This is a genomic window from Parabacteroides goldsteinii DSM 19448 = WAL 12034, from assembly GCF_000969835.1.
Taxonomy (GTDB): domain Bacteria; phylum Bacteroidota; class Bacteroidia; order Bacteroidales; family Tannerellaceae; genus Parabacteroides; species Parabacteroides goldsteinii.
Genome location: NZ_KQ033913.1, coordinates 250859 through 366201, shown reverse-complemented (window position 1 = coordinate 366201; position 115343 = coordinate 250859). Strand labels below are relative to the sequence as shown.

General features: G+C 42.0%; 75 protein-coding genes, 2 tRNA genes and 1 pseudogene (1 of these 78 cut by a window edge). 46 read left to right on the top strand and 32 right to left on the bottom strand.

Features of this window, described 5'->3' with window-relative positions; all coding sequences use genetic code 11:
• The 7 genes from HMPREF1535_RS14510 to HMPREF1535_RS14480 form a co-directional block, all read left to right on the top strand.
• Window positions 1-1063, top strand: the 3' portion of a protein-coding gene (locus HMPREF1535_RS14510; protein ID WP_244275629.1) for a BF3164 family lipoprotein. It extends 224 nt beyond the left edge of the window; 1063 of the gene's 1287 nt are visible here — the last part of the coding sequence; its start codon lies beyond the left edge, outside the window; its stop codon occupies window positions 1061-1063.
• A gap of 26 nt (window positions 1064-1089) precedes the next feature.
• Window positions 1090-2283 carry a 6-bladed beta-propeller gene (locus HMPREF1535_RS14505; protein ID WP_046146680.1) on the top strand — a complete coding sequence of 398 codons (1194 nt, stop codon included), beginning with the start codon at window positions 1090-1092 and terminating at the stop codon, window positions 2281-2283.
• Window positions 2284-2420: 137 nt separating this feature from the next.
• Window positions 2421-2867 (top strand): HU family DNA-binding protein, encoded by a 447-nt coding sequence (locus tag HMPREF1535_RS14500; RefSeq protein WP_046146679.1) that lies wholly within the window; start codon window positions 2421-2423, stop codon window positions 2865-2867.
• Window positions 2868-3067: 200 nt separating this feature from the next.
• On the top strand, window positions 3068-5020 hold the full coding sequence (locus HMPREF1535_RS14495) for a hypothetical protein (RefSeq protein WP_244275627.1): 1953 nt from the start codon (window positions 3068-3070) through the stop codon (window positions 5018-5020).
• A 32-nt stretch (window positions 5021-5052) separates the two neighbouring features.
• Window positions 5053-6591, top strand: a complete 1539-nt coding sequence (locus tag HMPREF1535_RS14490; RefSeq protein WP_046146677.1) for an alpha-N-arabinofuranosidase — start codon at window positions 5053-5055, stop codon at window positions 6589-6591.
• Between the two features lie 133 nt (window positions 6592-6724).
• Complete coding sequence (locus HMPREF1535_RS14485; RefSeq protein ID WP_007652694.1) at window positions 6725-7636, top strand: glycosyltransferase family protein; 912 nt, start codon at window positions 6725-6727, stop codon at window positions 7634-7636.
• 119 nt (window positions 7637-7755) lie between these two features.
• Window positions 7756-8352, top strand: coding sequence for an RNA polymerase sigma-70 factor (locus HMPREF1535_RS14480; RefSeq protein ID WP_007652692.1), 597 nt, complete (start codon window positions 7756-7758; stop codon window positions 8350-8352).
• 3 nt (window positions 8353-8355) lie between these two features.
• Here the strand turns inward: HMPREF1535_RS14480 and HMPREF1535_RS14475 are convergent, their stop codons facing one another.
• From HMPREF1535_RS14475 to HMPREF1535_RS14440, 8 genes are all read right to left on the bottom strand, one after another.
• Complete coding sequence (locus HMPREF1535_RS14475) at window positions 8356-9696, bottom strand: sulfatase family protein (protein WP_046146676.1); 1341 nt, start codon at window positions 9694-9696, stop codon at window positions 8356-8358.
• 34 nt (window positions 9697-9730) lie between these two features.
• Entirely contained in the window at window positions 9731-10633 is a 903-nt protein-coding gene (locus tag HMPREF1535_RS14470) for an alkaline phosphatase family protein (RefSeq protein ID WP_007652679.1), read from the bottom strand.
• 80 nt (window positions 10634-10713) lie between these two features.
• Window positions 10714-12534: a RagB/SusD family nutrient uptake outer membrane protein gene (locus HMPREF1535_RS14465; protein ID WP_046146675.1), complete on the bottom strand. Its 1821-nt coding sequence runs from the start codon at window positions 12532-12534 to the stop codon at window positions 10714-10716.
• Window positions 12535-12570: 36 nt separating this feature from the next.
• Complete coding sequence (locus HMPREF1535_RS14460; protein ID WP_244275625.1) at window positions 12571-15999, bottom strand: TonB-dependent receptor; 3429 nt, start codon at window positions 15997-15999, stop codon at window positions 12571-12573.
• A 227-nt stretch (window positions 16000-16226) separates the two neighbouring features.
• Entirely contained in the window at window positions 16227-17246 is a 1020-nt protein-coding gene (locus tag HMPREF1535_RS14455) for a FecR family protein (RefSeq protein WP_046146674.1), read from the bottom strand.
• A gap of 105 nt (window positions 17247-17351) precedes the next feature.
• Window positions 17352-18953, bottom strand: a complete 1602-nt coding sequence (locus HMPREF1535_RS14450; protein ID WP_046147554.1) for a SusD/RagB family nutrient-binding outer membrane lipoprotein — start codon at window positions 18951-18953, stop codon at window positions 17352-17354.
• Between the two features lie 15 nt (window positions 18954-18968).
• Window positions 18969-22073 (bottom strand): SusC/RagA family TonB-linked outer membrane protein, encoded by a 3105-nt coding sequence (locus HMPREF1535_RS14445; protein WP_046146673.1) that lies wholly within the window; start codon window positions 22071-22073, stop codon window positions 18969-18971.
• A 96-nt stretch (window positions 22074-22169) separates the two neighbouring features.
• A complete protein-coding gene (locus tag HMPREF1535_RS14440) occupies window positions 22170-23453 on the bottom strand; it encodes a DcaP family trimeric outer membrane transporter (protein ID WP_046146672.1) in 1284 nt (427 codons plus the stop codon).
• A 126-nt stretch (window positions 23454-23579) separates the two neighbouring features.
• Between HMPREF1535_RS14440 and HMPREF1535_RS14435 the strand changes: the two genes are divergently transcribed.
• The 3 genes from HMPREF1535_RS14435 to HMPREF1535_RS14425 all read left to right on the top strand — a co-directional run bounded on the left by HMPREF1535_RS14435 (window position 23580) and on the right by HMPREF1535_RS14425 (window position 26566).
• The gene (locus HMPREF1535_RS14435) at window positions 23580-24251 is read left to right on the top strand and encodes a peptidylprolyl isomerase (RefSeq protein ID WP_046146671.1); all 672 of its coding nucleotides are present in this window, start codon (window positions 23580-23582) and stop codon (window positions 24249-24251) included.
• Window positions 24252-24270: 19 nt separating this feature from the next.
• Window positions 24271-25029 carry a peptidylprolyl isomerase gene (locus HMPREF1535_RS14430; RefSeq protein WP_046146670.1) on the top strand — a complete coding sequence of 253 codons (759 nt, stop codon included), beginning with the start codon at window positions 24271-24273 and terminating at the stop codon, window positions 25027-25029.
• Window positions 25030-25231: 202 nt separating this feature from the next.
• Entirely contained in the window at window positions 25232-26566 is a 1335-nt protein-coding gene (locus HMPREF1535_RS14425) for an MATE family efflux transporter (protein ID WP_046146669.1), read from the top strand.
• Between the two features lie 83 nt (window positions 26567-26649).
• Here HMPREF1535_RS14425 and dpp5 read toward each other — a convergent pair whose 3' ends face one another.
• Window positions 26650-28755: a dipeptidyl-peptidase Dpp5 gene (dpp5, locus tag HMPREF1535_RS14420; RefSeq protein WP_187386435.1), complete on the bottom strand. Its 2106-nt coding sequence runs from the start codon at window positions 28753-28755 to the stop codon at window positions 26650-26652.
• Between the two features lie 85 nt (window positions 28756-28840).
• Here dpp5 and HMPREF1535_RS14415 point away from each other — a divergent pair, with 85 nt between their 5' ends.
• Window positions 28841-29332, top strand: coding sequence for an SPOR domain-containing protein (locus tag HMPREF1535_RS14415; protein ID WP_007652658.1), 492 nt, complete (start codon window positions 28841-28843; stop codon window positions 29330-29332).
• Between the two features lie 234 nt (window positions 29333-29566).
• On the opposite strand, the gene HMPREF1535_RS14410 is transcribed toward HMPREF1535_RS14415, so the two are convergent.
• Together HMPREF1535_RS14410 and HMPREF1535_RS14405 are read right to left on the bottom strand one after the other, a co-directional pair.
• Window positions 29567-30445, bottom strand: a complete 879-nt coding sequence (locus HMPREF1535_RS14410; protein ID WP_007652657.1) for a carbohydrate kinase family protein — start codon at window positions 30443-30445, stop codon at window positions 29567-29569.
• Window positions 30446-30617: 172 nt separating this feature from the next.
• Window positions 30618-33350, bottom strand: coding sequence for a hybrid sensor histidine kinase/response regulator transcription factor (locus HMPREF1535_RS14405; RefSeq protein ID WP_046147553.1), 2733 nt, complete (start codon window positions 33348-33350; stop codon window positions 30618-30620).
• Between the two features lie 101 nt (window positions 33351-33451).
• Here HMPREF1535_RS14405 and HMPREF1535_RS14400 point away from each other — a divergent pair, with 101 nt between their 5' ends.
• From HMPREF1535_RS14400 to HMPREF1535_RS14380, 5 genes are all read left to right on the top strand, one after another.
• Window positions 33452-33919, top strand: coding sequence for a WbuC family cupin fold metalloprotein (locus HMPREF1535_RS14400; RefSeq protein ID WP_007652655.1), 468 nt, complete (start codon window positions 33452-33454; stop codon window positions 33917-33919).
• Window positions 33920-33922: 3 nt separating this feature from the next.
• Window positions 33923-34435, top strand: coding sequence for a DUF4833 domain-containing protein (locus HMPREF1535_RS14395; RefSeq protein WP_007652654.1), 513 nt, complete (start codon window positions 33923-33925; stop codon window positions 34433-34435).
• 140 nt (window positions 34436-34575) lie between these two features.
• A complete protein-coding gene (locus HMPREF1535_RS14390; protein ID WP_046146667.1) occupies window positions 34576-36195 on the top strand; it encodes an ATP-binding protein in 1620 nt (539 codons plus the stop codon).
• Window positions 36196-36427: 232 nt separating this feature from the next.
• Window positions 36428-37177, top strand: a complete 750-nt coding sequence (locus tag HMPREF1535_RS14385) for a DNA-binding domain-containing protein (protein WP_007652652.1) — start codon at window positions 36428-36430, stop codon at window positions 37175-37177.
• 128 nt (window positions 37178-37305) lie between these two features.
• The gene (locus HMPREF1535_RS14380) at window positions 37306-41544 is read left to right on the top strand and encodes an InlB B-repeat-containing protein (protein WP_007652650.1); all 4239 of its coding nucleotides are present in this window, start codon (window positions 37306-37308) and stop codon (window positions 41542-41544) included.
• 71 nt (window positions 41545-41615) lie between these two features.
• On the opposite strand, the gene HMPREF1535_RS14375 is transcribed toward HMPREF1535_RS14380, so the two are convergent.
• From HMPREF1535_RS14375 to HMPREF1535_RS14345, 7 genes are all read right to left on the bottom strand, one after another.
• Window positions 41616-42863 (bottom strand): DUF1015 domain-containing protein, encoded by a 1248-nt coding sequence (locus HMPREF1535_RS14375; protein WP_046146666.1) that lies wholly within the window; start codon window positions 42861-42863, stop codon window positions 41616-41618.
• 168 nt (window positions 42864-43031) lie between these two features.
• Window positions 43032-43955: an NAD(P)-dependent oxidoreductase gene (locus HMPREF1535_RS14370; RefSeq protein ID WP_007652647.1), complete on the bottom strand. Its 924-nt coding sequence runs from the start codon at window positions 43953-43955 to the stop codon at window positions 43032-43034.
• A 2-nt stretch (window positions 43956-43957) separates the two neighbouring features.
• Complete coding sequence (serC, locus tag HMPREF1535_RS14365) at window positions 43958-45025, bottom strand: 3-phosphoserine/phosphohydroxythreonine transaminase (protein WP_007652645.1); 1068 nt, start codon at window positions 45023-45025, stop codon at window positions 43958-43960.
• Window positions 45026-45213: 188 nt separating this feature from the next.
• Window positions 45214-46485, bottom strand: a complete 1272-nt coding sequence (locus tag HMPREF1535_RS14360; RefSeq protein WP_046146665.1) for a replication-associated recombination protein A — start codon at window positions 46483-46485, stop codon at window positions 45214-45216.
• A 224-nt stretch (window positions 46486-46709) separates the two neighbouring features.
• Window positions 46710-47873, bottom strand: coding sequence for a site-specific integrase (locus tag HMPREF1535_RS14355; protein ID WP_007652640.1), 1164 nt, complete (start codon window positions 47871-47873; stop codon window positions 46710-46712).
• 505 nt (window positions 47874-48378) lie between these two features.
• On the bottom strand, window positions 48379-49959 hold the full coding sequence (locus HMPREF1535_RS14350; RefSeq protein ID WP_046146664.1) for a RagB/SusD family nutrient uptake outer membrane protein: 1581 nt from the start codon (window positions 49957-49959) through the stop codon (window positions 48379-48381).
• Between the two features lie 22 nt (window positions 49960-49981).
• Window positions 49982-53164, bottom strand: coding sequence for a SusC/RagA family TonB-linked outer membrane protein (locus tag HMPREF1535_RS14345; protein WP_082207543.1), 3183 nt, complete (start codon window positions 53162-53164; stop codon window positions 49982-49984).
• A 724-nt stretch (window positions 53165-53888) separates the two neighbouring features.
• Here HMPREF1535_RS14345 and HMPREF1535_RS14335 point away from each other — a divergent pair.
• The 10 genes from HMPREF1535_RS14335 to HMPREF1535_RS14290 all read left to right on the top strand — a co-directional run bounded on the left by HMPREF1535_RS14335 (window position 53889) and on the right by HMPREF1535_RS14290 (window position 74854).
• Window positions 53889-57056 (top strand): SusC/RagA family TonB-linked outer membrane protein, encoded by a 3168-nt coding sequence (locus HMPREF1535_RS14335; RefSeq protein ID WP_046146663.1) that lies wholly within the window; start codon window positions 53889-53891, stop codon window positions 57054-57056.
• A gap of 12 nt (window positions 57057-57068) precedes the next feature.
• On the top strand, window positions 57069-58661 hold the full coding sequence (locus HMPREF1535_RS14330) for a SusD/RagB family nutrient-binding outer membrane lipoprotein (RefSeq protein WP_046146662.1): 1593 nt from the start codon (window positions 57069-57071) through the stop codon (window positions 58659-58661).
• A 425-nt stretch (window positions 58662-59086) separates the two neighbouring features.
• Entirely contained in the window at window positions 59087-60229 is a 1143-nt protein-coding gene (locus HMPREF1535_RS14325; protein ID WP_007652634.1) for an AAA family ATPase, read from the top strand.
• Between the two features lie 265 nt (window positions 60230-60494).
• The gene (locus HMPREF1535_RS14320; RefSeq protein WP_262362565.1) at window positions 60495-63410 is read left to right on the top strand and encodes a SusC/RagA family TonB-linked outer membrane protein; all 2916 of its coding nucleotides are present in this window, start codon (window positions 60495-60497) and stop codon (window positions 63408-63410) included.
• A 39-nt stretch (window positions 63411-63449) separates the two neighbouring features.
• Entirely contained in the window at window positions 63450-64916 is a 1467-nt protein-coding gene (locus HMPREF1535_RS14315; RefSeq protein ID WP_010799999.1) for a SusD/RagB family nutrient-binding outer membrane lipoprotein, read from the top strand.
• A 143-nt stretch (window positions 64917-65059) separates the two neighbouring features.
• Window positions 65060-66271 carry an ATP-binding protein gene (locus HMPREF1535_RS14310; RefSeq protein ID WP_010800000.1) on the top strand — a complete coding sequence of 404 codons (1212 nt, stop codon included), beginning with the start codon at window positions 65060-65062 and terminating at the stop codon, window positions 66269-66271.
• 260 nt (window positions 66272-66531) lie between these two features.
• Window positions 66532-69462 (top strand): SusC/RagA family TonB-linked outer membrane protein, encoded by a 2931-nt coding sequence (locus HMPREF1535_RS14305; RefSeq protein WP_082207542.1) that lies wholly within the window; start codon window positions 66532-66534, stop codon window positions 69460-69462.
• 32 nt (window positions 69463-69494) lie between these two features.
• A complete protein-coding gene (locus HMPREF1535_RS14300) occupies window positions 69495-71042 on the top strand; it encodes a RagB/SusD family nutrient uptake outer membrane protein (protein ID WP_010800002.1) in 1548 nt (515 codons plus the stop codon).
• A gap of 30 nt (window positions 71043-71072) precedes the next feature.
• Window positions 71073-71858 carry a hypothetical protein gene (locus tag HMPREF1535_RS14295; protein ID WP_010800003.1) on the top strand — a complete coding sequence of 262 codons (786 nt, stop codon included), beginning with the start codon at window positions 71073-71075 and terminating at the stop codon, window positions 71856-71858.
• Between the two features lie 107 nt (window positions 71859-71965).
• Window positions 71966-74854, top strand: a complete 2889-nt coding sequence (locus HMPREF1535_RS14290) for a M16 family metallopeptidase (RefSeq protein WP_046146659.1) — start codon at window positions 71966-71968, stop codon at window positions 74852-74854.
• 53 nt (window positions 74855-74907) lie between these two features.
• On the opposite strand, the gene HMPREF1535_RS14285 is transcribed toward HMPREF1535_RS14290, so the two are convergent.
• From HMPREF1535_RS14285 to HMPREF1535_RS14275, 3 genes are read right to left on the bottom strand one after another with little or no spacing between them, the layout of a single operon-like run.
• Entirely contained in the window at window positions 74908-76368 is a 1461-nt protein-coding gene (locus HMPREF1535_RS14285) for a TolB family protein (RefSeq protein ID WP_046146658.1), read from the bottom strand.
• 11 nt (window positions 76369-76379) lie between these two features.
• Window positions 76380-78131 carry a DUF6057 family protein gene (locus HMPREF1535_RS14280; protein WP_007652617.1) on the bottom strand — a complete coding sequence of 584 codons (1752 nt, stop codon included), beginning with the start codon at window positions 78129-78131 and terminating at the stop codon, window positions 76380-76382.
• Between the two features lie 11 nt (window positions 78132-78142).
• The gene (locus HMPREF1535_RS14275) at window positions 78143-79588 is read right to left on the bottom strand and encodes an ATP-binding cassette domain-containing protein (protein ID WP_046146657.1); all 1446 of its coding nucleotides are present in this window, start codon (window positions 79586-79588) and stop codon (window positions 78143-78145) included.
• 440 nt (window positions 79589-80028) lie between these two features.
• Here HMPREF1535_RS14275 and HMPREF1535_RS14270 point away from each other — a divergent pair, with 440 nt between their 5' ends.
• Entirely contained in the window at window positions 80029-80697 is a 669-nt protein-coding gene (locus HMPREF1535_RS14270; protein ID WP_010800008.1) for a 3-keto-disaccharide hydrolase, read from the top strand.
• 48 nt (window positions 80698-80745) lie between these two features.
• Here the strand turns inward: HMPREF1535_RS14270 and argB are convergent, their stop codons facing one another.
• Window positions 80746-81519 carry an acetylglutamate kinase gene (argB, locus tag HMPREF1535_RS14265; protein ID WP_007652612.1) on the bottom strand — a complete coding sequence of 258 codons (774 nt, stop codon included), beginning with the start codon at window positions 81517-81519 and terminating at the stop codon, window positions 80746-80748.
• Window positions 81520-81589: 70 nt separating this feature from the next.
• Here argB and HMPREF1535_RS14260 point away from each other — a divergent pair.
• From HMPREF1535_RS14260 to HMPREF1535_RS14225, 8 genes and pseudogenes are all read left to right on the top strand, one after another.
• Window positions 81590-81662 (top strand) — tRNA-Gly (locus HMPREF1535_RS14260).
• 47 nt (window positions 81663-81709) lie between these two features.
• Complete coding sequence (locus HMPREF1535_RS14255) at window positions 81710-82558, top strand: BRO-N domain-containing protein (RefSeq protein WP_010800009.1); 849 nt, start codon at window positions 81710-81712, stop codon at window positions 82556-82558.
• A gap of 93 nt (window positions 82559-82651) precedes the next feature.
• A pseudogene (gene nhaD / locus HMPREF1535_RS14250) lies at window positions 82652-84083 on the top strand (sodium:proton antiporter NhaD).
• Between the two features lie 19 nt (window positions 84084-84102).
• Entirely contained in the window at window positions 84103-84765 is a 663-nt protein-coding gene (locus tag HMPREF1535_RS14245) for an MgtC/SapB family protein (protein WP_007652609.1), read from the top strand.
• Window positions 84766-84830: 65 nt separating this feature from the next.
• Window positions 84831-85466, top strand: a complete 636-nt coding sequence (locus tag HMPREF1535_RS14240; protein ID WP_007652608.1) for a hypothetical protein — start codon at window positions 84831-84833, stop codon at window positions 85464-85466.
• 12 nt (window positions 85467-85478) lie between these two features.
• On the top strand, window positions 85479-85835 hold the full coding sequence (locus HMPREF1535_RS14235) for an arsenate reductase family protein (protein ID WP_007652607.1): 357 nt from the start codon (window positions 85479-85481) through the stop codon (window positions 85833-85835).
• 7 nt (window positions 85836-85842) lie between these two features.
• Complete coding sequence (locus HMPREF1535_RS14230; RefSeq protein WP_007652606.1) at window positions 85843-86202, top strand: DUF3795 domain-containing protein; 360 nt, start codon at window positions 85843-85845, stop codon at window positions 86200-86202.
• A gap of 11 nt (window positions 86203-86213) precedes the next feature.
• Window positions 86214-86789 carry a uracil-DNA glycosylase family protein gene (locus HMPREF1535_RS14225; protein ID WP_010800012.1) on the top strand — a complete coding sequence of 192 codons (576 nt, stop codon included), beginning with the start codon at window positions 86214-86216 and terminating at the stop codon, window positions 86787-86789.
• A gap of 64 nt (window positions 86790-86853) precedes the next feature.
• Here HMPREF1535_RS14225 and HMPREF1535_RS14220 read toward each other — a convergent pair whose 3' ends face one another.
• Window positions 86854-88356 (bottom strand): glutamine synthetase family protein, encoded by a 1503-nt coding sequence (locus tag HMPREF1535_RS14220; RefSeq protein ID WP_007652603.1) that lies wholly within the window; start codon window positions 88354-88356, stop codon window positions 86854-86856.
• 186 nt (window positions 88357-88542) lie between these two features.
• Here HMPREF1535_RS14220 and HMPREF1535_RS14215 point away from each other — a divergent pair.
• Together HMPREF1535_RS14215 and HMPREF1535_RS14210 are read left to right on the top strand one after the other, a co-directional pair.
• Window positions 88543-88615, top strand: a tRNA-Trp gene (locus HMPREF1535_RS14215).
• 104 nt (window positions 88616-88719) lie between these two features.
• Window positions 88720-89043, top strand: coding sequence for a hypothetical protein (locus HMPREF1535_RS14210; RefSeq protein WP_046146656.1), 324 nt, complete (start codon window positions 88720-88722; stop codon window positions 89041-89043).
• Window positions 89044-89143: 100 nt separating this feature from the next.
• On the opposite strand, the gene map is transcribed toward HMPREF1535_RS14210, so the two are convergent.
• Window positions 89144-89995 carry a type I methionyl aminopeptidase gene (gene map, locus HMPREF1535_RS14205; RefSeq protein ID WP_046146655.1) on the bottom strand — a complete coding sequence of 284 codons (852 nt, stop codon included), beginning with the start codon at window positions 89993-89995 and terminating at the stop codon, window positions 89144-89146.
• 776 nt (window positions 89996-90771) lie between these two features.
• Between map and HMPREF1535_RS14195 the strand changes: the two genes are divergently transcribed.
• Window positions 90772-91653, top strand: coding sequence for a HEPN domain-containing protein (locus HMPREF1535_RS14195; protein ID WP_010800016.1), 882 nt, complete (start codon window positions 90772-90774; stop codon window positions 91651-91653).
• A gap of 62 nt (window positions 91654-91715) precedes the next feature.
• The gene (locus HMPREF1535_RS14190) at window positions 91716-92549 is read left to right on the top strand and encodes a formamidopyrimidine-DNA glycosylase (protein ID WP_046146654.1); all 834 of its coding nucleotides are present in this window, start codon (window positions 91716-91718) and stop codon (window positions 92547-92549) included.
• A gap of 138 nt (window positions 92550-92687) precedes the next feature.
• On the opposite strand, the gene HMPREF1535_RS14185 is transcribed toward HMPREF1535_RS14190, so the two are convergent.
• Both HMPREF1535_RS14185 and HMPREF1535_RS14180 read right to left on the bottom strand, forming a co-directional pair.
• The gene (locus HMPREF1535_RS14185) at window positions 92688-92912 is read right to left on the bottom strand and encodes a type II toxin-antitoxin system RelE/ParE family toxin (RefSeq protein ID WP_046146653.1); all 225 of its coding nucleotides are present in this window, start codon (window positions 92910-92912) and stop codon (window positions 92688-92690) included.
• The gene (locus HMPREF1535_RS14180) at window positions 92909-93202 is read right to left on the bottom strand and encodes a hypothetical protein (RefSeq protein WP_046146652.1); all 294 of its coding nucleotides are present in this window, start codon (window positions 93200-93202) and stop codon (window positions 92909-92911) included. Before HMPREF1535_RS14180 ends, HMPREF1535_RS14185 begins: the two co-directional genes overlap by 4 nt.
• Window positions 93203-93290: 88 nt before the next feature.
• Between HMPREF1535_RS14180 and HMPREF1535_RS14175 the strand changes: the two genes are divergently transcribed.
• Window positions 93291-93881: a nitroreductase family protein gene (locus HMPREF1535_RS14175; RefSeq protein ID WP_046146651.1), complete on the top strand. Its 591-nt coding sequence runs from the start codon at window positions 93291-93293 to the stop codon at window positions 93879-93881.
• A gap of 76 nt (window positions 93882-93957) precedes the next feature.
• On the opposite strand, the gene HMPREF1535_RS14170 is transcribed toward HMPREF1535_RS14175, so the two are convergent.
• From HMPREF1535_RS14170 to HMPREF1535_RS14145, 6 genes are all read right to left on the bottom strand, one after another.
• Window positions 93958-96018 carry a glycoside hydrolase family 2 protein gene (locus HMPREF1535_RS14170; protein WP_370686664.1) on the bottom strand — a complete coding sequence of 687 codons (2061 nt, stop codon included), beginning with the start codon at window positions 96016-96018 and terminating at the stop codon, window positions 93958-93960.
• 159 nt (window positions 96019-96177) lie between these two features.
• Window positions 96178-97032 (bottom strand): DUF7281 domain-containing protein, encoded by an 855-nt coding sequence (locus tag HMPREF1535_RS14165; protein ID WP_010800019.1) that lies wholly within the window; start codon window positions 97030-97032, stop codon window positions 96178-96180.
• A complete protein-coding gene (locus HMPREF1535_RS14160) occupies window positions 97029-100694 on the bottom strand; it encodes an ATP-binding protein (RefSeq protein WP_046146650.1) in 3666 nt (1221 codons plus the stop codon). The genes HMPREF1535_RS14165 and HMPREF1535_RS14160 overlap by 4 nt, the downstream gene beginning before the upstream one ends.
• Window positions 100678-101238, bottom strand: a complete 561-nt coding sequence (locus tag HMPREF1535_RS14155; RefSeq protein ID WP_007652590.1) for a condensin complex protein MksE — start codon at window positions 101236-101238, stop codon at window positions 100678-100680. Before HMPREF1535_RS14155 ends, HMPREF1535_RS14160 begins: the two co-directional genes overlap by 17 nt.
• Window positions 101239-101247: 9 nt before the next feature.
• Window positions 101248-102444 carry a hypothetical protein gene (locus HMPREF1535_RS14150; protein WP_007652588.1) on the bottom strand — a complete coding sequence of 399 codons (1197 nt, stop codon included), beginning with the start codon at window positions 102442-102444 and terminating at the stop codon, window positions 101248-101250.
• Between the two features lie 73 nt (window positions 102445-102517).
• On the bottom strand, window positions 102518-103588 hold the full coding sequence (locus tag HMPREF1535_RS14145) for a Fic family protein (protein ID WP_007652585.1): 1071 nt from the start codon (window positions 103586-103588) through the stop codon (window positions 102518-102520).
• A gap of 546 nt (window positions 103589-104134) precedes the next feature.
• Between HMPREF1535_RS14145 and HMPREF1535_RS14140 the strand changes: the two genes are divergently transcribed.
• The 6 genes from HMPREF1535_RS14140 to HMPREF1535_RS25980 all read left to right on the top strand — a co-directional run.
• The gene (locus HMPREF1535_RS14140) at window positions 104135-104725 is read left to right on the top strand and encodes an HU family DNA-binding protein (protein WP_007652583.1); all 591 of its coding nucleotides are present in this window, start codon (window positions 104135-104137) and stop codon (window positions 104723-104725) included.
• A gap of 2 nt (window positions 104726-104727) precedes the next feature.
• On the top strand, window positions 104728-108810 hold the full coding sequence (locus HMPREF1535_RS14135) for a hybrid sensor histidine kinase/response regulator transcription factor (RefSeq protein ID WP_007652582.1): 4083 nt from the start codon (window positions 104728-104730) through the stop codon (window positions 108808-108810).
• Between the two features lie 124 nt (window positions 108811-108934).
• Window positions 108935-110098 carry a glycoside hydrolase family 88/105 protein gene (locus HMPREF1535_RS14130; protein WP_046146649.1) on the top strand — a complete coding sequence of 388 codons (1164 nt, stop codon included), beginning with the start codon at window positions 108935-108937 and terminating at the stop codon, window positions 110096-110098.
• 148 nt (window positions 110099-110246) lie between these two features.
• Entirely contained in the window at window positions 110247-113327 is a 3081-nt protein-coding gene (locus HMPREF1535_RS14125; protein WP_046146648.1) for a SusC/RagA family TonB-linked outer membrane protein, read from the top strand.
• A 19-nt stretch (window positions 113328-113346) separates the two neighbouring features.
• A complete protein-coding gene (locus tag HMPREF1535_RS14120; RefSeq protein ID WP_007652576.1) occupies window positions 113347-114954 on the top strand; it encodes a RagB/SusD family nutrient uptake outer membrane protein in 1608 nt (535 codons plus the stop codon).
• Window positions 114955-115115: 161 nt separating this feature from the next.
• A partial coding sequence (locus HMPREF1535_RS25980) for an IS110 family transposase (RefSeq protein ID WP_046146647.1) occupies window positions 115116-115343 on the top strand: 228 nt, incomplete at its 3' end.

The following is a 115343-nucleotide window of genomic DNA, read 5'->3' as shown; positions in this document are numbered from 1 at the left end:
TGTATTTATCTGTTGCAGCAATAAAGATAACAATCAGTATTTTAATGGAGATATACGATACCTCGATAACAGTAGTATGACTACAATAAACATCGAAAGTAAATCCGTTCCATTAAATGGGGACAATACCGGAATGATAGCAGTATATGAGTCACTGCTAATTTGTTGGAGTCCTAACTACCCTAATCATTTTTTTAATATATTCAATGTGGACACGGGTGAAGAAATCGGTTCTTTCTGTGAAAAAGGGCAAGGTAGCGAAGAGGCAATATCCGTTAATTGTATAATGCAATTATTCAAAAAAGGAGATGATATAATGACAGTACTTTACGCTTCTAATGAAGGAAAGTTGTTTTTATGGAATGTAAGTCAATCTATAGAAAAAGGGACAACGGTATATGATACAATTGTTCCGTATAATAATAATCGTATCTTCTTTAACTTTTATCAGTCCGATGATATATTGTTTGCCTACAAACCTGCTGAATATTTAAATAACAATGAAGCAACTACGCCGTTTTATGAAAAACGTACGATTTATACTAATGAGTTAATACAGGAATATCCGATTTACAAAACAAAATCAGTACATAACAGTAATAGCGATATCGCGAGTTCAGTAGATTTCTTTTTTTACACATGGGACGCAATGAAACCAGATGGCTCTAAAATTGTCCAGGTCATGAAACATCTTCCACAAATAAACATTTTAGACATTCATACTGGTAATATTGTTGGTTACAGAATGAAAGACGGTCCCGATTTTTCTCTTTTAGAAACAGATATGAAGTCAATGAATGTATATTATAATTGCGTACATGCGGATGATAATTATATTTATGCGACTTACTGGGGAAAAAAACCTTGGAATGATCATCTTGGTGTTGAATTACCAACCTTTAATACTATCCATGTATTCGACTGGAACGGAAAACCTCTTTATCAACTTGTAACCGATCAATCTTTTTTTCGTGTATGGTCAGATCCGGTTAGGAAACGGCTATATACTATAAATCTGAATAATGACGAAGTGTATTATTTAGATTTAGAAGATTTGAATTAGAAGCCTGACTACTAAAATAGAATAGGATGAAAAGCATTTATACAATCTTAGTTATGCTTCTGACAATAATGGCAGGATGCGGTGGTAACAAAAAATCTGACTGTCAAAAGGAAGACTCTGATACTATTGCTATACCGGATACTTTTATTACGATTGACGTTAGTAAAAAATATCCTCTAAAAGAGTTAATTCTTCAGGATATTATGGATGTGGAATATATTGCATTAGAATCCACGGACGAATTTCTTTGTCAAGGCATCGTACAAGCCATAGGTAAAGAAATCATATTAGTGAAAAATGTCATCAACGATGGCGATATCTTTATCTTCGACCGAAATGGCAAAGGTTTGAGAAAGTTTAACCGGAAAGGGCAAGGTTCTGAGGAATATATATTCAACCTAAGTGCCTTCGTAGATGATAACAGCGGTGAAATATACATTGATGAAATAATAAGAAACGTTCTGGTATATGATTTTCAGGGAATTTTTTTAAAAAGTATCCCCAGAGGCGATAACAAATGGATTAATGCTACGAATTACAACCAGGATTATTTGATTGCCAGGGAATCACCTTCCATCCAGATACAAAATAAAACGGATTACCAACGTTTTGTTATCATTTCCAAACAAGACGGGAACATTGCTAAAGATTTTCGAATCTATTTTAAAAAGAAAGTTGAATGGGGAATAACCAACCGCGCAGAAAATACAGGGGGTGCTCCTCGTCTTTATCCTATCGTTCCTTACGATGATAGTTGGTTGTTAACGGAACCCTCGTCCGATACAATATTCAAACTCTCACCGGATTACAGTCTGACTCCTTTCATAGCCAGAACACCATCTATACAATCGATGAAACCAGCCGTATTCCTTTTACCATGTATATTTACCGACCGCTACTATTTTATGGAAACAGTAACGATGGATGCCGACATTTTAAGGAATGAGAAATTCCCAAAGACACATTTAATGTATGACAGAATAGATAATACATTATTCGAATATACTGTATTCAATGATGATTTTTCTGAAAAAGTCCCCGTGAACTTAACTATGCAGGAAACTACAAATAGTGAAATCGCCTTTTGTCAAAAATTAGAACCTCACGAACTTATTGAGGCTTACGAAAAAGGGCAATTAAAAGGGAAGTTGAAAGAAATTGCTGCGGAGTTGGAAGAAGATTCAAATCCTGTAATTATGCTGGTAAAATATAAAAAATAACTTCTATACCCTCTTATTCCCTTTTAAACCTATCTATCTCCATCTAAACCGTTTTTGTGTTTCGGCTGGAAGTTACTTTTGTAATGTTTTCGAAAACAGATGAAGTAATTTCTATTAACACTTAAAAAATTAAAATTATGTCAGTAAAGTATCGTTTAGTCGAACGTAACAACATGGGGAAAGACAAAGAAGAAACCCCGAAAAAGTTATATGCACAACCGGTTTATTCGGATTTGGTAGGATTTGAAGAATTATTGGGTGAGATCAGTGAAGCCGGTATTCCTTCCAACCAGGTAAAAGGGGTTATGGACCGTATGAACTACCTGATCAAAAAACATTTGGCAGCCGGACGACGGGTACAGTTCGGTGAATTCGGAAACTTCCGTTACGGAGTTGGTTCTACCGGAGCTGCTGAAAAAGAGGAATTTCAAACCAATATGATAAAAATTCCACGAATCATTTTCAGTCCGGGAGCGACCTTGCGTAAAGCCCGTAAGGATGCCAATTTCGAGAGAAAGGAAGAGATTGTTACCCAAAATGACGGCGGTGGCAACGGTGGCGGCGACAGACCGGAAATTGAATAGACGATCTGATTTCAAGTTGCTGTAATGTAAAAGGGAGTGCTTCTACGTTTTGAGGCACTCCCTTCTTTTATCCCTTCCATATATATTATAAATTCCTCTGCAAAATAAGAATCATTTCCTTTGGCTTTGTCCTGATATTTACATACATTTGTTGGCAGTAACCTTATTAGAATGAAGACTTTAGACAAAATCACATATTTATGAAACTACACTTATTCTATTTCGTTCTATGCTTTATCCTTTTGTCCTGCCAGTCTGATAAATATCACTGGAAAAACCAGGATGACAGAATGGTTCTCATGTCCGGAAAAACGGTTGTCGGAGAGTTGAACCCTTCCGTAACAAAAGGAATGAATCGTACAGATCAGATTGAAATGCTCGATTCCTGTACGTTTAAGATCACCTGCCAATACACAGCATTGGAAGACATGGAAACAGCCAGGATTAACCTGGATTTCGTACACAAATCCGCCTCCGATTACTGGATGATACCTTCCGTCTCTTACAACGGAAACAACTGGGGACGGGGAAAAGAGCCCAAAGGTGCACAGCAAAACGGGAAATGGCGAACTTATTCCTACCGCAGCACACCCATTCCCGGAGCAACCTACTCGGAAGGAACACGGTTTGCCGTTGCCATGTGGAGCGACGTCCCCCAGAATGAAAAAGAGAGTATCTCCTGTTCCCTGATGCCGGACAGGGAGACCACTACCCACCGGCTTATCTGGCCGGAAGAAGAAATGCCGGTCATGTATGCAGCCAGGGACCGCTACAAACCGGGATATCAGAAACAGGAAAAATTATCCAAAGGGGAAACGGTCACATTGACCGCTTATCTCTCCGTCTGCGACGTGCAGCCTCATCATTATGCCATGCATAACTTCTTGCACGAAGCCTGGGAGCGTGCCGACAAACAAGAGACAGCCATTTATCCACCCGCCAAAATATGGGAACTGGGCCTCCGGTATGCTAAAGAATATCTTTGGACGAAAGAGGGTGCTTTCAGTGGATTTACAATCGGTTTCTCGCCGGATAAAAGCGGGGAATGGAGTAAACGGAAAGGATACGAAATAGGTTGGTGCGGACAAAATGCGTCTTTTGCCAATTCACTGCTTTTCGATTATATCAAACATAATAACAAAGAATCTCTGGACAAAGGGGTAGCCACCCTCGATGCATGGGCCAAACTCTGCCGGCTGCCCAACGGACTTTTTATCACGAACTATGACCGTATCTCCGGCCAGAGAAGCCAGATCGACAATGTCGTCATAGATGCCTGCAACCTGGGAACGGCCGCCCTGAATTATTTCGAAGCGACTGAACTGGTGAAAGCCTGCGGACTGGAAAGACCGGATTATGAAAGCCTGGCTTTCGGTATCTGCGATTTCGTCAGAAACGACCAGCAGAACAACGGAGTATATGGTCGCGGCTGGTATCCGAACGGAGAATGTTTCTACCGGGAAGGGACTATCGGTTGTTTCATGGTTCCCCCCATGCTCGAAGCATTCTCACGTTCGAAAGACTCCACCTATTTATCTTCCGCAACCCGGGCTTACGATCATTATGTGAGCGAACTGAAAACAAAAGGATATTCTACGGCTGGGGCTTTGGATACTTGGTGTATCGACAAGGAGTCATCCATTTCCCTCCTGCGCTCGGCTTTGAAGCTGTATAACCTGACAAACAACAAAGAATACCTCGATAATGCCGTTGCCGTCTCCTACTATCTGTCCACCTGGTTGTGGCATTATAACGGCGTTTATCCGGAAAACGACAACTTCACCCAATACAACTATAAGACTTTCGGTGCGACTTCTGTTTCCGTGCAGCATCATCACCTGGACCCGTACGCTTTGTTCTGGGTGCCGGAATGGTTCGAGCTGACGAAACTGACGGGAGACAGCCAGTGGAAAGAAAAAGCGATTGCCATCTGGAATAACGGTTGCCAACTGATATCCGACGGTACACTGGTGATAAACGGACGTGTCCGCCCTGTCGGTTCCCAGAATGAAGCTTATCTGCAAAGTCACTGGAACTGGGATGCCGCATCTCATTTCGACCGGATCAATTCATGGCTGGTGGCCTGGCCCGGTGCTTTCAGGCTGGAAACTTTGAGGAAGCTGGATGCCATCGATGCACCACAAATACAGTAAAAAGTTGTATGTGAACATTTAAAAATAATATCATGAGAAAGTTATTCATCAGTGCCCTTGCTTTTCTGGCACTTCCTTTGTTTGCTCAAAAAGAGGCAAGCATCCGTGTGTATCCCCAGCAAGGAACACAACAAATCAGCAAACACATCTACGGACAGTTTGCCGAGCATCTCGGAACTTGTATTTATGGCGGCCTTTGGGTGGGTCCCGACTCTGACATACCTAATACACAAGGGTATCGTAATGATGTGCTCAACGCCCTGAAAAAGTTGCAAATCCCCAACCTCCGCTGGCCGGGCGGCTGCTTTGCCGATGAGTATCACTGGATGGACGGTATAGGCCCGAAAGAGAACCGTCCGAAAATGGTCAACAACAACTGGGGCGGAACGATCGAAGATAACAGTTTCGGAACCCATGAGTTCCTCAACCTCTGCGAGCTGCTGGGATGCGAACCTTATATCAGTGCCAATGTCGGAAGCGGTACGGTGGAAGAAATGGCCAAATGGATTGAATATATGACTTCGGAAGGTGACAGCCCGATGGCACGCCTGCGCCGTCAGAATGGCCGCGACAAAGCCTGGAACGTAAAATTCATCGGGGTCGGTAACGAAAGCTGGGGCTGCGGAGGCAGCATGCGCCCGGAATATTATGCCGACCTGTACCGCCGCTACTCTACCTACTGCCGCAACTACGACGGAAACCGTTTATTCAAAATTGCCAGCGGTGCCAGCGACTACGATTATAACTGGACGGAAGTACTAATGAAAAACGTTGGCGGCCGCATGGACGGGCTTTCCCTGCATTACTACACCGTTTCCGGTTGGAACGGCAGCAAAGGCTCGGCAACAAATTTCAACAAAGACGATTATTACTGGACAATGGGGAAATGCCTGGAAATAGAAGATGTGATAAAAAAGCATATCACGATCATGGATAAGTACGACCCTAAAAAGAACGTAGCCCTGATGCTTGACGAATGGGGTACCTGGTGGGACGAAGAACCCGGAACCATCAACGGTCATCTTTACCAGCAGAATACCATGCGCGACGCTTTCGTTGCCGCCTTGTCCCTGAACGTATTCCATAAATACACCGACCGTCTGAAAATGACCAACATCGCCCAGATTGTCAACGTTCTCCAATCCATGATTCTGACCAACGGCCCGAAGATGTTACTGACGCCTACTTATCATGTATTTGAAATGTACAAAGTGCATCAGGATGCTACATTCCTGCCGATGGACCTGATCTGTGACAAAGCCCGGGTACGCGACAACCGCGAAGTCCCGATGCTGAGCGCATCCGCTTCCAAAGATAAAAACGGTCTGATCCACATCACGCTGGCAAACGTAGACATCGACAATACGCAAAACATCACGCTTGACCTGCAAGGCCAGAAAATATCGGGCGTAAATGGCCGCATCCTGACCTCCGCCTCCATCAACGACCATAATACGTTCGAAAAACCGGACGCAGTAAAACCGGTGGCTTTCAACGATGCCAAAGTGGAGAAAGGGCAGCTGAAAATCAATATTCCGGCCAAATCCATCGTTGTACTGGAAGTGAAGTGAATTTTTCAGGGTAAGGATATTTTATTTCGGCCGACATCTCAAATCAGAAGAATATTATCTTGCCGTTCGTAAATAGTTTTCTACCTTTGTCAGCAAAATGAAAAATACACTATCTAATTAAAATAAAAGAATTATGAAACCTACATTATTTCTATTGGCAGCCGGTATGGGCAGCCGCTATGGAGGATTAAAACAATTGGACGGACTAGGTCCTAACGGAGAAACAATTATGGATTATTCAATCTATGATGCTATTCAGGCTGGTTTCGGAAAGCTTGTCTTTGTTATCCGTAAAGATTTTGAACAGGATTTTCGTGATAAGATCATCTCAAAATATGAAGGTCATATTCCTTGTGAATTAGTATTCCAAGCATTGGATAACCTCCCCGAAGGATTTACCTGCCCGCCGGAACGTACAAAACCGTGGGGAACAAACCATGCCGTAATGATGGGTGACGGTGTGATCAACGAACCGTTCGCTGTAATCAACTGCGACGACTTCTACGGCCGCGACTCTTTCCAGGTAATGGGTAAGTATCTGGCTGCATTGCCTGACGGTTCCAAAAACACCTATGCAATGGTAGGTTTCCGTGTAGGAAATACATTGAGCGAAAGCGGAACCGTTTCACGCGGTATTTGCGGTACGGACGAAAACCAACTGCTGACATCAGTCGTTGAGCGTACCAAAATCCAGCGTATAGATGGCGAAGTAAAATATATCGACGACAACGGCGAATGGACGGCAACTCCCGACACCACTCCGGTCAGCATGAATTTCTGGGGCTTTACTCCTGATTATTTCGCTTACAGCAATGAATTCTTCAAAACATTCCTGAGTGATCCGAAAAACATGGAAAACCTGAAGAGCGAATTCTTCATCCCGCTGATGGTTGATAAACTGATTAGTGACAAGACTGCCACTGTAAAAGTTTTGGATACAAACAGTAAATGGTTCGGTGTCACATATCCGGAAGACCGCCAGGAAGTAGTCGACAAGATTCAGGCACTGGTTGATGCTGGTGAATATCCTGAAAAGTTGTTCTGATAAAACAGAAACACTACATAAAATTCCCGGTGGAACTACTATTTCTCAGTTATTCTGCCGGGAATTTCTTTTATTCTAGAAAAAAACGTAATATTGTCTCAAATTAGGAATTTGTGTACATGAACTTCAAAGAAAAGACAGACACAGAATTAGCCACACTACTCATTCGGGACAATGAAGCGGCTTTCAGTGAGTTATATGTGCGCTATAAAGATAAGTTATACTATTTTTGCCTCCATCTGCTCAAATCGAAAGAAGAAGCGAACGACATTGTACAGGAAATATTTATCCGCTTGTGGGAATCGCGCTCCTTTATCAATCCTGAGTTGTCCTTTTCTTCTTTCCTTTATACGATGGCCCGGAACCGCATACTCAATTATTTCCGGGATATCGATATTGATGAGAAAGTGAAACAAATACTGTCTGCACAAAAAATTACGGAAGAAGAAGCGATTGACTCCAAAATCATCTATACTGAATATCAGATGATTCTCCAGAATGCAATCAGTCAACTCCCCCCGCAACGTCAAAAGATTTTTAATATGAGCCGTATCGAAAGTATGTCTCATAAAGAAATTGCTGCCGAATTAGGTATTTCAGTCAACACCGTACAGGAACATATTTCTGAGGCGCTCAAATTCATAAAAGTCTATTTCAGCAAGCACGCAGACATTTCTATAAGCCTGTTGCTGGCAGCTTTTATCCTATACAAATAATACTCAGTTTTTACTGAAAAAATCACCGGTCGTTTTCACTTCCTCCAGCTTTTCTTCTATCAGGGAAGTCAATTCCTTCACGACCTCCGGATATTTGGTTGCCAGATTATATTTCTCAGAAGGATCGGTATTAATGTTAAACAGTAACGGTAATTCTCCTTTAAAATAATCCAGTCCCAATTGGCTGTATGTTTTTACATGCAGCTTCCATTGTCCTTTACGTACCGCCATCAGCTGATGGTCGATACCAAAATAGAAGTATGGAGTTTCCGGTTTCGGAGCCACATTTTCGTATCCGAGATAAGAGGCTATATTCTTTCCGTCAATAACACGGTCGGTTGGAATCGCTGCCCCTCCCATCCATACGGAAGTAGCGAAAACATCCATGGAAGTAATGACTTCTTCATTCACCTGCCCGTTCAAATGGTCGGGCCAGCTAACAAAACAAGGTACGCGGACCCCTCCTTCCCAGGTACTGCCTTTACCGTCACGGAAGATACCGGCCGAACCGCCTTCCTCGTTCCGGGGCAACCAGGGACCGTTATCACTCATAAACCAAACAATCGTATTCTTGTCTATTCCTTCTTTTTTAAGAGCAGACAAAATTTCTCCCACTCCCCAGTCGATTTCTTCCACAGCATCGCCGTAAGTACCTCTCTTAGATTTGCCTATAAAAGCTTTTCCGGGATATAACGGGACATGAGGCATTGCATAAGGAACATATACAAAAAAGTTTTCTTTCTTATGTTTCTTAATGAACGATATAGCTTTTTCCGTGTAAAGGGCCGTCAGTTCCGACTGGTCCGGATTCATTCTAAGCGTATCATTCCCACACATCAAAGCAATATCCGGATATTTCGGGGGAATCATATCATTGCTATACGGAAGGCCGACATATTCATCAAAACCATTCTGCAAAGGCAGATATTCTTTCTTCGTACTACCTAAATGCCATTTACCATAAATAGCCGTAGCATAACCTTGTTCCTTCAGAAGTTCGGCTATTGTCAATTCCCGGGGATGAATACCTCTCTCCGCATCCGGACTCAAGACCCACCGGAAACCGGCACGAACCGGATAACGTCCCGTCAACAAAGAATAACGGCTTGCCGTTGAAGCCGGTGATGCACTGTAATAATTCGTGAAACGCATACCGTCCAGAGCCATTCGGTCCAGATTGGGTGTTTTTATATCCGGATGTCCGGTCACTCCTATATCACCATACCCCATATCGTCACAATAGATAATAACGATATTCGGACGGTCATTCTTATTTTCTTTAGCTGCTGCCTGACACAAAGGTACCGACAGCAAAGCCAAACTTATTTTTATATGATTATTCATTCGTACTTTTATTTTTAGACGCTAGCTTCTCATGTTATTTGAAAACCTGTACCATCGGGCGGCCAATCCATACCTGCGGTTGTTTCAGGTTAAAAATATGAGCGATAGTAGCAGCCGTATCAAACTGCATCATACTTTCTGTAAATTCATACCCTTTCTTGATTCCTTTTCCGGAAATAATGAAAGCTGTTTCCATTTCCTGCATAGTCTTACCACCATGTCCTTTTTTGATTCCTCCGTGGTCGGATGTAACAATAAAGATCGTATCATCCAATATTCCGGCTTCTTTAACAGCTTCTACTATCTGGGCGATATAGCCATCCAGAACTTTCAACATATTATAGTATTCAGGAGTATCATGTCCGTCTGCATGCCCCACATGATCCGGATTATCAAAGATAACCGCACACAAGTTCGGTTTGGCCGATTTGATATAATCGACTGCATAACGAGCTGTTGCATCCGGTTCTTTCGATGCTTCCGCTACATGTTTGTCATAGCTCAATGCCAGTGTATCTATCACATAACGAATACCTTTCCATTCGCAAACGCAACCGATCTCCGCTTTGGCGTCCGATTCACGTAAAAGGCCGAATACTGTTGGAAATATGCCATCTTTACTCAATACACGCGACGGCAGTTCAGGAGTCCGTGAACCCCACTCCGTATATCCGTGTAGCTCAGGACCAGCCCCCATAAACATAGAAGCCCAGTTCACAGCGCTGGAAGAAGGCAGCACGCTTCTTTTTTTCAAAGTATAGGAACCTTCAGCCATTAATTTCTTCACGGTGGGCATTTCAGCTTTTTCCACACTATAAGCCCCCCAACCATCGAGACCGATCAATACTACATGTTTAGCTTTCCATTTAGCAGCAAATGAAACATTGGCAAATAGAAAAACAAAAGCAACGATATATAAATATTTTCTAGTGTTCATATTTATTATATTAAAAAATAAAGGTTGTCCCTATGAGAACATTGTCCGCAGAAACAACCTTTAAAAGTAATTGATGTTAATTATTCAGCGGTTTCCCAACCGGGGTTTTGTTTCAGTTTAGGATTCAAGGCAATTTCCTGTGTCGGAATCGGTTCCAGATAATATTTTTCCAACCAACCCGATGGTTTGGCAAACAAGATGGAATAGCCTTCATCGGCACCTCCGAGAATATTGAGTTTACTACCATAGTCACTGCTTTTTACCCATGCACCTAATGGTTGTTTATTCACATATTCTCCTTTTTTCCAACGTTTTAAATCACGGAAACGGAAACCGTCGCCCATCAATTCGATACGACGTTCACGACGAATTTCCCACAAAACAGGATCTACGCTCTGGTCTCTATTCAAATCGAAAGAAGCATCTATTTCCGATACATTCATAGCAGGAATAACCGCACGAACACGAAGTTTATTAATAGTGGCATCAGCTACAGATTGAGAGAATTCGCCCAATTCAAATTTAGCTTCTGCATAATTCAACATTACTTCTTCTATACCGAAAAGCAAATAATCGACGGTAGAGGAACGCAACGCCATATTATCGACGTGACGGTTATAATATTTCCAGAAATAGAAACCTAAGTGAGTAACCAGGAATCCCTGCCCGTTCGGATAGTTACGGAAGTGCGGAAAACCGGAAACCTGATAGCCGACGAAGTTAGAAACCGGCAAACTCTTACCCGTTGCCGAACCACCTATTTCTTCCATAAAGTCAATATATTCACGATCGCTGGCCACTCCGGTATGCTCCCAACCGAATGATGTACCGGCAGCACCAGTCAATTTTACTTTATACGGAGGAACTACCGTCCAATATAAACGACGGTCACGATGACGGAACTGAGCATTCAAATCCTTATCACCTTCATATACCTTACTGGTAGAAACCGGACGTCCGTCTGAACACAAATAGCTGTCAACTGCATCTTTTGTCAGATCGACATACCAGGCAGAAGAACGGATAACACGTGTAATACTATGTGTTACCATATCCGTTTCATATTGTTTTGCCAGGATCACACCTGCTTTTCCGACCAATTCTTCCGAGTTGTAAAGGTCATCATAATTAGGCATGATAGAAGGATAAGCACTCATCAACTTTTCTGAAGCATTAGCACAAGCTCTCAAATACGTTTCGCTATCATTCAATCCATGATATTTACGCCAGGTACCTTCAAATAATCCGAAACGTGAAATTAGAGCTCTGACCACATGAACATTAATTGTATTTGTTCCTGTACCACCTTCTTTGATGTGTTCTTCCGCCCATTGCAGGTCTTCCAGGATATGCTTAGCGACTTCGTCTCGCGGAGTACGTTCACAATAAAGATCCTCCGTATCCGTATCACTCAGCACTTTGTCGATCCAAGGCACATCGCCATAAGCTACCATCATATCAAAATAACGTAACGCTCTGAAAAAGTAACCGACACTTCTCCAGTGGTCTTTATCGACATCACTCATGGAAGAACCATCAATATTCTGCAACATTATATTGACACGACGGATATACGTAAAACTCCAAGAACTACTGGTTGCCGGTAACTTCTTTAACTGATAAGCATAATCGGATTCTCCGCCGGAATTGGCATAAATTATATTATCCGTATTATATTCGCTCGAGATATTAGCCGGAGTGTAACCGCCATCTGTTGGAAATCCGTCGAAATATTCATATAATCCCCAGGCATACGTTTTGAAGTTGTCGCTGGTTTTAAAGGCTGTTGCTTCTGTTTGTTCATCCAAAGGATATTTATCCAGAAAATCGCTCGAACATCCCGACAACCCCCAACCGGTTAAAGCAATGACCGGTAATACTATATATTTTTTCAAATTCATATTCTCTCTTTTTAATAGTTTCATAATAATACAGAATTACAAGCTTATACTGAAGCCAAAAGCATACGAACTCATAAACGGATATCCCAATCCGTTCGCTTTACTGTCAACAGCCGGATCCAGTCCCTTTGGCATATGATCGAACGTAAACGGATTTTCTGCAGAAACATACACTCTCAGGTTATTGATACCAATTTTAGAAATAATGTTTTGAGGAATGGTATATCCCAATGTCAGGTTCTTTACCCGCAGATAAGCACCGTTAGTCAGATATTTTGTCTGGGCGCGCACATTCGCTGCATAATTGGTATTTCTCATACCCGTTTCATACAAACGCGGGAAGAAAGCTCCTGTATTTTCGGAAGTCCAGTAATCCAATTGATGTTTATAAATCGTACCGAATTCATAATAATACGGGAAGATCAAATCGTTGGTCAACCATTTATCACACTTTCCGACTCCTTGCAAAAGGAAGGAGAAACTGAAATTATTCCATGACAAGCCGCCATTAATACCATATTGGAAACGTAATGAGTTATTGCCAATAATCTTACGATCCCCCGGATCATAAATCGTTTCATTTCCCGCATTAATGATACCATTGCCGTCCAAATCCTTATACATCATATCTCCCGGATTCGGTTTCACACCTTCCACGTGAGGAATACCGTCTTTTAAAGTACCATTCTTCAAATTTGCATCTAAAGAACCTTCTACGAAATCATCTACTGTATAAAGACGATCTGTTACATATCCCCATATTTCACCGAGACGCTGTCCCTCTACATACGTTTTGTTATCAGAAGTACGAATTACACCGGCTACATTATTTTTAAACTTAGTAATATATGCTTTATAATCATACAGGTTGAAACCGATATTATAATGTACTTTACCAATCTGGTCACGCCATGCCAACTCCAATTCGAAACCGGTAGATTTCAAATCGGCCACATTCTGCAACGGAGCGTTAGCTCCCAAAGTGGCAGGTAACTGTGACCCACTGGTCAACATATCCTTCGTATCGCGACGGAAAAGGTCGAAATTGGCAGAAAGACGATTCTTCAAGGCACTCAAGTCGAAACCAATATTTAACGTACGAACCGTTTCCCAAGTAAAATTTCCACTGACTAACCCTGGTTGTTTTAATGTAATAGGCTGATTATTATTATCCAACCATGTAGATTTTACCGATTCCATACTCGGAACAAACTGATAAGGATCAATATTCTGATTACCTACCGTACCAATTGATCCCCTGATTTTAAATTCCGGAATATAATCGCGCAACGGTTCCATGAAACTCTCCTCCATTACTCTCCATCCAACAGATAAAGAAGGGAAGAATCCCCAACGACTACCCGACGGAAATTTGGAAGAAGCATCATAACGTCCATTCAACTCAACCAAATAACGATTATCAAAATCATAATTCAGACGTCCGAAAAAACCCATCACGGCATATTCAGAAAAGCCATCATATGCTTTCTGTACTCCGGTCGACTGCGAGATAGAAGGCATATCATCATTAATCATATTTGAAGTTTCCGCTTTCAAATAATCATAGTGATAAGACTCCTGGTTATATCCCAACAATAATGTGAAATTATTCTTTGCCAAACTCTTTGCATAAGAACCGTAAATATTCAAAGCCGTATAATTCTTTACGGCACGCTGACGTTTATAAGTCGAATAATCGGAAGTATACTCTTCTGAAAATTTATCAGCATTGGCAAAACGAATACGTTTTGAATAATTTGTTTCCGTATTATACAAATTGTCATACGTAAATTCTGCATTCAAAATCATATCTTTGATAGGCGTTGCAATCAATTTGGCAAACACACGTGTATCCGAAATACCGATCGTGTTCTGTCCACCTAAACGCGTCAAATTACCTGCCGTACCGGAATACAGGTCTTCACCATTAATATTAATCAAACCTTCCGGATTATACGATGGAGCCCATACGGCTTTTGAATAATTAGCGCCACTAGGCAATCCTTTATCCGATTTATAATAACTAAGATCCAGCTGTCCAGTCAACCAATTCGTAATCTTCGAACTGATAAATCCTTTCGCATTGTAACGCTTATAGCTATCCATATCGGTAGTCATTACACCGTCAGAACCGGTATATCCCAAAGAAACGCGATAAGAAGAACGCTCACTACCACCGCTAATCGAGAAATCGTGTTTTTGCTGGAAACCGGTTTCCGACAAGAAATCGTTCATAATATCAGTCTGTGCCAATTGATAACGCATGCCGCCATCTTCTGCATATCCTTCCGGATAAGCAGAAGGATTAGCCTGATAATTATGCAATAAATCCAACCATGTATCTACCGACTGACCTGAATAATACGTAATATATCCCATATCGGAATAAGCTTGAACCGTCTGAAGCGGAGTCGCTTTTACCGGCAAATTCGACGGTCTGGAAAATGAGAAATTATTACTGTAAGTCATTTGTACTTTCTGCTCTTTCTGAGCACCCTTCGTTGTAATCAAGACAACACCAAACGCAGAACGAGCACCATAAATAGAAGCGGAAGCCGCATCTTTCAATACTGTAACAGACTCGATATCATTCGGGTTTATCAAGTTTAAAGTTCCTTGGAACGGAACATTATCCACCAGAATAAGTGGTTCTCCGCCATTGATACTCGTTGTACCACGAATATTAAAATCCAAACCGCCACCAGGTTCACCGCTACCGGAAGTAACCTGTAAACCAGGAACCGCTCCCTGTAATAAAGCACCTGTAGTCGGAACCGGACGGTCTCCCATCACCTCATCCATTTTAACACTACTTACAGAACCGGTCAGATTAGCCTTCTTCTGTTTCGCAAAACCGACAACTACGACTTCATCTAAAGCCTGAGTGTCTTCAATCAATGCAACTTCCACATTTTGTTGTCCTTTTCCTATCGGCATTTCTTTTGTCAGATAACCAATATATGAGACAACTAAAGTACCCTGCTCCGGAACTTCCAGAGAGAAATTACCATCCATATCCGTCACTGTACCACTCGTTGTACCTTTTACAAACACATTCGCACCGATAATGGGTTCACCATGATTATCGCGAATAGTACCCGTTACTTTCTTCACTTTCTGTTCAACAGCCGGAAAAGAAGTGTTAGCTTGTCCCCTGCTGACCGATATGGTTTTATTGATCTTTTTAAAAGACAATCCCGTCTGACGGGATAATTCGTGTAAAATAGTATCTATCGTACCTTCTTTAATTTGTACGCTTACATTTTTTAATCCTTTTAAGACAGATTCGTCATAAAAGAAATTAAAACCGGTGATTTTACTTAACTGTTCAAAAGCGTCACTGACAGACGTTTGTTTCACCACATACGTGATATCGTTTTCTTTAAGACTTTGCCCTAAAGCTCCTTCCGCACAGAGTAACTGAGACGACAGAGCGATAGCACAAACGGTTAACGAAGTTCGCATAAGAGTCTTGTTATAGATTAGATTATAATTCATACATTTGTAATGTTTTAATAAATGATGTTTGTTAAGACAGGCAGAAACACCTTACAACCCAGTGGCTCAATACTGTTTTAAAGGTTTCTGCTGAAATTTAGTGAAGGCAGTAGTGTAGCAGCACTACTGCTTTTTTCATATACGTTACTATCAAATGTTTATCATAGGCATTCTATTTTTTTTAGTGTTAGACTTTAATGTTTCTCATATAATATAATATTACCTCCTTCACGTTTACTTCGAAGTCCTGTTGTAAAACAGATAGCTTCAATAACAGCCTCAATGCTCTTGTTATCATGAGTACCAGTTATGCGATAATCACAATTTTTACATTGCAGAATCACTTTCCGGTTATATGTACGATTGATTGTTTTGATTACTTCACGGATCGGTTCTTTGTTAAAATATAAAGAACCATGTATCCATTTTATATAGTTATTTTCCTCTATGCTTTCCTTACGGACATTTCCATCTATTTTATTGATTGAAAGATGTTCATTCGGTGAAACGGCCAGTTGGAGATCTTGGTCGGCAACATTTACTCTGACTTTTCCTGTCGACACCGTCAGTTTAATGAATTCATCTTCTTTATAAGATTTAAAATCGAAAGAGGTACCCAATACTTTTACCCGGGCTTCTCCACTTCTTATAATGAAAGGTTTATCCGGATTAGGAGTCACATCGAAGAACCCCTCTCCTTCCATCTCTATAATACGTTCCTCTTTATTAAAATTGCTGGGAATTATTAGTTTTGTATCAGAGTTAAGGATTACTTTAGTACCATCTGCCAGAAGTAAACTTTTCTTTTCACCTTTCGCAGACATTTTTTCCGCATAAGTAACAACCGGCTGCGGACGATCAAGGACTTTCAGTAAACCTAACGTCACACTGAAAGCTAGAATTAAAATAGCTGCAACCCTGTAAAAACCGTTTAAACGGTTTTTACTTCTAACTCTGGAGTTAGAAGTAAACTTATTCTTTTGTTTTATTTCAGATAACAAAGAAGAAACTTCCCGGCGCAGTTCATTTTCTCTTTCTTCATTCGGATGAGACATATCCTTATCTATTGCATCCCAAAGCGGTTGTACAACCAAATCGAGATCAATATGGTTATCCGGAGACTTCAACCATTGAAGTAAAGTACGCAACTCCTGCTCCGTACATTGATCTTTTATGTACTTCTGAAGAAGAGATATGATTACTGTGTCTTGCATATGTTTCCTTAATAATAGTACCTTTTTCAGGTTCGTTTATAAAGGATACACACAACACTTTCCTATCTAGGGGTGCCTCGCTCTTATTTAACACATATTAATATTTTAGAAGTTTCTCCCCTTATCCCACCATACTCTTGTCCCGGCATGATCGGGACCATCCAAAGCCTTCACAAGCGAGTTGTAAAGCGGGATATCCGTATCGATCAGATCGGCAGGAAAGTTTAAACGCCGGATCATAATTTCCGTATCGATACAACCGTCTTTACTGTTATTTATTTTCACAGGGAAAAGACAGGGATAGCCGGTACGCCTCTGTTCCGCCCAAGCTTCACAACCCTCCGGGAAGACTGCCAGCCATTTCTGGGTGATAATTTTCTCCAGTTTGATTTCATTGGGGGCCGTTTCAATCCATTTGGGAGAGACTTTGCAACGGGCTTCTATATTGTTGGAAGTGTCAAAAGCATCTATATAATCTGCACCGGTGCATTCAGACTGAAGATAATCCTCCAGACCGCCTGCTCCCCACTGGATAAATGAAGTCGATATTCCCTGGCGATAGTTATCCCCTGCATTCTCCGTCGTCCAGCCTCTCAATGCAGCTTCAGCACGTAAAAACCAAACTTCGGCGGCAGTCATCAATATGGGTTCGGTCGATTTATTCACATATATCTTCGAATGAGAAGCATATAATAAATGAGAGAAACAGGTACCTTGTCGTATTCCTTTGTATTTTCCATGCAGAACCGTTTCTCCGGTGTCTTCCGCACAGGGCTCAAAAAAGAATTCACGGCGAGGGTCTTCGTAACCATTCAAAACAGATTCCATGGATGCGTTCATATAGACTTCATTCCATATCCGGTTTATTTCTCCCAACGGATTCTGATAACCGTTCCGGATTGAAACAACCAACCGGTCTTTTACCGTTTCGAAAACTCCGTAAGGATTATGGAACGCTTTCAGAAATTCATTGCGGGCCTTTTCAGGATCGGCCATTGCTATCCGTATCGCCAGGCGCATCCGTAATGAATTGGCAAACTTCAGCCAGGAAGTGTAGTTTCCGTCCAGCAGAATATCAAAATCCGAAAGGTCGGGAACAGCCGTTTTACTCCGGAGATGTTCGGTTATCAACCCGACCGCTATATCCAGGTCCCGGAAGAAAGCATCATATGCCTCTTTTTGTGTATCGGCAGAATAAACACCGTTGTCGTTTCCGAATGTAGAATATATGACAGGACCATACATATCGGATATTCTGTGCATGACCTCCACTTTCAGAATCTTCGTTATTGCGTAGACTTCCGGGTAATTGACACGGGTAGAGTCTTCCAGTTTATCTATCTGCGGAAGGATATAAGCGTAGGTATATCCCCAGTTCGTTCCGTTCCAACCGTCCTGCAAGTTATAATCGGAATTGCTGCTTCCACCGTTATGGGGTTTATAATCGTGCATATACCCGCTGAACATATCTGCATTCAAATTCTGCATAATCTGGTAAGGCCAGTTCTTTCCCTTTCCGAAATCATAATTAAAATAGATTCCCTGCTGAATGATTCCCAACGGAATACCCAGATTATTGAAATCGACAGTCATATCCTCATCGGTGATTCCGGACTGGTCTGTATTCATCTCCTGGAAATGTCCCGTACAGGATGGGAAAACCAGGAAAAGAATAAAAAGGAAGGTTGCTATCTTTCTGTTTATCATCTGCATACTCCTGAATTAAAAATCACATTTTATACTGAAACCAAAACTTCTGGTGGTCGGCATACCGTAGACCTCTATTCCCTGATTATCATTTCCCGTTGAAAGAATCAAATCAGGGTCGAAAGGGGCTTTCTTATAAAGGAAAAAGAGATTACGGGCAGTGACAGCCAGGTGAACCTGCCTGATAGCTTTCGTCGCCTCCAACCATTTCCCGGGCAAGGCATAGCCGAGCGAACATTCACGCAGACGGATATTGGTCGCATCGTACATATAATATTCGGTTACTCCCGCACGTCCTCCCACTACATTTTTATAAAAGCTTTTTACATCTTCTATCCTGTTTCCTTCCAGCATGACAAAGCCGGCATTACGGGCATCAGCCGTAATCTGAGTCACGCCGAACATATCCATATCGGCCTGCGTCTGCGACAAGACTTCACCACCAAAACGGCTGTCTATCAGAAATGAAAGAGACAGGTTCCTGTAAGTAAACGTATTATTCCAGCCCATTGTGAATTTGGGATTTGCATTTCCTACTTTAATCAGGTTTCCTTCACCTTCCACCTGGGGCAGACTTTTTTTGCCACCTTCCGTTTCATAAAGGATATGCCCGTTCTCATCACGGCGAAATGCTTTCCCATAGATATCCCCGAAAGAACCGCCTTCCACCAGCTTCATTGCATAACTGGAAGAGAATCCTCTCGGACCATAAATAAAGACAGGCAATTCTTCATGCAGCCGGACTACTTTATTTTTATTGGTCGAATAGTTCAGCGACGATTTCCATTCGAAATCTTTACCGACAACCGGCAATGCGGAGGCACTGACCTCCCAACCGATATTTTGGATATCTCCTGCATTGACATAACGATAAGCATATTTGTCTCCCGACTTGGCGGGGAGTTTGAAGAACTGGTTACGGGTATTCGTCTTATAATACGTCCCGCTAAAACTGATACGGTCGTTCAGGAAACGCCATTCCGTACCCAGCTCCACCGAAGTTGTCATTTCGGGTTTCATATTTTCAAACGGGGCGGAATCGGCATATTCTATTTCGCCACCGGCTCCCACATGCGAAACAGGGTTTGTTATATATAAAGGTATGTCGTTACCGACCTTGCTCCATACGGCTCTCAGCTTGCCAAAAGAAATAAATTCCGGCAACCGGAACATCTTGCTCATCACCCAGGCCCCGCCTACCGACGGATAGAAAAAGCCTTTCTTTTCATTCGGAGTAAAGGCCAGCGTACTCGACCAGTCGTTCCGGGCTGTCAGGTCGAGGAAAAAAATATCCTTGTAACCGACCTGCACAGTAGCAAACAGCGACTGCAACTGACGGTGGGCATCGATCTGCTGGTCGATATAAGCTGAACCGTCCATAATGATATTCGCCACATTAAACACATTGGCATATTTCAATGATGCGGTTTTCGAATCATAACGCAGGGAGTTCACCAGCTTGTCGTTGATGCTCCCTCCTATCACACCGTTCAGGGAAAACTGTCCGAATTTCTTTTCAAAGGAACCGATAATATCCCCGTACAAAAGCGTTTCCTGATAATCCGCCTCGATATACCTGCCGTTCTGACCGGACAAAGCCGGGGCTGTGGAGGCATAAAACATCTGACGCACCTTATCCGACAGATAGTCGAGGCTGCCGCGTGCCTGTATCTTAAACCAGTCCGTCACTTTGAGTTCGGCATTCAGCGACAGGATCGTACGGGTACGGGAATCTTTGCTCCGGATACGGTTTGTAACCCAATACGGGTTCTGTTCAAAATCCTGAGTATCGGAATGCCAGTTCTGCTCGTTAAGGTTCCGGGACGGGTTCCATACTTCAAAGTTCTCCTTGTATTCGGAAATATCCACACCTCGCGGGAAACGATAAAGTCCCACCAGCGAATTCATATAGAAGCCACCGCTGGGATTGCGGTTCTTCGTTGTTTGCCGCAGGAATGAAGCACTTCCGTCCAGCTTCAGACGGTCGTCAAACAGGAAAGCCGTCTCTCTGAGAGATATATTATGTTTTGACAGGCTGTTATGTTCGATGATACCTTTTCCCGTTGTATTGGCATAGGAGAAATAAGTCTGGTATTTCTTGTTACCTGCACTTACGGAAAAAGAAGAGATAGAGGTCAGACCAGTCTTGAAGAATCCGCCCGCATTATCATATACCGGCAAGTCGGCTTTCTTTCCCCAGCTTTCCACGTTGTCGGACACCCCGTATTCGTTCTGGAACTCCGGCAGGCAAAAGGCTTTATCAAACATCAAGCTGGTTGAAAAGGATATCTTACGGATATCCGGATTGCCTTTCTTCGTTGTAATCAGGATAACGCCATTAGCCGCCTGGCTACCATACAAGGCGGCTGCCGGCGAGCCTTTCAGGATACTGATACTTTCAACGTCTTCGGGATTCAGATTAGAGATACCGTCACCGCCATCACGGTTTCCGGCATCGGCAGTACCGCCAATAGCGGAAAAAGCCTGTTCATTGGCTGAATTAAGAATAGGGACACCGTCTATGACATACAAAGGCTGGTTGTTACCCACCACCGAGCGGATGCCACGCATCAGGACTTTAGAAGAACTGCCCAGGCCGGAAGCAGCCTTGTTTATTTGTACTCCCGCTACTTTTCCGGCAAGCGTATTAATCATATTCGGGTCTTTCACCCGGTTCAGTTCCTCGCCATCAACCTGTTCGACGGAATAGGTCAGCGAGGCTTCTTTTCTTTTTATACCCAGGGCGGTTACGACAACATTATCGAGAAACAATACATCTTCTTCCAACACGACTTCCAGATATTGCTGTTCGCGGACAGGAATATGTTTGGTTTTATAACCGATAAAAGAGAAGATCAATGTAGCCTCTTCTCCCACTGACAGCGAGTAATTACCTCCCGCATCCGCTACGACACCGTTTGCCGTGCCTTCTTCCACCACATTTGTTCCCGCTAACGGCTTACCGCCGGAATCAACAACCCGTCCGGTAACTTTCTTTTCAAAAGGGAATGCTCCGGCCGCATCCCAAGTAGATGCAACCGGAGTATTCTCTCCTTTCGCATATATTGATAATAACAATAGCAGCGATAGAATCGCAAGCTGCCTCATCTGAAAATTCATATTGCCTCTTTAATTATCCCTCAATAGCCACAAAGGTATACAAAAAAGCAACACAACAAAGAGGAGCTTTGACTTTTAACGGTTTTGCCCGTTCGACTAGAAACTATACTGTACTGCCAGATTCAGACGATTGGCATGGCGAGTCTGGTCGTTAAAGTCAGTGCGCCATCCTCTCAGATATTCGGCTCCGACCTGCAAGTCGGAAGTGATATTCCAGAACAGGTTGACTACCAGATATTGTCCATAGCGGTATTGTTCGGAAGGAGTCGACGGGTAATCGTTTTCACTATACAAACGTGACTGGCTGTAAGTACTCGAAACAAACACATTCGGAGTAATATTGTATTGCAGGCCGGCATACCATCCCATCATCGGAAGAACCTGCATACGTCCGGCTTTGTCGGGATCGGGAACAATATCCACATTCAGATTACTCAGGTCGTTCATGTACTGGCTGATACCCCGACCGTAAACACCTTGTCCGTACACCTGTACTTTGCTGCAAAGGTTGAATGTGGTGGAGAGCAACACGCCCCAGCCTGTTTCCGATTCGGCTTTATTGGCAACCAGGTTATCATAGGTCATACTTCTGACGATAGCGGCGGCACGCAGATGGCATTTAGAGTTCCAGCCATATTGCAGATAAGCGGGGAAGTTCGGCATACGTTGCGAACCGATACTCAGGTTATCATTGGTCAGTCCGTCCACCACCGGCATTTCCACACCGACACCGGCTTTCCATCCTTTCCCGAACGAACGTTCGTAACGGAACTGGGTAGCATGATAAATCGCCATCCCGTTCGGACCGGCAAAGTCGATCGTCGGAGGAATAGCCGCCAGGTCCATAAACGAACCATAGTCATATCCGAGTGTGAATCCCAACAAGGAAGCATACGCATTTCTCAGTTCAAAGCCCTTACCGTTTCCACGGAAATTACCGGCCGTATAGACAACGAAGTCGCCCAAATGTTTGGTGTGTCCCACCAGTTTAAGGAAGACCGTGCTGGTTGTTGCATCCATCTGGAACTGGTTTCTGACATGCGACGCACCTTTGTTGGGGATCAGTGCGGGATAGAAATCAATATCTTTGGAGATACCGCCAAAATCATATTCGGCTGTTGCCTTCACATATCCTCCGATACCGAGAGCGAAACGCCCCTTACGGTCGGTCAGCAGAAAACGGGGAACGCCCGGTTCATGGAAACGCTGATTCTGGGTTTCGTTCAGTATCCGGATAATTTCATCACCCGCCTTATCACGGGAAATAAACAGGATTGAATTCGGCTCCTCATCCTTAATGATCACTTTCTGAGCCTGAGCATGGGTGGATAACAGTCCGACCCCGAGCAACAAAGCTGCTCCTTTAACAAATGCTTTCATAAATGTGTTTTGTTTAGACGTTTTACCAGTAAGGAACAAGCATTGCATGAAAAGGTTGTGTTAAAAGGTTGCGTTAACGACTAAAAGTAACTATTTTTGTTGCCTTAATAACAAAATAAAACGAAGATGAAAAAGCTGTTTGCTATAGGTTTACTCCTAATCGGATTATTGTCATCCCTTCATTTGCAAGCGCAGGAAGTTGAGACCCTTGTCCAGATCGATACCGACATGGGAAAGATCAAAGTGAAGTTATTTAACGACACGCCCCAGCACAGGGATAATTTTATCAAAAATGTGAAAGAGAAGCGCTACGACGGCCTCCTGTTCCACCGTGTCATCAAACAATTCATGGTACAAGGCGGAGACATCAACTCGAAAGATGCACCTATCGAACAGCATCTGGGGGACGGCGACCCGGGTTACACCATCCCGGCAGAGATCGTCTATCCGAAATATTTCCACAAACGCGGTATGCTCTGTGCCGCCCGTACCAGCGACGACGAGAATCCGGAACGCGCCTCATCGGGTACACAGTTCTACATCGTTACCGGAAAATTCTATACGGAAATGGAACTGGACAAGATGGAGGAAAAAGATAATAAAACCTTTACTCCCGAACAACGGGAAGCCTATATGCTTGAAGGGGGAGCTCCCCACCTGGACGGGACCTACACCGTCTTCGGCGAAGTAATAAAAGGCATGAAAGTTGTCGATAAAATCCAGTTTGTCGAAACAAATGAGGACGACAGGCCGTTAAAGAATATAAAGATCAAGACAATGACGATTGTCGATAAATAATCATTAAACGAAACGAAAAATGGAAACAAACGAAACACAGGTTCTGATGAAGACCAGCCTGGGTAACATCAAACTAAAATTATACAACGAAACACCGCAACACCGCGACAACTTTATCAAACTGGTAAAGGAAGGCACTTACAACGGCCTGCTTTTCCACCGTGTCATCAAGGATTTCATGATCCAGGGTGGCGATGTCACCTCTAAAGATGCTCCGATGAGCAAACAACTGGGTGCCGGCGACCTGGGATATACGGTCCCTGCCGAGTTCGTTTATCCGAAATATTTCCACAAAAAAGGAGCACTCTCAGCAGCCCGTACTAGCGATGAAGTGAATCCGGAAAGAGAATCTTCCGCTTCCCAGTTCTATATCGTAACCGGAAAAGTTTATTCCGACAGCGAACTGGCCCAGATGGAAAAGCAGAAAGAAGGCCGCCTGAAACAGTCTATTTTCGCCCGTCTGCAAAAAGAGAATGCTGCGAAGATCAAAGCAGCTTACCAAAGTGGTGACAAAGCCGAACTGGCCATCATCCGCGATACCCTGGTCGGAAAAACAGAACTGGAAGCTGAAAAGCGCAAAGAGGAAGCCAAGCTGACTCCGGAACAGCGCGAAGCATACAAAACAATCGGCGGTGTTCCTTTTCTGGATAACGAATATACAGTATACGGCGAAGTGGTAGAAGGACTGGACGTAGTGGACGCCATCCAGAACGTAAAGACCAACCGCCAGGACCGCCCGTTGGAAAATGTGGTTATCGAATCAGTGGAAATAATTTAATACGATCCTTTTCCGGAAAATACACAACATCTTTCCGGAGAATATCCAATGTTTTTATATTTAGAGGTAGGTCTAAATCAATTTAGAGGTACGTGTAATTCAATTTAGACCTACCTCTAAATTAAATTAGACCTACCTCTTTCTGAAAACTCATCAGATACTTACCACTCTTTTATGCTGATGAACCGACTAAAAGAATGCAATGATACAACTCTCTGCTTACAAAGAACATTATAAAGAAACAATCCGTCTGGGTGTCCCGATCATGTTGGGGCAGCTGGGCATTATTATTGTCGGTTTTGCCGACAACATCATGGTGGGACATCACAGCACAGCTGAACTGGCCGCCGCTTCTTTTGTCAATAACTTCTTTAACCTGGCTTTTATCTTCGGAATGGGTTTCTCATACGGCCTCACTCCTATTATCGGCGGTTTGCATGCCAACAAAGAATATCACAAAGCCGGAGAGACATTGAAGAACAGTCTTTTTATCAACTTCATCGTCGGGGTATTGTTAAGTACTTTGATGCTCCTGCTCCTGTTGAACATCGATATTTTAAAACAGCCGGAAGAGTTGATGCCATATATCGTTCCCTACTATATCTTACAGCTTTTCTCGGTGTTATTCGCCATGCTGTTCAATTCGTTTAAGCAGTTCAGCGACGGTACGACCGATACGGTTACTCCGATGTGGATCATGCTCGGGGCGAACGTGTTGAATATTATAGGGAACTATTTTCTTATCTATGGAAAATGCGGCGTTCCGGAGATGGGACTGACTGGGGCAGGTATCTCCACACTTGTCAGTCGTATCCTTACATTTATCGTTTTCTGCGTTTTATTTGCCCGAAGGGAAAAATATAAAGAGTTCCTGACCGGATTCAAAAACGGAGTCGTTAACCGCCTGAACCTCTCCAACCTGATACGTTTAGGCTTTCCGGTGGGATTGTTAATGGGGGTTGAAACGGGTTCATTCAGTCTGAGTGTTATTATGATGGGATGGATCGGGAGCACCGCACTGGCCGCCCATCAGGTGTTAGGCGTAATCACGACACTCGGATTCATGGTCTATTACGGGATAGCTGCCGCCGTTACAATTCGCGTAAGTGTATTCAAAGGATACAGTGACTGGCTGAATATCCGTCAGGCTTCTTTTGCCGGACTACATCTGATTATGGGAGTGGCCGTATTATTCGTATTCTTTATTATACTGTTCCATAAGAATATGGGATACTTATTTACCCCCGAACATGAGGTCGTGGCTATGGTAGCCCTCCTATCCTGGTCAGTCGTGTTGTATCAGTTCGGCGACGGATTACAAATCTTATTTGCCAATGCACTACGAGGGATAGCCGATGTGAAGTATATGGCTTACTGCGCATTTGCCTGCCATTTCGGACTGGCACTGCCAATCGGTTATGTCTGCGGATTTATCTTCGATTGGGGAGCCATCGGGATTTGGTGCGGATTCCCGATAAGCCTGACAACGTTAGGCATATTGCTTTGGAGGCGGTTCGATAAACTGACGATAAGATAGCCGGATAAGATTTATTATTCAGATATTACAAAAAAGGGGAGCCCGACTACCGGAACTCCCCTTTTGCTATATAAAAGCAATTCTTATTTCTTCACCCACCGATCGAGCCATTCAAAGAATGTGCGCTGCCAGAGCACGCCGTTCTGCGGTTTCAATACCCAATGGTTTTCATCCGGATAGATTAACAATTCAGCAGGAACACCGCGTAGCACGGCTGCATTGAAGGCTGCCATTCCCTGACCGGCAAGGATACGATAGTCTTTTTCTCCGTGAATACACAAGATTGGCGTATCCCATTTGTCTACGAATAAATGCGGAGAGTTGGCAAATGTGCGTTGTGCCACCGGATTGTTCTTTTCCCAGTAAGCGCCGCCCATATCCCAGTTGGCAAACCACATTTCTTCCGTTTCCAGATATTGCATTTCCATATTGAAGATACCGTCATGGGCAATAAATGCTTTGAAACGTTTGTCATGATGACCGGCTAACCAGTAAACGGAGAAACCGCCGAAGCTGGCTCCGACACAACCCAAACGATCGTTATCCACATACGGTTCTTTCGCCATTTCATCAATAGCCGTGAAATAGTCTTTCATACACTGACCACCGTAATCACCGCTGATCTGTTCGTTCCACTCCATGCCGAAGCCCGGAAGACCGCGACGGTTCGGAGCGACAATGATATAATCGTTAGCCGCCATAATCTGGAAGTTCCAACGATAAGACCAGAACTGGCTGACCGGACTTTGCGGACCACCTTCGCAGAACAGCAAAGTCGGATATTTCTTGTTCGGATCGAAATCAGGCGGATAGATTACCCAAGTCAACATCTGCTTACCATCGGTTGTCTTCATCCAGCGTCCTTCTACCTTACCCATGGTCAGCTGGTCGTAAATCTGCTTGTTTTCGGTAGTCAGCTGAGCTACCTTATTATTATCAGCCAGGTCGATAGAATAGATTTCATCGCCCATGCTCATAGAGTGGCGCTTAACAATCAACTTGTTTTCTCCCAGCAAGTGCACGGAATCGTAATCATAGGTACCGGAAGTAAGCTGAGTCAGTTTATTACCGTTGTCCAGTTCAATCTTATATACCTGCGATTCACCATGCCATACTCCCGTAAAGTAAAGCGTACGGGCATCGGCACTCCAACAGAAACCGTCTACATTTGAATCGAAGTCCTTGCTGACAAATGTCTTTTCACCCGTCTCCAGGTTCATAACCATCAGGCGGTTCTGATCCGATTCATACCCGTCGCGTTCCATACTCTGCCAGGCAATATATTTACCGTCAGGCGAATACTGCGGATTGGTATCGTATCCCATAATACCTTCGCTGATATTTACAGTCTGCTTGGTATTCAGGTCATATACATAAATATCCGAATTAGTGGAAAGAGCATATTCCTTACCGGTCTTCTTACGGGAAGTGTATGCAATCTTATCGGAGGTTGTATTCCAGGCCAGCTGCTCGATACCACCGAAAGGTTTCATCGGTGATTCGTACGGTTCGCCTTCCAGCACATCCATCGGACTGCCGACCTTATTTCCGTCAAAATCAGCAATAAACGGATGGGGAGCTGTCATTACCCATTCATCCCAATGCTTATACATCAAATCCGTCACAATGATACCACTGGCTTTATCCAAATCCGGATACTTGTCTTTTGTGCTCGGAACCGTCTTTACCTGCGAAATAAACAGGACCTTCTTTTCATCCGGAGAGAAAGCGAAGCCTTCGATATCGCCGTCATAATTGGATAACTGTTTCCGTCCGGTTCCGTCCGGATTCATTTCCCAAAGCTGGCTGCTTCCGCTTTCGCCGGAAAGGAAAGCAATCTTTGTGCCCCCTTTAATCCAGGTTGCTTCATTTTCAGAAAAGGAAGTGTGGGTAATCTGTTTGTTATCAGAACCATCGGCGTTCATGACGAACACTTCACGGTTGCTGCTGTTGAGAGGAACACTGTAGTAAGCTACCGTGTAAACTACTTTCTGTCCGTCGGGCGAAACATTCATGCCGCCGATACGTCCCATGGCCCAAAGCGCCTCGGGCGTCATCCGACCGTCGGCAATCTTGATTTCCGAACGTCCGATAACTGGCTTTGTGTCTTCTGCTTTTTTAGCTTCCTGATTACAAGCACCTAGTAATACGGATGTTGCCATAACCATTGTTGCAATAGATTTATTCATGTACATTATAATATATTATATTCTGTGTGCGAAATTAGTAAATATAATTTATATCTTTGCACAAGTAATTTAAGAACTGAACAGTATGAATAAGATTTGGTTATTTGGAGCCGCTATAAGTATGGTATTAGCATTCGGCTCATGTAAACCTAAACAGAGTGCTTATAAGGCTGCTTACGAACAAGCCAAAGAAAAAGAGTCTACAGCTCCTGTTGAGGTAGTAGAACAAGAAGAAGAGATTGTTGAAGAGGTTGCCCCGGTTTCCAAACCCAGAACATCTACAGCAACGACTCGCTCGGAAAGAATCAGCGCTGCACAGGGTGAAGACGCCAGCCGTCTGAAACGTTACAGTGTAGTTATCGGTAGCTTCAAGAACAAGACAAATGCTTACTCTTTGAAAGAGCGTATGCAGAATGCAGGCTACAATGCGGTATTAGGTGAAAACGAACAAGGTATGCTGCGTGTAATCGTTGCCAGCTTCGATGATAAAGCTGATGCAGCCGACAGCCGCGATGCTATCAAAGCTAAATATGCACCTGATTTCCAGGATGCTTGGTTGCTGGAAAGACAATACTAATAAGGCGTCTGCAAGTAAAACAGGCAAACATTATTATCGATACATGGAAAGGGATATCCTTCGGGATAATCCCTTTTCGTGCGTTTGGAGTTATCCCTTCAGTACAAACGTTTTTAAAAACATAAAAGGCCCGGTAATACCGGACCTTTTAACCAACCTAAATTAAAAACCTAAAACTAACCATCTTTTTGCCTTAAACAATTAACCTATACATATATAAGTATCTTCTATTTCTTATTCGTAAACCGGCCATGCTCCTTTATGGGAACAAACAAAAGCCGATATTTTTACAGCACATTCGTGGGCTTCTCTCAATGTCTGCCCTTTCAATAACGACATCACCAAGGCTGCCGAAAAAGCATCTCCTGCTCCTACCGTATCCACTACATCCACTTTTGGAGTAGCTAAGGTAGATACTTCGTCGGGGGTGTAAACCGTACTGTAATCAGCACCCGCCGTCAGAACAACCATTCGCAGGTTATAGTTCTCCATAAACCAGTTAGCCACCTCTTCTTCGGTTCCTTTCAAACCGAACAGGTTTTTCAGCTCCGACATTTCATCATCATTCATTTTCAGCACGTTCGCCAGGTACAAAGATTCTTCAATCAATACCTTATTATAATAATGTTGCCGCAGGTTAATATCAAACAACCGGTACGCCGAATCGGGAGCAAACGAAAGAATAGCCTGAATCGTTTCACGGGATTGTTGACAACGCTGTCCCAAAGCACCGAAGCAGATAGCATCCGCACGTTCTGCCAGGTCTACCGCATCAGAGGTAGGCGACATATGATCCCAGGCTACACGTTCCGTTATTGTGTAATGGGGAATACCGTCATCCTCTATATCCACATGTACCGTTCCTGTAGGATACGGTAACTTTTCTATTAAATACTGAATTTTGTACTTATCCAGTTCGCTCAATATATCCCTTCCGTTATCATCATCACCAATGGCACTGATAGCATACCCTTCGGCTCCCAAACGGGAAGCATGGTAAACAAAATTAATCGGTGCGCCGCCTGCCGTCTTACCTGTGGGAAGCAAATCCCAAAGAAGTTCGCCAATACCGACCACTACCGGTTTTTTATTTTGTTGCTTCATCTGTTCCATGATATAGTAATTCTTTGTGATACGAAATTTTTGTTCCTTATGTTTGATGATGCAAAACTAAGGAACGGAACAGAAGCAGACGATAACGGATGCTACAAAAAGGATAACATTCGTTACATAAAAGGTTTATTTTCAATAGGCTTATAGTATCGTTACATAAATGTAACGAGTGTTATCCTTTCTCCTGATATTCGGTTGGTGTAATATTATACACCGCTTTAAAGCATTTGGAGAAATAAGGAGGGGAACTGAAACCGGTTGCATAAGCAGCCTCATTGACATTACAGTCTTTCTGACGCAACAAGGCAGCGGCTTGCTTCAAACGGTAGTTACGGAGGAAATCGGTAGGCGTCACACCTGTCAGTTCTTTTACTTTCCGGTAGAGATGCACACGCGACAGGCCAAGCATTTCGCTCGCTTTTTCGATACTGAAGTTTGAATCAGGATAAGATTCCTCGATCAATGCCATGAACTTACGCATAAACAATTCGTCCATACTTTCCGCCTTATCCGTTTTCAATCCGGAAGCGGCAGGCGATTGAAGTTCCTGGGCAAATGCATTCCTCAGCCGGGCACGTTCCTCCAGCAGACGGACGATACGGAGTTTTACTTCTTCAATATTAAACGGTTTCTGGATAAACTCATCGGCTCCGCTGGCAATACCATACATCCGCTGTTTATCATCGGAAAGGGCGGTAAGCAATATAACCGGTATATGGCTGAAAACAATATCCGATTTAATCCGCTTACACAATTCATAGCCATTCATTTCGGGCATCATCACGTCACTGATTACCAGCGACACATTTTCTTTTGCCAGTATATCCACTGCTAGCAAGCCATTCTCTGCTGTCAGGATACGGAAATTCGGTTTCAGTTCTTTTTGCAGATACGCATTAATATCCGGATCGTCTTCAACAATCAGGATCGTATAATCGTAGGTACGGTTCACAATCTCATCCATTTCACGGGTATCTAGATTAGCCACGCCGCTCGACAATTCTGTTACGGAAGGGGCAAACACACAGGATTCATCAAAGTGAGATTTTCCTTTGGGCAACTCGACCAAAAAGACGGTACGTTTCCCCGGTTCACTTTCCACACGGATACTTCCTTTATGCATACCGACAAACTCATGAGTCAGATGCAGACCAATCCCCGTTCCGGTAAGATGGTCAGCGGTAAAAAACTGATCGAAAACGGAAGACAGGTTCTGCGGCTGGATTCCTTTCCCATTATCTTCTACCGAAAGGATTACATATCCCGCATGATCCTGCAAACGAATTGTGACGGTTCCTCCATCAGGTGTAAACTTGAAGGCATTCGACAGCAGATTGGCCAGTATCTTTTCCATCTTATCCGTATCCACCCACAACATTACGGAAGAGACATCATGTTGAAACGAGTATTGTATCTGTTTACTTTGCGCCATATTATCGAAATAGGAACTGATATCTTCGATAAACGTAACCAGATCTATTTCCGTCACCCGCATATCCATCTTGTTACTTTCCACCTTACGGAAGTCGAGCAGCTGGCTGACGACACGTTTCAGGCGGTCGGCATTCTTCTTTATGATATGTATGTCGTCGGCAAGTGGAGAATCGGGAGGCAATTCTTTCGATAGCCTATTCAACGGTCCGAGTATCAGTGTCAGCGGTGTTTTGATCTCATGGGATACATTTGTAAAAAACTGTAATTTGCGGGTAGTAGCCTGTTCGATCTTCCGGTTGGCAACAGCCAGTTCTTCTCGTTGCTGTTCCACCTGTATATTGGTCCGCTTCAGTTCATAGTTCTTACGCTGTACCTTGCGGAAAATATGTATTACATAAAGAGCCAGTAGGCCCACTACTCCCAGCAACAACAGGATCAAACCGACTGAATTTTGTAAAAAACGATATTCCGAAAGTATCTCTTCCAGATTATTCCGTTGTTTCTCGATCTGTTCCTGATAATCAGCCAACTGTTCAGTCTGCAAATATAATGTACTGGCATTCTCTTTGTCGATCAGGGCTGATGTCAGTGCATATTGTTTGGAGACAGGCTGCCCGTTCAGTATCTGCCAGGCAACCTTTATCGCGGTAGTTCCTCCGGTTGGATATACGAAAGAAGCTGTCAGATAGCCGTTACTTACCGCTTCGATCCCTTTACCCTTACCCGGCAAAGCATCTATGCCGATAAACTTTATCCTTTTTACCGCCAGCGAATCTATCTCCATAATAGCCTCCCGCGCAGCCAATGCCATCACATCATTATGAGCATACACGATATCAATATCATCAAAGAGACCAAGTGTTGCTATATTTTCTTTTGTTTCTTTCGCATGCCAACGCCCGTACACAGTTTTCAGAATCACATTATCATTATGGATAAGAGCATCACTAAAACCGTTATGCCTGTCGCGGGCAGAAGAAGAACCTTCGCGCCCCCACACTTCGACAATCGTTGTCTTCTTTTTCTTCAGCAATGAATTGATAAACAATCCGGCTGCACGGCCAATCTCATAATTGTCCGCACCGATAAAAGTCGTATATTCTTCCGAATAAATCTTCCGATCTATTATAATAGTAGGAATCCCCGCCCGGAAAGCCTCTACGGCTGCGGTTGTGACAGGTTCCGATTCGTTGGCAGATATAATGACCAGGTCTACCCGTTGTTTGATAAACTCACGTATCTGTTTGATCTGAGTGTCATTGTCTTCACCGGCATCTTTTATTTGCAGAGTCAGTCCGGGATACTCAGAAGCTTTTACCTGCATATCCAGCACCATCGCTTTCCGCCAGCTATCATTGATAGAACTATGGGAAACGCCCACAACAAATTTCTTTTCTCCTTCCCGTTTACAGGAAATTGTTAGAGACAAGATACATATCAACAGACAAAAGCGGTATATAATGAGTTTCATGAAGCAGCCGATTTTCAGGGTTTCGTACAAAAGTACGGATTATCGGCATAACAGACAAAATTTATTTTGTACATTCGTCCCTCAAATAATTGTTGCATAACATGAAAATAATAAATAAACAACTACTCGACGAGACCAGCGAGCGTGCCAAACAGTCACCTCGCTTACGTATGAATTACAACTTCCACGAACAACTGGACGATCCTGTAAACCGCCTGCTGAATGCCATGGAGCCGGATACTTATATCCGCCCTCACCGCCATCTGAATCCGGATAAAGACGAAATTTTCCTGCTGCTCCGTGGGAAAGCCATGCTATTTATTTTTGATAATGACGGAAATATCACAGAGAAACTTCTGCTCGACCCGCTCGCCGGATCGTATGGCGCAGAAATCAAACCCGGCATCTGGCATAGCCTGCTCGTATTGGAATCGGGAACAGTTATTTATGAAGTAAAACCGGGGCCTTTCGCGCCTTTACATCCGGAGAATATGGCTCCGTGGAGTCCGGAACCGGATGATGAAAAAGGAATCGACGAATATTTAACTTATCTTACTTCCAACTTATAAGCGATGAAAACGATTTATTTAACCCTGTTCCTTTCACTCATTACAGTGATGCATGCCTCCAATCCGGATGACAGTACCTACCCGACTGCCGAACGGCTTTTCCATATCGCCCGAAGCCTTAACAAAAATCTGGTATGTTACGATGTGAATCTGGAGAACGGCAAACTGAATACGAAAGTCCCCCTAAACATCTACTGGGTAAACCGGGAAGAACGAGTGGGAGAAACCAACGAACTAAGCTATTTTCAGCGTAAGATGGCTTACGGCTATAAACTGGTTTCGGAAGGCAACGACACCAGCGAAGTGACCCTGACCGCCTACTCCGGCAAGAAGCTGACAATCTGCAAAAGAGATTCCAGATATGTCTGCATGACAACGATCGACAACCAACCGGCCATACTCGAATCGCTCTACGTAAAAGGCAAGCCCAATAATCCGTTAGGCGTTGAATACGTGGAATTGCAGGGAACGGCAATCGAGACAGGGGCAAAGGTGACGGAGAGAGTCAGTAAATAAGAATATTCAAAACAACATGACGAACGCGACGAAGAAATGAAACATCCGGACACAGAAAACCTTCGCTGTATGTTTGGCATCAGCCGATAAAAAGGTATATTTGCGTTCGGATGGTTCCGTTTTAATAAAAGACAAGTATCATGAGTAAATTATATCCTATTGGTATTCAGAATTTTGAGAAGCTTCGCAAAGACGGTTACTTCTACGTAGATAAGACAGCGCTGCTATACCGGCTGGTAAAAACAGGCAGTTACTACTTCCTCAGTCGCCCGCGCCGCTTCGGTAAGAGTCTGATGATCTCCACCCTTCAAGCTTACTTTGAAGGGAAGAAAGAACTGTTTGAAGGTCTGGCCATCGAACAGCTTGAAAAAGATTGGGTGAAACGGCCCGTGCTACATCTCGATCTGAATATAGAGAAGTATAACACACCGGAGAGTCTAGATAAAATTCTCAACGACACATTGGTACAGTGGGAGGAACTTTATGGAACCCGCCCTTCGGAAACCTCTTTCTCCCTACGGTTTGCCGGAATTATCCGCCGTGCCTGCGAAAAAAGCGGTGAACGTGTTGCCATCCTTGTCGACGAGTACGACAAGCCGATGCTTCAGGCTATCGGCGACGTAGAACTGCAAAAGGCTTTTCGTACTACGCTGAAGCCTTTCTACGGCGTACTCAAATCCATGGACGGCTACATCAAATTCGCATTGCTGACAGGAGTTACCAAATTTGGTAAAGTAAGCGTATTCAGCGACTTGAACAACCTGAATGATATCTCGATGGACGACCTTTATGTCGAGCTCTGTGGCATCACCGAAAAGGAAATACATACCAACTTTGAGGATGAGCTTCACGAACTGGCCGATGCGCAGAAGATGTCTTACGAGGATGTCTGCCGCGAGTTGAAAGCATGCTATGACGGCTACCACTTCGTGGAAAACTCAATCGGTATCTACAACCCTTTCAGTCTGTTAAATACCTTCCTGAAGATGAAGTTCGGCAGCTACTGGTTCGAGACGGGAACCCCCTCCTACCTGGTAGAACTACTCAAACGCCATAATTACGATCTATACCGTATGGCACACGAGGAAACAAATGCAGACATACTGAACAGCATCGACTCGGAGTCGACCAACCCTATCCCCGTGATCTATCAGAGCGGATACCTTACCATCAAGGGGTACGACCCTCGTTTTGGAATGTATCGCCTGGGCTTTCCCAACCGGGAAGTGGAAGAGGGATTTCTCAAGTATTTGATGCCCTTCTATGCAAATGCTGATAAAGTAGACTCGCCCTTCCAGATACAAAAGTTTGTAAACGAAGTGGAAACAGGCCAAGTCGACGCCTTCTTCCGCCGTCTTTCCTCTCTGATGGCCGATACGCCTTATGAGTTGGTGCGCGATCTGGAGCTTCATTATCAGAACATACTCTTTATCGTCTTTAAGCTGGTGGGCTTCTACGTCAAAGCGGAATATCATACCAGTGAAGGCCGCGTAGACCTGGTGTTGCAAACGGATAAATACACCTATGTGATGGAGTTTAAGTTCGACAGCACGGCCGAAGAAGCTCTTCGACAGATCAATGAGAAACATTACGCACGCCCCTTTGAAGCCGATACGACACGTACGCTCTATAAAATAGGCATCAACTTCAGCTCTAAGACCCGTAATATCGAGAAATGGCTGGTGGAAACAGTCGATCCGGCAGTTAACGGCAATCGAGACAGGGGCAAAGGTGACGGAGAGAGTGAAGAAATAAGATAAAAAGAATATTCACATTATTTAAGGGGGAGTATGACTACGATAGATCAGTTCTTGTAGAACTAGGTTAATAATGTTGACAAAGATAATGATAATAACCGAATTTACATGGGGTAAAATGTAATTTAATAAAAAACCTAAAACAATACTATAATCAGTCCTATATTACTTTTTACTTAATTTTCAAAGCCTAGAATTGCCATAGTTCTACAAGAACTAATATCAATTCAAGCCTATGCAAAACGTATTAAAAGGCTGGCTCATCGACAATACGGTGACCACAGATGATCTGAATGACAAGATCTTACAACTTGAATCGGCAGGTAAAGCAGACTTTGACGACATCATCGACGAGATGTTGAAGGAAGACACCGGACTGCGTATCGAAACACTTCGACACTCTGTTTCACTCTACAACCGCGTTGTCGCCCGCCTTATCCTAAGCGGATACAGCGTGAACACCGGACTCTTCCGTGCCGTAGCAAAATTCCTCGGCATCGTGGAAGGCGGGGTATGGAATAAGGAGAAAAACTCTATTTATGTCTCTGTCACACAAGACAAAGGACTGCGCGAAGAAATTGCTCAAACGTCAGTCAGCATCTTGGGTACGAAATCAAACGTGATGTACATTCTTGAAACGGAGGACCGCAAGACCGGACTCAAAGACGGTACGGCTACATCCGGACGTAACCTGATCGTGCGCGGTGCCATGCTAAAGGTAGTTGGTAGCGATGCAGCAGTAGGCGTATCGCTGACCAACAGCGAAGGAGTCGTTACAAAGCTCGATGACGACATGATTGCTTCCAACAAACCGTCGGAACTGATGCTTCTGATCCCACCCGGACTTGCCGATGGCGAATATACGCTAACAGTAACTACACAATATTCTACAGGCACCACTTTAAAAGCTCCCCGCAGTACCACCATTCCCCTTTGGATAGGCGGTAAATCGGACGGTGGTGGCGATCGTCCTGAGATAGAATAACAAGAACAGCCAAAGGATCGATACCCTATTCCGATCGGGATGGAGTGTCGATCGCGACCAGGATAAGGTGTCGATCACGGGCGGAATGGCCTGGCGATCGGATAACAATAACAACACTAATCATTAATATGAATATAAAAGAATTTTTACAAAAAGGCATGGCATCCAGATTACAAAGTCTCTTGGTTGCTTTTTTTATGATGGTCACTGTGCAAGGAATGGCACAGAAAAACAATTCGTCGGGTGGTTCGTCTGCCGAAAGCAGAGTCGATTTGACAGTATCTAAACCAGTATTACCGGTAAAAAAGCGAACTAAAGTCCCGCTTGAATCTTCCGGGCAAAAGATTCTGACCCGTAGCGAAGGGGGTAATATCCTGAAAATAACTTCAAAAGGAGTCAATACAGAATATGCCGATTGGCAGAAGGCTATGAAGGCATTGAAAAGTGGAGACGAAATAACGTTATTGTCAAAAGTAACACTCTATGAAGCCTCCGGAGATAAGATGCCGGATAAATCTTGTACAATAAATGGAGATGGTAAGACTTTGGAGTTTAATACAGACAATTTTGCAGGTAGCTGTAGTTTACAGGAAGATGTTACATTTAAGAATATACACTTGGAGGCCGGGGACATCACTGCCAACGGGAAAAAGGTTGTGTTCGATAGCGGCGTAACCGTGAAAGATGATTGCGATGTATATGGAGGCGGAGGACTTGGAGTCGATGTTGAAACTACCTCCATAACCATCAAAGACGGAGCAACCTTAGATTGGGTATATGGAGGTGGCTACGCTGGAAAAGTGACAGGCAATACGAATATCGTTGTTGAAGGAGGAACTGTAACTGCTATTTTAGGAGGGGGATATAATACCGAAGCCATAGTCGAGGGCAACGCGAATATAACAATCAATAATACAACTTTTATTTCTACCATTTACGGGGGAGGCAATAATGCTCCGGTAAAAGGAACTGCTAATATAAAAGTCGAAAACGGTAATGTAAATTATATAATAGGTGGTGGTCATAATACATCCGCAATATGTAAAAACACGAATCTTGAGATAATAGGCGGAACCTTCGGAAAAAATGATGAATATAGGTATAACGTGATGGGCGGAGGTTATTCAGCTCCCGTAGAAGAAAAAGCTACAGTTACGATAAGTGGCGGAACGTTCAATTGCTTTGTAACCGGTGGAGGCGGTTTTGATAACGAAACCACTGCCACCTGCGGTAGTACGGAACTGAACATAACCGGCGGAACATTTAACAAGTGGACGTATGGTGGCGGTTGGGAATCGCCGGTGTTGAGAACAGCTACGGTGAAGGTGAGCGGAACTCCAAGTCTAGCTACTTTGTGCGGGGGAGGTGCACGGTCTACAGCTTCCTGCCAAAATACGGATGTACAGGTAAGTTCGAATATTGGTGGTTGGTTATTCGCTGGTGGTGAAACAGGATCTGTCAATGGTACAGCCAAACTTACAGTAACAAGCGGAAGTATAACAAAAAATATTTATGGAGGAGGTGCATCGGCGTCCTGTAACAAAACAGAAGTGACACTTTCAGGAGGAGAAGTCTCAGGCAGTGTTTTTGGCGGAGGTGAAAGTGGCGATGTTATCGAAGAATCTCATCTTACAATCTCCGGAACACCCACTATATCCGGAGATGTTTTTGGAGGAAGTCGAAATTCGGGAACAACCGTAGGAAGTACCCGTGTCGAAATAAGTGGTGGTACTTTTAATTATATCAATGGTGGAGGCTATGAAGGCGATGTAACCGGAGAATGTTATCTTGCAATATCCGGAACGCCTACTATATCCGGAAATGTTTTCGGAGGAAGCAACCAACCGGGAACAACCGTAGGCAGTACTCGTGTTGAAATATCTGGCGGTACATTTCAAAATAATATCTTCGGCGGAGGCTGGGGATGTGATGTGCAGGAAGATACCCATGTTTCTGTGACAAATGGGGTAATTTCATATAATGTTTTAGGCGGAGGCTCGCAAGGGCAAGTATTTGGCAGCACGAATGTCGTATTTGACGGCGGAACTATAACATCCGGCAATATTTTCGGCGGAGGCTGGGGTGATGAGGATTTGAATGACGGATATAGTCCTGACAAAGGTCGTGTAGGCAGTGCTAATGTGACAATTAATGGCAATACGGATAAAGTTGTATATGGTAATGGTTTCTGCTCAAGCGTCACCAATAATATTAACATTACCGTTAATAGTGGCAATAACATCAGTGTGTATGGGCTTTACTCTGACTCAAATTATGCTTTGCAAGCAGGCGGAGATGTAAACATCAAGCTGAACGGAGGAGAAATCTGTATGGCAGGTTTGGTTGTAAATAATCTTATGGCAGAAAACACGATAGGAGGTAAAGCATGCATAACGGTATCGCCCAGTATTGATGCCACTAATTTGTCGGAGATCAGTTCAGGAAATCCCAAAACAGGTGTATTAAAAGATGCCACTTTCGTTTTCAAGGATTGCGGAACCGCGGATAATCCGTTCGTAATGCCCTATGACTTGCAAGGCTTTACTACTATCGAACTTAACAACTCGTATGTGAAAAGCCAAATTAATACAAGTCCCAAACACAATACCGCTATCTGTCTGGATATAAACAAACCGAATACTTTGTTAAGTGACGGTTGGAGCCAGCCGGTTAAAATAGCCCCTTTCTCTGATAAGGCTATCACGACACTAGAAGACATGACGACACTGTTTGTAATAAAGGATGCGGCTGAGTTACCCGACGGGGAGGTGTTCGAAGTCGATCCCAGTTCTCTGAGTAGTTACGGTTTCTTTCGGGTAGGTGATACATATCGGGTGATGTCGGGCGTTGCCGGAAATGATTTCTTACGTAGTGTTACTGTTGATCCTGCTATTTCCGGCGGTTCCTTATCTGTCAGTTGGAAGGATACGAAGTTGTTTAGCGGCGATAAAGTACCGTTCCGTGATACGAACAATACGTCGATCGATAGCGAATTAACCATTGAAGTCGAGTCTTCAGAAGGCTATCTTCTGAAGGAGGGAACGCTGAAAGTCTATAAGACCGGTGACGAAAGCACGTTAGTGGCAGTAAACGATAATAAGTTTATTTTACCGGACTATGATGTAACGGTTACGGCAGAGTTCGCAAAGATTTCTCACCAAATAACTATTTTGCCTGTTGATAATGGAAGCATTACGGCTTCTCCAGGTACGGATGTTGCAGAAGGTGTCGAGGTGGCTTTGACCGTCTCTCCTGCCGATGGTTACCGCCTGAAAAGTGGTTCATTGAAAGTCTATAAGACAGGAGACGAAGGTACAACTATCGCTCTGTCCGGAACCTCATTCAATATGCCGACTTATGGCGTAACGGTTACAGCAGAGTTTGAGCAGATCCCTTATCAGATAACAATTTCTTCTATGGAGAATGGAAACATTACAGCTTCTCCGAGTGTGGATATAACCGAAGGAGTCGAGGTGGCTCTGACCGTCTCTCCTGCCGATGGTTACCGCCTGAAAAGCGGTTCACTGAAAGTTTATAAGACCGGTGATGAAAATACAACTGTAGCCTTGTCCGGAACCTCATTCAATATGCCAGCTTATGGCGTAACGGTTACAGCAGAGTTTGAGCAGATCCCTTATCAGATAACAATTTCTTCTATGGAGAATGGAAACATTACGGCTTCTCCGGGGACGGAGGTTGCAGAAGGTGTCGAGGTGGCTCTGACCGTCTCTCCTGCCGATGGTTATCGCCTGAAAAGCGGTTCTTTGCAAGTATATAAAACAGGGGATGCAAATACAACTGTTGCCTTGTCCGGTAATTCTTTTCGTATGCCGGCCTACGACGTGACCGTCATGGCTGAGTTTGAAGGAATACCGGCTCCACCTCCCCCTGTTTATTATACAGTTACTCTTCCGTCCGTAGAGGGAGCCACGACCGATCCGGCTCCGGGTGACTATGAGGTTGAATCATGGGATAATTTCCGTTTCTACCTGACATTGGATGAAGATTATAACCAATCCGAACCAATCGTCACGACCGATCGGGGAGAAACAATTACACCACGGAGCAGTGACGGAGCCTATATCGTGAAGTATATCCGTAACGATGTCGAAATCTTCATCGACGGTATAGTGAAAAATCCCGATCCGGTTGCCAACGAGACAGTCGATACCGGCGGTATCAAAATTTATGCCGCCAACGGCTATCTACACATACAGGCTCCTCAGCCGGAACAGGTTCACATCTTTGCCCCCAACGGACGCCTGCTGAAAGCTTTCCGGACTTCCGGCAATGAAGAACAGATAGCATTACCGAAGGGTATTTACCTGATACGGGTAACGAATCAGTGTGTGAAAGTTGTTTTATAATAAAAGAAAAATCTATAAAAAAGCCCCAGTGCAAAAGTTCCGGGGCTTTTCTATTAATAAATAGATCGTTCTCATACCAATTTATGGATAACCAGTCCTGACCGCAATTTAGGTTCAAACCAGGTTGTCTTAGGAGGCATGATATTTCCGGTATCGGCTATATCCATCAACTGTTTCATTGTTACAGGATATAGAGCTAATGCCACTTTCATTTCGCCACTGTCTACACGGCGTTTCAATTCTCCCAATCCACGGATACCTCCGACGAAGTCTATACGTTTGTCTGAACGCAGGTCTTTAATACCCAAAACTTCGTCCAAGATCAGGTTGGAAGAGATCGTCACATCTAGTACACCGATAGGGTCATTATCGTTGTACGTACCAGGTTTAGCTGTCAATGAATACCACTTACCATTCAGGTAGAGGGAAAAGTTATGCAGTCCCGTTGGTTTATATATATCCGTACCTTTTTCTTCTACAGTAAAGTTCGTTGCCACTTTGGAGAGGAACTCTTCCTCCGTCAGTCCGTTCAGGTCTTTTACAACACGGTTATAGTCGATAATCGTCAACTGATTAGCCGGGAAGCAGACAGCCATAAAAAAGTTATATTCTTCATCCCCGCGATGGTTCGGGTTTTGTTTAGCCTTCTCCGCTCCTACCAAAGCTGCCGCTGCCGAACGGTGGTGACCGTCTGCTATATATAATGAAGGCATTTCTTCGAATAGTTCGGTGATGCGGGCAATATCTTTCTCTTCATCGATAATCCAGAAAGTATGACCGAAACCGTCCAATTCAGCCACGAAGTCATATTCCGGTGCATTAGCCGTATATTTCTTTACGATAGCATCCAGTTCGGCATTGTCAGGATAAGCAAAAAATACCGGTTCGATATTGGCATTGTTCACACGAACATGCTTCATACGATCCTCTTCCTTATCACGGCGTGTCAACTCGTGCTTCTTGATGTTGCCTTTCAGATAATCATCCACATAAGCGCATACGACCAGGCCGTATTGTGTATGTCCATTCATAGTTTGTGCATACACATAATATTGTTCTTTCTGATCCTGAACCAACCAACCTTTATCCTGGAACATCTGAAAGTTCTCGGCAGCCTTTTCGTAAACGGCCGGATCATGTTCGTCTGTTCCCACCGGGAAATCTATTTCCGGCTTGATGATATGGTATAAAGACTTTTCGTTGCCTTTCGCTTCTTCACGTGCTTCTTCAGAGTTCAACACATCATAAGGACGTGATGCGACATCTTTTATTAAATCTTTAGGGGGACGTATACCTTTGAATGGTTTTATTTTTGCCATGGTAGTAAATCTATTTGGTTATTATACATTCATATAGTAGTGAATGACACACCCCCTACCCCCTCTCAAGAGGGGAATTAGTTACTCTTTGTTTATACAATCTGGTGGTAACCATTCCCCTCTCGAGAGGGGGCAGGGGGTGTGTTATACTCCTATCTTATAAGAAACTTATTTATTAACTCTAAACTTCTCGTTACCGTTCTGCAGGAAGTCAACAATCTGTTTGGCAGCTGCGATACCTGCATTGATATTCGCTTCAGCAGTCTGGGCACCCATCTTTTTCGGTGTACCGAAATAGCGGTCCGGATATTTGGCAGCCAGATCTGCATCGATAGCCGGCTTGATATCCGTGATATATTTAAAGTCAGGACGTTCTTCCAGCATCTTTGCCAGACCGGCTTCGTCGATCACCTCCTTACGGGCCGTGTTTACTACGATAGCGCCTTTAGGCATAGAGTTCATCAATTCAAAATTGATAGAACCTTTTGTTTCGGCTGTAGCCGGAATATGAAGAGATACGATCTGGCAAGCCTTGAACAGGTCGGCAGTGGAAGCAACCGCTTTTACACCATCCTTTTCAATCACTTCTGCCGGACAGAATGCATCATAAGCATATACATCCATACCGAAACCTTTTGCAATACGGGCTACATTACGTCCCACATTACCATAAGCCAGGATACCCAGCTTCTTGCCCATCAATTCTGTTCCGGAAGTTCCGTTATAGAAGTTTCTGACAGCATATACCAACATACCGAAAACAAGTTCGGCAACCGCATTGGAATTCTGTCCCGGCGTATTCATTACACACACATTGTGGGCAGTGGCAGCAGCCAGATCCACATTGTCATAACCGGCACCGGCACGAACCACAATCTTTAATTCCTTGGCAGCATCCAACACCGGAGCATCAATGATATCACTACGGATAATCACCGCATTGGCATCTTTCACAGCATCCAGCAATTGAGCTTTGTCCGTATATTTTTCCAGAAGAGCCAGTTCGTAACCTGCACCTTCAACAACTTCACGGATACCTTTCACTGCTATCGCAGCGAAAGGTTTATCGGTAGCAACTAATACTTTTGTCATAATCAATGCTGTTTTTCAAATTCTTTCATTGTAGCAACCAACGCTTCCACACTGCTCTTCGGCATTGCATTATAAAGAGATGCACGGAATCCGCCTACTGAACGGTGACCTTTGATACCTACCATACCGGCAGCAGAAGCAAATTTATTGAATTCGTCTTCCAACTCCTTATATTCATCGTTCATTACAAAGCAAACGTTCATGATAGAACGGTCTTCTACGGCGGCAGTACCTTTGAACAATTTGTTACGGTCGATTTCATCATACAGGATAGCTGCTTTTTCAAGATTCATCTTTTCAATAACAGCAACACCACCTAACTCCTTATACCATTTCAATGTCTGCAAAGCGGCAAAGATCGGGAACACAGGAGGCGTGTTGAACATAGAGTCCTTCTTGATATGTGTATTGTAATTCAACATTGTAGGAATAGCACGGTCTACATGTCCTAAAGCATCTGTACGGACAATAGCCAATGTTACACCAGCAGGAGCCAGATTTTTCTGTGCACCGGCATAAATTACATCATATTTAGAGATATCGATCGGACGGGAGAAAATATCAGAAGACATATCGGATACCAAACGTACATTCAGATCGGGATCATAACGCATTTCCGTACCATAGATCGTATTATTAGATGTAAAATGGAAATAGTCTGAATCTTCTGCGACTGCATAACCTTTCGGAATATAAGTATAATTAGCCTCTTTTGAAGATGCTACAACATCAACTTCTCCGAATAATTTAGCTTCTTTGATCGCATTAGAGGCCCATGTCCCCGTATCCAGATAAGAAGCTTTTTTGTTCAACAAGTTGAAAGGAACCATACAAAACTGCATGCTGGCACCACCACCCAGAAATACAACCTCGTAACCAGCCGGCACATCCAGTAACTCTTTGATCAAAGCTCTGGCCTCGTCGTTTACTGCAACAAATTCTTTACCTCTATGAGATACTTCAAGAATTGATAACCCTGTACCTGCGAAATTTTCAACAGCTGCTGCTGCATTCTTAATCGTGTATTCGCTCAGAATAGAAGGTCCTGCAGAAAAATTGTGCTTCTTCATATCAATTTCTTTTTAATGTTATATATTATTTAAGTAACGTGTTTTTCGAAAACAGGCGGCTAATGTACGAATTTAATTGAAATTTGAAAACTGAATAGTGAAAATTATTAGCAAAAAGCCACTTTTTCCACCCATCCGACAACTTTATTCCAGTTAATCATCAATTTTCAATTATTAATTGTCAATAATCAAAACCGGTCTCCCCATAATTTCCTCATATGTTCGACCAGTTTTTGCTCAGCCGGATTATTTTGCCCTTTCCAAAAGTGCTGATCCTGTACTTCCTTAGGCAAATAGACCTGTTCAACAAAGTTGTTTTTATAATCATGTGCGTACTTATATTCTTTCCCATAGTCCAACTCCTTCATCAAAGTCGTCGGAGCATTCCGCAAATGAAGCGGAACCGGGAGGTTTCCCGTACGTTCAACCAATGCCAATGCATCATTTATGGCCATATAAGCCGAATTACTTTTAGGGCTGCAAGCCAGATAAACCGTAGTTTCCGCCAATATAATCCGTCCTTCCGGCCAACCGATCTTCTTCAGGGCATCAAAACAGGCATTCGCCAGCAATAACGCATTCGGATTAGCCAATCCTACATCTTCCGAAGCAGAGATAACCAACCGGCGGGCAATAAACTCAGGGTCCTCCCCTCCTGCCACCATACGGGCCAGCCAGTAAATAGCTCCATCGGGATCGCTTCCCCTGATCGATTTGATAAAAGCTGAAATAATATCATAATGCATCTCTCCGCCTTTATCATAAGCTGCCGGATTTTCCTGCAACCGGTCAACGACTTTTTGATCCGTTATCTCGATCTTATCCGTTTCTTCTGCCGAAATAACCAGTTCCAATATGTTGAGTAGCTTCCGGGCATCTCCGCCGGAATAACGCAGCATGGCATCTGTCTCTTTCAGGACAATATCTTTATCCTTCAGTACGACGTCCTCTTTGATCGCCTTATTTAATAATGTAAGCAAATCATTTTTATCCAATGATTTCAGTACATATACCTGACACCTGGACAAGAGCGGACGGATCACTTCGAAAGAAGGGTTTTCCGTTGTAGCTCCAATCAACGTCACCACACCCGTTTCCACTGCATTCAGCAAGGAATCTTGCTGGGATTTGCTGAAACGATGTATTTCATCAATAAACAAAATAGGAGATACCGTATTGAAAAAGCGATTACTTTTTGCCTTTTCAATCACATCACGCACATCCTTCACTCCCGAACTGATAGCGCTCAATGTATAAAAAGGTGCCTCCAGTTTATTGGAAATGATCTGTGCCAGTGTAGTCTTACCCACACCCGGCGGTCCCCACAGAATAAAAGAAGGGACACGACCTGCATCTATCATTTTCCTTAACACGGCTCCTTGCCCTACAAGGTGTTTTTGTCCGATATAATCATCCAACGTTTTCGGACGTAATCTCTCTGCTAAAGGTTGATTCATCATGCAGACAAAAGTCGGATATTTTATTTACTTTTCAAAGTATAACCAGCTGAAAAATTCACTTACAAATAAATGTTTGAGAACAGAATTTTACAACAAAAGGAAAGCCACAGGGAGTCAAAACCAGAGCGACGCCCCATGCAGGCTAACATTTTGTCAATAAAACATTAGAGAACCCAGAAAATTCCCCATAATATCCCCACGTTCCCTAATGCCATTATCCTATATCATTTAATACTTGACAAACTCGAAAGATCACGTACTACTGTCATATCCATAATATTACTGTATATCTCCGTCGTACGTACACTTTTATGCCCTAAAAGTTTCTGCACTGTTGTTATATTCGCGCCATTATATAATAATAATGTAGCATTCGTATGACGGGCAGTATGGAAAGAAACTTTTTTGTCTATATTCGCCATCTTACAAATTCGACGGAGCTGCTTGTTCACATTCGAATTTGAAGAAGCCGGCATATCGAACAAGGTCCATGGATTATTCTTATAACGTTCATAAATCGGAAGAGATTTTCCGTCAAACAATAAGAATAAGGGCAAACGAACATTAACATCCGTTTTGATGGATGAATAGATCAACCAAACCTTATCATCAATAATGAGGAAGTTCTCTCTCGTAATACTGACTATATCCGAAAAACGAAGTCCGGTATAGCAACTGAACAAGAACATATCTAATGTTCGTTGCAGCGTACGGCGTCCTCTCAGGTTAAGGCTTTCCAGCTGTTCCAATTCTTCCGGTGTAAGATGAGTTCTTTTGCTTTCCATATACTTGATCTTGTACTTACGGAAAGGATAGCGGTGCAAATCAAACAGATCTTTATTGATCGCCAGATTGATGTAACGCTTCAAATGCTTCATATGTTTGGCAATCGTATTCCGGTGATATTTATTCACCAACATATAATGCTCAAGATCGCAAAGGAAATTAAAACTCAGATCATTAAAACTCACATCTGTTTTAAATGAGGAAAGAACCTGCAATGTCGAAAAATGATTCTTCAACGTTGACGGTTTCAGATTACTTTGAGTAATCTCATTTTTCATAAACAGAGAAAAAGAAGTCTGACCTGCTTCAGGTTTCTCTTTCAGATCATTCAACGAAAATTCCTTACCGGTATGTACAATTTCCAGTTCCAGCTGTTCTAATTCTGCAATAAAATTAGCCAGATACTGATTTAAAGAGTCCATATTAGGATGGTTCTTCACTGCTTTTCTCTTTGCATCCCACTGAAAAGGCTTGACATAGACCTTTGTCGAAAAATACTTTTTCTGCTTATTCAAGTACGCTTCTACCTGAACCAAAGCTTTACCTTCTGAGTTTAACTGCTTTTTGCGGTTAAATACCAAGTTATAAATTACTTTTTCCATGATATATATTTATTTTCTGAATGAAACACGAAGGAACAATAATTAGTTCTTTCTTATGTCTAAGACAAATTAAAAATTTGTTATTACTTATTTACCGGAGTTCCAAAGAGACAAAATCCCCACCTAGACTTGCCTTAAAAAACAATTGATCCGAATAACTCATTTCTACTATGAGTCTGCAAAGATAAAAGAGACTTACTAATCATAAAAAACAAAAAACAAGAAGAAGCTTTCCGAAATGGATACAAAAAAGACTTTTTTACTAACTTGGTGCTAAAAACAAAACAAGAGGCTGTTTATTTTTTATTGTCTGAAAGAAAAATTGTTGAGATGTGACTTTTATAGATTATTCATAAGATAAATAGTATTAGAATATTATACCTGCTAATGTATAAATTAAAGAAAGAGCAGGTTTATCTACCATAAAAAAGATGTTGTAAAAGCTCTATCGGCATAGCCATTCAAAGCTTTTACAACATCTTCTATTAATTATACCAAAACTACCTTATACAGTAGGTTGAGATGCTGCAGGGTTATTATCTTTATCCGTAATGCCCTTATTGGTTTCCATTTCGCACTGTGGAATACGATAAATCAAAATCTGAGATTCCGGTTCTATATTATATTGAACAATAGCTGCATAATTCGTATTCTTACGTACGACAGGTTTCTTCAGACGTAAAATATCGAACAATGAAAAACCTTCACCCCAAAGTTCCATACGACGTTGCAACCAAATTTCATCCTGCAACTCCTGGGCAGAAGAAGCCGTGCAACTATATGACGGATTACGATATGTTTTTACGAAATCTTCTAATGTACGTTTTGCAGCAAATACGTTTCCGGACATCGCTTCACCTTCCGCTTTGATATAATACATTTCTTCCACACGCATCAATGGCCAGTCCTGAGAGTTGGTCGTATTACCCATTACATCTTGATAGGCCCCGAATTTTACATTCGTATAAGGCGTCAGGCCGAAATAATCGATAACCGGTTCTCCTCCGACAGAAGCATTGTCTACCAATGTAGAAGTTGTATCCGGAGAAATAAACCACTGTTTACGGATGTCAGTGTCAGGAATCTGATCGTATAAAGCAGAACTTACGTAACGCCATGCACCGGTCAAAGTTGTGTATCCGTTACCGGTCAATGAACATAAGTGTGACGGCCAGTTGATGATACCGGTTGTTACCACATCATTATCCGGAGTAATCATAACCCCCCATAACCAGGAATCAGCAGCTGCCGAATTAAATGCAGGCTTTGAAACATCCGCCAAAGAGTACGGTGTTCCACCAGACAAGGCCTTTTCTGCATCTTTAGCAGCATCGGCCCATTTCTGCATTAATAAGTTTGCACGAGCCCGCAAACCATAAGCAACAGCCTCGTCTATCTTGTCTTTATTCGTACCGTTATCATTACCAGCCAATAATTCAACAGCTTGATTCAAATCAGACATGATCAATTCATAAACCTGAGCAACTGTGGCACGCGGATTCGTCTGCATTTCTTCCTCTGTCATTCCTTCTGTAATGATCGGAACACAAAGTTCATTTTCATGTCCGGCATACGTAAACTGATAAGTCTGTGCCAAATTCAGATAATCGAAAGCACGGGCAGCCAAGGCCTGTCCACGATAAACCAACATGGTCGGATCTTCAGTCCCCTCCGTCAATGCAATAACATCGTTTGCTGCTTTCAGGTGGTTATAATATGTCTTCCAAATCAATTCATCTGCAGAACTGTCATAAAGACGATCTGAATAATTTTGAGCTGAGTTAAACCAGTTATAGCCGGAAGTCGTACAAGGCATATCCTGGCTACTCTGTTCATAAAATTGGTAAACAGCTGCTACACCATAATCATTATGATATGTATTTGCATCATCAGAAATAGTTCCGAACACATTCAACTGAGCAGACATTGCGTTCACACCAGCTATAACCATATTCGGACGCTGTTCGATAACATCTTCGTTTTGTTCGCCCCCTATATATTGACCTTCCGGCAATTTATCCAAATCACAAGAAACCAGCATACAAGCAACACTTGCGAACATTAAATATTTATTTGTCATATTCATATTCTCTAAATACATTTACGGATTAGAAATTCAATGAGATACCGCCCGAAATAGTACGGATCGGTGAATAAACATTATCAGAAGCCACATAACCCTGACGTGGATCCAAGCCTTTACGTGCTGTGAGCAATGCCACATTATCTGCAACAAAATACAAACGAATTCCTTCTATCTGGAACTTCCGTGTCAACGATTTCGGTAATGTATAACCGAATGTGATATTCTGCAAGCTCAAATAATCGGAACTTGTCAGAAAACGATCCGTCAATCTGTTAGCATACTGGTCTTGTACATTCATACGTGGAACATCTGTATTTTTATTTTCCGTTGTCCAAGCTTTCAACATATCTTTATGCCATGCAGAACCCTGAGCATCTACACTCATCAAAGCCCGATATGTATAATCCAGAACACGTCCGCCTAACTGATAAGCAAGCGCAATAGAGAAATCGAATCCGTAAGCTGTAAAACCAGTTCCGAAACCACCATATACTTTCGGCAGAATATCACCTGTTACAAAACGATTATCAGATGCAACAGAATACTCTGCAGTAACTGTATTACCATCTTTATCCGGCTCCAGCAAAGCCCACTGGCTTTCACCAGTTTCCGGGTTAACCCCTACATATTTAGGCAAATAAAGTTGATACATGGATTCATCTTCACGATAAATACGAGAACCATCGATCAGCTGTCCGTTCAATTCCGGAGCTAATTCCAATACTTTGTTCTTAAAATGCGTCAAGTTCAAATTGACATTCCAACTAAAATTTTTCGTATTAATAATAGTGGAGTTCAAATCCAATTCAACGCCACGGTTCACCATAGAACCCACATTTTCCGGATAACGAGAATATCCCATAGACGGAGATACCGGTTTGAAATAAAGCATATCTGTTGTCTTACGAGAGAAATATTCTGCAGTACCACTCAACTTTCCATTCCAGAAGCTAAAGTCAAATCCAGTGTTAAAACTGTGTGATGTTTCCCAAGTGATATCCGGATTTCCTTTATAATACAAAGAGGTTGCAAAATCGCCGTTGCTATTAGATAAAGTAAGTTGATCCATATACGGATAGTAATTTCGGTTCAAACCACCCTGATACATCAGATTATCGTTACCCTGCAAACCATAACTGATTTTAAACTTCAACATATCGATCCAATTTTGGTCAGCCATAAAAGTCTCCTTGTTAATCAACCAGCCAGCGCCGACCGACCAGAAGTTACCCCAACGGTTATCCGGATGGAAAGCAGAAGAAGCATCACGACGGAAAGAAGCAGAACCGAAGTATTTTCCATCGTAATCATACTGTACACGGAATAACCAACCTTCTGTTGCATAATTATGCGTGTAAGATGAATTATTCTGATTCAAGATACCATTATTTAATTCCGGAACATTCGGATTATACAATTTCTCACGGGAGCCATATAAATAAGAATACTTATAATTATAATTTTCGTGACCAGCCAATACATCCAGGCTATGAACATCATTGAATATCTTATTATAAGTCAACAAATATTGCTGATTCGTACTGAACGAACGAATAGCTTCAGTACTGATAATACCACCAACACCACTTGTTTCTGAATACTGTCCGTAAAATGGATTGACCAAATTTTTCATACGTTCATTATTGGCATCGACTCCGATATTGATTTTAGCTTTGATTCCACCCCAAATATCGATATCTGCAAACCATTTACCACTAATCACGTCACCTGAATAGTTTCTTTTATCCAGCATATAGCTAGCCAACGGATTAGCATTCGGAACCACATTTTCACGACCGAAATTTGTATCCGAACCATAATCATAACGCTTGAAGCCACGATTATCAACCATAATATTACCCTCGGAATCACGGACATACATCGGATAAATAGCACCCATAATATTAGCTGCATAGAAAGCATTAGCATTGGAAGAACCGCCTTCTGTATCCTGCTCGCGGCTATCATAATGAGTAAACGATACATTACCACCCATCTTTAACCAGGGTTTCACCTGATAGTCCGCTTTCAAACGAGCAGTATAACGTTGGAAACCGGAATTCGGCACGATCCCCTGATCATCCAAATAACCAGCAGACATGTAATAGTTCATTTTATCCGATGCACCACTAACACTCAAATTATACTCCTGACGAACATTATTTTCAAATAATTCATCACTCCAGTTATCTGGTCTATAATAATATGTACCGTCACTATAACCGAAAGTTGCATTCGGGTTCAATTTTCCATCCATACCGATCAACTGTTCTCCGTTAGGAACAGTAAACACCTGATATCCTAAATAAGAGTTGGAAAGCATGAGTTTATTAGCATACAAATTGGCATTCACCAAATCTCCATTTGCCAGATATTTTTCCTTACTTAAATCTCCGTTGTAAATAGAAGTATAAGCCATTTCATAGAATTTACCCGGATCCGTTACTGTTTCATAAGAAGGAACAGCACGTTTGTTAACACCCCACTTAGCATCGAATGTCACACGAGAATCCCCTGACTTACCACGTTTAGTTGTAATCAAGATTACACCATTCGCACCCCGAGCGCCATACAAAGCATTTGAAGCAGCATCCTTCAATACGGTCATCGATTCGATATCGGACGTACTGATTGCAGAGATTTCGCCATCATAAGGAACACCGTCCACTACATACAACGGTTTGTTGCTAGCTGAAATAGAACCGATACCACGAATACGAACTTCCGCATCTTTACCCGGTTGACCAGTATTACTCGTTGTTTGTACACCGGCAACCTGACCAGCCAAAGCATTTGTCAAATTAGAAGCCTGACGAGCAGCAATCTTCTCTGTCTTGATAGTTGCAGCAGATCCCGTAAAGGCACTCTTCTTTGCCGTACCGTAAGCCACAATCATTACTTCGTCAATCATCTGATTATCAGACTCCATAAAGATTTTCAGATTCGTTTGAACAGAGATCTCCTGAGTCTTCATACCAACGTACGAAATCACCAGAGTCTTTGCAGAACTTGGTACATCCAAAGAGAACGCACCATCAAAATCAGTCACTGTACCGACCATCGTACCCTTTACGACAATCGATGCACCAATAATTGGCTCATTATCATCCGCCGAGATAACAGTACCTGTTACCTTCGTCGTCTGAGCAGTCGCCATCCCAATACCTAAAATTAGGCAAAACAAAAGATAAGTCAACTTTTTCATAGACACACTTTTTTATTTAACTTATAAATAACTAATTTGCACTATATTTGTGAATACTTTGCCAAAAACCTATTATAAAACATACCTGAGAGACCGCAAATGTAATAATAAATTTATTATAACAACTAAATTCTAATAACTTTTTACAAAAAAAGGACTGTTAATTAACAAAATAGCAAGTAAATCGGGTATTCCGGAAGTGAAACAGCTGCTGTTATTTTAAGATTTCCGACAAACAGACGATTTAAAATTATCTATTTTTAACCCCTTGCCTTTTACACTTCAGGCTAAGATTTATTTGACCTAAAAACCGCTGGGGACCACCCCGGTAGAAAAGCCTCGCGATTTTTTCGTTTCATTTGCCCCCAAATAAAGATGATGGATTGAAACGCAAAGCAAGTCAAAAAATATCGGCTACTAATTTTCTGTGAAAAAATATAGTCAGTCAAATCCCTCTTTTTTTGAAAATGAGTAGTAAATAAAGTCATTTCTATTTCTGTTCTAGCTAGATAGAAAATACATTGAAAAGATACCCACATGTATATCCTGTTACTTCTTTTAAATCTTTCGCCCTTGATTTTAGATTCGTTTACGCATTTTATACCAAGTTCTGCAAAGACTAAATAAAATCTTAACAAGTCTTATTTTGTCACTTAACTATCTAATTATATTGCACTTGTATATATATGGTAAATTCTATTAGTTTAATAAATAATGTGTGTTTATGATGAAAAAGTTCACTTTTATTCTGCTGTGCCTCGTAATAGGTATAAGCACTGTGGTTGCTCAGAACACGAAAGTAGCAGGTTCTGTTATTTCCGCTGATGATGGGCTGCCGGTTATTGGGGCGTCGATTGTTGTGAAAGGTACAATGGTCGGTACAGTGACAGACTATGATGGTAACTTCACGTTGGAAGTTCCTTCTAACGGTAAAGTACTGATAGTTTCTTACGTCGGTATGCTTACACAAGAAGTACCCGTTTCCCCGAATGTAAGAGTAGTTTTAAAATCAGATACTCAGAATCTGGATGAAGTTGTTGTTACAGCGATGGGTATCTCTAAAGAAAAGAAAGCATTGGGTTATGCTGTCCAGGATGTAAAGGGAGAAAAATTGACTCAGGCCGCCAATTCAAACTTAGCCGGCGCATTGCAGGGTAAAGTTTCAGGTTTGGATATCAAACCGTCTTCCGGTATGCCTGGTGCGTCTTCTCAAATCACGATCCGTGGTGCACGTTCTTTCTCCGGTGACAATACTCCGCTGTATGTAATTGATGGTATGCCTGTAACAAGTACACCTGACGTTGATACGGATTTGCAGAACAATGGTAGTGTGAGCGGTGCCGACTTCGCAAATCGTGCGGTGGATATCGACCCAAACGATATTGAAAGCATCAATATCCTGAAAGGTCAGGCAGCTTCTGCTTTGTATGGTATCCGTGCTTCTAATGGTGTAATCGTTATTACGACTAAAAGTGGTAAAGGTCTGGCTAAAGGCAAACCTCAGATTAGCTTTTCTTCTAACCTGAGTTTCGATGTAATCGGACGCCTCCCTGAATTCCAGAAAACGTATGCGCAGGGAGCTTCAGGAAAATACAGTCCTACTAACAGTTTGTCATGGGGACCTAAAATTACAGACCTTCCTAATGATCCGACTTATGGCGGAAATACAAGTAATGCATATACTAAAGAATATGGAAATCATGAAGGTATGTATTATCAACCTCAACGTGCCGCAGCAGGTTTAGACCCTTGGACTACACCGCAGGCATACGACAACGCCAAAGATTTCTTCGATACCGGCGTAACCTGGAGTAATTCTATAAATGTCGCTCAGGCTTTGGATAAGAGCTCTTATTCCGTTTCTTTGGGTAATACTCACCAGGATGGTATCATTCCTAGTACAGGAATGGACAGATATAATGTAAAAGTAAGTGCAGAAACAAAACTGCATGACAATTGGACTACCGGATTCATCGGTAATTACATTACTACGGCAATCGATAAGGCAGTTACTTCGGGTAACGGTTTGCTGAGAACTGTTTATTCCGCACCTCCAAGCTACGACCTGGCAGGAATCCCTAGCCATATCGCAGGCGACCCTTATACACAAAACTCATTCCGTGGTGCATTCGACCAGGCATACTGGGCGATGGATAATAACAAATTTACTGAAAATACAAACCGTTTCTTTGGTAATGCGTATGCAAACTACAAAACGAAGTTTGGTACGACAGACCATACATTGAATGTAAGATATATGTTCGGTGTCGATTCATATACAACAGACTATGTCGATAGCTACGGTTACGGAAGTAACACCGGAGGCGGTAAAGGCCAAATCGAAAATTACGGTTGGACCAATGCGACCTACAACTCGTTGCTGACAATTAATTATGACTGGAATATCAACGATGATTGGGGATTGAATGTAGTTGCCGGTAACGAAGTAATCCAGAGCAACAGAGGTAAATATTATGAATACGGAACAGGTTACAACTTCCCGGGATGGAATCATATCGACAATGCAACGACTCAGTCCACTTCATCCGAACACTGGAAGAAAAGAACTGTCGGATTCTTCGGAAACGTATCCGCTTCTTATAAAAACATGCTTTATTTAACCGTGACAGGGCGTCAGGACTATGTTTCAAGCATGCCGCGCGGAAACCGTGCATTCTTCTACCCTTCTGTTTCTGCGGGTTTTATCCTGACAGAACTGGATGCGCTGAAAAACGATGTCGTTAACCACGCAAAGATTAGAGCTTCTTATGCAGAAGTGGGACAGGCCGGCGATTTCCGTGAAAACTTTTATTCTGTACCGACATACGGAGGAGGTTTCTATTCTTTAACTCCAATCTTGTATCCGATTAACGGCAGTAACGGTTATACGCCTTATTACAAAATTTACGACCCGAATCTGAAGCCTCAGAATACACGTTCTTATGAACTGGGGACAGACCTGAGTTTCTTCGACAACCTGGTAACATTAAATTATACATTCTCTCGTCAGAATGTAAAAGACCAGATATTCGATGTGCCTCTGGCTTCATCGACCGGAGCCGGCAAGCTAGTGACAAATGGTGGTAAACTTCATACGAACGTACATGAAATCACTTTGTCTTTTAATCCGATCAGAACGAGAGACATAAACTGGGACTTCGGTTTCAACTGGACAAAAATAGACAATTACGTTGACGAACTTGCTCCGGGTGTGGAAAATATCAGTCTGGGAGGTTATGTAACTCCGCAGGTACGTGCAGCTGCCGGCGAAAAATATCCGGTAATATATGGTGTCGGTTATAAGAGAGATGCCAACGGTAATCGTCTGGTCGACGAAGACGGTCTTCCTATTGCCGGTGAAGCACAGGTTATCGGTAAAGTATCGCCTGACTTCATTATGGGTTTCAACACGACATTACGTCTGTGGGATTGTACAATCAGTGCAGTACTTGACTGGAAGCAAGGCGGACAAATGTATAGCAGAACATCCGGTCTGGCAGACTACTACGGTGTAAGCAAGAGAACTGAAAATCGTGAAGGAACTATCATTTTTGATGGTTATAAAGAAGACGGTACAAAAAATGATATTGGCATTACAGGTGCAAATGCACAGCAAGAATATTATAGTATCCTGAATAATATTGATGAATCTTCAATTTATGATAATTCATTCATTAAACTTCGCGAAGTAGCAGTAAGTTATCCGGTATTCAAAAGCAATTGGATGCAGGTTACTCTGAATGTTTTTGCAAGAAATGTCCTTATCTGGGCACAGGTTCCTGATTTGGACCCGGAGGCCAGTCAGGGTAACAACAACATGTCTGGTGCATTTGAAGACTATTCAATGCCTCAAACAGCCAGTTACGGTTTTGGAGTCAATGTTAAATTTTAATTCGTACGCAAAATGAAAATAAATAAAATAGGAAAGCTGTTAGCTTTTTCATTCCTGACTGCATTCAGCATTACTTCCTGTACGGAAGATGCGATGGACAAGGTTAATAACAACCCGAATAACCCGACAGATGCTCCTGCTAAGTTTCTGATTACAGACCTAGGAGTCAGTACCGGATTTGGTGTAGTTGGCGGAGACTTCTCTCTTTACTCGTCTGTTTACATGGAACATGAAACAGGCATCAGCAATCAGATGTACAGAGCGGAAGTACGCACAGGAGAACCGACTATCGCAACGACCTATAACAATGTCTGGGGAACAGTTTATTCCAATATCAAAAATGCTAAAATAGCCATTCAGAAATGCCAGGAAGACCCTTCCGAACAAGGAAATGTGGTGACTGAAGCTATTGCTAAAATTTATCTGGCCTACAATGCTGCCATTGTTACGGACTTCTTCGGTGATACACCTTTCACCGAAACCGGTATCTTGAATCCTGACGGAACTCCGGCTTATATGCAGCCAAAAATAGATACACAGGAATTTATTTATACTGAAATTCATAAGAATCTGGACGAAGCCATCATTCTTTTGGACGGCGGTAATGCCAAAGATGAAGGTCTGTCAGGTGCAGTCGGTTCAAAAGACTATATTTATTCCGGTAAAGCCAGTGCATGGTACAAGGCCGCAAATGCGTTGAAAGCACGTTATACAATGCGTCTGCTTAACAAGAGCAGTAATAAAACAAAAGATTTGGAAGATATTCTTACTTATGTAAACAACTCATTCAAGTCTGCTGCCGAAGAATGTAAATTAACTATTTACGATGGAGATTCTCAGGTAAACCCATTATGGGGTTTCAGCTATAGCCGTAACAGTTTTGCAGCTAGCGAAAGCCTGATAGACAAGTTCGTAGAAAGAAATGACCCGAGAGCACCTCAGGCATTTATCGAACCGGACCCGACAGGATATATTGTTTACGGATACGGTGGAGACCAGGCTACTGATATTGAAAGTATCAATTTCGCACCCAACGGGACTCCGGATGAAGTACAGAATATTTATGGTATGTCTATGGCCTTATGGGCAATCACTACTCCTACGCAGTTAATCAGTTACCACGAAGTGAAATTCCTTGAAGCAGAGGCTCTTTGCCGCTTAGGAAGAAAAAACGAAGCGGAAGCAGCATTGAAAGAAGCAGTAATTGCCGGATTTGCAAATACAGAAAACATGCTGATAGATGCTACTGAGAATTGGGTAGGCGGCGAAGTAAACCTGGGCGCAGATGTTGCAGAAGATTATTTCGAGAAAAGCGTAAAACCTCTGTTCGCAGTCAATCCTCTGAAAGAAACAATGATTCAGAAATACCTGTCATTCTTCGGAGCGTCAGGCGAGTCTACCGAAGCATATTGCGATTACCGCCGTATGAAAGGCGCCGGTGAAGAATTCGTTGAACTGAAGAACCCATTAAATACCAACAGATTCCCGTATCGTTTCGGATACGGTGCAGACGATGTTCTTGCCAACCCGGCTATAAAAACAGCTTTTGGTGACGGACAATATGTTTACACTGAACCCGTTTGGTGGGCAGGCGGAAGCCGTTGAGAATAGAAAGTAATAAAGACAGGAATAGGGTGTATCGGCGATTACGATACGCCCTGTTTTTTTATTGTAACACATTATTATTTATTCCTTTGCTTATGAACAACTTATTGCTTTATTTCTTATATTGGAAGCTGACGAAATCAGCGGCTGATAATTATCGGCCGTATGGTTGATAATTGTGAGCCAATCGGCCGATAATTATGAACCAATCGGTTGATGGTTATCAACCATTGATTACCTGCCGATGTAATTTAAATTAGTATGCATAGTAATCAAAAAGACATAGAGATAAATTGACCAATAGACAGGATACTTTTGAGAAGAAAGTCCGCATCTAATCAATTGATTTGAAATAGATCGATTTCAAATTAGTTAATTAGATGTTTTTCTATTACTTTTGTTCTGTTCACAAAAACAGAAGCAATATGAATACTCCATTTGTTTACGGTCGCATAGCAGACAAAGAAAATTTTACAGACAGGGAACAAGAAGTCAAACTGCTTACTCAGAATTTTAACAGCCTGGTTAATACTGTCATTATATCTCCCCGTCGTTGGGGAAAAACTTCTTTAGTCAATAAAACAGCACAGTTGTTACTGAATTCAAGTAAGGATTATTATATCTGTCATGTCGATATTTTCAATTGTCGGACGGAGGAAGAATTTTATCTTGCTTATGCAAATGCGCTGTTAAAGGTATCGACTTCCGCTTGGGAAGAATTTGTATCCGGTGTCAAAAGATATCTGGGAAAGTTGGCTCCAATCATTTCATTATCAGATACCAGTCAGACTTATGAACTTTCATTTGGCATAACTTTCAAGGATAATAAATTAACTTATGATGAAATACTGGATTTGCCGCAAGCCATAGCTAATGACTCTGGAAAAAAAATAATCGTATGTATTGATGAATTCCAGAATATCAACGAATATGAAGATCCTTTGGCTTTTCAGCGCAAGTTACGCGCTCATTGGCAAAAACAGACATCTGTCTGCTATTGCCTCTATGGAAGCAAACGGCATATGTTGCTGGATATTTTTAATGATTACAGCATGCCTTTTTACAAATTCGGAGATATTCTGTTTTTGCACAAAATAGGTAGAGCCGATTGGGTTTCGTTTATTTCTACACGCTTTACAGATACGGGTAAAAGCATATCTGAAGATTTATGTAACAGCATAGCAGCCAAGGTAAAAGACCACCCCTATTATGTCCAGCAGCTAAGCCAGCAGGTTTGGCTCAGAACTCCCCAAATATGTACTGAAGCTATCATCAGTGAATCTTTTTCAAGTTTGACAGGTCAATTAAGTCTGCTATTTGCAAATATAATAGACACGTTGAGTTCTAAACAGATAAACTTTTTATTAGCTGTGGCAGACAGTGTTGTCAACTTTTCATCCAAAGATGTATTAGCAAAATATAAATTAGGTACTTCAGCAAATATCAAAAACTTAAAAAAAGCCACCTTGGAAAAAGATTTAATCGATATTCTTCCGGGTAACGTAATAGAAATACAGGACCCTGTTTTTGAGTATTGGTTGAAAAATATTTATACAACCTCACGATAATAAAATACCTATTTAAAGGATAAAGAACGACTTGTAAAACATTAGTTAGTTTAGTTAAATTCATTATTTAGAAGGTAGAATTTGAGTATTATATTTTATAATATCAAATTCTACCTTTTGAATATACAGGAGCTGTAAGAATCTGTATTATAGACATATGTATTGGTTGTGCAATTTATTTCATTGTTGAAATCGGAGTTTACTGTCAGAAAAATAAATATTTCATTTAAAACTAATATATTGATAATCATATAGTTACAAACAACTGAGTTCTGCAAAGACTCTGGTAATTTCTTACGTAGGTATGAAAACTCAGGAAGTCGCTGTTCAGGCTGTTTTGAATATCAGATTAAATTCTGATACTCAAAATATAGACGAAGTTGTTGTAACAGCTATCGGTATTAAACGTTCTGAAAAATCATTGGGTTATGCTGTGTCGAGCGTAGGAGGAGAAGAGATTACCAAAGCGCGTGAAAGTAATGTAGTAAATGCTTTATCCGGAAAAGTTGCAGGTGTACGTATCGGACAGTCCTCTGGTACTGCGGGCGGAGCTGCAAAAATTCAAATTCGCGGAGCTTCCTCTATTGGTACGAACTCTTCACCTTTGTTTGTTGTTGATGGTTTACCTATTGATAATGGCGCTTATAATCCTGATGATATCACAGGAAACGTCGATGCCGGTAACCGTGCCAGCGACATCAGTTCAGATGATGTTGAGTCTATCAATGTCCTGAAAGGGGCAGCTGCAACAGCGTTGTATGGAGCACGTGCAAAAGATGGTGCAATTGTTATCACAACTAAAAAAGGTAGCAAGAACATGAAGACATTCATTACCGTAAATTCTTCTACGCGATTTGAGAACGTAGCTAAATTACCTGAATTCCAAAATGAATATGCTCAAGGTAACTACGGAGAATACAACGTTAAGAGTTTGAACGGTTGGGGACCGAACATTGCTAAAGCTGCTGCCGACGGTATGCAATATAATAACTATAAAGGAGAAAAAGTAACTTTACAAGCATATCCGGATAATGTAAAAGACTTTTACCAAACAGGTATGAGTTATATCAATAACGTATCTGTTGCCGGTGGTGGTGAAAAAGCAGATTTTAGAACCAGCTTCTCTTCTGTTAACCAGAAAGGTATTATACCGGAGTCTGATTATAATAAATATAGTTTTTCTGTAAATGCCGGAATGGATTTCAACTCAAAATTTTCAGCCCGTGTCTCTGCACAATACGTACGTAATGATTCCAAAGGACGTGCCGCACAAGGTTCAAACGACCCGAACTTGTTAGTGCCTCTGGTAAATGGATTGCCAAGAACTGTTGATACACGCGATATTAAAAACAATTGGGTGGACGAATACGGAAAACAAATTACTCTGGATCCTGACGGAAAAAGTAATAACCCTTATTGGATTATCAACAAAAATAAATATACGACAAGAATGGATCGTGTCATCGGCAATATCATTTTGACATATAAGCCTTTCGAAGGATTGACTATCTCAAACAATGCCGGAACTGACTTCTATAACGAAACCAGACGTAAGATATATGCAAAAGGAACTGTTGGCGAAATGGAAGGTAAATTCCAAACATGGGACTTGGCTAATAGAATTGTTAATAACGACTTGATGGTTACATACGAAAAGACATTTGATGATTTCGGAATCAAAGGTATTTTCGGACATAATATCAATCAGCGCGAATGGACTAATAACAATACATTGGCAAATGGTTTGATCGTCGATGGTCTTTATACTTATACAAATGCAAAAGCAACAAGTCCCGTAAACTACTACGAAATCAAACGCCTTATGGGTATTTATTTCGATTTGGGCTTCAGTTACAAAAGTATGGCATTCCTAAATGTAACAGGACGTAACGACTGGTCGTCTACTTTACCTGTCAACAATCGTTCTTATTTCTATCCTTCAGTAAGTGCCGCTTTTGTTTTTACAGAGTTAATGGAAAATAAAGACATCCTGAACTTTGGTAAATTCCGTATAAACTATGCAAACGTTGGTAGCGATGAAAAACCTTATCAGTTGGCATTCCAATATAAAGCTGTAAACACATATTTTTTGCAGTATAGTATTGTAAACACTTTGCCACATAATGGTTTAGTTGGTTTTACCGGACCGCGTATTTTCCCTCTGGAAGATCTGAAGCCTCAAAATCAATCTGCATTTGAAATTGGTGCCGATCTACGATTTTTTGACAATCGTGTACGTTTAGATGCTACTTATTACCGTAATGTAACAACAGATCAGATTGTTTCTATAGATGTACCTCGTTCTACCGGTTATTTTACAAATAATATCAATGCCGGTAAATTAACGAACAATGGTATTGAAATCAGTCTTGGATTAACCCCTGTCCGTACACGTGACTGGAAATGGGATTTGGACATAAACTTTGCATCTAATAAACAAACTGTAAATGAGTTGGCAGAAGGAATGACAAACTATACATTGACTTCCGGATGGAGTGGTTTACAGGTAAAGGCACAGGTTGGCGAGTCATTCGGGTTGTATGGAACAGGATGGAAACGTGATGACCAGGGAAACTTTATTATCAACGAAAAAACAGGTTTACGTGAAACAGAAAACAATGTTCGTTTAGGTGATATCTATCCTGATTTTACAATGGGTATCAATAATAGTCTTTCTTATAAAGGATTCAACCTTAGCTTCCTAATTGATATTCGCCAGGGTGGAAGTCTTTATTCAGGAACAGTTTCTTCTTTAAGATCACTCGGTCTCTCTGCTGAAACAGCTGTAGGACGTGAAGACCAATACATTGAATCAGGAGTTATTATGAATGCGGATGGAACTAGCCGTCCAAATGATGTCCCTGTTAAAAATATGCAGGACTATTGGAGTCATATGGCAAAAACATCTAATACAGAAGGCTGTGTTTTTGATGCTTCTTATGTAAAACTTAGAGAGTTAACATTCTCCTATTCATTACCCAGAAAATGGTTTAAGGATTTCTTTATCAAATCTTTGGATCTAGGATTTGAAGGTCGTAATTTGTGGTTGATCAAATCTCATGTTCCCCATATTGATCCGGAAGCTAACTTCTTTGGTACGGCTGAAATTGGTGAAGGTGTAGAATTCAACAGTATTCCTGCAACACGTAGCTTCGGATTTAATTTGAAACTGACGTTGTAATTAATTTATTATTTCAACTAAAATTAAACAGTAAATAAAATGAAAAATCTAATAAATATATATATACTTCTATTGCTGGTTGTTTGCAGTACACTCAGCAGTTGCAGTGATTGGTTAGATGTAAACAATAATCCGAATACAGCAGAGAAAGTGGAAGCAGGGTATTTGTTCAACTATGCTGCTGTTAACTGGTCCGGTAATCGTATTGGAGGTGACTCTTACATTCCTTTCTCACAATCCATTCAGTCGCAAGCTGACGGAGGTGACAATTATGGTGGTTGGGGCGAAGCTTATTATGTTATCAGCACGTATAGCTTAGGAAACACATGGGTTAGTTACTATTCCGTATGTGGTAACAACCTTCAATTGGCCATACAACAAGCACAAAATAGTGTTCCGGAAAATAAAAATGCAGAAGCACAGTGTTTAATACTGTTAGCTATGCAGGTTTATGAAACAACTATGATATATGGAGATGTACCTTTCTCTGAAGCATGGAAAAAAGAAATTAAATATCCGAAATTCGATGATCAGAAAGATGTCTTAAATGGGGTTATTGATATGCTGGACCAGGCACTGGCAATGATTGATATCAATGATAAAAACTGCATTGACGAATATGACCCTTATTTTAAGGGAGATATGTCCAAATGGATAGCGATTGCTAATTCTTTTAAATTCCGTACATTAATGGTTATGGTGGATGCAGATCCCAGCAAAGCCGATGATATCAAAAAGATGATGGATGAAAAGAAAATGATCACTTCTGCAGCAGGAAATATGGAATTCCAATATTCCGAAACAGCAGGAAATGAAAATCCTAAATATGGAATTCTGGCAAAGTATACCGGAGGTATCAATACTATGTTTTTTGCACATAACAATGTATTTAAACCAATGGAAAAATACGCAGACTCACGTATTCCACGCTATTTCGATCCGGGACATGATGGTGTATTCAGAGCTCTTGACACCCGTCAGGATGCAGAAGATGACGAAGACGGAAATATTTACTCATCAGCTATCAGTTCCTATCTATATAGAAAAGATTGTCCGGATGTTCTTTATTCCTATCAGGAACAATTACTTTTGGAATCAGAAGTGTATGCCCGTGGTATCGGTGTAACTAAAGATTTGGCTAAAGCGAATGAATTATTCCAGGCTGGTGTGCAGGCGGCATGTAACTATTATAAAGCAGATACAGAAGCAACAAAAACATTTTTATCTAAATTACCAGATTTGTCTAAATTATCAGAAAGTGAAGCTCTTTACGAAATTCATATGCAACAGTGGATTGATTTGATGGACAGACCTCTTGAAGCATTTGTTCAATGGCGTCGTTCCGGTACACAAGGCAATGAAGTTCCTGCTCTGACTGTACCAGCAGAAGCATCATCTAAAGATTTGATTCGTCGTTGGGAATATTCTCCAGACGAATTAAGCACAAATCCGAATGCTCCAAAAGATTCACCTAAAATATGGGATGCGATGTGGTTTGATAAATAATCTATATTATAATTTAATAAAAAGCGAGGATGACTATATGACATTCTCGCTTTTTTATTTTCTGTTCAAAAGAAATCTTTTTATTCCTTATACGAAATAAAATCACTATTTTTGCAAAAAGTTTTACTTATAAGTAATAGGTCATGAAAATCCCGGAGTTTTATAAAAGAGAGTTATATCTTGATCGTATCAAGCCATTTGTAAATACGCAGATGATAAAGGTGCTGACCGGACAACGTCGTGTCGGGAAGAGTTTTCTTATATTCCAGTTAATGGACTATATACGTTTGTCATATCCTTTTTCAGACTTTATTTATATCAATAAGGAATTATTCGAGTTTGATGGTTTAAAAGATTATTCTGATCTGGTAAATTATGTAACTCAAAAACGTAATAATCTGAATGATAAATGTTTCCTATTTATTGATGAAGTGCAGGATATCACAAACTTTGAGAAAGCACTACGGCATTTTTTTGCGGAAGGTAGTTATGATGTATATTGTACCGGTAGTAATGCGAACATGCTTTCCGGTGAGTTGGCTACTTATTTAAGTGGCCGTTATATTGAATTTAAAGTATACAGCCTTACTTATAACGAGTTTTTACAGTTCCACAAACTGGAAGATAGTTCTGACTCTTTTACGAAGTTCTACAAATTTGGAGGATTACCCTATCTGATCAATCTCCCTTTCAATGAGTTATTAGTATCAGATTATCTCAGAAGTATTTATGATACGATTATTCTTAAAGATGTAGTAAATAGGTACAACATCAGAAATGTCAGACAATTGCAAGACTTAACCATATATCTGGCTGATACGATAGGAAATCTGTTTTCTGCAAATAAAATAAGTGAATATCTTAAATCCCAACGTGTTGATTTACCTCCAAAGACGATATTAGAATATCTAACCTATTTAAACAATGCTTATTTTGTAAAAAGATTACGACCTGCTGATATTCAAGGAAAACGCCAGTTCCAAATCGGAGAAAAGTATTATTTTGAAGATTTGGGCATACGACACGCAATACGTCCTTTCAGACCTAACGATATAGGACAAGTATTGGAGAATATCGTTTGCCATCACCTTCTTGTCAATGGTTATAATCTTTCGGTCGGAAGAGATGGAGATAGAGAAATTGATTTTGTCGGTGAGAAAGATGGTGAAAAAATATACGTTCAGGTAGCCTACTCTGTTATGGACCCAAAAACTCATGAAAGAGAATTCGGAAATCTATTGGCTATTAAAGACAATTATCCCAAAATGGTTATTACAATGGATGAACTGGAGGGTAGTTCTTATGAAGGAATAAAACAAATTCCAATACGGAAGTTTTTACGAGAATTCAAGTAATTTTTTCTATCGATTTATATACAGGAATTAGATATTCCTATCTTTTTTAGGTAGAATTTGAGTATTAGTTTTATAATATCAAATTCTATCTATTTTTGTATATAAAAATATTAAACAACTGGTAATCAGATATTTTATAATATGTTTGTTTGATAAAAAGAGATTGAATAAGCTTATTATAGCAAAAATAACCGAATTGTCCGCTGTTTGTAAATAGCTATTAATCAGCGTGTTACAACTGACTAAGTTCTGCAAAGACTCTGGTAGTTTCTTACGTGGGTATGAAGACTCAGGAGATCGAAGTAAAATCTAATTTAAGAATCCTAATGCAGACTGATAATCAATCTCTTGATGAGGTTGTTGTAGTTGCATATGGTACTGCGAAGAAAGAATCATTTACTGGTTCTGCCGAAATCATCAAAAATGAAAAGATCGAAAAGAGAACCGTTGCTAATGTTAGTAAAGCATTAGATGGACTAGTGGCCGGTGTACAGACAACATCGGGTTCCGGACAGCCGGGGTCTGGTTCTTCTGTCGTAATTCGTGGTTTCGGTTCTATCAAAGCATCTCAAAACCCGTTGTATGTGGTAGATGGTATTCCTTATGACGGTAATATCAATGCAATCAATCCAAACGATATCGAGTCGATGACTGTATTGAAGGATGCATCTGCCGGTGCGTTGTATGGATCTCGTGGTGCAAACGGAGTTGTGATGATTACAACTAAAAAAGGTAAGGATGGTGCTTTACTTGTCAATTTGAAAGCAAATTGGGGTATTGCTTCACGTGCTATCCCCAGATATGAGACAATGGATGAAAGAGGTTATCTGGAAACGATTTTCCAATCATATAAAAATGATCAGATTGCAAGTAACGGATTATCTCCTGAAGCAGCAGGTGTTGCTGCATTAACAGCTATGGGAAGCGGAGCTAAAGCGATCTTTGGTACTAACCAGATGTATAATCCGTTTAACTTTCCTATTGCAGAACTAATTGATCCGGTTACAGGTAAGATCCGTTCTGATGCAACATTACGTTATCATGAAGATTGGATGGATGAAGCTACAGCAAACAATCCGTTACGTCAGGAATATGTATTGAACATGTCCGGTTCTCAGAATAAAACAAAATACATGTTTTCTTTAGGCTACCTGAATGAAGACGGTTTGTTGAAAACTACTAACTTTCAACGTTACACGGGTCGTATCAATGTGGATACAGAATATAAAAATTGGCTGACCGCTGGTTTGAGTACAAACTTTGCCCATACGAAGAGTAACACTTCTCAAACATCTACTTCTGCTTCATCAAATATTTTCTACTCGGCTCAATTGATGGCTCCTATTTTCCCTGTACATCAATTGGATGAAAATGGACAAATTATGTATGGCGCCGATGGTGCACCTATGTTTGATTATGGTTCAACTCGTCCCGCAGGAGCAAATGCCAATTTTAATAGCATTGCAACTTTGTTTGATGACAAATACGGAACAAACGACGATAACGTAAGTGGACGTACTTATATCAGTTTGGGTGATTTGAAAGACGGTCCCCTTCAAGGATTGAAATTGACAGCGAACTTCGGTTTTGATTATGTGAACCGAAATAACTTTACTTATTATAATCCTTATTTCGGAAATGCAGCCAGTGTAAAAGGTATGCTGGCCAAGTCTAACTATCGTTATTTCAGTTATACATTCAACCAATTACTGACTTATGATAGAAAGTTCAATGACAAACATCACATTGACTTTTTAGCCGGTCACGAATATTATGATTACGAAGTGAGTTCTTTGAGTGCAACCAAGTCTGGTTTCCCATTCGGAGGTATCTATGAATTAGCTGGTGCTACTACTATCACAGACGCTAGTTCTCTAAAGGATTCTTATACGATCGAATCTTATTTGTTCAGAGCAAACTATGATTATATGGACAAATATTATTTGTCGGCCAGCTTCCGTACAGATGGTTCTTCTCGTTTCAACAAAGATTATCGTTGGGGTAAATTCTGGTCGGTCGGTGCAAACTGGCGTATGAATAACGAAGCATTCCTAAGCGATGTGGACTGGTTGAATAATCTGTCAGTGAAGGCTAGCTATGGTGTTCAGGGTAATGACAACGTCGGTACATTATATGCTTGGCAATCTTTCTATGATTTAGGTTGGCCTAATGCCTCCATGAGTGGTGCATTAGTATCTTCTCTTGAAAACACGAATTTGAAGTGGGAACAAAACGGTAATCTGAACGTGGGTGTCGAAGCTAAAGTATTCGATCGTTTCTCAGCATCTATCGAATGGTACAACCGTAAAACAACGGATATGTTGCTCGATTACCCGATGGCTTCTTCTTTAGGATTCGACAGTTATTTGAAAAATATCGGTAGCATGCGCAACACCGGTTGGGATATTACGTTAAACGGTCGTTTGGTCAACACGAATGATTTTACCTGGGACCTGACCTTGATGGGATCGACTATCAAGAATAAAGTATTGCATTTGGCTGATAAACCAGAAATCATTAGCGGAAACTATATTATAAAGGAAGGTGAAACGATTAACTCATTCTATACAGCAAAATCTGCCGGAGTAGATCCCGCGACAGGTAGCCAATTGTATTGGGTTTGGGATACGGATGAAAATGGCAATCCGGGAGAACCTTACATCTCTTCCAATATAAACAAAGCTACAGCTTCTAAACAGATTATGGGTAGCCGTATTCCGAATTTGTACGGATCATTCACAAACGATTTCAAATATAAAGGTTTCGATTTAAGCATCATGTGTACTTATTCGATCGGTGGTAAAGTGTTGGATAGCGTATATAATACCTTTATGTATGGAAACTATGTCGGACAAGCCAAACATAAAAACCTGGAAAGGGCATGGAAACAGCCGGGAGATATTACCGACGTACCTAAAATTGAAATTGGTAAAGCGTATCCTATCACAGACGCCGATTTGATCAATGCTTCTTATTTGGCGATTAAAAATATCACATTAGGTTATTCTTTGCCGACCAGATTGACAAAGGGAATGTTCATGAAAGAGATACGCTTCACGGCTACAGCCGATAATCTGGTGTTATTCTCTCATTTGAAAGGTATGGACCCGCAATATAACTTCAGCGGTGGTACTACATTTGTTTATACACCTTCAAGAACTATTTCTTTCGGTGTAGATGTTAAATTTTAAGCAGAACCAGTAAAATATAAATACGAAAAAAAATGAAAAAAGTAATATATATATTATCTGCTGTCGGATTACTTACTTTGGGAGCATGTAACGACCAATTGGAAACAAATCCGACCGATAAAGTCAGCGGAACAATTATATTTAGCGATGCCAATGGTGCTGAAACGGCGATGAATGGTATTTATCGTGCTACTTATGTAGCTGGTTGGGGTACAGGTTGGGCTGACGAAAATCCCGGATTTGTCGGTGTCTATTTAGCTGGCGATTTGATGGGAGAAGACCACCTGATGCTTGGACAAGGACAAGGCTGGTTTTATGAAGATTACCGTTTTAATGTTCGTCAGGATTATACACATAAGCAAGGACGTCCATATCAGTTCTGGAATCTTCATTATACGCTGATCTCAAATGCCAATTACATTATCGCCCAAGCACCGGATGCCGGAGGTGATCAGAATCTTTTAAACAGCGTTGTAGGACAAGCCTATGCCATGAGAGCACTCTCTTATTTCCAATTGATCCAGTTGTATCAACAGACTTATAAAGGAAATGAATCGGCTCCCGGAGTACCTTTATATACGGAACCGACTACAAGCTCATCTGAAGGTAAACCGCGTGGTACTGTGGAAGATGTCTATAAACAGATCAATTCAGATTTGGAAACAGCCATCTCGCTATTGAAAGATTGTGGTGTTGAACAAAAACATCCATCTCATATCGACTATTATGCAGCGAACGGAATCAAGGCACGTGTTTGCCTCGTTCAACAAAATTATGAAGGCGCACTAGCTGCTGCCAAAGAGGCTTTGAAAAAGCCGGGATTGCAAGCTGTTCTTCCTGTTAGTTCATTAACCGGATTTAATAGTGTAAAAAATGCCGATGTATTGTGGGGTGTAGAAGTTATAGCAGATCAAAGTCAACATTTCGCCTCCTTGTTCAGTCACATGGATGCTGATGCTGAAGGAATGTATGCTTCAGGTGCAGAAAAATGTGTTTCCAGTTGGTTATACAACAATATGCCCGAGACAGATGAACGGAAATCTTGGTGGAGAGGTGACCTGAGTGAAGACGAAATAGTGAGTGGTACATCTATGTTGCCTTATTGTCAGGTAAAATTCAAGTTTGCAAATGTAACCAGCCGTACCGGTGATTATATTTATATGCGCGGAGAAGAAATGGTGCTTATCGCCGCAGAAGCAGAATGTCACTTAGGACATTATGCTGAAGCACGGAAGTTAATTTCACAATTAGGAAGCGTACGCGACAGCAATTATGCGGTTCGTTTGGCAAAATTCTCCGATTCTAATTCTTATAATCAGAATACAGTAGCTCCGCTGCAGACTCTTATGGATGAAATCTTATTCCAGCGGCGTGTGGAATTATGGGGCGAAGTAGGACGTATATTCGATTTGCAACGTTTAAAACTGGGCTTCGATCGTGATTATAGCGGCTCTAATCATACCGAATTGGTTAAGAATGTAGATACAAATGCCGGTTCCAATGCGTTCATAATGACATTGCCCCAATCGGAAATAGACGGTAATGCCAATATCAGCGCATCCGATCAGAATCCATTCTAATGACATGTTTAATAATTAAGCAATAGAAATATGAAATCAAATATATTCAAATCGTTATCCTTGCTGATTCTAATGGCAATGGCATTCGTTGGTTGTTCAGAGCATGATGGTGTCGTTTACAGTGGAGACAGTGCAGTTTATGCTTTTGCCGGAGCTACACAGAAAGTCGAAATGTTAGCAACGGATGGAAACAAGATCGTTGTTCCTGTCTATCGCGGAACAACACAGGGAACTTCTACTCTTGAACTGACCTTTACTCCTGCCGAAGGAACTGAAGAGTTGTTTACATTGGAAAATCCAACTCTGACGTTCGAAGATGGAAAATCTGTTGCAGAAGCAGTTATTACTTATAAAGATATCAATTTATTGGGAGTAACAGACCAATATGTTTTAACTTTAGGATTTGATGAAGCTAAAGCCTCTCCTACTAACGTTAATTCTATCACGGTAAAAGCTCAACGCAAGTTAACCTTTAATTCAATAGGTACAGGAACGTTCACATCCAATATTTTCGGAGAATCCTGGCCACAGGTTATTGAGAAAGCTGTTGAAGCAGATGTATATCGGTTACCGGATTGTTATGTGGAAGGTTATCCCATCATCTTCTCAACAGATGCAAATGGAGAAATAGATAATATTGCAATACAAGAAACAGGATATAAAGATGATACTTACGGTATGACTTCTTTGTATTGTACCGGTACAGAAAAAGTTGGAAATAAATATAATATTTCGGCATTCTTTGTTGTCTACTTAAATGGAAAGTTAGCTCAATATACCAATGAAGCTGTTGAAATACTGGAATTTCCGGAATAACATATAACATACATTAATATGAAAAAGATACTGTTTTATTCTACTTAAGTAAGACAGTATCTTTTTTGTTTTCTATTGAATCAACAACATTTATAAACTTGATACAAATGAGAAAATTCTATTCATTAGTTTTACTGATAATCGCTGTAGCCTCTTCTCTCACGGTTTCAGCACAAGGTTTGAAAGGTTTTAAACTTAAAAACGGACTTTCTGTATATATATGGGAAGATAGTACGAAAAATGATGTGTTTGGTTTAGTCGGAGTAAAAGTTGGTGCGGTAAATGATCCGGAAGACTTAACAGGACTGGCACATTACCTGGAACACATGATGTTTAAAGGTACCCAATCGATCAGTTCTTTGAATTGGGAAAAAGAAAAACCTCTATATGAGCAAATCATTACCAAATATGATGAAATGGCCAATGAGCCAGATCCTGTAAAAAAAGAAGCTATCTCACTTGAGATTAATAAACTGACAGTAGAAGCTGCCCAATATACGGCCCCAAATGAATTTGCAGAACTGACTGAAAATATGGGAGGTAAAATGCTGAATGCAATGACCGGATATGATGAGACAATGTATTTTAGTTCGTTTCCTCCCTCACAACTATATAAGTGGCTCGATCTGAATTCAGAACGTTTTATCAATCCGGTTTTCCGTGCATTCCAGCCAGAATTGGAAACCGTTTATGAAGAATTTAACAGAAGTCAGGATATGCAAGGATCATTACAGCAGGATTTTATGTTGAAACATATTTTTCCCGGTCATCCCTATTCCAGGTCAGTATTAGGTTTACAGGAACACTTAAAGAATCCTCGTTTAGGAGGTTTGGTAGACTTCTATAATAATTGGTATGTCCCGGAAAATATGGTTTTAATTCTGGTCGGAAATGTCAAACTTAAAGAAGCAATGGGATTAATCAATGACCGTTTCGGCCGTTTAGAAGCTCAAAAAAGTCCGGAACGAAAAAGCTATCCGGAGATGGAGATCAAAGGTCGCACTGAATATAGTGCTAAAATGGGAGATTTTCCAACTTTAAGATTAGCTTTTAAAGGTGTTCCGACAGGACATACAGACGAACTGGCTCTTACTATTTGCGTAAATATGTTATCCAACCGCAATCGTACCGGGCTACTGGATAAATTATCTTTGTCCGGAGATGTTCTGGGAGCAGATGCAGGCCTGATCAATTTTAAAGAACAAGGTCGTATATTAATACTCGGAATCCCTTATTACGATGTGAACCAGCGTCGTTTTGAATCAATAAAATCACTCGAGAAAATGTTGCTTGCAGAAATCTCTAAAATACAGAAAGGAGAATTTGATGAAGAATTATTTAACTCTGTCAAAGCTACTCTCATTCGTGATTTTGATCTTTCTTTCGAATCTTCCTATAATAAAGCGCAAAAAATATTATCTACATTCATTTGCAATGAAGACATTAGTAATGTATTGAATTATAAGGAAAAAGTAAAAACAATCAGTATAGATCAGGTAAAGGCGATTGCGAATAAATATTTCAATAAAAATTATATTGCCTTGAACTATCAACCGGGAAAAGCACCTAAAGCTGAAAAGTTATCCAAGCCCAAATATGACCCGATCAATCCGGAACGCGGAGTGATATCACAATATGCTGAAAAATTCCGTAAGCTACCGGTTCGTAAAGTTGATCCGGTTTATGAAAAGTTCGATGCTGTCCAGGTCAAGAAAGTCAATGAACGCTCTCGGCTATTCTATACACAAAATAAAGAAAATGCTATTTTTACACTGACTTTGAAATATGGAGTCGGAACTCATGAAATGCCACAGTTGCAATATGCCGTCGATTTGATGAACAATGCCGGTATTATGGGAGCTTATGAACCGCAAGCGTTAAAGCAGGAGTTCAATGCCCTAGGCGCAGTTTGTAATTTTGGTGTAGATGACAATTACCTTTATGTCTCTATGTCTGGTTACGAAGAAAATCTTGAAGCTTCCTGTAATTTGCTGACTCGTCAGATCCTTATGCCCAAACTTGATGAGAAACAATTAAATAATATGATTGGTTCTGCTTATCAGATGCGCGCTATCGAAGAAAAAAATGAAAATTTGTTGGAAGGAGCCTTACATGACTATTTACTGTATCAAAACAAATCCGAATATCTGGATCGTATGCCATTGGAAGATATTATCAATCTAACAATCAGCAGTCTTACAGGAGAATTCAATCGGGCCACAGATTATGAAGCAGAAATTCATTATGTGGGTTCAATGCCTTTCAATGATGTTTACGATGTTTTAAGCAAGAACCTTCCTTTGAAAGCTACAGAAAAGACAAGTAACTCACCTGTTGTAAAGGATCGTGTTCAATATAAAGAAAATACGATCTATTTCGTATCCGATAACGATGCATTGCAAAGCAAGATTTATTTTTATGTCGAAGGTAATCCTTTTAAGGTTGAAGATGACGTTTATTACAAAGCTTTCAACAAATATTTTGGAAGCGGATTCGGCGGATTGGTTATGCAGGAAGTTCGTGAATACCGTTCTATGGCTTATACCGCAGATGGTGGAGAAATCACGCCACCTCTGGCTAATAAAAATGCCTACTTCGAAGGATATATCGGTACCCAGGCAGATAAAACGATAGACGCAATTGATGTCTTTATGAATCTATTGACAGAAATGCCTGAATATGCAGACCGCATCAGTGGCATAAAAGATTATTTGAGGGAAGGTCTTCAAACGGCTAAACCGGATTTCCGTTCAAGAAGCCAAGTGTATGAAGCATGGAAGCGTTTGGGTTATACCGAAGATCCTGCCAAAACACAATTACCTAAAATCCAGAATTTATCATTTGAGGATGTTGTAAAATTCTATCAACAAAACGTAAAAGGCCGCCCGGTAGCTATCGGTATAATAGGCGACCCCAAACGAATTAATCTGGATGAGTTATCGAAATACGGAAAAGTCATTCGGATAAATAAGAATAAACTTTTTTCTTCCAAATAACAGAAAATCAACTAATATTACTAATAAAAAAAGCCGCTTAAAAGCGGCTTTTTTTATTTAGCGAACTTCACATCTATCCCTTTATCCTCTTTCGCTTTCAGTCCTAACACCCTGCCACCGACTTTCACCTTTCCGGTAATAAACTCCGGAATATTATATGACATCATAAAACGGTCATAAAAGCCGGTATCTTTCTGAGGCAATAAAAAAGGCTTGCATGCATTTCCTTTTTCATCTATATAAGCGATATAAGGACGTGTATATAATCCATCCATCCGGCGACTGCTAAATATAACCCAACGGCTATTGCTACTCCAGGAATGATAACTTTCCACATCATTGCTATTCAATATATCTAACGGTATGCTTTCTCCTGTTGACAAATCCGCCATCTGCAAATCCGCATCTTTATGCCAGATTGAGAAGTTTCCATAACCCGAGACTGTATACATTAAATATTTCCCGTCCGGAGATACCCGGGGGAAAGAAGCACTCTGACCTGAAACTGCTGCATTATATAAAGTATCTACCTTTGAACCGAAACTCCGGCTGTCAGGATCGAATCCGATAGCACATAAATTATATTTAATCTCTGAAAACTCTTCCGGAATAGGACGTGCCGGAGCCGTACAGAAATAAAGAGTTTTTCCATCCGGAGAGAATGTCGGAAAAGTTTCAAAAGCATCTTTGGAAAACAACTTAGCCGTAGTTACAATCTCATGTTTTTTCACATCATAGACAACAACGTCCGACGCCTCATCAAACACTTCTATACGGTTCCTGTCGTTGGCATGGAAACCCTGTTTGGTGTTGTTTACAGAAAATGCCACATATTTTCCGGAAGGATGCCAGGAAGGATAGACCAAAGAGGATATTGTCTGCTCGGTTTTCGTGTTCAGTTTTTCTATCTTATCGCCATCTATCAGAAGAGTTCCCGGATATGTTTCACGCATATGGAAAAGCATCTTATCCGGATTCTGCATGCAAAATGAATGACAATTCACACAGTTCCTGCCACTCATCTTATTCTCGATAATAGGCATCTCGGTATAATTCTCCAGGTTACGCTGATAAAGTCCCATTTTATTCCATAAAGTGTATCCCGGTGCAATCAGACGGTAAGCTATATAAGGATCGACCGGTTCTGCCGCCACATTCCATTTAACAGGAGCATATTCCACCCATTTCCCTTTATCTTTCACCTGAACAACAACCTTTACCTCATTTCCTGCCGCAGACGATAATAGTTTTTTCCATTTAGAAACAGGAAAAACGAACTGGTTATCCTTCGCCTTCACTCTTATCTGCTGATCCGAGAATGACAGAACAGCACGTGCATCTTCAACAGGAGTCTCCAAAGAGAAATTCAGCGGAGCGATATTTGCCGGTATCGTTATATCGGTGTAATCCGGGAAGATAGCAGGTCTTTCGCTTAACGTATCACTCACCTGAACCGAATCCGAACAAGAAAAAAACAAGGCCAGCAATGCTATATATTTATAATTTCCATTCATATCCCATTCCTTTATTTAAACATAAAATAAAACCAGTAAGTATCTCCGTAAGCCCTGCGCAACAGTCCGGGAAGGGCACTCTTATTATTCCGGTTCGCCAGAACCTGTTTCTTGTATTCTGCAAAACGTTGCATGACGGAGGGAGAGATATCAAAACGTTTCCAATAATCCGGTTCCGCTTCCGACAACGTGATCACTGCTTCCTGGAAAGACTTCGGCAACACAGGGAGCACCTCCGTTCCATAATAAGTTTCGACCAGTCCTTTGAAACCATCCATATTCTTTGCCAATAAAAGAAAGGCTCCCAGATATTCGATGGCCGCTTTATTTTCCGGATTGGCTTCAGCGATCATACGCATGTCTTTTTCGATATAGTTTATCTCTGAAAGATAGTTCTCTTTCGGTAAACATTTGCGCCTTGGTCCCAGCACCGGATCCTGCTCTACAGCAGCATCATTATATAAAAATTTACGATGTTCACCGGCCCATTTTTTATAATAAAATGTATTCTCCAATATATTCAGATACTTCTCCGCCACCGGATATTCCCCATAAATAATATTTGTCTGAACAAGTCTCTTTAACATACGGGGATTCCCCTCTCCTATGGCTGTTGCATATGCTTCAAAAGCCATTTCCTGAGCCATCGCCGGATTTCCCATGGCAAAAGCAATATCACTCAATAAAGAGGATATCTGCTCTGTTTTATTCCATCCGACCATTATTCCCTGCGGTCCTCTCTGGTCAAAACTGAATAAACGATCTGCCAACTCTCCTTTTTGAGATAATGCCAGATTCAAAAAACACATATTCAGATAATTAGTCAACGTGCCTTGACTGCTTTCCACTATTTTATCCCATTGTTCCGTCCTTGCATAATAGTCGAGTTCTTTCACTTTGGCTGATTTCTTATCTCCATATTCAGGTATTCCCCACCAGCATAATACAAATAAAAGGATTACCTGAAAGATTCCGCCGGCAATCAGGAGTTTTTTACCAATATCTTTCTTCCTTTTCCTCAACAGAAAAGCGACAATCAGGATCAGAGGCAACGAAATCCATGAATAATAGATGACAGTTTTCGGTTCCAATGCAGTATGATAGTAAGCATCCGGCAAGAAAGCAAAACGATATTCCCCCAGCATCGAGAAATAGACACTGCAGACCCCGCAAAGAAGAGCGAGAACAACAGAAAATAACGACCAGTAAAACCGGGGAGTTTTATTAAAGAACTCATATACTACCACCGACAAAGCAAACAAACATGCTACAGACCCGGCCAGTCCATAAAGCAAAGGTGTTATAATGATCTCTGCTATCATCCGCCATTTGTCTGTCGATATACAAAGGCAGAAATACAAAGCACAAAGCATCATGTTGAATGCTATCGTTCCAAAAACCAGATAATTAAAATCAAAATGGAGGAACATAATCAAAACAATCGGGATCAGATAAAGCAGGAAACAATTCGTGTCCGGAGCGATCCGGCGAACAATCCCTCTCATTCCTAATCCGGTTAACAGCAACAGTCCCGCAGTAATTCCGGCACCGGCATAGGGATAGATAAAAAACTGCACCAAAAACTCAGAAAAGGTTAATGCAAACCCACCAGGCATAGCCAGTTTCTCTGAAATATACTCACCGGTAAATTGAAATAACTGACTTTGTTCGATAAAAAAGAAATGGAACTTGCTATATTCCTGAAGAAAAATGAACAAAGCAGCCAATACAACCAACCAGAAAGCTGTGACTTTCAATTTCATGGTATTATATTTTAAGCATGTTTAATCAATTCAAAACGTTTATCAACACACGAAGGTAATTCATGCGGATAATGAGTGACGTAAATCAATGTCTTTCCCGGCCGTTCACAAAACTGCTCAATAATACGGGCAGCCTTCCGTTTATTACTGATATCGAGTCCGTGCAACGGCTCGTCCAGAATAATTAAATCCGGATCTTTCACAAAAGCCCGGGCCAGTAAAGCCAATCGTTGTTCTCCGGAAGACAATGTCAGGAACGAACGGTCCTTCAATTCTTCAATCCCAAATACACGCATCCAAGCCAAAGCTATAGACTGTTGTTCTTCCGTACATTTACGATACAATCCGATAGAATCAAAAAATCCGGAACCGACGATATTTAAAGTGGGCACATTCTCCATATAAAAGAGATGCATCTCCGGAGAAACATATCCTATCCTCTTTTTTATATCCCAGATACTCTCACCCGATCCCCGTTTCCGGTCAAACAAATATAAGGTATTTGCGTAAGATTGAGGGTTATCTGCATAAATCAAACTTAATAAAGTTGATTTTCCGGCACCATTGGGACCGAATAACGCCCATTTCTCTCCATTTTTCACCTCCCAGTCCAGTTCTTTTAAAATAGTGCGCCTACCATATTTAATGGAGACATGCTCCATACGGAACGTCACTTCATGGGTAGAGGGTTCTTTATCCGATGCGGGTAATGAAATATCCCCGGAATAACCGGGAAACAAATGTGCCAACAAGTCTGTCCGGCCCATGAAATCAGCACGTGTCTGAGGAGGATAAGGTGTACGGTTATAGACTGGCAGGACGTGAGTTATCATCTCCGGTATATCATCCGGATTCGACAACAATAGAATAACCTGTACATTATCCAGCTTCGCCATTTGTTGCAGTAAATGAACCAACACATCACGCGAAGCCGCATCCAGACCGATAAAAGGATTATCCAGTATCAAAATACGCGGATGGTTCAATAAAGAACGGACGATAAGAAATTTACGTAGTTCCCCGCTGGAAAGAAAAATGAGTTTTTTAGGCAGCAAGTCCTCAATACCGAAAAATGAGAGTATCTGATGTAAATCCGTTGTACCGGAATATTCTTTCAAAATATCTTCTACAGTCGGCACTTCATCGGTTTCCGTTGAGTGCCAGCGTTGTTGGTAATAAGAATTCCGGCAATCAGCTAATGAGTAAATGTCTTTGAATGCTATACTTTTTATCAGGTTACTGATTTTGTCATCATAACCGAACGTCACCTCTCCCTCTTTCAATGCAAACTTACGCTGCATCAGGTCGGCAATCAATGTTTTACCAGCTCCGTTGGGTCCGACTATTGCCCATTGTTCCCCTTCATTGATATTCCAGCTGAATGGCTCTGCAAAACGCAGTTCCGGTAAACGGGTTACTACATTATTTATATTAACGATTGTTTTACTCTTTTCCATTGTTGTTAATTTGTCCCCCAAAGGTAAAGAGTTTATTTATAAAATTAAACATACCGGAATAAAAGGAACTATTAAAAGAAAGGGATCACTCATCCCGAGCAATCCCTTATTATATATACAGGCCTGGTATGTCTATGAAATTCTTACAAATTAGTTATTTTAATGCCTGTAATTTTCCTACTCAACTTAACGTATCTATTTACTATTTTTATCGTATTTACATTTTATTACATTTAATCCAGAAATCAGACACCAGCCTTTTCGAAACAAAAATAATAAAATAAAAGAAAACAGCAACAGAAAACAACATATTTCGCATAAATCAACCTTTTTTGCTATCATTCAAAAGACAGGTATAAAATTAACCAGTTTTTACTCGCTTATTAAAATGGATTATCTATCTTTGGATTTCTAATTATTTTATCTTAAAATCCAATAACATGAAACGATTTTTTTATTTCTCAATTCTCTTTCTAGGCATCATCAGCACCCTTAGTGTTTCAGCTTCCGACAACAAATGGAAACCTCTGTTCGGAGAAAACCTTTCCGATGCCAGCTACAATCCTGAAGTTTGGAGTATGACAGGCGGTGTACTTGCAGCAGTGGAGGATGAATCCATTTGGACAAAGACCGAATATGAAAACTTTGAACTGGATTTGGACTTCAAAACCGACGTAGGAACCAATAGTGGCGTTGTAGTATATTGCACCGATACTAAAGATTGGATTCCCAATTCTGTAGAAATACAGATTGCTGACGATCATTGTGAAAAATGGGGAAACGGCAAACCTTATGAAAAGTGCGGAGCCATTTACGGCCACCTGGGTGCAAAACAAGACAAAATAGTAAAAAAGCCCGGCGAATGGAACCATATGCGCATCAGATGTGTCGGACAACGCATTAATGTTATCCTGAATGGTAAAAAAGTAACGGAAATGGACATGAGCAAATGGACTTCGGGAACAGTCAACCCGGACGGCAGTGAAATCCCCAGTTGGTTACCTAAGCCATTTGCAGAACTTCCAACAAAAGGATATATCGGATTACAGGGTAAACATGGTGATTCCCTGATCTGGTTCCGTAACGTAAAAATAAGAAGCATCAAATAATAAATGAAAAGAGGAAAGTTATATTCGAACTTTCCTCTTTTCATTTTATCAATAAACTTTCGTTCCTTTTCCCTGATGGATTTCAGAAGCCTGGGTTATAATAACCTCTTTCACCCCTGCATCGATTGCCTGAAATGAATTTTCCAGTTTAGGGATCATACCTCCCTGGATAATCCCCTCTTCTACCAATTGTTTAAATACCGTACGGTCTATTTCCGGAATAACGCTTTCATCATCATTCTCATCCCGCAATACACCTTTTTTCTCAAAACAGAAAACTAATGTTACATCAAAATGCTTAGCCAGTGCTTTTGCTGCTTCACCGGCAATCGTATCAGCATTGGTATTCAGCATATGCCCCTGTTTGTCATGGGTCAGCGGAGCCAATACCGGAACAATGCCCTGATGGATCAGAGAAGCCAGCAAATCTGCATTCACTTCTTTCACATCTCCCACAAAACCATAATCGACTTCAGCTACCGGACGTTTATCCGAACGCATTAGATTCATATCTGCTCCAGTGAGGCCTAGTGCATTCACATCTAACGCCTGCAAACCGGCCACAATATTTTTATTGACCAGGCCGCCATATACCATTGTTACCACTTTCAGTGTTTCAACGTCGGTCACCCTGCGGCCATTCACCATTTTACTTTCGATGCCTAACTGGCTCGCCAGTTTAGTTGCAGAACGTCCTCCGCCATGTACCAATGCTTTAAAACCTTCTATATGAGAAAAATCCCGAAGCAAACTTTTCAATGTTTCCTCTTCCTCAACGATCTTTCCGCCGACCTTAATCAGCGTAAGCTTTTCTTTATTCATATCTGATAAAATATTTTTGCGTCAAAGGTACAAAAAAACAAAAGATTTATATACTTTTGCACCTGTCAACGCGGTAGTAGCTCAGTTGGTAGAGCATTAGCTTCCCAAGCTAAGGGTCGTGGGTTCGAGTCCCATTTACCGCTCCCTAAAAACAAGACCTTAATAATAATCTCTATATACCCATCGAAACATGACAAAGAAAGAAGCAATCAAAATTTTTGAAGAAAAAAAAGTTCGTACTCTTTGGGACGATGAAACTGAAGAGTGGTATTTTTCTATAGTGGATGTAATATCTATTCTGACCGAAAGCATAGATGGTCGAAAATACTGGAACAAGCTAAAACAGAGGCTAAAAGAAGAAGGTAGTGAACTGGTGACAAATTGTCACCAGTTGAAGATGCCTGCTTCTGACGGAAAGATGCGCATGACAGATGTCGCCACAACTGAACAACTTTTTCGTCTTATCCAGTCCATCCCATCACCTAAAGCAGAGCCGTTCAAACTTTGGATAGCTCAAGTAGCAAAAGAGCGGCTTGACCAACTACAGGACCCGGAATTATCCATTGATCAGGCTATGACTGACTATAAACGTCTCGGCTATTCGGATAATTGGATCAACCAGCGCCTCAAAAGTATTGAAATACGAAAAGACCTGACTGATGAATGGAAACGTCACGGTCTACAGGAGGGAGTACAATTTGCAACCCTCACTGATATAATTACCAAAACATGGTCAGGAAACACGACTAAAGAATACAAGCAACTGAAAGGTCTTAAAAAGGAAAATCTGCGGGATAATATGACAAACACAGAACTTGTACTCAACATGCTGGCAGAACTATCTACCAAACAAATTTCCGAGGCTACCGAACCGGATACGTTCAATGAACACATAGATGTAGCAATGCAAGGAGGAGAAGTTGCCCGTAATGCCCGACTTGAATTAGAGGCAAAAACCGGAAAACAAGTCATTTCACCTCTGAATGCAAAAAACGGATTACGATTGAATAAGGAAAACAAAAAGCAGGATGAGATATAATTCAAAACATTTCATCCAAAAGGAGTGTTAATTCCATATAATTCCTACATTTGCGACTATTAACTGAATTTAAAAAGAAAAAGAAGATTTGCTATGTTGACAGTAATGATTTTTGTTTTTCTGATTGGATACTTATGTATAGCTTTAGAGCATCCGCTAAAGGTGAACAAAGCCGGAACAGCCCTACTGACCGGAACAATACTTTGGGTTTTATACACATTTGCTGCACCTGATCTGATCCCGACCGCATCAGCCGAAGAATTTAAAGAATTTCTGGATGCCTATCCGGCTATAGCAGATCTTCCTTTTGTAGAACAATGTACCCGCTTCGTCGTTGAACACCAGGTACTGGACAGTATCGGAGAAATTGCAGAAACATTGATTTTTTTTGATTGGCGCGATGATTACCGTGGAGTTGATTGACGCTCACGGCGGTTTCATGTTTATCACAAACCGTATCAAAACCAACCAGAAAAAAAAATTATTACTACTGGTCGCATTTATTACTTTTTTCATGTCTGCCATACTCGATAACCTGACAACTTCCATCGTTATGGTTATGCTAATGCGGAAACTACTGGGGAACTACAAAGAACGGTGGGTATTCGGCAGCGTGATTATCATTGCTGCAAACAGTGGCGGGGCCTGGTCACCAATTGGAGACGTGACAACCATCATGCTTTGGGTCAGAGGAAACATTTCCTCATCCTCAACTATTCCACACCTGATTTTGCCCAGTCTGGTATCAATGATAGTACCCGTTCTCATCATGATGCGTTTCCTTCATGGGAAAGTGACTCCGCCCGATGCATTTACCTATAATGAAAATGACAAACTACTCAAAGAATTAAGAACCAAAGAAAAACTCTCGATACTGATACTCGGCGTATTATGTCTTATATTCGTCCCTATATTTAAAACGATCACTCATTTGCCTCCGTTTATGGGTATCCTGATGGGAGTCGGTATTTTATGGATCTATACAGAATTAATGTATAAACGAAATATTGTCAATGAAGACCTTAAACTTCGTCTGTCAAAAATAGTGCGTCGTATAGACGGAGCAACCCTATTATTCTTCCTCGGAATCCTTTTGGCTGTTGACGCATTGCGGTGTAGTGGTGTATTGACAGATTTCGCTTTCTGGCTGGATGAAACTGTCGGAAATGTATATGCTGTAAACCTGATCATCGGTACTTTATCGGCCGTAGTTGATAATGTTCCGCTGGTAGCCGGAGCTATCGGCATGTATCCGGTTGCAACAGACGCTATCATCGCAACAGCAACAGATCCGACTTATATGGCAAACTTTGTTCAGGACGGAATATTCTGGCAATTCCTGGCTTATTGTGCCGGAGTTGGAGGCAGCATGCTGATCATAGGTTCTGCAGCCGGGGTTGTCGTGATGGGATTGGAACGCATCAATTTCATCTGGTATCTGAAAAACATATCCTTACTGGCCTTGATCGGATATCTGGCCGGTGCAGGAGTATATATTCTTCAAAATGTAGTATTGGGATTATAAACAAGGGAGGCATACAATTATGTTATGGGATTTTATTCTGAGATTATTTATTGCCGGTATTCTTGGTGCCGTAATCGGTCTTGACCGGGAATACAGGGCGAAAGAAGCCGGCTATCGTACACATTTCCTTGTCTCACTGGGAAGTGCCCTTATCATGATTGTATCCCAATACGGTTTTCAGCAGATTATACAAGAAAGTAGTGTTTCGCTCGACCCCAGCCGTGTTGCGGCACAGGTTGTTAGTGGTATCGGCTTTATCGGAGCGGGAACCATTATCATACAAAAACAATTTGTTCGCGGACTGACGACTGCCGCAGGAATATGGGCAACAGCCGGAATCGGCCTGGCAATCGGTGCCGGAATGTACGGCATCGGTGTTGCGGCAACCGTACTGACCCTGATGGGACTTGAACTGCTAAGTTATATCTTTAAAAGCCTGGGAATGAAAAGTTCGATGATTATTTTTTCCACCAATGAGAAAGATATCATAAAAAAGGTAACCCGGGTTCTGAACGACAAAGGCTACCTGCTCGTCTCCTACCAAATGGAAAAAGTCAGTCATTCAAACGTCGATACTTTCATTGTCACCCTGGTTATAAAGGCCAGGAAAAGTACGGACGACAACCAGCTGCTACTTTTCATGGAAGAATTTCCGGAGGTAACAGTTGAGAGAATTGAATAGAAATTCTTAAAACGGGGACAAGTTTTAGTATCTTTGTCCCCGTAATCATTTTATAACAGATACACATGAACATAATTTCTAAACTATTCAAGAAAGAAAAAGAGGAAACAGAAGCTACATCAAAAGGCTCCGTTGAAGAATTTGTAACATTAATCCGCGTATATTATCAGGCGGTAATGGCCGTACAGTTGGGTATTACCAATATTAATATGTTGTCGGATATGGCCCTTTTCAAACGGATGCTAAAAATTCCTACCCAAAATAACAAGCCAGGTATCGCAGAAAAGGCACGTGTCCGCAAGATATTAATGCAGGACTATGCCATGAAAGAAAGTTTCTTCAAGGAAATAGAAGCCTCAGTAAAAAAGAACTGTAAGTCGCAAAACGACATCAAATCATACTTTTTCCTTTTCCAGGGATTCTGTAATGACCTGTTCTCCCTGCTGGATAACCTGATGCAATGGAAGTTCCGTTTCTCCATGCTGGTAAAAAAATTATTATATAACCAGACAGCAAAAACAATCCATGAGATTGTAACCCGTTCGGAATGGAAAGAGGTCAGTGTCCAGAAAACAGCCTGGAGCATCCGCAAATACAAAGAGACATTAGGCTATTCGGAAGAATGGATGACCGATTTCGTTTACAACATTGTCCTTCTTGCCAAGGAAGATGCCAAAAACCAACGTAAAAAAGACAAATAAAATCAGACAGGTATGAAATATCTATTTTTAGAATATCCGAAATGCAGTACCTGCCGGAACGCAAAAAAATGGCTGGACGAACATAAAGTTGCTTATGAGGACCGCCATATAATCGACCAGCATCCTTCGGCTGAAGAGTTGACGGAATGGATAGGACGCAGCAAATTACCGCTGAAGAACTTCTTCAACACCAGTGGCCTTGTATATAAAGCCATGCAGTTGAAAGACAAATTGCCCTCCATGAGTGAAAAGGAACAGATAGAACTACTTGCTTCCGATGGCAAACTAATCAAACGTCCTTTGTTGGTAAGCGAGAATCAGGTATTGGTCGGCTTCAAAGCGGCTGAATGGGAAGAATCTGTAAAATAAAGAGTATATGAAAGGAATGGAAAACCTTACATATCAACCAGACGCTGCATATGTTGCAGCTTGTGGCCTGTATTGCGGTGCTTGTCGTAAATTCGTAAAAGGACAATGCCCCGGATGCTGGGAGAATAAAAAAGCGGACTGGTGTAAAATACGGGCATGTAACATCGAGCATAACTATAAAAGTTGTGCCGACTGCACAATCAGTTCTATCGATGAATGCAAGAAGTTCAATAACTTCATCGGAAAAGTATTTTCTATCCTCTTCCGTTCCGACCGTCCGGCATGTATCAGAAGGATACAGGCAATCGGCTATGATGCTTTTGCCAGGGAAATGCACGCAAAAAAACAACAGACAATAAAACGATAACATATATCCCGATGGTCTCAGAATTACATCCGTTAGGTTTCTTTTTACCGGAGCAGACTAAATTGCTGATGTTGGGAAGCTTTCCTCCTCCGATGCAACGTTGGTCGATGAACTTTTATTACCCGAATATACAGAACGATATGTGGCGTATCCTCGGACTATTGTTTTATAGCAATAAAGAATATTTCCTTGAAACAAAGAAGGCGTTCAGTGAAGAGAAAGCCAAAGCCTTTTGCCGGGAGAAAGGTATCGGTATCGGCGATACGGCTGTCGAAATAATCCGGTTAAAGAATAATGCTTCCGATAATTTCCTGCAAGTGATAAAACCGATAAATCCGGAAGAAGTCCTGTCGCAAATACCCGAATGTAAAGCGATTGTCGTTACAGGGCAGAAAGCGATGGATACGATTTTATCGGTATTGCCTCCGACAGAAGAGCCGAAAGTCGGAACTTATTCAACATTCACCTTACTGGACCGGGTATTCAGGTTATATCGTATGCCTTCCTCATCACGAGCCTATCCGAAACCATTAGAGGAAAAGGCGGCGGTTTACAGAGGGATGTTTGAAGAGCTCGGAATATTATAAAAGAAAACCATTGCAAAAAATGCAATGGTTTTCTTTTATAATATCCATCCACATAGGATAAAATTTACCCGCAATGGAAATAAGTATTTACCAACCGAAGCATTCCTTCGGGGTCATTTTTCAAATCATCTCTCAGAGTAAAGTCGTTATAAGACTTCAGTTTTTTGATTATACCGTCTATCATGCTCGGGCTAAACACATTATATTTCTCAAAGACAGCCCGTTGCTTTTGCAAACGTTCTGCAGAAGCTGCACAACTGTCGGGTAATTGGTCCAATGTTTCCAGACGGGCCTTGTTTTCTTCCTGGTGGATATTCACATTCACGTACGTCTTTTCTGCTATCTCCAACGCATTTTCTATCTCAAAACCATGACGACAAGCGACAGCCAATCCAGCCAACAACTGATACAAATCGGCAGAACCATCCGGCGAACGCATCTCAACCGTCTGTTTCTGTGTCGTATCATAATGGCTTTCCGATTCCAGGGGGTTAGCTAATACACACATGTCTTTTTTTGCAGCCCAGCCTAAGGGGACACGTACCAATACCGAACGGTTCCGGTCGCCCCAGCAAACGTTTGTCGGAGCTTCCTGATGAGGAACCAAACGGAAGTAAGAGGTTGGATTCGTATTTCCGAACGCAGTAATCGAAGGAGCCAGTTGCATCATTCCGGCAATCGCTTTACGGGCTGTTTCAGACAAAGCACCGTCGGCCAACATCTGGTTTTTACCGTCTTTCATAATTCGCATATGAACATGCAAACCCGAACCGGCTTTTCCGACTGTAATCTTAGGAGCGAATGTGATATCCAGACCATAGCTATAAGCCAGATTACGAATTACCCATTTGGCAATCATTAACTGGTCGGCAGCTTCTTCCACTTTGGTTGGTAGAAACTCGATTTCGTTTTGCTCATATATCTTTCCGTTCAATGTAAAGTTACCGACTTCGGAATGGCCATATTTAATCTGTCCGCCGGCCTGGGCAATATATTGCATGCACTGGGTACGGAATTCATTGAATTTAGCGAACGGGCCGGATTCATGATATCCGCGCTGGTCGGTTGCCGGGAATAATTCTTCCTCTTCCGCTATCACATAATACTCCAATTCGCCCATTGCCTGAAACTCCATGCCTGTTACTTCCGTAAAGGCTTTGCTTGCTTTATACAAGGTATATTCGGGAGAACTTTCCAACGGTTCGCCATCTTTATTGAAGAAGGAACAAAGCATAGTGATTGTCGGCAACTCGGCAAAAGGGTCGACGAAAGCTGTCCGGAAGCGGGGAATTACATACAGGTCGCTACTGCCGGCTTCAATAAAAGAGAACAGGCTGGAACCGTCCACACGCTCACCACAGGTAAGGATTGCATTCAGATAGGCTGCATTATTAATAACAAAATTCAATGTTTTCAGACGGCCGTCTCCTGCCGGATACATAAAATTGACCATCTTGATTCCTTTTTCGCGGATAAAAGAAATAATATCCGCCTTTGTAAACTCAGATGAAGGTTTCTGCAAAAATTCGACTAAAAGATTCGAATTCATTTCTAATTCGTTTTCCATGTTTTGTTGATTGTATTTATACAATATAGATTTAATTATATTTTCTATAAGGTTTCAAAGATAAAAAAAGATATGACGGTTGTTTCGCTTTTCGTTGGATTTTATCAGGTAAGTAAAAATAGAATTGCACTTTTTCTAAAAAAGCCTTGCATATTAAAAATAAAAACCTACCTTTGCACCCGCAATACGGAAGTAGCTCAGTTGGTAGAGCACTGGTCTCCAAAACCAGGTGTCGGGAGTTCGAGCCTCTCCTTCCGTGCAGAAGCGATACAAATTGTATCGCTTTTTTTATATCCTTCCCTTAATTATTATGTAATTATCGTATATTGCATCCAATTTATCACCATCTAAAACAAATGTATTATGAATCTAATTAAATACATATTATTCTCCTGTTTTTCAATGTGCTTGTTTACTTCTTGCGGAGCAACCTTTAATAATGCCAAGAACGCAGATAACAATATACAAAAATTAGAACTGGGAATGTCTAAAATAGAAGTTATTGCCATTATGGGAAAGACTTATAAAAGGCTTGAAGTCAAACAAACAGCAGAAGGCTATAAGGAAACACTCGGATATGAGGACCTTCAGGATGGGCTATACCGTTTCAAATTACTGGATGGAAAACTTCAGGAATGGGATTATTTGCAACCCGACAGATGCATCGAAAAACGTTCGGATAAATAGTACTTACAAAACATATATGCTTTGATTACGAAACATATATGCTTTGCGTACAAAAGTCCCTTATTTTGATTTCAAAAGTCCCTTATCTTTGAACCGGTGTTTAGTCCGATAATATTTCCAGTCCGTTTTCACGCATCACGAATGTGTGTTCCCATTGGGCGGAAGGAAGTTCGTCGTCGGTTATTACCGTCCAGCCATCTTCTTCGGCAATATAAACACGATATGTACCCATATTAATCATCGGTTCAATCGTAAAGACCATTCCCGAGACCAGTAACATGCCGGTACCCTTACGTCCGAAATGAGTTACTTCGGGTTCTTCATGAAATTCCAGTCCTACCCCATGCCCGCACAAATCACGGACAACAGAAAAACCGTTCTTTTCCGCATGTTTCTGGATGGCATGACCTATATCACCTACAAAACCGAATGGCTTAGCTGCCTTCATTCCTATCTCCAGGCACTCTTTTGCCACTCGCACCAGTTTCTCTTTTTCAGGAGAAACCCTGCCAATCATAAACATCCGCGAAGCATCCGAATAATAACCGTCCAGAATTGTCGAAACATCCACATTGATAATATCTCCTTCCTTTAATATCTCTTTTTCGCTGGGAATACCGTGGCAGACCACTTCATTGATGGAAGTGCACACGCTCTTCGGGAATCCTTCAAAATTCAACGGGGCCGGGATAGCACCGTGGTCAACCGTATAGTCATAGACCAGTTTGTCTATTGCGGCTGTCGACATTCCGGCTTTTATTTCCTTTCCCACTAAATCGAGAATACCAGAATTTACAACCCCGCTTCTGCGGATACCTTCAATCTGTTCTTCTGTTTTAATCAATTTCCGGGAAGGTACCAAATGACCTTTATTCTGGAGGTAGAGAATCTTTTTATCCAATTCGGTAAGTGGCTGACCTTTGATAAGTTGCCAATTGTTTCTTTTTCTCATAAATCTTTGCTGTTATCGTTAGTAATAACACAACAAAGGTACGTTTGTTTTTCTTCTTTTCGGAAAAAACGAGTTTAAAATGGATTTACACCAAAAAAGTTGGATAATTCCGACAAGTTTGTACTTTTGTACCAATAATGCTGTAGCCTTTAAATCTATTTGATTACATGCAATTATGCCAACGTTGACAGGGTTACTCAAGACACTCAGGCTGCTGGTGCTTGAAGCACTTTGATTAATCTATAAAAACGTTTGGTATGAATGCATTGGAAAGAAAATGGGTATGGAACCGCTTACAAAGCCAACCTAGCCCAACCAAATTTGAAGTATGTAGCAAACTACAGCCTCTTGTCACACAATTCGGATTAACTCTTACGGAAAACAAAATTTGTTTTCCTCAACCTCTGTGCTATCAACAACGTGCCATTTATGTTTGTGCCTGTTGTGAGAAACTGTATGAGAAAAGTATCCGGTTTTCCGATATTGTCTACATTAATAATAATGGTCAAAAGATATGTGTTGTATTGAGAACCGGACACGTGTTCTATTTTTTCAACGATTGCCAGTACTGGTACATTTACAATGCACTCGGTTACGGTAATCCGCACCTTATCACTGTATGGTGGTGGAAATTCACTGGAGGCTTTCTCCTCTGGTGGAGAAAACTGTTCCACAACAATCCCTCATCACAAAATACATAAATATAGGTAGTAGGAATAAGAAACGGAAAAATCATGTATCTTTACCGATGTATAACATAAAACTTGGAATGCTAAATGAAAACGTCTTATTCCCACTTACCTGATTATGCAAAAAACGATTTGCAACAGATCGTCACCTTAATACTGGAAAGAGTGCCTCATTGCGAAATGATTATCCTGTATGGAAGTTACGCCAGGGGAACATTTGTGGAATATGACGAACGGGATGAATTCGGCATCCTCACTTCTTTTATGAGCGACTACGATCTATTGGTAGTTACCAGTAATGAAGACGTTCGTGAGGTAGGACATCTACTGGACACTGTGGATGACAAATATTATAAACGCCCCGATAACCAAGTTCCCATTCAGTTTATAAATGATGATATAGAGAAATTGAACTCCGACCTGTCGGAAGGAAGATATTTCTATACCAGCATCCAAAAACAAGGGATTATGTTATACGACAGTGGAAATTACAAACTGGAACGTCCCCGAAAGCTGAACTTTCAAGAGATCACGCAACAGTTCCAAGAGTATTTTGACGAGAAGTTTGAAAAGGCTGGTTATTTCCTAGATCATGCTTCTTTTGATTATGAAAAAGGAAGATACAATTTAGCTTCTTTCGATTTACATCAAGCCTGTGAGAATTATTTCTATGCATTGCGTTTAGTTCATACCCTGAAAAACAGCAAGCAACACAACCTGTCAAAACTGTTAGGTGCAACCCATAAATATTCGCCCGAATTACAGAAAATCTTTCCCCGAAAGCCGAAGGAAGAAAAACGATTATTTGAACTACTCCGCCTGGCCTATGTAGAAGCAAGGTATAATTCTAAATTCGTTGTCACCAAGGAGGAGATAGAAGCATTATTTCCTAAAGTGGAAAGGTTGCGCGATATTACCGAAGAAATCTGTAAATCCCAAATAGAAACGTACAGGCAGATGGGGCAATAGTTATAGATATATTCGTATATTTACACTATAAAAATCATATATAACAAATTAACCTATTAAAAATGATAGAAGCACCGGAAGCCCTGATCCTGTCGGAACAATTAAATCAAACGATTAAAGGAAAGAGAATCTCTTTTGTCAGTGCCGGATATACCCCGCATAAATTTGTCTGGTATTATGGAGACCCTGCCGGTTACAGTGAAAAGTTACTCCATAAAACTGTCGGAGAAGCACATGCTTACGGAGGGTTGGTTGAAGTGGAAATCGAGGACGTAAAGTTACTTTTCGGAGACGGGATGAATATTTGTTATTATGCTCCCGGAAAAAAACTGCCGGAAAAACATCAGTTACTGATTGCCTTCGAGGATGAAAGTTGTATCATGGGTTCTGCCCGAATGTACGGCGGAATCTGGTGTTTCCCCGCAGATTCTTTTGAATGCAATTTTTCCTCCTATCGTGATGGGGCACGAAGCAAACCGCAGGTACTTTCCGATGCTTTCAACAAAACCTATTTCCTGAGCCTGATAAACAGCGAAGAAAAACAAAAGAAAACAGCCAAAGCATTTCTGGCCACCGAACAAACAATCCCAGGTCTGGGAAACGGTGTTTTACAGGATATTCTCTTCAAGGCTCGTATCCATCCTAAAACACGCATCAGCACATTATCGGATAAACAGAAAGACACTTTGTTTCATTGCGTTAAAGATACGCTTCAGGATATTTATCTAGCCGGCGGTCGCAATTCTGAAACCGACCTGTTCGGTAAGAAAGGAGGTTATATTCCCATTTTATCTAAAGATACCGTCGGAAAACCATGTCCGGTCTGCGGAGAAGATATACGGAAAGAGAATTTTTTAGGAGGAAGTATCTATTACTGCTTCGAATGCCAGAAATAATTCAACCGTAAGGTTCTATATCTTCACAAACCCAATCGGAAGTATGTTCTATTGTATAACGTAACTTTTCCGGTTTCTGATGAGTTCCAAAAAACATGGCTATTTTTATAGCACCATCTTCTATCCAGTAAACGATTTTTAAATTCGAATGCTGAAAAAAGTACGGAAACATTGAGGATAATCCTGCAATGTTGGTTCTATATATCCTAAACCCGGAAAATCAGTTAAAACTTGAAGACAATCTTTTATCGAAAAGTAAATTTGATTGGCTCTTGATGTTCCATACAAAATCTGATTAAAATCTTTCAGTTCCTTTAATTGCTTTTTAGCCAACGGAGAGATGATACGTTTCAACTTTTTCATCTATTTCTAGCCTTCTCTTCAATGCCCCATTCTTTTTCCAATTCAGCAAAAACCTCATCGGCATCCAGCATCTTTCCGTTCCGGTCATCTTCCAACACCTGATCTATCAAACTACGAAAATGGGCTACCGAATGAATTTGCATACTTTCAGGACAGGATAATGGCTCACGCGCTCCTTGCTGATAAGTAAAAATCTGATCTTCCAAAGAAATCAGCAACTCCTCATCTTCTATCTGGCTGATCTGTTTTATCAGGTCTTCCCGACGTCTGTTTATTGAATTGATTGACATAATATGAACTATTAACGTGATTCACAAAAGTAGTAATAATATGATTCGATTCCGGATTTTTTTCCAAACCAATTCGTATGTTTGCAATATGAATTGGAAATATTCTTTTATCGTATTATTATCTGCTTTGATTGCCTGTAATAACAATACGGAATCTAAAGACAGTAAAGAGGTTAATGAAACATTGGAGACAATCTTCAACCGTAAAAGCGTACGCAAATACACTGAACGTCCGGTTGAAAAAGAGAAACTGGAGACACTGGTCCGTGCAGGAATGGCCGCCCCTTCCTCCAGAGACCGCCGTCCGTGGGAATTTATCATCGTAACAGACCGGGACATTCTGGATACAATGGGAAACGGACTCCCTCTGGCCCGTATGTTAAAAGAGACCAAGCAAGCTATTATCGTTTGCGGAGATACAGCGAAGTCCAATAATGCCTGGCAACTGGACTGTTCCGCTGCCGCACAAAACGTATTACTGGCAGCCGAATCATTGGGACTGGGAGCCGTCTGGACAGCCGCTTATCCGTATCCTGAACGCATGAAAGTAGTTCGGGAGGCTTTACACTTACCGGAACATATCGTTCCGTTGACTGTCATTCCGGTAGGCTATCCGACAGGCATTGAAAAGCCCAAAGACAAATTCAATAAGAAACAAATACACTATAACGGATGGTAAAAAAGACTCCCGGTGCTATCCTGCCGTCTGACAGGAAACACCGGGAGTTTCATTTATTGTTTAGTTCAGAGAGAGATCAGAATCCGGCATGTTCTTCCTTGTTCACCGACTGGTCCGAATCACGTTTCTTCTCGCCATTATATACCCATTCGATTTCATCTTCGTACGTCTTGCCATCTTTCACAACAACCGTCTTTACGATATTTTTACCCATATCGAGCGTAATGTTATCTATAATATAATGTACGGGCGTATAACCTTCACGGATACCGGTCAGTTCCTTTCCGTTCAGATACACTTTCGGCGTACCGATATTTGAATAAACAGTCACGGACGTTTCCTTTTTCTCACGGTCCCAGTTACGACGTTGCGTCAGATACAGTACAGGTTCTTTGCTCCAGTTTGCCTTGTACCAGAAATAAGAATCTTTCTTTATTTTACGGTCGAATGTTACCAGACCTTTCATATTACGTGCCGGAACACCGCCGCGCACCCACATCGGGGCACAGAAATCAAACGTATTCCAAAGATAAGAAGCAATGATATACGGATGGGCAGCGATCACACTCCACTGATACTCGTGCGTTTTGGTAGCGAATGTTTCGGGATAGAACTCTTTCGTCCAGTTCAGCGCATCTCCCAAATATTCCGTCTGATGGTTCAGGTTGGCATCTGCACCATATTCGGTCAGCATCAGTTTCTGATGCGGATATTCTTTCTCCAGATTCTCCACCCAGGGTTTGATATCCTGTATTTTCTTTTCATACCAACCGAAATAACGGTTCATACCCTGAATATCGGCAACCAGGTTAACCGGATGCTCCATATGTCCGTATCCGTTCACCGAAACCGTATAACGGTCTGGGTCTTCCGTTTTAGCCAGGTCATGCAAAGACTGGGTCAGTTCTTTTGTATATTGGTGCGGCTGATATACCTCATTATGCAATCCCCACACATAGATAGAAGGATGATTGAAGCTCTGGCGGATCATTTCACGCAACTGGTTACGGCAGTTCTCCGCTTCCTGTCCGGTCACACGGTTTACAAACGGTATCTCCGCCCAAATAATCAACCCCAGGCTGTCACAACGAGAATACAGATAATCGGATTGCTGATAGTGGGCAAAACGAACGGTTGTCGCACCGACATCCATGATCGTAGCCAAATCGAAATCATGGTTTTCGTTCTTCAAGGCACTTCCCAGCCCCCACCAGTCCTGATGACGGGTAACACCATACATCGGATATTTCTCACCATTCAGATAGAAACCTTTGCCGGCAACAATTTCATATTTACGCAACCCCAACGGCTGTACCATTTCATCAATCACCTGTCCGTCTTTAATCAAACGGCTGACAACCTTATACAGATAAGGATTTTCACGTCCCTGCCACAAAGTCGGTTTCTTTATCGTAAAAGAAGATTCATAAGCCTGCTCACCTTGTGCCGACAGTTCGAAAGACTGGCTGTGAGTAGCCACCTGCTTTCCTTCCTGATCGTAAATCGTATTCTGCAAAGTAACAGGAACGGGTTGCAGAGTTCCGTTGTCGAGCTTTACCTTCACTTTTACATCTGCCTGTTTCTTCGATACATTCTTCTGGGTGACATAAACACCGGGAGATGCACAATCGGTCACACTTATATTACACGGTTCAGTAACAACCAGCCACACCGGACGATAAATACCGCCATATACGCCAAACAAATTATGATTAACCGGGATCACATCGGGGCGTGATTTATTATCCGCTTTCACGATAATCTCATTCTCCTCTCCAGCCTTCAACAGCGGACTGATCTCACAGGCAAAAGCAGAATATCCGCCTTTATGGGAAGTTGCCAGCATGCCGTTCACAAAAACTTCTGCACAGGAGCCGACTCCCTCAAACCGTAAAAAGACACGCTTATCTTTCAGTTCAGCCGGGAAGAAATATTGTTTTTTATAATAAGCCGCCCCTTCATAAAAACTATTGGCCTGTACCTGCATATCTTTTGCATTCCAGGTATGAGGGATTTCAACTTCCGACCATCCCTTATCCCATTTCGGGGCATTGATGGCCAGTTCCTTTTCCGCCGGAGCTTTTTTAAATGACCAGCCGGAATTAAATGATTCGACTTTTCGGCCTTCCGCCTGCATGGTCATTAATCCCAGACAGGCTAATAATAAGGTTAAACTTAATACTCGTTTATTCATGATTTGTTAATTGAATGAGTTGCAAATATACTCCGGCATTCTTTTTTTCAGTAATAAAATCATCTCATTACCGATTAAGATTGTCTCTATTTACCTATAAAATCACTCAAAACGGATAAAAACCTCCTGGTCGAGTCCTCTTTTATGCTTATGGATCAGTCCTACCAACTTTTGAACTTCCGGCAACTCCAGACATTCGGGTGATAAGTTGAACGACTGCTTATCATATCTCTCCCGGCTTCCTCTATCCAACCACTCTTCTATATCATCCGGTACAAAATAATGAGCCTTCCCCGCCAGATAAGGTAAGTATTCATTACTGAAAACATTCAAACCTGCCGGATCAAAATCGCCGAAATGAAGATACGGATTCGGTATAGCAGCCAGCCAACGAATCAGGTCTTTGCTTTGTGTCTGAGGATAACGGCAAACAAACAGAGGCGTTATGTTATTGAACAGATAGGCTTGCTGACGGATATAACGAAAGTTCTCCGGATTCTCCATACCTACAACTGTCACTCCCGGATCAGGCACAAACGTTTCAAAATCGGAAATAAACAAATAACTACCCTCAACAGGTGAGACAACAAACGGTTTCTCGTTAAGCATAGATTGCAGTGGCTGGTAACAGTTCACACAGAAACCCTTAAAACTTCTTACCGGACGAATCTTTGTATCGCCTACCTGACGTGCTAAATCAGCACGGAGCAAGTCTTCCTTTTCCAGTGTTTCGACATAGAGCGATAGGTTACTTACATTGAAACGGTTGTAAAGAAAGTCATCGAGCGTAGCTTGATTCCTGACATAATAAGTTTTCCGACTCCCTTTCGGAAGGATTTGCAACACCTCTTCTTCCAGCAACAAAGCAGACAGTGCATTATTAAACTGGCTGGAAGGAAGCTTTTCTCCCCTCCCCAGCCGCTGCAATTTACGGGCATCCGCCAACGAGAGCTTCATGATTCGGCCTCCTTCCGGATCAAGCGTTTAACGACTGTGATATTCTGGCTGTCCTTATTTAATATATAGGTATAGCGATAATCCGTTGCCCGGTAGGAAGTAGGCGAACAATTGACCAGCAGGATATTGCGGCTGTTGGCAAAGTTGAGGATACCTTGTATGTTATTCGGATGCAACTTGCCGATCTCATCCATCATGCAATGCAGGCGGAAGTCGCTGAAACGGCGGGAGGCCTTTTCTTTGAACACATTGAGCAGCATGATATTAATCATCGCCTTGACTAGCACATCCGTCCCGTCGGAACCCACATTGGCCAGTTTTTCCACCCATCCGCTGTCGTTATCGTTCTCCACGATGCGGAATTGCAGGTCGAAGGTGTCGGACAGGGTTAGCTCCTTCTCGCTCGTCAGTGATAATTCCTTCACCAGCGATTGCAGATAACCGACTGCCTTCCGGTTGTTCTCCTCCTGTTTCTCAGCAGAGCCGGAGAAAAGGTCGAAACTTCCCAGGCTAAAAAGATGCTCCTCATTGAAATCGCGTATGGTCTGCATCAACTGCATGATCTTATTCTCACTCGGCATGGCACGAAGGGCGATGCTTTTGATTACTCCGGCAAAGTTGCGTTCCACAAAATCGTCGTTGATATCGTTGATCACCTTCTGTATAGCTCCTTCCCGCGACATCATATCCGAAACTTCCTTTCCGATCTGCCGAATAATATCGGTGTAAGCCTTATTGGAACGTTGCTCGAACTCGGCGATCTTGTCGTTGTCGATAAAGTCAGTCAGTTCAGAAGCGAAATCCATAAAATCATCCTGAGTCGTCAGGCGGGTACGGAAATGGAAGGTGTTCTGTTCGGAGAAATTGCCGGTGAAGCGGTTCACAGCCTCCCGCAAGTCTTTTTCCCATTCTATGATACGGTAATGGTTACGGATCAAGTCCTCTACCAGTATCTTACAACGCTTCCCCGTTTCCTTTTCCGCACCGGACAGCAGTTCGACCGGGCAGTCCTCCTGCTGGCAGAATTCTTTTGTCCGGCGGATATCCTCCCTCAGTTCCTCCAACGAACGGTTTAGGTCGTCCAGGACAGTCCGCTGTTCGCCCGCTTCACGAACCAGTGACAAACGTTTCTGTTCGTATTTCTCTTGTTCGCCGGCCAATTCCTTTTCTTTCAGTTGCTTGTCGTTACGAAACTCATCCATCCGGTCGATCAGTTCTCGTTTATCTTTGCGATATTCGATCACCAGCGTCCGGTTATCTTCTATGAAACGCAGTTCGTTTTCCAGTTTCCCGATCTGATCCGTCACCATCGTTATCCGGGAAGTATCTGCGCCTTCACCGGTCAATTCTTTGGCATACTCTTGTTGCAAGGCGAGCAATGCTTCTTTTAGCTTTGTTCCTGCGGCAGCTATTCCGACATGCAACAAAGCAGTAGCCGTTTCCACCTGTTCCGTTTCTTCTTTGATCCGCTGGCGAAACTCTTTCTCTTTGGCTTTGATCCGTTTATCCAGTATGGCAACCGACTTCTGCCATTCCTCTTCCGCCTCCATCCGTTGGGCGGTGACATGGCGCACTTTCTCTTCCAACTGCTGCAACAGAGTTGCCTTCTCGTCTGCCGCCTTTTGCTGCCAGGTGATCAGCGTTGCCGCCAGTTGCTGCAACTTCTTCTGGTGTTGTTCGTTGCGGTAATCCAGGCGAATCACTTCTTCCTTGTCCGCTTTTATCAAAGGCTGGTATTTCTTTTTGAGACGGACAGCCTCTTCTTCTTTGCGGACAGACAGGTCGTTGAACTGCTTTTTCAGTTCCTGTAACTGTGTCCGTAACTCCTGCTGTTCCTCTTCATATTCGCCAATGGTCTTCACCACTTTGCCGATCCCCGACAAATCAAGTTTGACACCGTAGAGTGTAGCGGATATCTTTTCCATCAACTGCGGACTGAGTCCGGTATGGAATAAGACCTGCTTCTCGTCGATCACCTTCCCGATCGTGTCTTCCCATCTGGGATATTCACGGTTCAGCCACTCATAGAGTGACCCCTGCCGGCTCTTCAGAAGAGTTGCAATCTCAGCGATATGGCGATCAGCCTCCTCTATTCGGCGTGACAGTTCTTTTTGAGCGGAAGCCGTTTCGCGTTCCAATGCTTGTCCTTCCAGCTCCCATTCGCGGGTGGTGCTTTTTATACGGCGGTTGCAAGTTTCTTTCTTCAGCATATCTTCCTTGATCTCTCCTTGCAACGCTGCTTGCTCTTCTTTACAGCTGCGAATTTCTTTTTCATAGAACACCTGATGGCCAATCTCCACTTTCCGGATCGCCAACGCAGAAAGTTCCTCCTTCTTCCGGTCAATCTTTCCGCGGGCGCTGTTCACCTTTTCTTCCTCCTGCTCCTTTATTTCGCGGATCAGTTGTTCCTGTTGTTTGAGAAGTTGCTCTTTCTTCTCAAAGAGCCGTTGTTGCAGACCGATCACCTCCGTCTCTTTGGTATTTTTGAATGTCGTGAATTGAGCCTTCTCCTGCTCTTCCAGCAAAGCAAACTTCTGGCGGATATGTGTAAAACGGTCTGTCAGGACACGCAACTGTTCTTCCAACCCAGCCTTTTTACCCGCGACACTTTCACGAGCGTTTACCCGTTGTTCAATCTCCGTGATATTCAGTTGTTCATATCGTTTCTTCTGTTCACGGGCCTGCTGCAACTTTTCGTTCAACTGTTTGATATCGGATACGATCTGTATTTTCTTCTCTTGGTATTTATTCGCCAGTTCGCTCAATTGCATTTCCGTCTTTCTCAACTTTTCCTGTTGCTCGGAAAGATGTCGTTCACGAACGGGAAGTTCTTCGCCGGCAAGACGATAAGCAAAGTTCAGTTCGTGTGACAGTTCCTTCCGCTCCTGTTCATGGTAAAGCAACGTACGATGCACATCGATGACTTTCTCCGCCTGTTTACGTACCAGTACATTTCCGTTCCTGTCCTTTGCATGCCACAGGCTGATGTCCTTATATTCTTCCTCGAATCCTTTGAGATGATCAGCATATTGACTCAGATCAATCGTCGCATTTTCTTCGCTCAGTGACATGATGATCGTATCTTTAATAAATGAGGCTTCCAGTTTTGAATTAAGGAAAACATTCTGTATCGTACGAGGAATATTCTGATACTGGCAGCTTTCGGTGATGGCAAACTTGCGAAATTCGGGCGGCAGTCCCTTGTTATTCCCGAAGATGATATTCCGGTATTCTTCGTATTTCTCGATCTTTCGGCTATAATACACCTTACGACCCAATGCTTCGCGTATCTGATCCCAACCGTCGAAGGCACGCCCCTCCGGGGAAATAAAGAAATCCTTGTCGTAGGCAATATCGAGGAAACGAAAACAGGCACGTCCCTGCGAACGGAACGCCATCACCAGATAACAACCCTCATCGCGCTTTACTTCGTAAATCACATATGAATTGGCATACGGGAAATAGTATTCGTCGAAACTTTTCTTCTCTTTCGAAATTCCCAGTTTCATCTTATCCGCATTATAGAAAAAGAGCAAGGCACGCAGCACGGTACTCTTCCCCACTCCCTGGGTTCCGATGAAATGTACATTGCCGTCGACTGGGATATCGGCATAATTCACCCGGGCGCTGTTGATAAAAACAATTCTATTCAGGTATCTCATTTTGCGTTTCTTCTGGTATATTGATACAGGTTACTAATTCTTCCAGATAATTAAAAGCGGCAACAACCTTATAGGTCGATGTGATCTCGTTCTCCAACTCGATGAACCCGTCACGTTTCAGATCGTTCAGTACCTTTTCGAGTATCTCGTCCTGCTTCTCCTTTCCCGTATATTTCTTTAGTCCGCCGAGCTTCTCCTTCAGCTCCGCATCCAGTTTGAGACGCACCAGAATATCGGACGGCTGGAAACGGAAACCGGGGGCAAACGCATTATCATACGTTTTGACAAAGTCGAGCACATCGATCCACCGCATGGCGATTTCCAGCTTACGTTCCAGTTCGGCACGGGTTTCGCGGCGGGCAAAATAATAGTACTCGTTGCCGCTTTCGAGGAAAAAGTTGATCGAAGCGTAATGTTCATAGAGTTCCGTAAGGTTCCCGTCTATCTGGTTGTAAAGCTGGCGGATATGCGGATCGGTACTATCCGACGAGATAAATCCGCCCTTGCTCAATAACTCGAATATTTCAGCAGTCTGTTTAATCATAGTTCATATTTATTTAGGATACACCAAAGTATATTCGACCCCATAGGCCGAAGCATACCGGTCAGTGACCGAACAATCGTCGTAATACTGAGAGATAATCTGGCAGTAGAAGGTGATACGCTCGTCAATATCTACCTCTTTCGGAAAGTGGTAAGTCATCACGAAAGTGAACAGGTCGCTACCCGAAGCCAGAAACGCGTTCTTCACCTCTTCCAGATTGATAAATATTTCTTCCGTCGTCTGCGTCACAAGATAATCACCGGCAATGTTACCAGCAATCTTCTTCGCCTGGCGGCCATTTTTCTTCACACGGACAAATACTTTACGGATACTTTCCACCACATCGTCGCCGCTGCGCAGATAATCGACCGACAAACGAAGCGGATAAGTGGGCGACGGCTCGAAGCAAACGGGATCTTTGGCTGCCAGAACTTCGCGGATATTCGTCTTGCTTTCCAGCTCAAACTGGTCTTTCAGGTATTTCAACTGGCGAACTTTTACCAATATCCGGCTCTGATACTCGATTTGGTTCAAATAACTGATAATCTGTTTCTGGATCTCGATCAGGTTGTGGCTGCATTCGTAAAACTGAAGTCTCAGCATATCAGTAATATGCCCCAGTTCCTCATCCGTAGCAATACAGAAAAAGGCTTCCTCATTTCCGTTGATAAGTTCCTCTGTCGTCCGGATCAACGCTTCAATACCTTCGCGCTTTTCATCGAGGCGCACCAGCTTCTGTTTCTTTATCTTATAATTGGGTTCGCTTTTAAAGGTATTATCAACATTCCGTTTCAGGTCGATCACATTGCGAAGAGTGGTGACGGCGATGTTACGCAGTGTCCGTTTGATATTCCGCAGATAGCTGTATCGCTGTGTCTCGTTGTTTTCCTGAAGGAAATAGGATATCGTATCTTTCAGATAAGTGATATGTTCATGGACGAACGAAATATTGATCTCCTCGTTCACCTCCAGTATCTGTTCGAAGAATTGCAGATAGGAATCTTCCAGTTCGAGAAACGAACCGTTCTCCCTGACGACCTCCGAATCGACCAGTTTCCGGATGCGTTCTTCCTTATAGTCCACCAAAGCCAGCGCATCCTCATAACGAAACGAAAGTATCTTCCGCTTCGCAAACAGCTCTTTCAACAACCGTTGTTCGCGACTAAGCGTTTTGAGGAGTTCTTCTATAGAATGAAATGCAGGCATAGGGGTATGATGTTTTTAATTAATTGATCTTAATTCGTTAGATTGTACCACCATTTTCGATTGTACCACCATTTTAAGTGGTACAATTGATTAAGACGTGCCAACGTCCACGTGTTCCACCCTCACGCTTAATGTACTCTTTATTCTGTAACTCCTTTATTTCTTTCTGAACAGCCGATTTGTTTATAGTAAGTGCGTCAGATAATTCACGCACCGTAATCTTAGGGTTAGAAGATATCTGCTCTATTATTTTTTCAGTAACAGGTCTTCTGAACAAAATGACTTCACCATTCATATACCACAATTTACCGGAATGCCGGTGAATAATTTTAAGTCCGATATCAAGTTCCTCCTCCAAAACATGCTTCATATAATTAATAAACGGCTTTATTTGTCCAAACGAAGCCTTAGCACCTTCGGCTGGGATGGAGCCGACAGCCGCATCCGCTGCACTTAGAGCACGTAAATAGTTCGCTTTATCCTTTGTTTTAATTACAATCATTGGGTAATTATGACGGGAAAGAATGTAGTTCACCATCAATCTGGCTATACGACCGTTTCCGTCCTCAAAAGGGTGGATACGAATATACCGATAATGGAACACGGCTGCCAACTCTATCGGAGACATCTCTCCGGCCACTTCCGCTTTATTATACCATTGTACCAAATCATTCATTAAAGCCGGTGTTTCTTCCGGGGAAGCATATTCAAAAGACTCTCCGGTAACGGTTATTACGGAATTAGGACGAGTTTTATAACATCCGGCATGAATGACGTACGAAGTCGTTGTCCCATCAGGCAATCTGCGATAAACAGTATAATCTTCGCGTAAAAGAGTATGATGAAGTTGGCGGATAAAGGTTTCCGTCAAAGGATGAATCTTTTCTGCAGCTTCTACTTGCATCATTTTCAGGCCGACATTATGTGCTTTCATTTCTTCCAAGTCTTTCATGTTGGCTTCGCCGATCACTTTCCCAAATAGCAATAAAAGTTCTGTCTGGCCATAAGTCAGCGTATTTCCTTCCATATGATTGGAATTATAGTTGAATTCCAACATGAATTTCTGATTCAAACGAATACTGTCTTCTTCTTTCAATGGCTGCAAAGATAACCATTCGCCATAAAGTTTCTCTATATTGTCCATAACCGTTCCTTTTTCAATCTCCTGATTCGTTCTTTCAGATACAGTTACCGAAGAATCCCCAATAGTTGAATTCGCTTGCAACTGAATTGCAAATCTAATAAAATAATCTTATTCCCCCATTGCCACCACCAGTTATTGATAATCGTCCTGCCATCTTTTCCTTTAAGTCCCCAAAGCAGACGACGAAAACAGAAAAGAGTATCCTATTGATACCGGTCAAAAACAAAGAAAGCGTACTACAGATATTCAATCTCTTCGGGAAGCTGCTGGACGGCAAGTAGGAGACAATAAAAAATATCCCCTTCAAAGATACAGGTTGTCCCTATATTAAGTATCTTTGGTGCTGAAGAAAAGATTGTCCGACGGATGTCGAACAGTTAGCCGACTCTTGTCAGACAGCTGTTCCACCTCCGTCGAACAGCTGTTTTACAGGGGTCGGACAAACCTTTTGTACCGATATAAGTAAGATTATATCGGTTATAATTGAGATTATGTCCGGAACAAGGTTGATTACAACCGGGATATCACACTTAAACAACACTGCCTATGTCAGCCACTTATAACCTATTTAAGAATCCGGGGAAGGGAGATAATCTTCATGCTCGTCAGGTAAACCAGTACACCGTGCGCATCGATGCGCTTTGCGAAGAGATTTCCCAGATCAGTTCTTTCTCTTCTTCGGATGTAAAAGGAGTGCTGGAAGCACTGAAAAGCCGGATTGCCTTTCACCTGAAATATGGGGATATCGTCGAACTGGAAGGGTTGGGTACGTTCAATGCCTCCCTGAAATGTCCGTCTCTGCCCACAGAAAAACAGATCACACCTCATCTGGTGAGGTTCAACAAAGTAGTGTTCCGCTGCTCCAACGAACTGAAGAAGGAGTTGCGTTATATGAAAGTGGAACGGGCCGACGAACCAAGCCGTCTGAAAGGATACACGGAAGAGAAGCGGAAAACGAATATATTGAATTACATACAGCAAAACAACACGATCTCTACCCTCGAATGCCGTTCCATCAATGGTTGCTCGAAGTATATCGCCTTGAAAGATCTCCGGACATTGTTGGATGAGCAAAAGATTGTCCGTTTGGGGTATCGCGCCAATGCACAATATGGCCTAAAAACCAGGGAGGAATAAATATGGGAGTTATCTACAGACTGATGCTTACCCTGATCCTGTCCCTGCACCTCATCACTATATATGCAGAAAACGAAAACCCTTTCTTTTTTTCCCATCTCGGTGTTGAAGACGGGCTTTCGCAGGTATCTATTCTCAGTATATTTCAGGATTCGGAAGGATACATATGGTTCGGGACACGTAACGGAGCAAACCGTTACGACGGTTATGAATTTAATGTATACCAGAACGAAGTAAATAACCCGGCATCGATCAGTGACAATTATATCCGTAAGATAAGTGAAGACAAAGACAAAAATATATGGATAGGGACTTCCAACGGAGTCAATTGCATCGATTACAGGACACAGCAGATTTCCCGCTTCTATCCGCAGGCCATCAATCCGCAGATAACAACGAATGCTGTCAATAACTTTCTCCGCCATGCAGACGGTGAGTTATATGCTTTCACCACACGGAGCATATTAAAATGCAATTCTGACAAAACTGTAGAGGAAATGCCCTATCTGACAGAAATGAAATCACCGATCCATTCTGTTGCCCAGGATAGTGACGGAGATATTTTCATCGGAACAGAAGATAAAGGACTGTACATTTTCACTTCCGGCTGGAAGCTGAAGAAACATTATTTACCGGACAGTTCTAATAATCAGCAAACATTACCCATCAGTACAATATCGGCCTTATTACCGGGACCCGGTAATACTGTTTTCATTGGTACCAATGAAAACGGATTGTGCCTCTACAATAAAAAGGAGCAGACTTTCACCCGTTTGAACACGGATAATTCGGGGTTAAACAATAATTCAGTCCGCCACCTCACCGTATTGAGCAAGGACTCTGTCTTGATAGGGACTTTCAGAGGACTGAATATACTAAACACCCAAAACATGATTATCACTCCGATCAACATGGATATGAAGGCAAAAGGAGCACTCAGCCATTATTCCATCCATAGCATGCTGATCGACCGTGACCAAACATTATGGGTAGGGACCTACTCGGCCGGAGTCAATTATCACAGTCCTTTTTACAGGCCAGCTTCCTTTATCACCACCAACTCTTTTGCCGGTATTATTGGACAAGGACGGGAAGACAGCAACGGGAATATGTGGTTCGCAACGGAAGGGGCCGGATTACTTTACTATAATCCACGCACCGAAGAACAAAAACTCTACCCCATCAAGCCTTTACAGGCCGGGAATTATGAAATAAATATCCTTAAATCCATCTTGATACAAGGAGATTCCATTCTATGTTCCACCCACTTCGGCTCAGTCTATCTCTTTTCCATCCGGAACAAGCAGTACAAAAAAATACATGATTATAAATATAATGACATCAATACATTATATATAGACAACAAACAGCGGCTGTGGATACCAACCAATACGCCCGACCAAACCGTCATGGCCGATAAAGAAAAAACAACGAGTTATTTTAATGTAAACGGTCATAAAAAACAATTCAGGGGAATCTGTCTGATTAAAGAGCTGGAACCGGATGTCTTCTTATTCGGAGCAATATCCGACAGTGTTTTTGTGTACGACATGAACAAGGAAACGGCTACCGACCTTACTTCCCTGCTCCAGAACGGCGATAAGAGAAAACGGTTGGGAAGTATATCGGGTGCCTTGAAAGATGACAACCAATTCATTTGGATAGCCACTACGAAAGGAGGTCTGTTCCGCCTCGACAGCAACCTGAATCTGATACAAAACTACCAGAAAGAAAACGGGTTATCAGAAAGTTATATCAATTCACTTTCGATCGATAAAAACGGAGATATATGGGTCGTTACCGGTAAAGAATTATATAAGTTAAACCGTCCTGAAAACAAATTCGAGCTGGTAAAACCGGTCGACAGTCCGACACAGGAATACTCATTATATGCAAACAATTGTGTATCAAACGACGGGACCCTCTATTTCCCGGGGAACCAGGGTATCCTGGCCATCAACCCGCAAAAAGTAATAACAAATCCAAACAGACCTCCTGTCTATGTCACCTCACTACTGATAAACAGTCAGGAAGACCCGGAAGGCCTGCCGACTTACCAGGAGTTATTGCCTTTGCAATATAATAACACCATCACGTTAAAAGCCAGCCAGGGTAATATCACCATCCGCTATTCAGCCCTCAACTTTATCCACTCCGAAGACAACTCATATGCCTATATGATGGAAGGGGCCGACCATAACTGGCATAATATCGGCAACCGTCGGGAGGCTTACTATAGTAATCTGTCACCCGGCAAATATACCTTTCGAGTAAAAGCGGCAAACAACGACGGCATCTGGAACCCGGAAGAAGCGATACTACAGATTACCGTAAACCCTCCTTTTTACAAAACATGGTGGGCTTATTCGCTTTACCTATGTATCTTATCGTTAATTATTACGCTAATTATCCGTTGGCAACATCGTAAACACGAACGGGAACGGGAGGAAAAATACAGACAACTGGAACAGGAACGAATGAACGAACTGCATGAAGAACGCATGCGGATGTTCACCAACTTTTCCCATGAGTTAAGAACTCCCCTCACATTAATCATCAATCCGCTGAACGATCTTCTCCAACGGGTAACTTTCTCACCCGAAGTAAAAGACGCTCTGCAACTGATTAAAAAAAATACGGGCCGGATGCTGCTGCTGGTAAATAACCTGATGGATATCCAGAAATATGAGGCCGGCAAGACGATCCTTCAAAAGACCCGGTTCAACTTCTCGACCTTTATGAATGAAATGTATCGTTCATTCGAGAGTGTGGCAACCAACCGGGAGATCACTTTCAGATTAGAAAACAAGTTACCGGAATCATTCTTCACTTGCTATGACGAAGCTGAGATCGAAAAAGTCTTTTTCAATCTGCTATCCAACGCTTTCAAATTCACTCCTTCCGGAGGGCAGATCACCATCACGATCCGACAGATAGCACAAAATGACTGCGAAGGCTTACCGGTTTTTCCTGAAGACGAAGCATCGATACTGATTGAAAACAGTTATCTCTTTATCGAAATAACAGATACCGGAAAAGGATTCAATCAAAAAGATGCAGAAAAAATATTCGAACCGTTTTACCGGGCGAAAGGAGATATTCATAAGCAAGTCTCCGGCACCGGTATCGGACTCAGTCTGACCCGTTCCATCGTCCAACAACACCAGGGATGTATCTGGGCGGAAAGCATCGAAGGAGAAGGAACTCATTTCATGATACTCTTGCCGGATACGGAAAAACAGAAAGTGCAGACTGACGAAGTCCCTGCATCACGCCCATCGGAAATCAGTAAAAAGGTAGCTTTGCTGGTTGAAGAAACGGAAACCCGCAATAAGCAAATCATCTTGTTGGTAGACGACAACCAGGAAGTTTTGGAATACCTGGAACAACAACTCCAGCACGATTATATTGTCATGAAAGCTATCAACGGCAAGGATGCCCTTGAACAGATAGACAAGACTTATCCTCATATCGTCATCAGCGATGTCATGATGCCGGAAATGAACGGACTGGAGCTATGCCGGAGGATCAAAGAAGATCAGAACTTCTGCCATATCCCGGTAATCTTATTAACAGCCAAGTCGATGGTTTCTCAAATCGAAGAAGGACTGGAGGCCGGTGCGGACGACTATATCGTCAAACCGTTCCATGTCTCCTTGCTGAAAGCCCGTATAAAGAACATCCTCTCACTCCGGGAGAAAATGAAGAACCTATACGGAGAATCTTTGACTTTGAAACAGCTCGGTGTGGAAAAGCCGGAAGAAGACAACGACTTCCTCAACCGGTATATAGAAATTGTAAAAGCCAATATATCCAATCAGGAACTGGACGTCTCCGTCATCTACCAGGCGCTGGGTATGAGCCGGGCAAACTTTTACCGGAAGGTAAAAGCCGTTACAGGCTTATCTCCTATTGAACTTATCAAGAACATACGCCTGGAAGCCGGAGCCAAACTACTTAAAGAATCGAACATGAATGTTTCTGAAGTAGCCCAGCATATCGGCTTCAGCAGCCGTTCTTATTTCGCCCGGAGCTTCAAAGCGGTATACGGAATGTCGCCTACCGAATACCAGGAAAGTAAATAAAACGACATAGTAATTCTGCTTATCAGCAGCCTGAGACATTTATACTCTCTTTTGGGATAATTGTACTTATCCGGAAACAGGTTCTTTTATTCTTTTGACGTTGTTAATTTTAATAGAAGAACCTATGTATTCAATGTCATTAAAACACATGGCTGCCCTGGCTAGTCTCAGCGCCGCCACTTTGTTGCCCGGAAATCTGAACGCACAACCGGCACCCGTTCCTTTTACTGAACAAAACACGGCTACGCCGGACAAGCAGGAAATCCTTTCCATTGCCCGGAAGGTGGCCGACTGGCAGATCAAGGAGTTTTCCAATAACAAATATGCCGTCAAAGAGCCGAAAGGCTGGATAGCAGGCGCCCTTTATATGGGAATGTTCGACTGGGCGGAACTCAGCGGTGACAATCAGTATTTCGACTGGCTGAAAAAAGTATTCAACCGCCAGCACTGGCAGGTAGCCGACCGTATGTACCATGCCGATGATGTTTGTGTTTCGCAAACCTATATCGATATGTATACTAAGTATAAGGAAGACAAAATGCTCCTCCCCACTACGGCACGTATCGACTGGGTTATCAACAACCCGTCCAATGGCGGTCTGGATATCGACTATAGCAAACCGCTTTCCTACGAAAGATGGTCATGGTGCGATGCCCTATTTATGGCTCCGGCTGTCTATACCCGGCTGTACACACTTACCGGAAACAAAAAATACATGATATTTGCCGACGCTGAATTCAAAGCGACCTACAACCATCTGTATGATAAAGACGACAAACTATTCTTCCGCGACAGCCGTTATTTCGGCCAGCAGGAGGCCAATGGGAAAAAGGTATTCTGGGGACGCGGTAACGGTTGGGTTATCGGCGGACTGGCTGAGATATTAAAAACACTTCCAGCCGAAGATACCGAATACCGTCCTTTCTATCTCCAATTATTCAAGGAGTTAAGCGAAAGCCTCGCCAATCTGCAAAACAAAGACGGCTTCTGGCACGCCAGCCTCCTGGACCCGGACAGCTATCCTTCACCCGAAACAAGCGCCACCGGATTTATCGTTTACGGACTGGCTTACGGTGTCAACCAGGGATACCTTCCGGCAGACAAATACCTTCCGGTTATTCAAAAAGGATGGAATGCACTCGTTTCTGCGGTTGAACCGGACGGCAAACTGGGTTGGGTACAACCGGTCGGAGCCGACCCGCGAAAAGTGACCCGCGAGATGACGGAACTATACGGAACCGGAGCTTTCCTGATGGCCGCCTGCGAGATGTATAAATTTAACAAATAAAACCATATAAAATACATGTTTTTTAGCTTATCGAGACAAAAATACACCATTTTGAGACGTTTTTGCCCACACACCAAACCCGCTTTTTATTCTTTTGACAAAAAATTAGTGACATAACTTTATTTTTACAACTTAAATTATTACAAGTATGAACAAATCTTACAACGCCCTCCCTCCTCAAAAGAGGAAGGCAGCAGGGAGAAAGAACAGATTTCTTTCTTTATTAATCATTCTTCTTACATCTTTATCCGTGCAGGTATTTGCACAAGATGTCAGAATAACTGGTACTGTTATTGGAGAGGCCGACAAATTTCCGATTATCGGAGCAAACGTATTGGTAAAAGGTACTACTATCGGTACCATTACCGATGTAGATGGTAAATTTTCTCTTGATGTTCCTCAAAACGCAACCCTGGTAGTCTCTTACATCGGTTGCCAGACGCAAGAGATTAAAGTGACAGGAGCTAAAACATTGAACATTGCTATGAAAGACGATGCAATTGGATTGGAAGATGTTGTTGTTATCGGTTACGGTTCACAGAAAAAGTCTGACCTTACCGGTGGGATTGTTGCCGTAGGAGAAGAAAAACTCCAGATGGTAACGACCAACAACCTGTTGGACAAACTTGCCGGACAGGTAGCAGGTCTGAACATCACGACAAGTAAAGCCAGTCCGACCGAAGACCAGACACTGCGTGTTCGTGGTGAAAACTCACTGACTGCCGACAACGCTCCGTTGGTTGTATTGGATGGTATCCCTTACAGCGGTTCGCTGGGTGACATCGATCCGAACATCATTGAAAACATGTCTGTACTGAAAGATGCCTCTTCGGCAGCGATCTACGGTTCACGTGGTTCTAACGGTGTTATCCTGATCCAGACTAAAAAAGGAAAGAAAGGTGCCGCCTCTGTTTCCTACAAAGGTCAGATCGGTTTCTCACAGCCGGAACGTCATATCAATATGATGAACGGTACGGATTACATCAAGTATCTGCAAGCGCAGTATGCAGTATGGAAAGGCATTGAAAACCCGACCGTCGATGACGTATTAAGAGCGATTGAAAAAGAAAACTACCAGAATGGCATCGAAACGGACTGGCAGGATATGATCTTCCGTACAGCCCTGACTAACAGCCACCAGATCAGCATTTCCGGAGGTACGGATGCAACGACTTATATGGCATCTATCTCCCGCCTGAATCAGGAAGGAGTTGTTAAAGATACCGGCGTAAAACGTACGAATATCTCTTTGAATATCACCCAGAAACTGGGTAGCTGGCTGACAGTGGGTATGGGAACCCAAGCAATCCAGAAAGATTACGGTGGCATACAGGCCGGTATCTCCGATGCTATGCTTCAGTCTCCTTACGGTAAGATGTACAACTCTGACGGTTCTATGCGCGACTATCCGATGGATGAAACATTACACCCGAACCCATTCGCCAACGAAAAAGCAACCAGCGATAAGGTGACCCGCAACATTTTCATCTCTACTTTTGCAGAAGCAATGTTGCCGGTAAAAGGTTTGTCTTTCCGTACAAATTTCGGTTACAACTACCGCTCTAAATTCGAAGGTGAATATTACGGACGTAATACCCTGACCGGACGTGCACAGAACGGTTCTGCCAAAATTTTGAACCAGCATTACTGGGATTATACCTGGGAAAACCTGTTGAAGTACAACCGTGAATTCGGGAAACATAAGATCGATGCTACAGCCTTGTTCAGTATGCAGCAAACCAATACGCAGCAATCGGAACAATCCGGTACGAGCTTCGTAAACGACGATTCCGAATACCATAACATGGCGGGAGCAGAAAACAACAAGACACTCAAGTCCGAACTGACCGAAACAGCAATGTTGTCATACATGTTACGTGTTAACTACAACTATGCCAACAAATATCTGTTGACTCTTACCGGACGTTCCGATGGCTATTCCGCTTTCGGTGAAAACAATAAATATGCATTCTTCCCGTCTGTAGCCGGAGCATGGAACATTTCACAAGAAGATTTCATGGAATCGACTGCCGACTGGTTAAGCATGTTGAAAGTACGCCTGTCATGGGGTTCGAACGGAAACCAGGCCATCAAGGCTTACCAGACACTGGACCGTCTGTCGCTGACGACTTATATCTGGGGTGACAAAGGTACGACAGTCAACGGCGCATTTCTGCCTTACGACGGTGTCGGCAACCCGAACCTGAAATGGGAAACAACCCGTACGATCAATGCCGGTATCGACTTCAGCTTCCTGAACAACCGCCTGTCCGGTAATATCGACTTCTATGTTGCCAATACGTCCGACCTGTTGATGAAACGTACTGTTCCTATCATGAACGGATACAACTCAATCATGGACAACGTGGGTAAAACCCGCAACACCGGTGTAGAAATCGTATTAAACTCCGTAAATGTTGAAACAAAAGACTTCCGTTGGGGATCTACTTTCAACTTCGCCCTGAACCGCGATAAGATCATCGAACTGCGTGGTGATGGCAACGACGACTTGACCAACAAATGGTTTATCGGCGAACCGGTAAGAGTACATTACGATTACGATGTAATCGGTACCTGGCAGGAAAACGACCAGTTTGTTATAAACGGTCATACAATCTCCTGGGATGCAACTCAGAAAAAATACCTGAACGAAGATGGCGTTGAATATCAGAAAGGTGCAGCACCGGGTTCAGCCAAACTGGCGGACCGTGACGGCGACGGTGTGATTACCGCAAAAGATAAAAAGATCATCGGCTCCAAACTTCCGAGTTTCACCATGTCTCTGGGTAACACGATCAATTATAAGGACTTCACCTTCTCATTCCTGTTCAACGGCGTATTCGGCGTGACTAAGGAAATGCAAGACTACAACTTTGAACGTTGGGGACTCGGATACAATTACATCGACGGTATGGATTACTGGACACCGGAAAACCCGACCAACGAAATGACCTCTCCGGGTTATGTACCTTACGACAAACATACATTCTATAAAAAGATGAATTATGTTCAGTTGAAAAATATCACACTGGGCTATAATATCCCGCAGACAGCTTTAAGCAAAATCGGTATTGCCGCTCTGAATATAAATGCAAGTATCAATAATGTATGTACATTCAGCAACGTGAAAAATGCATTGAACTATGATGGTACGGATACAAATGCGAATATCATTTACACCTATCCGACCGCCCGTTCATATATGTTAGGTTTAAATCTTACTTTCTAATCAATAAATGAATACAGATATGAAAAATATATTGAAAGTTGCCGCAGCAACATTTTTACTACTTTCAGGAACTGCGTGTTCCGACTTCCTGGATGAAGACCTGAAAAAAGAATTGGCACCGGATAATACCTACACCAGTACTTATGGTTTCCAGGTGGGTGTAAACGGTCTGTATGGCTGGGCCCGTTCCGAGTTCAACACATGGGGAGGCGGTACGGCTTCGCTAAGCCAGGCTTGTCCGTACGAAGCATTCCAAGTGGCGACCGATATCGTTTATACCGGTCATAAAGACGGTTCCCTGCTTCCATTCGAGAACCTGTCTTATACATCTTCCACGACATTCGTCGAAAACTACTGGAAATGGTCGTACGGCCTGATTGCCAACGTAAACGAATTGCTTACTTATGCCGATAAAAATGAGAACTGGACTGCTCCGACCGATAAAGCCGGTTTTCAGGCAGAAGCCCGCTTCTTCCGCGCTTATGCTTACCGCTACCTGACTTATCTGTATGGTGACGTTCCTTATGTAGATAAAATCGAAGGACAATTCCGCACTGACTTTACACGGACACCGAAAGCGGAAGTGCTCGGACATATGATAGACGATTTGAAGTTTGCTTCAGAGAATCTGCCGGAAAACCCGGATAATATATCCGACGTCGGCAAATTGACGAAATGGGCAGCCATCCACCTGTTATCGGAAGTTTATCTGATGGCCGGAGAATATGCTAAAGCAGAAGAAGCAGCCCTGCAGGTTATCAATTCAGGTTATTTCCATTTGATGAATGAACGTTTCGGTGCACAGAAAGACCAGCCGGGCGATGTATTCTCAGACATGTTCCTCGAATACAATCAGAACCGTACATCCGGTAATATGGAATCCATCTGGGTTATGCAGCTTGAATACGACACCAACGGCGGTGGCGGCAAATACGAAGACTGGACAAAACGTGCATGGGTTCCCAAATACTGGAACGAAACTGGTTTTACATTATGTGACTCATTGGGTGGACGTGGTCTGGCTCAGATCGTTCCGTTCAAATGGTGGATCGATGAAGATGGTTTCTATACAGCCAATGATGTGCGTAATTCAAAATACAACATTAAGAGAACCTGGTATTATAACAACCCTGAAACCCCGGAATTGCTGGGTAAGGAAGCGCCTGTTACGGAAAGTACATGGTCAAAATGTACCATTTATCCGGTTATCACGAAGTTCTTCTATGGAAAGACCGATGACAGCCCGAGTTATGAAGGAAACAACAAAGACCGTATGAAATTCCGTCTGGCAGAGACCTATCTGCTGTTGGCTGAAGCCCGTATCCGTCAGAACAATGCCAGTGGTGCCGCCGAAGCGATCAACGTAGTCCGCAAACGTGCCGGAGCACCGGACATCACAGCATCACAAGCAACAATGGACTTCCTGCTGGATGAACGTATCCGCGAATTGGTTGGCGAAGAACTGCGCCGTCTGACATTGGTTCGTACCGGTAAACTGGTAGAACGTACCAGAAAGTACAACTCTTACAGCAACAAAATAGACGAACACCATGCTTTATGGCCGATTCCGCAGACAATCATCGACTCCAATACAGGAGCTGATTTCCCACAGAACACTGGTTATTAATCTATAACCGATAAGGGACATTTACAGACAATGTACTTGTCCCTTATTATTTATTAAAATTTATGTATCATGAAACATCCATGAAATAAATTTCGTCCAAGAGAATGTAAATAGGGGGGTATTGTTTACTTTAGTGTCATTCACTCGAAAAAACGAATGCAATGAAAACAGTACCTTTTGAACAAGTCATCCTCCGGGGTTGTGGAATAGATGTCCACAAGGACATGGTAGTTGCTACGATAAGTGGCGAAGGTCTCAAAACTGAAACCCGCAGTTACAAGACCTTCAGTAGTTCTTTGACAGAATTAAAAGAATGGTTATTATCCAGTGGCATTACGCATGTAGCCATGGAAAGTACCGGTGTTTACTGGAAGCCGGTTTATAAGATT

Excerpts from the sequence above, each read along its gene's own strand:
- HMPREF1535_RS14505 (WP_046146680.1), top strand. The coding sequence starts at position 1,090 with ATGAAAAGCATTTATACAATCTTAGTTATGCTTCTGACAATAATGGCA.
- HMPREF1535_RS14500 (WP_046146679.1), top strand. The coding sequence starts at position 2,421 with ATGTCAGTAAAGTATCGTTTAGTCGAACGTAACAACATGGGGAAAGAC.
- HMPREF1535_RS14495 (WP_244275627.1), top strand. The coding sequence starts at position 3,068 with ATGAAACTACACTTATTCTATTTCGTTCTATGCTTTATCCTTTTGTCC.
- HMPREF1535_RS14490 (WP_046146677.1), top strand. The coding sequence starts at position 5,053 with ATGAGAAAGTTATTCATCAGTGCCCTTGCTTTTCTGGCACTTCCTTTG.
- HMPREF1535_RS14485 (WP_007652694.1), top strand. The coding sequence starts at position 6,725 with ATGAAACCTACATTATTTCTATTGGCAGCCGGTATGGGCAGCCGCTAT.
- HMPREF1535_RS14480 (WP_007652692.1), top strand. The coding sequence starts at position 7,756 with ATGAACTTCAAAGAAAAGACAGACACAGAATTAGCCACACTACTCATT.
- HMPREF1535_RS14475 (WP_046146676.1), bottom strand. The coding sequence starts at position 9,696 with ATGAATAATCATATAAAAATAAGTTTGGCTTTGCTGTCGGTACCTTTG.
- HMPREF1535_RS14470 (WP_007652679.1), bottom strand. The coding sequence starts at position 10,633 with ATGAACACTAGAAAATATTTATATATCGTTGCTTTTGTTTTTCTATTT.
- HMPREF1535_RS14465 (WP_046146675.1), bottom strand. The coding sequence starts at position 12,534 with ATGAATTTGAAAAAATATATAGTATTACCGGTCATTGCTTTAACCGGT.
- HMPREF1535_RS14460 (WP_244275625.1), bottom strand. The coding sequence starts at position 15,999 with ATGCGAACTTCGTTAACCGTTTGTGCTATCGCTCTGTCGTCTCAGTTA.
- HMPREF1535_RS14455 (WP_046146674.1), bottom strand. The coding sequence starts at position 17,246 with ATGCAAGACACAGTAATCATATCTCTTCTTCAGAAGTACATAAAAGAT.
- HMPREF1535_RS14450 (WP_046147554.1), bottom strand. The coding sequence starts at position 18,953 with ATGATAAACAGAAAGATAGCAACCTTCCTTTTTATTCTTTTCCTGGTT.
- HMPREF1535_RS14445 (WP_046146673.1), bottom strand. The coding sequence starts at position 22,073 with ATGAATTTTCAGATGAGGCAGCTTGCGATTCTATCGCTGCTATTGTTA.
- HMPREF1535_RS14440 (WP_046146672.1), bottom strand. The coding sequence starts at position 23,453 with ATGAAAGCATTTGTTAAAGGAGCAGCTTTGTTGCTCGGGGTCGGACTG.
- HMPREF1535_RS14435 (WP_046146671.1), top strand. The coding sequence starts at position 23,580 with ATGAAAAAGCTGTTTGCTATAGGTTTACTCCTAATCGGATTATTGTCA.
- HMPREF1535_RS14430 (WP_046146670.1), top strand. The coding sequence starts at position 24,271 with ATGGAAACAAACGAAACACAGGTTCTGATGAAGACCAGCCTGGGTAAC.
- HMPREF1535_RS14425 (WP_046146669.1), top strand. The coding sequence starts at position 25,232 with ATGATACAACTCTCTGCTTACAAAGAACATTATAAAGAAACAATCCGT.
- dpp5 (WP_187386435.1), bottom strand. The coding sequence starts at position 28,755 with ATGAATAAATCTATTGCAACAATGGTTATGGCAACATCCGTATTACTA.
- HMPREF1535_RS14415 (WP_007652658.1), top strand. The coding sequence starts at position 28,841 with ATGAATAAGATTTGGTTATTTGGAGCCGCTATAAGTATGGTATTAGCA.
- HMPREF1535_RS14410 (WP_007652657.1), bottom strand. The coding sequence starts at position 30,445 with ATGGAACAGATGAAGCAACAAAATAAAAAACCGGTAGTGGTCGGTATT.
- HMPREF1535_RS14405 (WP_046147553.1), bottom strand. The coding sequence starts at position 33,350 with ATGAAACTCATTATATACCGCTTTTGTCTGTTGATATGTATCTTGTCT.
- HMPREF1535_RS14400 (WP_007652655.1), top strand. The coding sequence starts at position 33,452 with ATGAAAATAATAAATAAACAACTACTCGACGAGACCAGCGAGCGTGCC.
- HMPREF1535_RS14395 (WP_007652654.1), top strand. The coding sequence starts at position 33,923 with ATGAAAACGATTTATTTAACCCTGTTCCTTTCACTCATTACAGTGATG.
- HMPREF1535_RS14390 (WP_046146667.1), top strand. The coding sequence starts at position 34,576 with ATGAGTAAATTATATCCTATTGGTATTCAGAATTTTGAGAAGCTTCGC.
- HMPREF1535_RS14385 (WP_007652652.1), top strand. The coding sequence starts at position 36,428 with ATGCAAAACGTATTAAAAGGCTGGCTCATCGACAATACGGTGACCACA.
- HMPREF1535_RS14380 (WP_007652650.1), top strand. The coding sequence starts at position 37,306 with ATGAATATAAAAGAATTTTTACAAAAAGGCATGGCATCCAGATTACAA.
- HMPREF1535_RS14375 (WP_046146666.1), bottom strand. The coding sequence starts at position 42,863 with ATGGCAAAAATAAAACCATTCAAAGGTATACGTCCCCCTAAAGATTTA.
- HMPREF1535_RS14370 (WP_007652647.1), bottom strand. The coding sequence starts at position 43,955 with ATGACAAAAGTATTAGTTGCTACCGATAAACCTTTCGCTGCGATAGCA.
- serC (WP_007652645.1), bottom strand. The coding sequence starts at position 45,025 with ATGAAGAAGCACAATTTTTCTGCAGGACCTTCTATTCTGAGCGAATAC.
- HMPREF1535_RS14360 (WP_046146665.1), bottom strand. The coding sequence starts at position 46,485 with ATGATGAATCAACCTTTAGCAGAGAGATTACGTCCGAAAACGTTGGAT.
- HMPREF1535_RS14355 (WP_007652640.1), bottom strand. The coding sequence starts at position 47,873 with ATGGAAAAAGTAATTTATAACTTGGTATTTAACCGCAAAAAGCAGTTA.
- HMPREF1535_RS14350 (WP_046146664.1), bottom strand. The coding sequence starts at position 49,959 with ATGAATATGACAAATAAATATTTAATGTTCGCAAGTGTTGCTTGTATG.
- HMPREF1535_RS14345 (WP_082207543.1), bottom strand. The coding sequence starts at position 53,164 with ATGAAAAAGTTGACTTATCTTTTGTTTTGCCTAATTTTAGGTATTGGG.
- HMPREF1535_RS14335 (WP_046146663.1), top strand. The coding sequence starts at position 53,889 with ATGATGAAAAAGTTCACTTTTATTCTGCTGTGCCTCGTAATAGGTATA.
- HMPREF1535_RS14330 (WP_046146662.1), top strand. The coding sequence starts at position 57,069 with ATGAAAATAAATAAAATAGGAAAGCTGTTAGCTTTTTCATTCCTGACT.
- HMPREF1535_RS14325 (WP_007652634.1), top strand. The coding sequence starts at position 59,087 with ATGAATACTCCATTTGTTTACGGTCGCATAGCAGACAAAGAAAATTTT.
- HMPREF1535_RS14315 (WP_010799999.1), top strand. The coding sequence starts at position 63,450 with ATGAAAAATCTAATAAATATATATATACTTCTATTGCTGGTTGTTTGC.
- HMPREF1535_RS14310 (WP_010800000.1), top strand. The coding sequence starts at position 65,060 with ATGAAAATCCCGGAGTTTTATAAAAGAGAGTTATATCTTGATCGTATC.
- HMPREF1535_RS14300 (WP_010800002.1), top strand. The coding sequence starts at position 69,495 with ATGAAAAAAGTAATATATATATTATCTGCTGTCGGATTACTTACTTTG.
- HMPREF1535_RS14295 (WP_010800003.1), top strand. The coding sequence starts at position 71,073 with ATGAAATCAAATATATTCAAATCGTTATCCTTGCTGATTCTAATGGCA.
- HMPREF1535_RS14290 (WP_046146659.1), top strand. The coding sequence starts at position 71,966 with ATGAGAAAATTCTATTCATTAGTTTTACTGATAATCGCTGTAGCCTCT.
- HMPREF1535_RS14285 (WP_046146658.1), bottom strand. The coding sequence starts at position 76,368 with ATGAATGGAAATTATAAATATATAGCATTGCTGGCCTTGTTTTTTTCT.
- HMPREF1535_RS14280 (WP_007652617.1), bottom strand. The coding sequence starts at position 78,131 with ATGAAATTGAAAGTCACAGCTTTCTGGTTGGTTGTATTGGCTGCTTTG.
- HMPREF1535_RS14275 (WP_046146657.1), bottom strand. The coding sequence starts at position 79,588 with ATGGAAAAGAGTAAAACAATCGTTAATATAAATAATGTAGTAACCCGT.
- HMPREF1535_RS14270 (WP_010800008.1), top strand. The coding sequence starts at position 80,029 with ATGAAACGATTTTTTTATTTCTCAATTCTCTTTCTAGGCATCATCAGC.
- argB (WP_007652612.1), bottom strand. The coding sequence starts at position 81,519 with ATGAATAAAGAAAAGCTTACGCTGATTAAGGTCGGCGGAAAGATCGTT.
- HMPREF1535_RS14255 (WP_010800009.1), top strand. The coding sequence starts at position 81,710 with ATGACAAAGAAAGAAGCAATCAAAATTTTTGAAGAAAAAAAAGTTCGT.
- HMPREF1535_RS14245 (WP_007652609.1), top strand. The coding sequence starts at position 84,103 with ATGTTATGGGATTTTATTCTGAGATTATTTATTGCCGGTATTCTTGGT.
- HMPREF1535_RS14240 (WP_007652608.1), top strand. The coding sequence starts at position 84,831 with ATGAACATAATTTCTAAACTATTCAAGAAAGAAAAAGAGGAAACAGAA.
- HMPREF1535_RS14235 (WP_007652607.1), top strand. The coding sequence starts at position 85,479 with ATGAAATATCTATTTTTAGAATATCCGAAATGCAGTACCTGCCGGAAC.
- HMPREF1535_RS14230 (WP_007652606.1), top strand. The coding sequence starts at position 85,843 with ATGAAAGGAATGGAAAACCTTACATATCAACCAGACGCTGCATATGTT.
- HMPREF1535_RS14225 (WP_010800012.1), top strand. The coding sequence starts at position 86,214 with ATGGTCTCAGAATTACATCCGTTAGGTTTCTTTTTACCGGAGCAGACT.
- HMPREF1535_RS14220 (WP_007652603.1), bottom strand. The coding sequence starts at position 88,356 with ATGGAAAACGAATTAGAAATGAATTCGAATCTTTTAGTCGAATTTTTG.
- HMPREF1535_RS14210 (WP_046146656.1), top strand. The coding sequence starts at position 88,720 with ATGAATCTAATTAAATACATATTATTCTCCTGTTTTTCAATGTGCTTG.
- map (WP_046146655.1), bottom strand. The coding sequence starts at position 89,995 with ATGAGAAAAAGAAACAATTGGCAACTTATCAAAGGTCAGCCACTTACC.
- HMPREF1535_RS14195 (WP_010800016.1), top strand. The coding sequence starts at position 90,772 with ATGAAAACGTCTTATTCCCACTTACCTGATTATGCAAAAAACGATTTG.
- HMPREF1535_RS14190 (WP_046146654.1), top strand. The coding sequence starts at position 91,716 with ATGATAGAAGCACCGGAAGCCCTGATCCTGTCGGAACAATTAAATCAA.
- HMPREF1535_RS14185 (WP_046146653.1), bottom strand. The coding sequence starts at position 92,912 with ATGAAAAAGTTGAAACGTATCATCTCTCCGTTGGCTAAAAAGCAATTA.
- HMPREF1535_RS14180 (WP_046146652.1), bottom strand. The coding sequence starts at position 93,202 with ATGTCAATCAATTCAATAAACAGACGTCGGGAAGACCTGATAAAACAG.
- HMPREF1535_RS14175 (WP_046146651.1), top strand. The coding sequence starts at position 93,291 with ATGAATTGGAAATATTCTTTTATCGTATTATTATCTGCTTTGATTGCC.
- HMPREF1535_RS14170 (WP_370686664.1), bottom strand. The coding sequence starts at position 96,018 with ATGCAGGCGGAAGGCCGAAAAGTCGAATCATTTAATTCCGGCTGGTCA.
- HMPREF1535_RS14165 (WP_010800019.1), bottom strand. The coding sequence starts at position 97,032 with ATGAAGCTCTCGTTGGCGGATGCCCGTAAATTGCAGCGGCTGGGGAGG.
- HMPREF1535_RS14160 (WP_046146650.1), bottom strand. The coding sequence starts at position 100,694 with ATGAGATACCTGAATAGAATTGTTTTTATCAACAGCGCCCGGGTGAAT.
- HMPREF1535_RS14155 (WP_007652590.1), bottom strand. The coding sequence starts at position 101,238 with ATGATTAAACAGACTGCTGAAATATTCGAGTTATTGAGCAAGGGCGGA.
- HMPREF1535_RS14150 (WP_007652588.1), bottom strand. The coding sequence starts at position 102,444 with ATGCCTGCATTTCATTCTATAGAAGAACTCCTCAAAACGCTTAGTCGC.
- HMPREF1535_RS14145 (WP_007652585.1), bottom strand. The coding sequence starts at position 103,588 with ATGGACAATATAGAGAAACTTTATGGCGAATGGTTATCTTTGCAGCCA.
- HMPREF1535_RS14140 (WP_007652583.1), top strand. The coding sequence starts at position 104,135 with ATGTCAGCCACTTATAACCTATTTAAGAATCCGGGGAAGGGAGATAAT.
- HMPREF1535_RS14135 (WP_007652582.1), top strand. The coding sequence starts at position 104,728 with ATGGGAGTTATCTACAGACTGATGCTTACCCTGATCCTGTCCCTGCAC.
- HMPREF1535_RS14130 (WP_046146649.1), top strand. The coding sequence starts at position 108,935 with ATGTATTCAATGTCATTAAAACACATGGCTGCCCTGGCTAGTCTCAGC.
- HMPREF1535_RS14125 (WP_046146648.1), top strand. The coding sequence starts at position 110,247 with ATGAACAAATCTTACAACGCCCTCCCTCCTCAAAAGAGGAAGGCAGCA.
- HMPREF1535_RS14120 (WP_007652576.1), top strand. The coding sequence starts at position 113,347 with ATGAAAAATATATTGAAAGTTGCCGCAGCAACATTTTTACTACTTTCA.